Annotated in this window: 101 protein-coding genes and 1 tRNA gene (2 of these 102 running past the window's edge); 45 read left to right on the top strand and 57 right to left on the bottom strand. The window is 60.3% G+C overall.

The features are described 5' to 3' along the window. Together ACZ9IM_RS00715 and ACZ9IM_RS00710 are read left to right on the top strand one after the other, a co-directional pair. Positions 1 to 427, top strand: the 3' portion of a protein-coding gene (locus ACZ9IM_RS00715) for a sigma-54-dependent transcriptional regulator (protein ID WP_427624238.1). It extends 968 nt beyond the left edge of the window; 427 of the gene's 1,395 nt are visible here — the last part of the coding sequence; its start codon lies off the left edge, out of view; it ends in the stop codon at positions 425 to 427. A gap of 40 nt (positions 428 to 467) precedes the next feature. Beyond that, positions 468 to 926 (top strand): YiiD C-terminal domain-containing protein, encoded by a 459-nt coding sequence (locus ACZ9IM_RS00710; protein WP_008068720.1) that lies wholly within the window; start codon positions 468 to 470, stop codon positions 924 to 926. A 104-nt stretch (positions 927 to 1,030) separates the two neighbouring features. On the opposite strand, the gene cysQ is transcribed toward ACZ9IM_RS00710, so the two are convergent. Both cysQ and nudE read right to left on the bottom strand, forming a co-directional pair. Continuing rightward, positions 1,031 to 1,864, bottom strand: a complete 834-nt coding sequence (gene cysQ / locus ACZ9IM_RS00705) for a 3'(2'),5'-bisphosphate nucleotidase CysQ (RefSeq protein ID WP_476223192.1) — start codon at positions 1,862 to 1,864, stop codon at positions 1,031 to 1,033. Further along, on the bottom strand, positions 1,861 to 2,427 hold the full coding sequence (gene nudE / locus ACZ9IM_RS00700) for an ADP compounds hydrolase NudE (RefSeq protein ID WP_123498360.1): 567 nt from the start codon (positions 2,425 to 2,427) through the stop codon (positions 1,861 to 1,863). Before nudE ends, cysQ begins: the two co-directional genes overlap by 4 nt. 231 nt (positions 2,428 to 2,658) lie before the next feature. Between nudE and yrfG the strand changes: the two genes are divergently transcribed. Then, a complete protein-coding gene (gene yrfG, locus ACZ9IM_RS00695) occupies positions 2,659 to 3,321 on the top strand; it encodes a GMP/IMP nucleotidase (RefSeq protein ID WP_476223191.1) in 663 nt (220 codons plus the stop codon). Positions 3,322 to 3,428: 107 nt separating this feature from the next. Here the strand turns inward: yrfG and lysM are convergent, their stop codons facing one another. Next, positions 3,429 to 3,878 carry a peptidoglycan-binding protein LysM gene (gene lysM, locus ACZ9IM_RS00690; RefSeq protein WP_427624234.1) on the bottom strand — a complete coding sequence of 150 codons (450 nt, stop codon included), beginning with the start codon at positions 3,876 to 3,878 and terminating at the stop codon, positions 3,429 to 3,431. Between the two features lie 136 nt (positions 3,879 to 4,014). On the opposite strand from lysM, the gene ACZ9IM_RS00685 reads away from it, so the two are divergent. From ACZ9IM_RS00685 to tauD, 12 genes are all read left to right on the top strand, one after another. Further along, complete coding sequence (locus tag ACZ9IM_RS00685) at positions 4,015 to 4,902, top strand: LysR family transcriptional regulator (protein WP_401171961.1); 888 nt, start codon at positions 4,015 to 4,017, stop codon at positions 4,900 to 4,902. Between the two features lie 94 nt (positions 4,903 to 4,996). Next, on the top strand, positions 4,997 to 5,836 hold the full coding sequence (fdhD, locus tag ACZ9IM_RS00680; protein ID WP_123498352.1) for a formate dehydrogenase accessory sulfurtransferase FdhD: 840 nt from the start codon (positions 4,997 to 4,999) through the stop codon (positions 5,834 to 5,836). Beyond that, complete coding sequence (locus tag ACZ9IM_RS00675) at positions 5,833 to 8,181, top strand: FdhF/YdeP family oxidoreductase (protein ID WP_476223190.1); 2,349 nt, start codon at positions 5,833 to 5,835, stop codon at positions 8,179 to 8,181. The genes fdhD and ACZ9IM_RS00675 overlap by 4 nt, the downstream gene beginning before the upstream one ends. A 123-nt stretch (positions 8,182 to 8,304) precedes the next feature. Continuing rightward, positions 8,305 to 9,225: a LysR family transcriptional regulator gene (locus ACZ9IM_RS00670; RefSeq protein ID WP_476223189.1), complete on the top strand. Its 921-nt coding sequence runs from the start codon at positions 8,305 to 8,307 to the stop codon at positions 9,223 to 9,225. 125 nt (positions 9,226 to 9,350) lie between these two features. Next, positions 9,351 to 10,889, top strand: coding sequence for an MFS transporter (locus ACZ9IM_RS00665; protein WP_476223188.1), 1,539 nt, complete (start codon positions 9,351 to 9,353; stop codon positions 10,887 to 10,889). Between the two features lie 26 nt (positions 10,890 to 10,915). Next, on the top strand, positions 10,916 to 11,980 hold the full coding sequence (locus ACZ9IM_RS00660; RefSeq protein WP_476223187.1) for an HlyD family secretion protein: 1,065 nt from the start codon (positions 10,916 to 10,918) through the stop codon (positions 11,978 to 11,980). After that, complete coding sequence (locus ACZ9IM_RS00655; RefSeq protein ID WP_476223186.1) at positions 11,977 to 13,545, top strand: efflux transporter outer membrane subunit; 1,569 nt, start codon at positions 11,977 to 11,979, stop codon at positions 13,543 to 13,545. Before ACZ9IM_RS00660 ends, ACZ9IM_RS00655 begins: the two co-directional genes overlap by 4 nt. A gap of 281 nt (positions 13,546 to 13,826) precedes the next feature. After that, positions 13,827 to 14,609: an efflux RND transporter periplasmic adaptor subunit gene (locus tag ACZ9IM_RS00650; RefSeq protein WP_427624228.1), complete on the top strand. Its 783-nt coding sequence runs from the start codon at positions 13,827 to 13,829 to the stop codon at positions 14,607 to 14,609. Next, entirely contained in the window at positions 14,606 to 15,925 is a 1,320-nt protein-coding gene (locus tag ACZ9IM_RS00645; RefSeq protein ID WP_007906386.1) for an efflux RND transporter periplasmic adaptor subunit, read from the top strand. The genes ACZ9IM_RS00650 and ACZ9IM_RS00645 overlap by 4 nt, the downstream gene beginning before the upstream one ends. Next, positions 15,926 to 18,022, top strand: coding sequence for a site-2 protease family protein (locus ACZ9IM_RS00640; RefSeq protein WP_476223185.1), 2,097 nt, complete (start codon positions 15,926 to 15,928; stop codon positions 18,020 to 18,022). It begins immediately after the preceding gene. A gap of 12 nt (positions 18,023 to 18,034) precedes the next feature. Beyond that, positions 18,035 to 18,532: a GNAT family N-acetyltransferase gene (locus tag ACZ9IM_RS00635; RefSeq protein ID WP_427624225.1), complete on the top strand. Its 498-nt coding sequence runs from the start codon at positions 18,035 to 18,037 to the stop codon at positions 18,530 to 18,532. Positions 18,533 to 18,604: 72 nt separating this feature from the next. Then, a complete protein-coding gene (tauD, locus tag ACZ9IM_RS00630) occupies positions 18,605 to 19,447 on the top strand; it encodes a taurine dioxygenase (protein WP_476223184.1) in 843 nt (280 codons plus the stop codon). 123 nt (positions 19,448 to 19,570) lie between these two features. On the opposite strand, the gene mgrA is transcribed toward tauD, so the two are convergent. Both mgrA and ACZ9IM_RS00620 read right to left on the bottom strand, forming a co-directional pair. Continuing rightward, on the bottom strand, positions 19,571 to 20,608 hold the full coding sequence (gene mgrA / locus ACZ9IM_RS00625; RefSeq protein WP_427624222.1) for an L-glyceraldehyde 3-phosphate reductase: 1,038 nt from the start codon (positions 20,606 to 20,608) through the stop codon (positions 19,571 to 19,573). Between the two features lie 247 nt (positions 20,609 to 20,855). After that, complete coding sequence (locus tag ACZ9IM_RS00620) at positions 20,856 to 21,746, bottom strand: LysR family transcriptional regulator (RefSeq protein WP_427624220.1); 891 nt, start codon at positions 21,744 to 21,746, stop codon at positions 20,856 to 20,858. 124 nt (positions 21,747 to 21,870) lie between these two features. On the opposite strand from ACZ9IM_RS00620, the gene ACZ9IM_RS00615 reads away from it, so the two are divergent. Further along, positions 21,871 to 22,611, top strand: coding sequence for an SDR family oxidoreductase (locus ACZ9IM_RS00615; protein ID WP_427624219.1), 741 nt, complete (start codon positions 21,871 to 21,873; stop codon positions 22,609 to 22,611). A 174-nt stretch (positions 22,612 to 22,785) separates the two neighbouring features. After that, positions 22,786 to 23,046 carry a hypothetical protein gene (locus tag ACZ9IM_RS00610; RefSeq protein WP_427624218.1) on the top strand — a complete coding sequence of 87 codons (261 nt, stop codon included), beginning with the start codon at positions 22,786 to 22,788 and terminating at the stop codon, positions 23,044 to 23,046. A 26-nt stretch (positions 23,047 to 23,072) separates the two neighbouring features. Here the strand turns inward: ACZ9IM_RS00610 and betT are convergent, their stop codons facing one another. Both betT and epsC read right to left on the bottom strand, forming a co-directional pair. Next, positions 23,073 to 25,028, bottom strand: coding sequence for a choline transporter BetT (gene betT, locus ACZ9IM_RS00605; protein ID WP_427624247.1), 1,956 nt, complete (start codon positions 25,026 to 25,028; stop codon positions 23,073 to 23,075). 399 nt (positions 25,029 to 25,427) lie between these two features. After that, positions 25,428 to 26,354: a serine O-acetyltransferase EpsC gene (epsC, locus tag ACZ9IM_RS00600; protein ID WP_192346547.1), complete on the bottom strand. Its 927-nt coding sequence runs from the start codon at positions 26,352 to 26,354 to the stop codon at positions 25,428 to 25,430. A gap of 190 nt (positions 26,355 to 26,544) precedes the next feature. Between epsC and ACZ9IM_RS00595 the strand changes: the two genes are divergently transcribed. From ACZ9IM_RS00595 to ACZ9IM_RS00535, 13 genes are all read left to right on the top strand, one after another. After that, entirely contained in the window at positions 26,545 to 27,537 is a 993-nt protein-coding gene (locus ACZ9IM_RS00595; protein ID WP_476223183.1) for a D-cysteine desulfhydrase, read from the top strand. A 227-nt stretch (positions 27,538 to 27,764) separates the two neighbouring features. Continuing rightward, positions 27,765 to 28,559 carry a cystine ABC transporter substrate-binding protein gene (tcyJ, locus tag ACZ9IM_RS00590; protein WP_008005157.1) on the top strand — a complete coding sequence of 265 codons (795 nt, stop codon included), beginning with the start codon at positions 27,765 to 27,767 and terminating at the stop codon, positions 28,557 to 28,559. After that, positions 28,559 to 29,224: a cystine ABC transporter permease gene (gene tcyL / locus ACZ9IM_RS00585; RefSeq protein WP_007903115.1), complete on the top strand. Its 666-nt coding sequence runs from the start codon at positions 28,559 to 28,561 to the stop codon at positions 29,222 to 29,224. Before tcyJ ends, tcyL begins: the two co-directional genes overlap by 1 nt. Before the next feature lie 4 nt (positions 29,225 to 29,228). Beyond that, entirely contained in the window at positions 29,229 to 29,978 is a 750-nt protein-coding gene (gene tcyN, locus ACZ9IM_RS00580; RefSeq protein ID WP_476223182.1) for an L-cystine ABC transporter ATP-binding protein TcyN, read from the top strand. Positions 29,979 to 30,482: 504 nt separating this feature from the next. Then, positions 30,483 to 31,247, top strand: a complete 765-nt coding sequence (locus ACZ9IM_RS00575) for a hypothetical protein (protein WP_427624216.1) — start codon at positions 30,483 to 30,485, stop codon at positions 31,245 to 31,247. A gap of 406 nt (positions 31,248 to 31,653) precedes the next feature. Next, on the top strand, positions 31,654 to 32,895 hold the full coding sequence (locus ACZ9IM_RS00570) for an SfnB family sulfur acquisition oxidoreductase (protein WP_476223181.1): 1,242 nt from the start codon (positions 31,654 to 31,656) through the stop codon (positions 32,893 to 32,895). A 23-nt stretch (positions 32,896 to 32,918) separates the two neighbouring features. Continuing rightward, positions 32,919 to 34,112, top strand: coding sequence for an SfnB family sulfur acquisition oxidoreductase (locus ACZ9IM_RS00565; protein WP_476223180.1), 1,194 nt, complete (start codon positions 32,919 to 32,921; stop codon positions 34,110 to 34,112). Continuing rightward, positions 34,112 to 35,470: an LLM class flavin-dependent oxidoreductase gene (locus ACZ9IM_RS00560; protein WP_427624214.1), complete on the top strand. Its 1,359-nt coding sequence runs from the start codon at positions 34,112 to 34,114 to the stop codon at positions 35,468 to 35,470. The genes ACZ9IM_RS00565 and ACZ9IM_RS00560 overlap by 1 nt, the downstream gene beginning before the upstream one ends. Before the next feature lie 146 nt (positions 35,471 to 35,616). After that, the gene (locus ACZ9IM_RS00555) at positions 35,617 to 36,426 is read left to right on the top strand and encodes a MetQ/NlpA family ABC transporter substrate-binding protein (RefSeq protein WP_476223179.1); all 810 of its coding nucleotides are present in this window, start codon (positions 35,617 to 35,619) and stop codon (positions 36,424 to 36,426) included. Positions 36,427 to 36,428: 2 nt separating this feature from the next. After that, on the top strand, positions 36,429 to 37,550 hold the full coding sequence (locus ACZ9IM_RS00550) for a methionine ABC transporter ATP-binding protein (protein WP_476223178.1): 1,122 nt from the start codon (positions 36,429 to 36,431) through the stop codon (positions 37,548 to 37,550). Then, positions 37,540 to 38,184, top strand: coding sequence for a methionine ABC transporter permease (locus ACZ9IM_RS00545; protein ID WP_008005138.1), 645 nt, complete (start codon positions 37,540 to 37,542; stop codon positions 38,182 to 38,184). Before ACZ9IM_RS00550 ends, ACZ9IM_RS00545 begins: the two co-directional genes overlap by 11 nt. A gap of 552 nt (positions 38,185 to 38,736) precedes the next feature. Beyond that, positions 38,737 to 39,093 carry a DUF6124 family protein gene (locus tag ACZ9IM_RS00540; RefSeq protein ID WP_007903130.1) on the top strand — a complete coding sequence of 119 codons (357 nt, stop codon included), beginning with the start codon at positions 38,737 to 38,739 and terminating at the stop codon, positions 39,091 to 39,093. Positions 39,094 to 39,289: 196 nt separating this feature from the next. Beyond that, a complete protein-coding gene (locus ACZ9IM_RS00535) occupies positions 39,290 to 39,919 on the top strand; it encodes a class I SAM-dependent methyltransferase (protein WP_476223177.1) in 630 nt (209 codons plus the stop codon). Between the two features lie 108 nt (positions 39,920 to 40,027). On the opposite strand, the gene ACZ9IM_RS00530 is transcribed toward ACZ9IM_RS00535, so the two are convergent. The 3 genes from ACZ9IM_RS00530 to ACZ9IM_RS00520 are packed head-to-tail and all read right to left on the bottom strand — an operon-like array spanning position 40,028 to position 45,245. Continuing rightward, entirely contained in the window at positions 40,028 to 43,081 is a 3,054-nt protein-coding gene (locus ACZ9IM_RS00530; RefSeq protein ID WP_476223176.1) for an efflux RND transporter permease subunit, read from the bottom strand. Continuing rightward, complete coding sequence (locus ACZ9IM_RS00525) at positions 43,078 to 44,145, bottom strand: efflux RND transporter periplasmic adaptor subunit (RefSeq protein ID WP_427624207.1); 1,068 nt, start codon at positions 44,143 to 44,145, stop codon at positions 43,078 to 43,080. Before ACZ9IM_RS00525 ends, ACZ9IM_RS00530 begins: the two co-directional genes overlap by 4 nt. Then, complete coding sequence (locus ACZ9IM_RS00520) at positions 44,142 to 45,245, bottom strand: efflux RND transporter periplasmic adaptor subunit (RefSeq protein WP_476223175.1); 1,104 nt, start codon at positions 45,243 to 45,245, stop codon at positions 44,142 to 44,144. Before ACZ9IM_RS00520 ends, ACZ9IM_RS00525 begins: the two co-directional genes overlap by 4 nt. 213 nt (positions 45,246 to 45,458) lie before the next feature. Here ACZ9IM_RS00520 and ACZ9IM_RS00515 point away from each other — a divergent pair, with 213 nt between their 5' ends. Further along, positions 45,459 to 46,619, top strand: coding sequence for an AAA family ATPase (locus ACZ9IM_RS00515; protein WP_427624205.1), 1,161 nt, complete (start codon positions 45,459 to 45,461; stop codon positions 46,617 to 46,619). Positions 46,620 to 46,747: 128 nt separating this feature from the next. Here the strand turns inward: ACZ9IM_RS00515 and ACZ9IM_RS00510 are convergent, their stop codons facing one another. The 8 genes from ACZ9IM_RS00510 to ACZ9IM_RS00475 all read right to left on the bottom strand — a co-directional run bounded on the left by ACZ9IM_RS00510 (position 46,748) and on the right by ACZ9IM_RS00475 (position 54,498). Further along, positions 46,748 to 47,638 (bottom strand): transporter substrate-binding domain-containing protein, encoded by an 891-nt coding sequence (locus tag ACZ9IM_RS00510; RefSeq protein ID WP_476223174.1) that lies wholly within the window; start codon positions 47,636 to 47,638, stop codon positions 46,748 to 46,750. Then, complete coding sequence (locus ACZ9IM_RS00505) at positions 47,635 to 48,417, bottom strand: amino acid ABC transporter ATP-binding protein (protein ID WP_427624204.1); 783 nt, start codon at positions 48,415 to 48,417, stop codon at positions 47,635 to 47,637. Before ACZ9IM_RS00505 ends, ACZ9IM_RS00510 begins: the two co-directional genes overlap by 4 nt. Further along, positions 48,414 to 49,073 (bottom strand): amino acid ABC transporter permease, encoded by a 660-nt coding sequence (locus ACZ9IM_RS00500; protein WP_476223173.1) that lies wholly within the window; start codon positions 49,071 to 49,073, stop codon positions 48,414 to 48,416. Before ACZ9IM_RS00500 ends, ACZ9IM_RS00505 begins: the two co-directional genes overlap by 4 nt. Next, entirely contained in the window at positions 49,054 to 49,719 is a 666-nt protein-coding gene (locus ACZ9IM_RS00495) for an amino acid ABC transporter permease (RefSeq protein WP_007941049.1), read from the bottom strand. Before ACZ9IM_RS00495 ends, ACZ9IM_RS00500 begins: the two co-directional genes overlap by 20 nt. Before the next feature lie 558 nt (positions 49,720 to 50,277). After that, on the bottom strand, positions 50,278 to 51,060 hold the full coding sequence (locus ACZ9IM_RS00490; RefSeq protein WP_476223172.1) for a MetQ/NlpA family ABC transporter substrate-binding protein: 783 nt from the start codon (positions 51,058 to 51,060) through the stop codon (positions 50,278 to 50,280). Positions 51,061 to 51,322: 262 nt separating this feature from the next. Further along, positions 51,323 to 52,255: a sigma 54-interacting transcriptional regulator gene (locus tag ACZ9IM_RS00485; RefSeq protein ID WP_476223171.1), complete on the bottom strand. Its 933-nt coding sequence runs from the start codon at positions 52,253 to 52,255 to the stop codon at positions 51,323 to 51,325. 62 nt (positions 52,256 to 52,317) lie between these two features. Beyond that, a complete protein-coding gene (locus ACZ9IM_RS00480) occupies positions 52,318 to 52,899 on the bottom strand; it encodes an alpha/beta hydrolase (RefSeq protein ID WP_008009598.1) in 582 nt (193 codons plus the stop codon). A 525-nt stretch (positions 52,900 to 53,424) separates the two neighbouring features. Beyond that, positions 53,425 to 54,498 (bottom strand): fatty acid desaturase, encoded by a 1,074-nt coding sequence (locus tag ACZ9IM_RS00475; RefSeq protein WP_476223170.1) that lies wholly within the window; start codon positions 54,496 to 54,498, stop codon positions 53,425 to 53,427. A gap of 100 nt (positions 54,499 to 54,598) precedes the next feature. On the opposite strand from ACZ9IM_RS00475, the gene ACZ9IM_RS00470 reads away from it, so the two are divergent. Then, entirely contained in the window at positions 54,599 to 55,603 is a 1,005-nt protein-coding gene (locus tag ACZ9IM_RS00470; RefSeq protein WP_476223169.1) for an AraC family transcriptional regulator, read from the top strand. 101 nt (positions 55,604 to 55,704) lie between these two features. Here the strand turns inward: ACZ9IM_RS00470 and ACZ9IM_RS00465 are convergent, their stop codons facing one another. From ACZ9IM_RS00465 to ACZ9IM_RS00450, 4 genes are all read right to left on the bottom strand, one after another. Further along, positions 55,705 to 56,937 (bottom strand): type II toxin-antitoxin system HipA family toxin, encoded by a 1,233-nt coding sequence (locus tag ACZ9IM_RS00465; RefSeq protein ID WP_476223168.1) that lies wholly within the window; start codon positions 56,935 to 56,937, stop codon positions 55,705 to 55,707. Then, positions 56,930 to 57,178, bottom strand: coding sequence for a helix-turn-helix domain-containing protein (locus tag ACZ9IM_RS00460; protein WP_476223167.1), 249 nt, complete (start codon positions 57,176 to 57,178; stop codon positions 56,930 to 56,932). The genes ACZ9IM_RS00465 and ACZ9IM_RS00460 overlap by 8 nt, the downstream gene beginning before the upstream one ends. A 110-nt stretch (positions 57,179 to 57,288) precedes the next feature. Next, entirely contained in the window at positions 57,289 to 57,654 is a 366-nt protein-coding gene (locus ACZ9IM_RS00455) for a response regulator (protein WP_030131593.1), read from the bottom strand. 111 nt (positions 57,655 to 57,765) lie between these two features. Beyond that, positions 57,766 to 58,452 (bottom strand): Crp/Fnr family transcriptional regulator, encoded by a 687-nt coding sequence (locus tag ACZ9IM_RS00450; RefSeq protein WP_476223166.1) that lies wholly within the window; start codon positions 58,450 to 58,452, stop codon positions 57,766 to 57,768. An 85-nt stretch (positions 58,453 to 58,537) separates the two neighbouring features. Between ACZ9IM_RS00450 and ACZ9IM_RS00445 the strand changes: the two genes are divergently transcribed. Further along, on the top strand, positions 58,538 to 59,056 hold the full coding sequence (locus ACZ9IM_RS00445) for an Mpo1 family 2-hydroxy fatty acid dioxygenase (RefSeq protein ID WP_476223165.1): 519 nt from the start codon (positions 58,538 to 58,540) through the stop codon (positions 59,054 to 59,056). Positions 59,057 to 59,146: 90 nt separating this feature from the next. Here the strand turns inward: ACZ9IM_RS00445 and ACZ9IM_RS00440 are convergent, their stop codons facing one another. The 6 genes from ACZ9IM_RS00440 to ACZ9IM_RS00415 all read right to left on the bottom strand — a co-directional run bounded on the left by ACZ9IM_RS00440 (position 59,147) and on the right by ACZ9IM_RS00415 (position 64,273). Then, on the bottom strand, positions 59,147 to 60,136 hold the full coding sequence (locus tag ACZ9IM_RS00440; protein ID WP_008068645.1) for a sulfate/molybdate ABC transporter ATP-binding protein: 990 nt from the start codon (positions 60,134 to 60,136) through the stop codon (positions 59,147 to 59,149). Between the two features lie 3 nt (positions 60,137 to 60,139). After that, positions 60,140 to 61,009, bottom strand: a complete 870-nt coding sequence (cysW, locus tag ACZ9IM_RS00435; protein WP_476223164.1) for a sulfate ABC transporter permease subunit CysW — start codon at positions 61,007 to 61,009, stop codon at positions 60,140 to 60,142. 13 nt (positions 61,010 to 61,022) lie between these two features. Further along, entirely contained in the window at positions 61,023 to 61,841 is an 819-nt protein-coding gene (gene cysT, locus ACZ9IM_RS00430; RefSeq protein ID WP_008068641.1) for a sulfate ABC transporter permease subunit CysT, read from the bottom strand. A 238-nt stretch (positions 61,842 to 62,079) separates the two neighbouring features. Beyond that, positions 62,080 to 63,093, bottom strand: coding sequence for a sulfate ABC transporter substrate-binding protein (locus ACZ9IM_RS00425; RefSeq protein WP_258618823.1), 1,014 nt, complete (start codon positions 63,091 to 63,093; stop codon positions 62,080 to 62,082). Positions 63,094 to 63,244: 151 nt separating this feature from the next. Beyond that, positions 63,245 to 63,427, bottom strand: coding sequence for a sulfur starvation response protein OscA (gene oscA, locus ACZ9IM_RS00420; protein WP_007899630.1), 183 nt, complete (start codon positions 63,425 to 63,427; stop codon positions 63,245 to 63,247). A 246-nt stretch (positions 63,428 to 63,673) separates the two neighbouring features. Further along, positions 63,674 to 64,273 (bottom strand): EAL domain-containing protein, encoded by a 600-nt coding sequence (locus ACZ9IM_RS00415; RefSeq protein WP_476223163.1) that lies wholly within the window; start codon positions 64,271 to 64,273, stop codon positions 63,674 to 63,676. Positions 64,274 to 64,420: 147 nt separating this feature from the next. Here ACZ9IM_RS00415 and desA point away from each other — a divergent pair, with 147 nt between their 5' ends. Further along, positions 64,421 to 65,605, top strand: a complete 1,185-nt coding sequence (gene desA, locus ACZ9IM_RS00410) for a delta-9 fatty acid desaturase DesA (RefSeq protein ID WP_476223162.1) — start codon at positions 64,421 to 64,423, stop codon at positions 65,603 to 65,605. A 270-nt stretch (positions 65,606 to 65,875) separates the two neighbouring features. Continuing rightward, on the top strand, positions 65,876 to 66,865 hold the full coding sequence (locus ACZ9IM_RS00405; RefSeq protein WP_427624195.1) for a GGDEF domain-containing protein: 990 nt from the start codon (positions 65,876 to 65,878) through the stop codon (positions 66,863 to 66,865). A gap of 184 nt (positions 66,866 to 67,049) precedes the next feature. Here ACZ9IM_RS00405 and ACZ9IM_RS00400 read toward each other — a convergent pair whose 3' ends face one another. From ACZ9IM_RS00400 to gabD, 3 genes are all read right to left on the bottom strand, one after another. Next, positions 67,050 to 68,264 (bottom strand): HDOD domain-containing protein, encoded by a 1,215-nt coding sequence (locus ACZ9IM_RS00400; RefSeq protein ID WP_427624194.1) that lies wholly within the window; start codon positions 68,262 to 68,264, stop codon positions 67,050 to 67,052. 148 nt (positions 68,265 to 68,412) lie between these two features. After that, positions 68,413 to 69,690, bottom strand: coding sequence for a 4-aminobutyrate--2-oxoglutarate transaminase (gene gabT / locus ACZ9IM_RS00395; RefSeq protein ID WP_476223161.1), 1,278 nt, complete (start codon positions 69,688 to 69,690; stop codon positions 68,413 to 68,415). A gap of 189 nt (positions 69,691 to 69,879) precedes the next feature. Further along, positions 69,880 to 71,322, bottom strand: a complete 1,443-nt coding sequence (gene gabD, locus ACZ9IM_RS00390; protein ID WP_476223160.1) for an NADP-dependent succinate-semialdehyde dehydrogenase — start codon at positions 71,320 to 71,322, stop codon at positions 69,880 to 69,882. A gap of 349 nt (positions 71,323 to 71,671) precedes the next feature. Here gabD and ACZ9IM_RS00385 point away from each other — a divergent pair. Next, positions 71,672 to 71,748 (top strand) — tRNA-Arg (locus ACZ9IM_RS00385). 148 nt (positions 71,749 to 71,896) lie between these two features. On the opposite strand, the gene ACZ9IM_RS00380 is transcribed toward ACZ9IM_RS00385, so the two are convergent. The 5 genes from ACZ9IM_RS00380 to ACZ9IM_RS00360 all read right to left on the bottom strand — a co-directional run bounded on the left by ACZ9IM_RS00380 (position 71,897) and on the right by ACZ9IM_RS00360 (position 75,802). Further along, the gene (locus ACZ9IM_RS00380; RefSeq protein WP_427624193.1) at positions 71,897 to 72,163 is read right to left on the bottom strand and encodes a hypothetical protein; all 267 of its coding nucleotides are present in this window, start codon (positions 72,161 to 72,163) and stop codon (positions 71,897 to 71,899) included. Between the two features lie 21 nt (positions 72,164 to 72,184). Continuing rightward, complete coding sequence (locus ACZ9IM_RS00375; RefSeq protein WP_476223159.1) at positions 72,185 to 72,823, bottom strand: hypothetical protein; 639 nt, start codon at positions 72,821 to 72,823, stop codon at positions 72,185 to 72,187. Further along, positions 72,820 to 73,401, bottom strand: a complete 582-nt coding sequence (locus ACZ9IM_RS00370) for an RNA polymerase sigma factor (protein ID WP_427624191.1) — start codon at positions 73,399 to 73,401, stop codon at positions 72,820 to 72,822. Before ACZ9IM_RS00370 ends, ACZ9IM_RS00375 begins: the two co-directional genes overlap by 4 nt. 17 nt (positions 73,402 to 73,418) lie before the next feature. Next, the gene (locus ACZ9IM_RS00365) at positions 73,419 to 75,155 is read right to left on the bottom strand and encodes a vWA domain-containing protein (RefSeq protein WP_427624190.1); all 1,737 of its coding nucleotides are present in this window, start codon (positions 75,153 to 75,155) and stop codon (positions 73,419 to 73,421) included. 86 nt (positions 75,156 to 75,241) lie between these two features. Further along, entirely contained in the window at positions 75,242 to 75,802 is a 561-nt protein-coding gene (locus tag ACZ9IM_RS00360) for a YbhB/YbcL family Raf kinase inhibitor-like protein (protein WP_476223158.1), read from the bottom strand. 138 nt (positions 75,803 to 75,940) lie between these two features. Here ACZ9IM_RS00360 and ACZ9IM_RS00355 point away from each other — a divergent pair, with 138 nt between their 5' ends. Next, the gene (locus tag ACZ9IM_RS00355; protein ID WP_427624188.1) at positions 75,941 to 77,470 is read left to right on the top strand and encodes an FAD-dependent oxidoreductase; all 1,530 of its coding nucleotides are present in this window, start codon (positions 75,941 to 75,943) and stop codon (positions 77,468 to 77,470) included. Positions 77,471 to 77,643: 173 nt separating this feature from the next. On the opposite strand, the gene pgaD is transcribed toward ACZ9IM_RS00355, so the two are convergent. From pgaD to ACZ9IM_RS00325, 6 genes are all read right to left on the bottom strand, one after another. Continuing rightward, positions 77,644 to 78,171, bottom strand: a complete 528-nt coding sequence (gene pgaD, locus ACZ9IM_RS00350) for a poly-beta-1,6-N-acetyl-D-glucosamine biosynthesis protein PgaD (protein WP_427624187.1) — start codon at positions 78,169 to 78,171, stop codon at positions 77,644 to 77,646. Further along, a complete protein-coding gene (gene pgaC / locus ACZ9IM_RS00345) occupies positions 78,168 to 79,523 on the bottom strand; it encodes a poly-beta-1,6-N-acetyl-D-glucosamine synthase (protein ID WP_008068585.1) in 1,356 nt (451 codons plus the stop codon). The genes pgaD and pgaC overlap by 4 nt, the downstream gene beginning before the upstream one ends. A 1-nt stretch (position 79,524) precedes the next feature. Next, the gene (gene pgaB / locus ACZ9IM_RS00340) at positions 79,525 to 81,522 is read right to left on the bottom strand and encodes a poly-beta-1,6-N-acetyl-D-glucosamine N-deacetylase PgaB (RefSeq protein ID WP_476223157.1); all 1,998 of its coding nucleotides are present in this window, start codon (positions 81,520 to 81,522) and stop codon (positions 79,525 to 79,527) included. 12 nt (positions 81,523 to 81,534) lie between these two features. Further along, positions 81,535 to 84,015, bottom strand: coding sequence for a poly-beta-1,6 N-acetyl-D-glucosamine export porin PgaA (pgaA, locus tag ACZ9IM_RS00335; RefSeq protein ID WP_476223156.1), 2,481 nt, complete (start codon positions 84,013 to 84,015; stop codon positions 81,535 to 81,537). A gap of 464 nt (positions 84,016 to 84,479) precedes the next feature. Beyond that, positions 84,480 to 85,991 carry a YdgA family protein gene (locus ACZ9IM_RS00330; protein WP_476223155.1) on the bottom strand — a complete coding sequence of 504 codons (1,512 nt, stop codon included), beginning with the start codon at positions 85,989 to 85,991 and terminating at the stop codon, positions 84,480 to 84,482. A 282-nt stretch (positions 85,992 to 86,273) separates the two neighbouring features. After that, a complete protein-coding gene (locus ACZ9IM_RS00325; RefSeq protein WP_008068581.1) occupies positions 86,274 to 86,909 on the bottom strand; it encodes a hypothetical protein in 636 nt (211 codons plus the stop codon). Between the two features lie 232 nt (positions 86,910 to 87,141). Between ACZ9IM_RS00325 and ACZ9IM_RS00320 the strand changes: the two genes are divergently transcribed. Beyond that, on the top strand, positions 87,142 to 87,420 hold the full coding sequence (locus ACZ9IM_RS00320) for an antitoxin of toxin-antitoxin stability system (protein ID WP_401171826.1): 279 nt from the start codon (positions 87,142 to 87,144) through the stop codon (positions 87,418 to 87,420). Next, positions 87,417 to 87,698 carry a type II toxin-antitoxin system RelE/ParE family toxin gene (locus tag ACZ9IM_RS00315; protein ID WP_008068579.1) on the top strand — a complete coding sequence of 94 codons (282 nt, stop codon included), beginning with the start codon at positions 87,417 to 87,419 and terminating at the stop codon, positions 87,696 to 87,698. Before ACZ9IM_RS00320 ends, ACZ9IM_RS00315 begins: the two co-directional genes overlap by 4 nt. 3 nt (positions 87,699 to 87,701) lie before the next feature. Here the strand turns inward: ACZ9IM_RS00315 and ACZ9IM_RS00310 are convergent, their stop codons facing one another. Together ACZ9IM_RS00310 and ACZ9IM_RS00305 are read right to left on the bottom strand one after the other, a co-directional pair. Beyond that, positions 87,702 to 87,947 carry a DUF2789 domain-containing protein gene (locus ACZ9IM_RS00310; RefSeq protein WP_007899563.1) on the bottom strand — a complete coding sequence of 82 codons (246 nt, stop codon included), beginning with the start codon at positions 87,945 to 87,947 and terminating at the stop codon, positions 87,702 to 87,704. A 135-nt stretch (positions 87,948 to 88,082) separates the two neighbouring features. Then, the gene (locus ACZ9IM_RS00305; RefSeq protein ID WP_007899556.1) at positions 88,083 to 88,550 is read right to left on the bottom strand and encodes an aminoacyl-tRNA deacylase; all 468 of its coding nucleotides are present in this window, start codon (positions 88,548 to 88,550) and stop codon (positions 88,083 to 88,085) included. 210 nt (positions 88,551 to 88,760) lie between these two features. Between ACZ9IM_RS00305 and ACZ9IM_RS00300 the strand changes: the two genes are divergently transcribed. Together ACZ9IM_RS00300 and ACZ9IM_RS00295 are read left to right on the top strand one after the other, a co-directional pair. Then, complete coding sequence (locus ACZ9IM_RS00300) at positions 88,761 to 89,288, top strand: NfeD family protein (RefSeq protein ID WP_218396769.1); 528 nt, start codon at positions 88,761 to 88,763, stop codon at positions 89,286 to 89,288. A gap of 22 nt (positions 89,289 to 89,310) precedes the next feature. After that, positions 89,311 to 90,069, top strand: coding sequence for a slipin family protein (locus ACZ9IM_RS00295; RefSeq protein ID WP_008009522.1), 759 nt, complete (start codon positions 89,311 to 89,313; stop codon positions 90,067 to 90,069). 120 nt (positions 90,070 to 90,189) lie between these two features. On the opposite strand, the gene ACZ9IM_RS00290 is transcribed toward ACZ9IM_RS00295, so the two are convergent. The 7 genes from ACZ9IM_RS00290 to ACZ9IM_RS00260 form a co-directional block, all read right to left on the bottom strand. Then, on the bottom strand, positions 90,190 to 91,134 hold the full coding sequence (locus tag ACZ9IM_RS00290) for a sulfotransferase family protein (RefSeq protein ID WP_476223154.1): 945 nt from the start codon (positions 91,132 to 91,134) through the stop codon (positions 90,190 to 90,192). Further along, positions 91,122 to 91,907 carry an aspartyl/asparaginyl beta-hydroxylase domain-containing protein gene (locus tag ACZ9IM_RS00285; protein WP_427624246.1) on the bottom strand — a complete coding sequence of 262 codons (786 nt, stop codon included), beginning with the start codon at positions 91,905 to 91,907 and terminating at the stop codon, positions 91,122 to 91,124. The genes ACZ9IM_RS00290 and ACZ9IM_RS00285 overlap by 13 nt, the downstream gene beginning before the upstream one ends. Then, on the bottom strand, positions 91,904 to 92,509 hold the full coding sequence (cysC, locus tag ACZ9IM_RS00280; RefSeq protein ID WP_427624179.1) for an adenylyl-sulfate kinase: 606 nt from the start codon (positions 92,507 to 92,509) through the stop codon (positions 91,904 to 91,906). Before cysC ends, ACZ9IM_RS00285 begins: the two co-directional genes overlap by 4 nt. After that, positions 92,493 to 94,007 (bottom strand): TolC family protein, encoded by a 1,515-nt coding sequence (locus ACZ9IM_RS00275; RefSeq protein ID WP_008068569.1) that lies wholly within the window; start codon positions 94,005 to 94,007, stop codon positions 92,493 to 92,495. The genes cysC and ACZ9IM_RS00275 overlap by 17 nt, the downstream gene beginning before the upstream one ends. 40 nt (positions 94,008 to 94,047) lie before the next feature. Beyond that, positions 94,048 to 101,247 carry an Ig-like domain-containing protein gene (locus tag ACZ9IM_RS00270; RefSeq protein WP_476223269.1) on the bottom strand — a complete coding sequence of 2,400 codons (7,200 nt, stop codon included), beginning with the start codon at positions 101,245 to 101,247 and terminating at the stop codon, positions 94,048 to 94,050. A gap of 135 nt (positions 101,248 to 101,382) precedes the next feature. Beyond that, positions 101,383 to 102,219 (bottom strand): sulfotransferase family protein, encoded by an 837-nt coding sequence (locus ACZ9IM_RS00265; protein WP_038978410.1) that lies wholly within the window; start codon positions 102,217 to 102,219, stop codon positions 101,383 to 101,385. Positions 102,220 to 102,378: 159 nt separating this feature from the next. Beyond that, positions 102,379 to 103,950: a glycosyltransferase family 39 protein gene (locus ACZ9IM_RS00260; RefSeq protein WP_008076580.1), complete on the bottom strand. Its 1,572-nt coding sequence runs from the start codon at positions 103,948 to 103,950 to the stop codon at positions 102,379 to 102,381. Between the two features lie 246 nt (positions 103,951 to 104,196). Between ACZ9IM_RS00260 and ACZ9IM_RS00255 the strand changes: the two genes are divergently transcribed. Further along, entirely contained in the window at positions 104,197 to 104,784 is a 588-nt protein-coding gene (locus ACZ9IM_RS00255) for a phage tail protein (RefSeq protein WP_427624176.1), read from the top strand. 55 nt (positions 104,785 to 104,839) lie between these two features. Continuing rightward, complete coding sequence (locus ACZ9IM_RS00250; protein ID WP_008076576.1) at positions 104,840 to 105,151, top strand: DUF6916 family protein; 312 nt, start codon at positions 104,840 to 104,842, stop codon at positions 105,149 to 105,151. 163 nt (positions 105,152 to 105,314) lie between these two features. On the opposite strand, the gene tauC is transcribed toward ACZ9IM_RS00250, so the two are convergent. The 6 genes from tauC to ACZ9IM_RS00220 form a co-directional block, all read right to left on the bottom strand. Beyond that, positions 105,315 to 106,148: a taurine ABC transporter permease TauC gene (gene tauC, locus ACZ9IM_RS00245; RefSeq protein ID WP_427624175.1), complete on the bottom strand. Its 834-nt coding sequence runs from the start codon at positions 106,146 to 106,148 to the stop codon at positions 105,315 to 105,317. Beyond that, positions 106,145 to 106,939 (bottom strand): taurine ABC transporter ATP-binding subunit, encoded by a 795-nt coding sequence (tauB, locus tag ACZ9IM_RS00240; RefSeq protein ID WP_427624174.1) that lies wholly within the window; start codon positions 106,937 to 106,939, stop codon positions 106,145 to 106,147. The genes tauC and tauB overlap by 4 nt, the downstream gene beginning before the upstream one ends. Before the next feature lie 16 nt (positions 106,940 to 106,955). Beyond that, positions 106,956 to 107,933: a taurine ABC transporter substrate-binding protein gene (gene tauA / locus ACZ9IM_RS00235; protein ID WP_476223153.1), complete on the bottom strand. Its 978-nt coding sequence runs from the start codon at positions 107,931 to 107,933 to the stop codon at positions 106,956 to 106,958. A gap of 291 nt (positions 107,934 to 108,224) precedes the next feature. Further along, positions 108,225 to 109,808 (bottom strand): glutamate--cysteine ligase, encoded by a 1,584-nt coding sequence (gshA, locus tag ACZ9IM_RS00230; protein ID WP_427624171.1) that lies wholly within the window; start codon positions 109,806 to 109,808, stop codon positions 108,225 to 108,227. Between the two features lie 339 nt (positions 109,809 to 110,147). Next, positions 110,148 to 110,531 (bottom strand): PaaI family thioesterase, encoded by a 384-nt coding sequence (locus ACZ9IM_RS00225; RefSeq protein WP_218399306.1) that lies wholly within the window; start codon positions 110,529 to 110,531, stop codon positions 110,148 to 110,150. Continuing rightward, a complete protein-coding gene (locus ACZ9IM_RS00220) occupies positions 110,531 to 112,855 on the bottom strand; it encodes a Tex family protein (RefSeq protein WP_476223152.1) in 2,325 nt (774 codons plus the stop codon). The genes ACZ9IM_RS00225 and ACZ9IM_RS00220 overlap by 1 nt, the downstream gene beginning before the upstream one ends. Before the next feature lie 361 nt (positions 112,856 to 113,216). Between ACZ9IM_RS00220 and ompR the strand changes: the two genes are divergently transcribed. Beyond that, entirely contained in the window at positions 113,217 to 113,957 is a 741-nt protein-coding gene (ompR, locus tag ACZ9IM_RS00215; protein ID WP_007903084.1) for an osmolarity response regulator transcription factor OmpR, read from the top strand. Positions 113,958 to 114,071: 114 nt separating this feature from the next. Further along, positions 114,072 to 114,885, top strand: partial view of an ATP-binding protein gene (locus ACZ9IM_RS00210; RefSeq protein WP_063341947.1) — the 5' portion only. It continues 500 nt past the right edge of the window; 814 of the gene's 1,314 nt are visible here — the first part of the coding sequence; its start codon is at positions 114,072 to 114,074; its stop codon lies beyond the right edge, outside the window.

Below are 114,885 nucleotides of genomic sequence, written 5' to 3'. Positions count from 1 at the left end.
CGAAGATGCGCTGATGCTGTTCCAGCATTTCGCCGATGAAGCCAGCGCCCGCCACGGTTTGCCACCCCACGAATTGCAGCCGGGACACCGGGCGCTGCTATTGCGCCACACCTGGCCAGGCAATGTACGTGAACTGCAGAACGCCGCCGAACGCTTTGCCCTGGGTCTGGAACTGGCGCTGGACAACAGTGCGCCGGATGGCGGCGTCGGCAGCACGATTGAAGTGGTCAGCGGCGGCCTGAGCGAGCAAGTGGAGAACTTCGAGAAGAGTTTGATTGCCGCCGAACTGGCGCGCTCGCACAGCTCTGTGCGCAGCCTCGCCGAAGCCCTCGGGATTCCGCGCAAAACCTTGCACGACAAACTGCGCAAGCATGGTCTGAACTTCGCCGATGCCGGCGCCGGCAACCACACTGACGACCTTGATTGAGCTACCGTAAAATCATCCCCTTCAAACAAAAGGCCCATGAATGAACCGCGACAGTCGTCACCTGGAATCGATCCTCCATTCTGACATCCCCCTCACGCGGGACATGGGCCTCAAAGTGCTCGACTGGCACGATCAACAACTGCGCCTGCACCTGCCGCTTGCGGCCAACGTCAATCACAAGAGCACCATGTTCGGTGGCAGTCTGTATTGCGGCGCAGTGCTGGCCGGCTGGGGCTGGCTGCATTTGCGTTTGCGTGAAGAAGGCATCATCGAAGACGGGCACATCGTGATTCAGGAAGGGCAGATCAGCTACCCGCTGCCGGTCACCATGGACGCGACAGCGATTTGCCAGGCACCGAGTGCGGCAGTCTGGAAGAAGTTTCTGGCGATGTATCAGCGGTACGGGCGGGCGCGATTGACGTTGCATTCGCGGATCGTGAATACCGGGAGTGAAGAGGATGCGGTGCGGTTTACCGGGCAGTATGTCCTTCACCGATGACTGATCGTTCCCACGCTCTGCGTGGGAATGCAGCCCGTGACGCTCCGCGTCACTGGACGCGGAGCGTCCCTAGAGGCATTCCCACGCGGAGCATGGGAACGATCTTAGTTGCGAGCCAAAGCCAACAATTTCTCCCGCCAAGCCGCTTTAGCCGGCAGCGCCAGGAAAAACTCATTCAGCAACGACTCCCGCGCCGGATAACAGAACGGCTCACCGCTCAAATCCAGCACCTCACCGCCCGCACCTTCCAGCACACCCTGAGCCGCGGCCGTGTCCCATTGCGAAGTTGGCGCCAACCGCGGATAACAATCCGCCGCCCCTTCCGCCAGCAGGCAAAATTTCAGCGAGCTGCCGATGTTCGCCAGTTGCAACTCACCCAGGCTGTCGCTCAACCCCGCGAGTAACCGTTCCTGCTCCGGGCTCGAATGCCGACGACTGGCGACCACCGTGAAAAGCTCACCCGCAGCCGGAACCTCGCGAACCTGAATCGGCAACGGCTCGGCGCCTTTATCACCACGCCAGGCACCCAACCCTGCACCGCCGACATAAAAGCGCCCGTTGGTCGGCATCGACACCACACCAAACACCACCCGCCCCTGCTCGATCAGCGCAATGTTGACGGTGAACTCTTCGCTGCCGGAAATAAACTCCTTGGTCCCGTCCAACGGATCGACCAGCCACCAGCGCTGCCACCCGGCGCGCACGCTCTGGGGGATATTGGCGTCCTCTTCGGACAGCACCGGAATGCTCGGATCCAGCGCTGTCAGCCCGGCCAGAATCACGTGATGAGCGGCCATGTCGGCGGCGGTGACCGGGGAATCATCGGACTTTGCAGTGACAGCAACGTTGACGCGCCAATACGGCAGGATCGCCTCGCCAGCCTTCAAAGCCAGTTCAACGACTGGCGCCATCAACGGATGGGGAAAATTCAAGCTCACGGTAAAAACACCCCACGTTGAGTCAGTAAGTCACGGGCCAGATACAGCGCCGCCAAGGCACGGCCCTCGGTGAATCGTGGATTCTGCGCCAAAGATGACAATTCACGCAGGTTGATCTTTTCCACCCCCATCGGCTCGGGCTCGTCACCCTCCAGGCGTTCTTCGTACAGCTCAGTGGCCAGCACCACCTGGATCCTCTGGCTCATGTAGCCCGGTGACAATGACAACTCGGTCAAATGCTCAAGCTGTCGCGCACCATACCCGGCCTCTTCCATGAGCTCCCGCTCGGCCGCCGCCAACACGTCTTCGCCCGGCTCGATCAAACCTTTGGGCAGGGACAATTCGTATGCATCGGTGCCGCCGCAGTATTCCTCCACCAACACCGCGTGCTCCGCGTCGAGCATCGCCACAATCATCACTGCGCCATGGCCGGTGCCTTTGCTGACCAGACGCTCGTAAGTACGCTCCACGCCATTGGAAAAGCGCAACTTCAGCTCTTCGACACAGAACAAACGGCTGGTGGCGACAATGTCGCGGGCGAGTACGGTGGGTTTCTGGCGCATAGATGGCTCCTTGGCGTAAGCGGGTTACTATACAGGCTGTTTGAAAGCTGCTGCGCTCGAGATTGCTGCGTCAAAAACAGGCTCGGACGGGTCATTTACAACTCGTAAACTCCCCGTCCTCGCCTGTTTTTTCCTTGCACTCCCTTCGCTCGCGACGCTTTCCACCCAGCCTGTACCCGGCCTATCCTGATTGTTTATCCCGGATATCTTTTTTACCGCTGGAGAAGTTTTATGTCCCTGCTGCCCTGGCGCGACATCGATACCGTTTTGCTGGATATGGACGGCACGCTGCTGGATCTGCACTACGACAACCATTTCTGGATGGAGCACCTGCCCCAGCGTTATGCCGAGCTGCACGGGGTGAGCCGGGCCATGGCGGAGCTGGAATTGCAGCCACTGTTCGAACGCAATGCCGGCCAGTTGCAGTGGTACTGCCTGGATTTCTGGAGCGCCGAGCTGAAGCTGTCGGTGCGCGAACTGAAACTGGAAACCGCGCACTTGATCGCCCTGCGTCCGGATGCGGACACTTTTCTGGCGGCGATCAAACGGTCCGGCAAACGCGTGGTACTGATCACCAACGCCCACCGCGACTCGCTGTCATTGAAGCTGGAGCGAATTGAACTGGCGCCGTATTTCGAGCGCTTGATCAGCTCTCACGATTACGGTTTCCCCAAGGAAAACCCGCAATTCTGGGATGCCTTGCAAGCCGACATCGGCTTCGATCCGGCGCGCAGTCTGTTTATCGACGATACGTTGCCGATTCTGCGCAGTGCGCGCAATTTTGGCGTGGCGCATCTGCTGGCCGTGAGCGAGCCAGACAGCCGAAAAGGGCCGAAGGACACGGCCGAGTTTGCGGCGGTGGGGGATTATCGGGAGTTGATTGCCGGGCTCTAACCTGTGGCGAGGGGGCTTACCCCCGATGGGTCGCGAAGCGGCCCCAAAATCCTTGCGACTGCTTCGCAGCCGAACGGGGGCAAGCCCCCTCGCCACAGATCTGCGGGTTACTCAGGAATCCGCAACGACTGCCCCGGATAGATCTTGTTCGGATCCTTGAGCATTGGCTTGTTGGCTTCGAAGATCTTTTGATACTTGTTGGCATCGCCATATACACGCTTGGAAATGGCGCTGAGAGTGTCGCCTTTCTCGACGGTGACAAATTTTGCCGCCGTTGCCACTGGCCCGGTCACGGTAATCTGATCATCCACCGAGCTGATACCGGCAACATTGCCCAGGACCAAAAGAATTTTTTCTTTTTCTTCCTGGGTGGCGGCTTCGCCGGTGGCGATAACTTTCTCGCCTTCAACCTTCACCTGGATTTTGGACGTATCGATTCCTGACAGCGCGTCTTTCACATGCTTGGTCAAGGCTTCGCTGTTGGCTTCGGCCTTGTCTGGTGTCAATGCATCAAGGATTTTTTCACCGGCATCTTTCAAAAAGCTGAAAAGGCTCATCGTGTTTTCTCCATAGGTTTAGGTTCCAGACGCCAAAGACTAGACCAGCCTTGCAAAGCCCGGTTCCCAGCCGACCAATGACCCAACCCCGCGCAGGCGGTAGAATCGCAAACCTTGCCCGCGCCCTGGAGCGAAGATGGACATCAAGCAGCTCAAATTCCTCATCGCCCTCGACGAAACCCGGCATTTTGGCCAGGCCGCCGCGCGTTGCCACATCACCCAACCGACCCTGTCCATGCGCCTGCGCAGCCTTGAAGAAGAGCTCGAGCTGCCGCTGGTCAACCGCGGCCAGCGCTTCGAAGGTTTCACCGCGCCGGGCGAGCGTGTGCTGGCGTGGGCGCGTACGGTGCTGGCGGCCTACGACGGTTTGCAGGCCGAAGCGGCAGCCTGTCGCGGCAACCTCGTGGGTACGTTGCGTCTGGGCGTGGTGCCGCTGTCGAGTTTCGACCCGGTACCGTTGATGCAGCGCCTGCACGCCGAGCACCCGAACCTGCGCTTCGAACTCTCAGCCCTGAGTTCCGAGCAGATCCTCGAGCAGCTGGCGAACAACCGTCTCGACCTCGGCGTGTCGTACCTGGAGCGTCTGGACGGTGAGCGTTTCGACTCCCTGGCTTTCAGCGAAACCCACATGGGCTTGCTCTACGATCAGCGTTTCTTCAGTTTCGGCGACGCGCCCTTGAGTTGGAAATCGTTGATTGAACTGCCGTTGGGCATGCTCACCAGCGGCATGCATTTTCGCCAGTCCATCGACCATAACTTCCACAGCCGTGGCTTGGCCCCCCAACCGTTGCTGCAAACCGATGCGGTCCACCAATTGTTACAAGCGGTACACGGCGGCCTGTGCTGCGCCGTGATGCCATTGGAAGGTGGTCTGGAAAACCTCACTGATCACTTGCGCCTGCAGCCTATAGAAAGTGCCCAGACTCTCGCCCGGCTGGGGCTGATCATGCGTCGTAGCGCTCCGCGTTCGGCGCTTGCAGAAGCCTGTTTCGCGATCTATCAGCAATCAGTGGCCGGCTCTTGATCGACGTCATCTATCAGGAGATCAGTAATAGCAATTAGACACGACCCGCTGACCCGCCTAGGCTTAAAACTGACCAACCCGTCGGTGATACCTGATGAACGCCAAGCGCCCTGCCCGCGCGGCGCCTGCTGTTGAAACGCCCGCGACCGTCGCAAGTCAGACATACAGTTACTGCAACCTTGAATACACCGAATCGGCCAGCACCGCGCTGGCCGAGGAAGTCGCGTTGGCGATTGCCTATAACGGCATCAGCCAGGCAGTCATGTTGGTCACACCAACGGATCTTGAAGACTTCATCGTCGGCTTCAGCCTCGGCAGCGGCATCATCGAAGACGCCTGCGATATCTACGACTTGCAACTCAGCGGCTCGGGTTCGGCGCAATACGCGCAAGTGACCATCGCCAATCGCGCCTTCTGGAACCTCAAGCAGCAGCGTCGGCAGCTGGCCGGCACCAGTGGTTGCGGGCTCTGTGGCGTGGAAGCGGTTGAGCAAGCGCTGCCCGACCTCAAAGTCTTGCCCGGCGCCCCACTGCCCCCGACCGAATGGCTGGACGGCCTGCGCCAGCGCATCGGCGAATTCCAGCCGCTGGGCCAACATTGCGGCGCGGTACATGCGGCGGTGTTCATGAACGGCAACGGCGAATTGTTGCTGGGCCGTGAAGACATCGGTCGACACAACGCCCTCGACAAGCTGATCGGTGGGTTGATCCGCCAGAAGATCCCGATCACTGGCGGCCTAGCGATTGTCACCAGCCGTTGCAGCCTCGAATTGATCCAGAAAGTTTTACGCGCCGGCATTCAGACCCTGGTCAGTTTATCGTCGCCCACGGGCCTTGCCGTGCAATGGGCCCGTCGACACAACCTCAACCTCATCCACCTGCCGCAGAAAAGTGCGCCGCGGGTCTACAGCCCCGCGACGGAGAATCAAGCGTGAGTCAACATCGTCAAGCCGACCAGAAACCCGTCCCCCGCTACAAGCCCTACAAAGGCCCAGCCGGTGGCTGGGGTGCGCTGATCAGCGTCGCCCAAGCCTGGTTGACCAGCGATAATGCGCTGAAAAACCTGCGCATAATGCTCAAGACCAACCAGAACGGCGGCTTCGACTGCCCCGGTTGCGCGTGGGGCGATTCTCCGGAAAAGGGCATGGTGATGTTCTGCGAGAACGGCGCTAAAGCGGTGAACTGGGAAGCGACCAAACGCCGTGTCGACGCTGCATTCTTTGCCAAACATAGCGTCACCTCGCTGCTGGAACAGAGCGACTACTGGCTTGAATATCAGGGCCGCCTGACCGAGCCGATGAGCTACAACGCCGAAACCGATCGCTACCAACCCATCAGCTGGGATGATGCCTTCACCCTGATCGCCAAACATCTGCGCGGCCTGTCGAGCCCGAATCAGGCCGAGTTCTACACCTCGGGCCGCGCCAGCAACGAAGCGGCGTTCCTCTATCAATTGTTCGTGCGCGCCTATGGCACCAACAATTTCCCCGATTGCTCAAACATGTGTCACGAAGCCAGTGGTGTTGCGTTGGCGCAGAGCGTTGGCGTCGGCAAAGGCACCGTGACCTTCGATGATTTCGAACACGCTGATGCGATTTTCGTCTGGGGCCAGAACCCCGGTACCAACCACCCGCGGATGCTCGAACCCCTGCGCGAAGCGGTGAAACGCGGCGCTCAGGTGGTGTGCATCAACCCGCTGAAAGAACGCGGTCTGGAACGTTTTCAGCATCCACAGCACCCACTGGAAATGCTCACCAACGGCGACAAGCCGACCAACACCGCGTACTTCCGCCCGGCACTGGGCGGCGACATGGCGATCATGCGCGGCATGGCCAAGTTCCTGCTGCAATGGGAGCGCGATGCGCAGAAGGCTGGTGAGCCTGCGGTGTTCGACCACGACTTCCTCAATGAACACAGCATCAACGTTCTGGAATACCTCGGCATCGTCGACGACACCCCGTGGGAGCAGATCGTCGAACAGTCCGGCCTGACCCTGGTGGAAATCGAGCAAGCGGCGCGCATGTACGCCAAGGGCAAGAACGTGATCATGTGCTGGGCGATGGGCATCACCCAGCATCGTCATTCGGTGGCGACCATCCAGGAAATCGCCAACCTGATGCTGTTGCGCGGCAACATCGGCCGGCCGGGTGCCGGCCTGTGCCCGGTGCGCGGCCACAGCAATGTGCAGGGCGACCGGACAATGGGCATCAACGAACGTCCGCCGGTGGCGTTCCTCGACGCTCTGGAGCGGCGCTTCCAGTTCAAGGTTCCCCGTGAAAACGGCCACAACGTGGTCGAGGCAATTCACGCCATGGCTGACGGCCGCTCGAAAGTCTTCATCGGCCTGGGCGGCAATTTCGCCCAAGCCACCCCGGACAGCACGCGTACCTTCCAGGCTCTGGCCAACTGCGACCTGACCGTGCAGATCAGCACCAAGCTCAACCGTAGCCATTTGGCCCACGGTAAAGACGCGCTGATCCTGCCGTGCCTGGGCCGTACCGACATCGATATCCAGGCCGAAGGCGCCCAAGCGGTGACCGTGGAAGACTCGTTCAGCATGGTCCACGCCTCCAACGGTCAGCTGCAGCCACTGTCGAACCAGATGCGCTCGGAGCCTGCAATCATCGCCGGCATCGCCGCCGCAACCCTGGGCAGCAAACCGGTGGACTGGAACTGGCTGGTGGCCGATTACAACCGCATCCGCGACCTGATCGCCGACACCATCCCGGGCTTCCGGGACTTCAACGAGAAAATCCAGAACCCGGGTGGTTTCTACCTGGGTAACAGCGCCAGTGCACGTCGCTGGAATACCCCATCGGGTCGGGCCAACTTCCGTGCGAACAGGCTGCCCAAACATCTAGTGCATGAGCGCACCCGCGCCACCGGCGTGCTGCCGGACCTGATCATGCAGTCGATGCGCTCCCACGATCAGTACAACACCACGATTTATGGTCTTGATGACCGTTATCGCGGGGTGAAAGGTCAGCGCGATGTGCTGTTCGTCAATGAAGCCGACATCATTCGCCTCGGGTTCAAACCCGGGCAGAAGGCTGACATTGTTTCGATTTGGGATGATGGCCGTGAGCGTCGGGTGAAGGGTTTCACGCTGCTGGCGTTCGACATTCCTGCCGGGCAAGCGGCCGCTTACTATCCGGAAGTGAACCCGCTGGTGCCGCTGGAAAGCACTGGAGATGGCAGCCATACGCCGACATCGAAGTTTGTAGCGATTCGCTTAGAAGCGGCGAGTGAGACTGGGTTGATTTTGGCCAAGTCGGCTTAACGCGGCGTCTGAGCTGACGCCATCGCGAGCAGGCTCGCTCCCACAGACCTGCCAAACATTCGTCAGGCAGATGTTTGCTAGCATTGCGTCTGAATCAATCCAGATCAGACACGAGTGCTCAGCATGCAACTCCCGGACATGAACCTGTTGGTCGCCCTCGACGCCTTGCTCGATGAAGGCAGTGTGGTAGGCGCTGCACGGCGGATGAACCTCAGCCCGGCGGCGATGAGCCGGACGCTGACGCGGATTCGCGAGGCCATTGGCGATCCGATTCTGGTGCGCGCCGGTCGAGGCTTGGTGCCGACGCCCAAGGCACTGGAGTTGCGCGAGCAGGTGCGGGACCTGGTGGAGCAGGCCGCTTTGCTGTTCCGCTCCGCCGATGAGGTGGATCTGGGCAGTTTGCGCCGGCGGTTCAGCATTCGCGCCAATGATTTCTTTGTTGGCGTTTACGGCGGCAAGCTATTTGACACGATGGAACGCCAGGCCCCGCATTGCGAATTGCGCTTTGTCCCTGAGGGCGATGGCGACGACGAAGCGTTACGCGAAGGGCGCATCGATTTAAGCGTCAGCAACAATCGTCCGCTGATGCCGGAAGTGAAGGTTCAGAACCTGTTTTCCACGCACTTTGTCGGGCTGGTGCGTGAAGATCACCCGTTGTTCGACGAAGAAATCACCGCCGAACGTTACGCCGGATTTTCCCATATCAGCATGTCCCGTCGCGGGATCGCCCGCGGGCCGATCGATACGGCGCTTAACGCCTTGGGGCTGGAGCGGCGGGTGGCGGTGATTGCACCGAGTTTCCATGCAGCGATGTTCGCCTTGCCGGATTCCGATCTGATTCTGCCGGTGCCCAAGGAGGCGCTGCTGAGCGTGCGACGCCTGGGCTTGAAACTGCGCTCGTTCACCCTGCCGATTCCATTGCCAACCCTCATGCTGACCCAGGCCTGGCATCCGCGTTTCGACAAGGACCCGGCCCACCGCTGGATGCGTGAAACCCTCAAGACCTGTTGCGATGAGACGTGGTTGGCGGCACCACCAACCTAAAGTTGATCCCACAGGGTTTTGTATTGCTGCATGAAACACACTTATAAGCTGCCAATAAGTCAATTTTCGTAACCTTCCACGCTCCCTAGAATGCTTCGGTATCCCCCTTCCGGAGCTTGCAGTACATGACTTCCCTCACGGTCACGGCGCCTCTCGCTGCGGCCAAACCAACGGCCGCCGTCGCGCCACCGGTCTTCGGCCCGCGAATCATCATCGGCCTGGTGGGCGTGTTACTGGCGGTGCTGGTGTCGGGCCTGAACGAGATGGTGACCAAAGTCGCGCTGGCCGATATCCGCGGCGCGTTGGCCATTGGTTACGACGAAGGCACCTGGCTGGTCGCCAGTTACACCGCGACCTCGGTGGCCGCCATGGCGTTTGCCCCTTGGTGTTCGGTAACGTTTTCGTTGCGCCGCTTCACGCTGTACGCGATCAGTGCATTCACTCTGCTGGGTGTGTTGTGCCCGTTCGCTCCGAATTACGAAAGCCTGCTGGTCATGCGCACCTTGCAAGGCCTGGCAGGCGGCGCGTTGCCGCCGATGCTGATGACCGTTGCCCTGCGGTTCCTGCCGGCCAACGTGAAACTCTATGGCCTGGCCGGTTATGCCCTGACGGCAACCTTCGGCCCCGGTCTCGGTACACCGCTGGCCGGGTTGTGGACCGAGTACGTCGGCTGGCAATGGACCTTCTGGCAAATCGTCGTGCCGTGCCTGTTTGCCATGGCGGCGGTGGCCTACGGTTTGCCCCAGGATCCGCTGCGACTGGAACGCTTCAAGTCATTCAACTGGCGTGGCTTGCTGCTGGGGTTCCCGGCGATCTGCATGCTGGTGATCGGCATTCTGCAAGGCAATCGGCTGGACTGGTTCGAGTCGAGCCTGATCTGTGGACTGCTCGGCGGCGGGTTGCTGTTGCTGGTGTTGTTCCTGATCAATGAGTGGTCGCAACCGATTCCGTTCTTCAAGTTGCAGATGTTGGGTATCCACAACCTGTCGTTCGCGCTGTTGACGCTGGCCGGCGTGCTCGTGGTGTTGCTCGCGGTGGTCATCATTCCCTCCAGTTACCTGGCTCAGGTCCAGGGTTATCGGCCGGTGCAGACCGCGCCGATCATGCTCCTGGCGGCGCTGCCTCAGTTGATCGCGCTGCCGTTGGTGGCGGCGCTGTGCAACCTGCGTTGGGTCGATTGCCGCTGGGTGCTGGGGATCGGCCTGAGCATGCTGACGCTGTCTTGCCTCGGTGGTTCGCAGCTGACGTCGGCGTGGATTCGCGACGATTTCTATGTCCTGCAATGGCTACAGATTTTCGGTCAGCCCATGGCCGTGCTGCCGCTGTTGATGCTCTCCACCGGCAGCATCACTCCGATGGAAGGGCCGTACGCCTCGGCCTGGTTCAATACCGTGAAAGGCCTGGCGGCGGTGATTGCCACCGGGGTGATCGAGGCACTGACCACTGCACGGCTGCATTTCCACTCGACCATGCTGGTGGACAACCTCGGTAACTCACCCCTGATCGACAGCGACAACGCAGGCCTGGCTCACCGACTGCATCAACAGGCCTTAGTGCTGACCTCCTCCGATCTTTATCTGAGCATGGCCGGCGTCGCCGTGGCGCTGATCCTGATGATTTTCTGGCTGCCGACGCGGATCTATCCACCGCGCGCGCCGACTTGAATGTTTCACTGAAACAGAAGGTTTTTATGACGACTCAATCAAAGCAAAAAGTCGCTGTCGGCGTTGCCGCAGTAGCGGCGCTCGGGGTGTTGATTTACCTGCTGGCGCCGGGCTTGTTCGGCAAGCGTACACAGCAGAGCACCAACGATGCTTTCGTCTCGGCGGACTTCACCCGGGTGGCGCCGCGCGTGGCGGGGTTCATCAAAGACGTGCTCGTGGAAGACAACCAGCTGGTCAAGGCCGGACAGCTACTGGCGTTGATCGACGACCGCGATCTACGCGCTGCCGCTGAAGCCGCCGACGCTGAAACCCTGGTGGCCAGGGCGCAGTTGCAAAACGCTCGAGCCACCCTGGAGCGCCAGACATCGGTGATCGCTCAAGCCCAGGCTACGGTGGTTTCAGCAAAGGCTGAAATGGCCTTCGCCGAGCATGAACTGAACCGCTACAACCATCTCGCCGGGGTCGGCGCCGGCACGGTGCAAAATGCTCAGCAAGCACGCACACGCATCGATCAGGCCTCCGCCCGTTTGGCCAATGCCACGGCAGTGCTCGCGGCGGAACGCAAGCAGGTGGAGATCCTGACCGCCCAGCGTGATGCGGCCGAAGGCGGGCTGAAAAGAGCGCAAGCGGCGCTGGAAATGGCCAGCTATGAGCTGTCCTATACGCGCATCGTTGCGCCTCAGGACGGCATGGTCGGCGAACGCGCGGTGCGGGTCGGCGCCTATGTCACTCCGGGCAGCAAGATTCTGGCCGTGGTGCCGTTGGAGCGGGCTTATGTGGTCGCCAATTTTCAAGAAACCCAACTGACTGACGTACAGCCGGGGCAGAGCGTGCAAGTGCACGTCGACAGCCTCGGCGGCGAAGCCCTGCGCGGCCGCGTGGAGAGCATCGCACCGGCCACCGGCGTGACCTTTGCCTCGGTCAAACCGGACAACGCCACCGGCAACTTCACCAAGGTTGTGCAACGGATTGCGGTGAAAATCCTCCTCGATCCGGGCCAGCCATTGGCCGAACGGTTGCGGGTGGGGATGTCGGTGGAGGCGAGGATTGATACTGCAAGCGCCAGCGAGCATGAGGTTGCGCAACGATGAACTTTGTTAATCGCACATCCCTGTGGCGAGGGGGCTTGCCCCCGTTGGGCCGCGCAGCGGACCTAAAATTTGCGAGCGCTGCGCACTCGAACGGGGGCAAGCCCCCTCGCCACGGGGTCAGTATTCATTCAGTGGTTTTTGTGTTGAGTCTGTTTTCTTTGAGTGCCTGCACCGTCGGCCCGGACTTCCAAAAGCCTCAGCCGCAACAAGTGGCCGAATGGTCCAAACCAACTAAAGCCGCCGCCAGTCAAATCATTCCCAGCGAAATGGACGAACGCTGGTGGGAAGTATTCCACGACCCGAAACTCTCAGCCCTGACCCAACGCGCCCTGACCGACAACCTCGACCTGAAACTCGCCAGCAGCCGCTTGCAGCAAAGCCGAGCCGCGCGTCAGGTGATCACCGCCGACCGCTATCCCAATACCGCCGCCACCGGCAGCTACGGGCGCAAACGCAACAGCGGTGAAGGCCTGAACGATCCGTCGGGCAACAATGGCGACTCGGCGTTCAACCTGTGGGACGCAGGCTTTTCCGCCTCCTGGGAACTGGATTTCTGGGGCCGTGTGCGCCGCGAAACCGAAGCCGCCGATGCCACTCTGGAAGTGGCGGAAAACGATCGTCGCGGCGTGCTGCTGTCGGTGCTTGCCGAAACCGCCCAGGACTACATTCAACTGCGCGGTGTGCAAAGCACGCGGGCCGTCACCGAGCAGAACCTCGACGTCGCCCGCCATAGTTTGAAACTCTCGCAACTGCGCCTGGCCGACGGTGTTGCCACAGATCTGGACGTCGCCGAAGCCGCTGCGCAAGTCGCGGCCATCGAATCACGTTTGCCGGCGCTGGAGCAGCGTCAGTCGCAACTGATCAACGCCTTGAGCCTGTTGATGGGCGAACCGCCGCAAGCGCTGTCCGCCGAGTTATCCACAGATGCCCCGGTGCCGCAAACCCCGCGTCAGGTCGCCATCGGCTTGCCGTCGCAATTGGCCGAGCGCCGCCCAGACATACGTCAGGCCGAAGCCCGCCTGCATGCCGCGACCGCCAGCATCGGCGTGGCCAAGGGCGACTTTTATCCGCGGATCACCTTGTCGGGCAACATCGGTTCGCAAGCCCTGCAACTAAGCGATTTCGGCTCTTGGGGCTCGCGTTCGTTCGGCATCGGCCCGCAGTTCAGCCTGCCGCTGTTCGACGGCGGTCGCCTGCGCGGGATGTTGCACCTGCGCGAAGCCGAGCAACAGGAAGCGGCGCTGGCCTATCAGCAAACCGTGCTGCGGGCCTGGCATGAAATCGACGATCAACTCACCGCCTACAACGCCAGCCAACTGCGCCGCGACAGCCTCGCCGAAGCCGTGCGCCAGAACCAGATAGCCTTGCGCACCGCGCAACAGCAATACGTCGAAGGAGTAGTGGATTTCGTCAACGTCCTCACCGTGCAAGGCGAATTGCTGGCGACCCAGCAGCAGTGGGTCGAGAGCTCGACCGGGGTGTCGTTGGCGATGGTTGGTTTGTACAAGGCGTTGGGTGGGGGATGGGAGTCGGTGTATCCGTTGACGGAGACGGCGCAGCGCTGATCAGCGCGCAGAAAAACGAAAAAACCGGCCGGAGCCGGTTTCTTCACCCTGACTGCCAGCGAATTTAATCGCTGCGTACAAGGTTTAGTTCGGCGAGATTAAGGTGTCAGGTCTACGTCTGCAATCTGTGGCTGTCCGGCTATGGTGTAGGAACCTTCTGGATGATTTGTAAGGCCATTAATACTGAACAGTGAGCACGCTCTTTCAACCAATGATGCCCATCCGCTTGACGCTCACTCCCGCTGTCTTAGACTCCGCTCATCCGTCAGGGAGTTACGGTTATGCGGCGTTTTCGTGTTTGGGTTGCAGGATTAACCTTTGTAACGTGCGTAGTACAGGCACAAACGCCTGCGCCAGACGATCCGCTGCTGGAAAATAGCGCGGTCGACGGTAATGCATCAGCCAGCAGTGAAGCCCGTGGTGTGCTGCGAGCCCGGGATCAGGCGGTGCTGGCCAGCGAGTTGTCGGGGCGGATTGTCGAGTTGCCGTTCAGTGAGGGCGAGTCGTTCAAAAAGGGCGACACCCTGGCGCGGTTTGACTGTTCGGCTTATCAGGCTCAGCTCAATGCGGCTCAGGCCGCCAGCCGTGGCGCCGGTGAAGAGTTGGCCCACAACAAACAACTGGCGGCGTTGAATTCAGTCGGGCGCTTTGAAGTGGCGCGGGCCGAGGCCAAGGTTAGCGAGATTCAGGCGCAGTCTCAGGTCTATCAGGTTCAGGTCAAACGCTGCAGCGTGGTTGCGCCGTTTGATGGCCAGGTCGTCGAACGTAAGGTCAAGCGCTACGAAAGCGTTGCCGCCGGTACGCCGTTGCTGGACGTGGTCGATAACCGCACCCTGGAAATTCACCTGTTGGTGCCATCGCGCTGGATGGGCAAGCTCAAGCCCGGCCAGACCTTCAGTTTTGTCCCCGATGAAACCGGTCAGCCGCTGGATGCCACGGTCAAACGCCTCGGTGCGCGAATTGATGAAGGCAGCCAGACTTTGCTGCTGGTGGCGACGCTGCCCAACGCCAGTGGTCTGTTGGCCGGCATGAGCGGAACGGCGCATTTCGCGGAGCTCAAATGAACGCCCCGGTGACCGGCGGCGCCGAGCAGGTGTTCGCCAGGTTTCTCGACCTCGAACGCCAGACCCGCGCCGCGCGCACGCCTTCGCAACTGGCTTACAGCCTGGTCAATGACGGTCAGGCGCTGTTCGGTTTCCGCCATGCCGCGCTGTTGATCGCCGGCAAGGTGCAGGCGGTTACCGGTGTCAGTGCCGTGGAACCGAATGCGCCGTTCGTGGCGTTTGTCGAGCAAGCGGTCGCACAGCTGTTCAAGCTTGAGGTGCTGAAACAGGCGCGGGTGATTGCGCCTGATCTCCTTAGCGAATCGATTCTGGCCGACTGGCAAAGTCTGTCAGCCGCTCAGGTGTTTTGGCTGCCGCTGATCGATCATCAGGGCGAGGTGTTCGGCGGTCTGTGGCTGGCGCGGGATGTGCCGTGGAACCCTTCCGAACAAGTACTGCTGTCGCAACTGGGCGACACCTACAGCCATGCCTGGCTCGCGCAGCAACCGCGCAAGCCCTGGCGATTGCGCTGGACGCGCAAGCGTCAGGTGGCGCTGGTTGCCGTGTTGTTGCTCGGGTTGCTGATCCCGGTGCGCCAATCGGTGCTGGCCCCCGCCGAAGTCGTCCCGTTGGGCGGTCGGGTGGTCGCCGCGCCGCTGGACGGGGTGATCGCCGAGTTTCTGGTCAAACCCAATCAGGCGGTGAAAACCGGCGACCTGCTGCTGCGCTTCGAAAGCACCACGCTCAAGGCTCAGGCCGATGTGGCCGAGCGCGCCCTCGGCGTTGCCGAAGCGGAACTCAAGGCCAATTCCCAACGTTCCTTCGCCGATGCCGAATCCAGTTCGAAAATCGATCTGCTGGCGGCGCGAGTGGAGCAGAAGCGCGCCGAACGGGATTACGCCCGGGAGCTGCTCAAACGCAGCGAAGTACGTGCCGAGCGGGACGGCATCGCGGTGTTCGCCGACGCCGAGCGCTGGACCGGCAAACCGGTGCAAACCGGCGAGCGGCTGATGGAAATCGCCGACCCGAACCAGGCCGAATTGCGCATCGAGTTGGCCGTGGGCGATGCGATTGCCCTGGAACCGGGCGCACAAGTCGCGCTGTTTCTCGACAGCGATCCGCTGCAGCGGCACTTGGCCAAACTCGAACGTTCGGCCTACGAGGCGCAGCCCACCGCCGCCGGGCAACTGGCTTATCGACTGGATGCGACGTTCGACGCCGCGCCGCCGCGCATCGGTTTGCGCGGCACTGCGAAAGTCTTCGGCGACCGTGCGCCGCTGGCGTTGTACCTGTTGCGCCGACCGCTGGCCGGGTTGCGTCAGAGCGTGGGCCTGTAGATGAGCCTGCCGAGCCTGCGGGCAGACCTGCAATTGTCGGCGGCGGCCCCGGCCCTCGACGGGTCGCCGCGCTGGACCCTGGCCGACCCGGTGCGCGGGCGCTATTTCAAACTCGGTGCGGCGGCGATGCGCCTGCTGCGCCATTGGTCGTTGGGCGACCCCGAGCAAGTGCTGCGTGCTGCCAATCGCGAACCGGGGCTGCCGCTGGATGGCGCGGCGCTTGAGCAATTGCTGGAGTTTTTGCGCGGCCACGACCTGATCAGCGCTCTCGACCCGTCGCAGCGCGCCAGTTATAGCCTGAAGGCCGCGGCTCAGCGCCAGAGCCTGTGGCAAATCCTGCTGCATCAATACCTGTTTTTCCGGATTCCGCTGTGGCGCCCGGACGCCTTTCTCAATCGAGCCTGGCCGTGGCTGGAGCGTTTCGGCCCGCGTGCATTGCGCTACGGACTGCCCGCGACGCTGGGGCTCGGGGTGTTTCTGGTGTCACGGGACTGGCAGCGGTTTATCGCCACCTTTCCGCACCTGTTCAGCCTCGGCGGTGCCCTGGCGTTCGCTGTAGCGCTGTTTTTCGCCAAGCTGTGCCACGAGTTCGGCCACGCCTTCATGGCCAAGCGCGCCGGTTGTCGGGTGCAGAGCATGGGCGTGGCATTCATGGTGCTGCTACCGATGTTTTACACGGATGTCAGCGACGCCTGGCGGGTCAATGATCGACGTGCGCGGTTGCTGATCGGTGCCGGCGGAGTGCTGGCGGAACTGGTGTTGGCGTGTATCGCGCTGCTCGCCTGGTCACTGTTGCCTGACGGCCCTGGGCGTACCGCGGCGTTCATGCTCGCCAGTGCGACCTGGATCACCACGCTGGTGATCAACCTCAACCCGTTCATGCGTTTCGATGGCTACTTCTTGCTCAGTGATTTCTGGGAAGTGGACAACCTTCAAGGGCGGGCCTTTGCCTTGTGCCGCTGGCGGCTGCGCGAGTTTTTGTTCGGCTACGCAGCCCCGGCACCGGAGCCGTGGTCGCCGAAGATGCAGCGGCGTTTGCTGATCTGGGGGTATGGCGCGTGGCTGTGGCGCGCGGTGCTGTTTTTCGGGATTGCGCTGGCGGTCTATCACCTGTTCTTCAAGGTGTTGGGGATTTTCCTGATGCTGGTGGAACTGGTGTGGTTCATCTTCCTGCCGATCCTGAGCGAATGGCGGCAATGGTGGAGTCGTCGTGAACAGGCGCATGCACCTCGGGTACTGCTCAGCGGTCTGGCGTTGCTTGGGCTGTTGTTGCTGCTGGCGTTGCCTTGGCGTAGCGCGGTGGAGTTGCCGACGATGCTTGAGGCCGGACGCGCCAGCGCCCTGCACGCGCCGGTGGCGGCGCGGGTCAAAACGGTGAATGTGCACGACGGCCAGATCGTCGCTCAAGGTGAGGTGCTGATCGAGCTGGAATCCCCGGATCTGGACTCACGCCAGGCCATCGTCCGTCGCGAAATCCAGATTCAGCAATTACAGATGCGTCGTCAGGCCGGCCGTAGCGAAACCGCCGCCGACGCCGGAATCGTCGAACAGCGCCTGGCCGAAGCCGTGGCCGAATATCGGGGCCTGGCCGCTCAGCGTGAACGTCTGCTGCTGCGCGCGCCCCACGGTGGCAAGGTGCGCGATCTGTTGCCACAGTTAACGGTCGGCCGCTGGCTTTCGACCAAAGATCCTTTGGCCCGGGTGGTCGAGGACGGCGCGCGGTTGCGCGGGTATCTGGCCGAAGCCGAACTCTGGCGTGTTGCCCCGGGAGCCAGTGGGAGGTTCATCGCCGATGACCCGATGCACCCGGCAATCGCCGTGCAATTGAGCGAAATTGACACCAACGGCGTGGCTTATGTCGATCAGGAAGCGCTGACTTCCGATCACCACGGGCCGATCGCCGTACGCCGCGACCAGCATCAGCGCGCCGAGCCGGTGCAGGCGCAGTACGGCGCGCGGTTGAGCATCCTCGAAAATACCCCGACGCCGGTGCAGCCGTTGCGCGGCATTGTGGTATTGCAGGGCAGCGGCGAGTCGTTGCTGGGCGTTGCCTGGCGGCGCTTGGCGGCCCTGGGGGTCAGGGAAAGCGGTTTCTAAGGGAGGACAGCGATGGCGAACAGCAACTCAGTGGCAGCGGACGGCCTGGTGGTCAGGCCTTCGCGACCCAGCGACGGACCGTTTCTGCACAGCCTTTACCAAGCGGCGCGGCCGGATCTGCAATGGATCGACGGTGAGCAGGAGGTGGTTGAGCAGGTGGTTGCCCAGCAATTCAGGGTGCAGGAACAAGGGCTGGGGGAGAACTTCCCCAACGCCATGCATTATGTGATAGAGAAACTCGACACGGCCATCGGTGCGTTGACCACCGACTTTGGCCCCAATGAAATTCGCGTGCTGTACCTGGCGTTTATCCCCCAGGCCCGCGGCAAGGGTTACGGTCGGACAGTGCTGCAAGGCGTGCAGAAAGCCGCGCAGCAAATTCGCTGCCCGGTGGCGACGGTGGTCTGGGCCAATAACCTCCATGCTCGCCAGCATTACCTGGCGCTGGGGTTTCAGGTTGAAGAACGCAACCCGGCGGCGGAGCGGTTGGTGTGGTACCCACAGGGTTGAGCCCGGGGCAAGGCCCCCTCGCCACAGGCTCGCTCCCACAAAAGCTCGATACCGAATTCGAAGAGAACCACCATGAGTAACCTGACAATCGTCCCTCTCAGCTGCGCCCTCGGCGCGCAAATCAGCGGTATCGATATCAGCCAGCCGCTGAACGTTGAGCAACGCGATGCCATCGAGCAGGCGCTGCTCAAGCATCAAGTGCTGTTCTTCCGCGACCAGCCGATCGAGCCGCAGCAGCAAGCGCGATTCGCCGCCTATTTTGGCGACCTGCACATTCATCCGATCTACCCGAACGTGCCGGAGCAGCCGGAAGTGCTGATCCTCGACACCGCCGTCACCGACGTGCGGGACAACGCGATCTGGCACACCGACGTGACCTTCCTGCCGACCCCGGCCATGGGTGCAGTGCTCAGCGCCAAACTGCTGCCCGAATTTGGCGGCGACACGCTGTGGGCCAGTGGTATTGCGGCGTATGAAGCACTGTCCGCACCGATGAAAACCCTGCTAGGAGGGCTGACCGCAACTCACGATTTCACCCGTTCGTTCCCCCTGGAGCGCTATGGCAATACACCGGACGCGTTGGCCCAGTGGGAAGAAGCCCGGCGCAAGAACCCGCCGCTATCGCACCCGGTGATTCGCACGCACCCGGTGAGCGGGCGCCGGTCGCTATTCGTCAATGAAGGGTTCACGTCGAAGATCAATGAGCTGTCGGAAACGGAAAGCGAGGTGATTCTGAAATTCTTGTTCGCCCACACCACACGGCCGGAATTCACCATCCGCTGGCGCTGGCAGAAAGACGACATCGCGTTCTGGGACAATCGTGTGACCCAACATCACGCGGTGGATGATTACCGCCCGGCACGGCGGGTGATGCAGCGGGCGACTGTGTTGGGGGATGTGCCTTTTTTCCGGTGAACCGATCGTTCCCCCGCTCCGCGTGGGAATGCCTCAACGGACGCTCTGCGTTCGGCTTTGGATGGGACGCGGAGCGTCCCGGGCTACATTCCCACGCGGAGCGTGGGAACGATCAGTACGGAGTTATTCAGCCGTCGAAGGCTTCTCCCAAAGATTGACCCCACCCTCTTGGGCAAACCGATCAATCTCCGCCAGTTCTTCCACGCTAAAATTCAGATTCTTCAATGCCCCGACATTCTCGATAATCTGCTCCGGCCGGCTCGCGCCGATCAGCGCCGAGGTCACCCGTGGATCGCGCAGGGTCCAGGCCAGCGCCAACTGCGCCAGGCTCTGACCACGGCGTTTGGCGATTTCATTGAGCGCCCGCACATGGGCGATGTTGGCTTCGGACAGGTGAGCCGCCTGCAGCGAACCACCGCCCGGACGATTGACCCGTGCATCCGCTGGCACGCCATTTAGGTACTTGTCGGTCAACAGCCCCTGAGCCAACGGCGTGAAGGCGATCACGCCAGTGCCGAGTTCATCGGTGGTCTCCAGCAGGTCCTTTTCCACCCAGCGGTTGAGCAGGTTGTAGGCCGGTTGGTGGATCAGCAACGGTACTTTCCACTCCTTCAGCAACCCGGCGATTTCACGGGTTTTCACCCCGGAATAGGACGAGATGCCGATGTACAGCGCCTTGCCCTGCTGCACGGCAGTGGCCAGTGCGCTGGCGGTTTCTTCAAGCGGCGTGTCCGGGTCAAAGCGGTGGGAATAGAAGATGTCTACGTAATCGAGGCCCAGACGTTGCAGACTCTGGTCGAGGCTGGCCAGCACGTATTTACGCGAACCACCGCCCTGACCGTAAGGGCCGGCCCACATATCCCAACCGGCCTTGCTGGAGATGATCAACTCATCGCGGTACTGCTTGAAGTCTTCACGCAGCAAACGACCGAAGTTGATCTCGGCGCTGCCATACGGCGGGCCGTAGTTGTTGGCCAGGTCGAAATGGTTGATGCCCAGATCGAATGCCGTGCGCAGCAACGAACGCTGGGTGTCGATCGGCGTGCTGTCGCCGAAGTTGTGCCACAAGCCCAGGGACAGTGCCGGCAGCACCAGCCCGCTGCGCCCCACGCGGCGGTAAGGGATGGAATCGTAGCGGTTTTCGGCAGCGGTGTAGGTCATCGAATCCTCTCTTGTCTGTCTTGAATGGGGTATCGACTGCTTTGCAAGTTGCCCAGCATACGCTTGGACAAACGCCGATAAACCTCGGACTCGAGAAAATGCTGAAACGTTTCACAGAAGATCGTTCCCACGCTCTGCGTGGGAATGCCTCAACGGACGCTCCGCGTTCGGCTCTGGATGGGACGCGGAGCGTCCCGGGCTGCATTCCCACGCAGAGCGTGGGAACGATCAAGAGCAGCGAGCAAGGTCAAACAGCCCCCTCAAACACCTCCCCCAACCAATCCACAAACACCCGAACCCGTGGCGACATGTGTTTGTTATGGGGATACAAAACGGAAACCGGCATCGGTGGCGGTGGTGTGTCGGTGAGGATTTCCCGCACCAGCCCTTGGGAAATCAGCGTTTCCATTCGGTAGTGCGGGCACTGAATCAACCCCAGGCCTGCAATCGCCGAGGCGGCGTAAATCTCCGCACCGAACACCGACAATGCGCCATCGATGGTCACTTCTTGCAGCTCGCCATCCACCATGAATTCAAACGGAAACAACTTGGCGGTGGTGCGCGAAACGTAGTTCACCGCGCGGTGTTTTTTCAGGTCCTCGAGGTTTTTCGGTTCGCCGTATTTGCGCAGGTAGGCGGGGCTGGCGCAGGTAATCTGCCGCAAGTTGGCGACACGTTTACCGATCAGTGCCGAGTCGCCCAAGGTGCCGGCGCGTAACACGCAATCAACGCCTTCGGCGATCAGGTCGACGAAGCGGTCGGCTTCGCTGATGGACAGTTCGATATCCGGGTAGCGCGCCATGAATTGCGGCAACGCCGGGATCACGAAGTGCTTGGCCAAGGTACCGTGCAGATCCACTCGCAACCGCCCTTTCGGCGCTACGCTGCGAAATGCAAGTTCGGCCTCTTCCAGTTCCGCCAGCAACTGCACGCAACGCAGGTAATACGCCTCGCCATCCAGGGTCGGACGGACCTTGCGAGTGCTGCGCTCCAATAAACGGGTACCGAGCCAGGCTTCGAACTGATTCAGCGTGTGGGTCAGCGTCGCCCGCGGCAGATTCAGGTCATCGGCCGCCAGGGTGAAGCTGCTGCGCTCGTAGATCCGCACGAACACCTTCATCGCTTTGACTTGGTCCACGGGTCACTCCTGGCGCTCGATTGTTGGCGATTATTGAACAGTCAAGGCAACTCTCATGCATTTATCGGCCTGAGTAAACATGTGAGTCTGGCTCCACTTCAAACCACTCCAAGGAATCAACGCCATGACTGCTCAAACTTCGAAAGTTGCCATCGTGACCGGCGCCTCCCGCGGCATCGGCGCTGTGATCGCCAGGCAACTGGCCAGCGAAGGTTTCGCCGTCGCCATCAACTACGCCAGCAGCGCCACTGAAGCCTCAAAACTGGTTGTGGAGTTGCGTCAGGCCGGGCATCAGGCCATAGCGGTCAAGGCTGACGTGGCCAATGCCGATGACGTGCGCCGGTTGTTCGACGAAACCGAAGCGCAACTGGGCAAGGTCGATGCGCTGATCAACAACGCCGGCATCCTCAAAGTGATGCCGCTGGCGCAGCACACCGACGAACTGTTCGACCAGACTTTCAACATCCACGCTCGCGGCACCTTCAACACCTTGCGTGAAGCGGCGACGCGTCTGAACAGCGGTGGCCGGATCATCAACTTCTCCAGCAGCACCGTTGGCCTTAACTTGCCGGGCTACGCGGTGTACATCGCCAGCAAAGCGGCTGTGGAATCCCTGACCCAGGTGTTCGCCAAGGAAATGCGCGGTCGCAACATCACCGTCAACGCGGTGGCGCCTGGCCCGGTGGCGACTGAGCTGTTTTTGCACGGCAAGAGCGAAGAGCAAATCCAGACTTTCGCCAAGATGCCTCCACTGGAGCGTTTGGGTCAGCCGGAGGATATTACTCGCGTTGTGTCGTTTCTGGTGGGGCCGGATTCGGCTTGGGTCAATGGGCAGATTTTGCGGGTGAATGGTGGGTTGGTTTAAGCGCAGCGGTGCCTATGCTCAATAAGTAGCAAGGACACCGAGGTGACCCCATCGCGAGCAGGCTCGCTCCCACAGATGACCGAGCTCTCATCCAGCAACGCGGTTGAATGTGGGAGCGAGCCTGCTCGCGATGGCTGCCTCAAAAGCAATGCATACCTGAAGGGTGGACTCACCATGCACACAGCAATCATCATCTTCTTCGGCCTGGTCCTGCTGGCGCTGATGCTGTTCATCGGCGAGAAAATCGGTTTCCCCCGCCAGACCCTGGCCTACAGCTTTGTCGTGCTGTGGCTGGCGTTGACCTTGATCAACGGCGCGGTCGGCATGGTCAACGCCGGCCAGCCGTTGAGCACGGAACTGGTGGTGGGTAGCGCAGTATTCGGCGTGCCGGTGGCGGCATTGGTGTTGTTCATGACGATGAGCACTGACGCCTGACAAGACGTCAGCGCCACCCTTCTCAATCAACGCACCAGGTGCAGGAACTGCATGTGCCGCTCGTACTGGTCGAGGATGTCGTTGATAACCTGCTCCTTGGTGTAGCCCACCAGATCGTAATCCTGGCTGCCCTCGCGCAAATGCACTTCGGCCCGGTGGTAACGACGGTTGTTGAGTTGCTTGGAACCCATGCCGCCACGGGCGAACGACGGCGTGAAGTACCCGCGCATCTGCACCTGATAGATGAACGGATGCAGTTCGCCGTGACCGATCTCCAGGCTGACGTTGTCATTGGCCGGATCGGGCTGAGTGACCACGTGCAAGCCCTTCTCGACGAACACTGCCGTCACTTCTTCAATCGCCGGACGCACCGTCGTATCGAGGAAGCGATAGACCTCATCGCGCGACGGGAAATGCACCGCCTGACTCAAGCGCTGACGCCAACCACCGCGCCGCGAGCCGGACACCGGCGCAAGGGAATGCAGTTGCGCGATCTGCTTCTGCGATTCCAGATAAAACGCCTTGTGCAGCCCCCACATCATCAGCAGCAAAATCATCGAGAACGGTAACGACGTCAGCACCACTGCTGACTTCAACGCATCGATGCTGCCGGAGAACAACAGCGCGCTGGTCACCAACGCCGTCATCGCGCCCCAGAACACTCGCAGCCATTTCGGCCCGTCTTCATCCGGGTTGCCACCCTTGGCGGACAACGTCGACAACACCACAGTGCCGGAGTCGGCGGAGGTCACGAAGAACACGAAGCTGATGAACACCGTGACCGCAATCACGGTTTTGCTCCACGGGTAGGTTTCCAGCAGCAGGTACAGGGTCATCGACGGGTTGTCGATGGCCGACATGCCGAGCGCACTCATGCCGTGGTTGAGGACCTGGTCGATGGCGCTGTTGCCGAAGATCGACATCCACGCCAGAGTGAAACCAAGCGGAATCAACAGCACGCCGAAGACGAACTCACGGATGGTCCGGCCCCGGGAAATCCGCGCGATGAACAGGCCCACGAACGGCGACCATGCAATCCACCAGGCCCAGTAGAACACCGTCCAGCCGCCCAGCCAGTCGCTCGGTTTATCGTAGGCGTAGAGGTCGAAACTCTTCATTGGCAAGGCGCCGAGGTAATCGCCGATGTTCTGGATCAGTGTGTTGAGCAAGTGCTGGGTGGGGCCAGCGAACAACACGAACAGCAGCAGCGCACAGGCCAGCAGCATGTTGATGTCGGACATCACCCGCACGCCTTTATCGACGCCGGACACCGCGACGATGATCGCCGCGCCCATCATCAGCGTGATCAGGCCGACCTGAATCCACTGGGTGTGGGCGATGCCGAACAGGTAATCGAGGCCCGAGTTGAGGTGCAATACGCCAAAGCCCATATCCGCGCCGAGGCCGAACACCGTGGCAATGATGCCGAAGCCGTCCACCGCGTAGCCGATGGGGCCGTTAATGCGCTTGCCGATCAACGGATACAGCGCCGAACGCAGAGCCAGCGGCAGGTTATGTCGATAGGCGAAATAAGCCAGCGCCATGCCGACGAAGGCGAACACGCCCCAACCGTGCAGGCCCCAGTGCAGAAACAGAATCTGCATCGCCTGACGCGCCGCATCCGCCGTACCAGCCTCACCTTGCGGCGGTTGTGCCAGGTGCGTCAGCGGTTCGGACACGCAAAAGAAAAACAGCGTGATGCTGATCCCGGCGGCAAACAGCATGCCGGCCCAGGACAGGTAGCTGAATTCGGGCTCGTCGTGGTCGGCACCGAGCTTGATCTTGCCGTAGCCAGACAAGGCGGTGACCACCACGAAGACCAGATACAGCGTCATCGCGAGCATGTAGTACCAACCGACCGTATTGGCCGCCCAGTTTTGCGCTTGCAGAAGCCAGGCACCGGCCTGTTCGGGTATCGCCATGACCACAACGGCGAACAACAAAATAAAGGTCGCCGCGAAATAAAACACCGGCGGATTCATGCGGACCTGGCCGCTTGCGGGGGTAGACGATGCACTCATGAAAAGTGCACCTCGAGAGGGCGAAACAGGGCAATCAATAACGGACTCGGCAAAGGCAAGCCTCCTGTTGTGAGCGGGCAGCAAACCGACGGTTTAACTTGAATGAGTGTTCAAGTTAAACATGGATAGGGGGCTAAGGACTAATCGCAGGGCTCGGCGGTCGCTTTCCTACATTAGTTCAGGGAAGGATATGACTTGGGGTTTGGAATGCCTTATCTCGGTTCGGCATGAAATCAATCGCGAGCAGGCTCGCTCCCACAGTGGATCTCCAGTGAACACAAGAACTGTGAACGACACGGAACAGTGTGGGAGCGAGCCTGCTCGCGATGGGGCCAGATCAGTCACCAGATACTCAGGGACCTACTTCTGCGTCCCATCATCATGCTGCAAATTCGCCTGGCTGAGGTTGCACCCCGCCGGCACACTGCGGGTCAGCCAAACATTGCCGCCAATGGTCGAGCCTTTGCCGATGGTGATGCGCCCCAGAATCGTCGCGCCGGCATAGATCACCACATCGTCCTCGACGATCGGATGCCGCGGGTGGCCCTTCTGCAACTGGCCGTCTTCGTCCGCCGGGAAGCGCTTGGCGCCCAGGGTCACCGCTTGATAAATCCGCACGCGCTCGCCAATGATCGCGGTCTCGCCGATCACCACGCCCGTCCCGTGATCGATAAAGAAACTGCGACCGATCTGCGCACCCGGATGGATGTCGATGCCGGTGGCCGAGTGGGCGATTTCCGCGCTGATCCGCGCCAGTAGCGGCAAGCCGGCGCGATACAAATGATGGGCCAGACGATGGTGAATCACCGCCAGAATTCCCGGATAGCAGAGCAACACTTCGTCGACACTGCGAGCCGCCGGGTCGCCGTGATAGGCCGCCAGTACGTCGGTGTCCAGCAGAGTGCGCAGCCCCGGCAAAGCCAGGGCGAAATCCTGAATGATCTGGATGGTTTTGGCCTCGACTTCAGTGTCTGCCTGGGCACTGTGGCGCGCGGCGTAACGCAGTTCGAGCCGCGCCTGAGCCAACAACGCGTTCAATGCCACGTCGAGTGTGTGACCGACGTAGAAGTCTTCACTCTCCTCGCGCAAATCCACCGGGCCCAGACGCATCGGGAACAACGCACCGCACAAGGCTTCGAGAATATCCGCCATGGCCGCTCGGGACGGCAACTCGCGACCGCCCTGCTCGCCGCTGGCACGGCCGTTTTGTGCGCGCCACTGCTCGCGCGCCGTACGCAGTTGGCTGACGATGGTCTGCAATTGCCAATGGCTGGAACGCTCGCTCACGGTAAAAACTCCTCACGGGCGGCCGGACTGTCTGGCCGCGATAACCGCGATTACTTTACGGCAACGGCTTGCAGCCGAATTAAGAACCAATAGTGCTGTGCTCAATACTTTTGGCTATAAGCGATTGGCAGTTGCCCCACTAAATACCCGTGCCTATAGTCCTGACATCTTCCTCCGCCAGTACGGACCCATGATCAAACAACAGCTTGCCCGCTTTAACCGCCTCGACCTGCTCGGTCATCCTACCCCCCTGGAAAAACTCGAACGCCTGTCGACCTGGCTGGGCCGCGATGTGTACGTCAAACGCGATGACCTGACGCCATTGGCACTGGGTGGCAACAAGCTACGCAAACTCGAATACCTGGCTGCCGATGCCCTGGCCCAGGGCGCTGATACATTGATCACTGCAGGCGCGATCCAGTCCAACCACGTGCGCCAGACCGCTGCCATTGCAGCCAAGCTTGGCCTGGGCTGCGTGGCCCTGCTGGAAAATCCGCTGGGCACTGACGACAGCAACTATATCGGCAACGGCAATCGGCTGTTGCTGGACCTGTTCGATGCCAAGGTCGAGCTGGTGGAAAACCTCGACAATGCCGACGAGCAATTGGAAGCGCTGGCCGGGCGTCTGCGCAGTAACGGCAAGAAGCCGTATCTGGTGCCGATTGGTGGCTCGAATGCATTGGGCGCTTTGGGTTATGTCCGTGCCGGCCTGGAGCTGGCCGAACAGATCAAGGACACCGGGCTGCAATTCGCCGCGGTGGTGCTGGCGTCCGGCAGTGCTGGCACCCACAGCGGCCTGGCGCTGGCCTTGAGCGAAGCACTGCCGGATTTGCCAGTGATCGGCGTGACTGTTTCCCGTAGCGATGAAGATCAACGACCGAAAGTCCAAGGCCTCGCCGAGCGCACGGCCGAGTTGCTGGGCGTGGGCCTGCCGGCGAATTTCAAAATCGATTTGTGGGACGAATATTTCGGCCCGCGTTATGGCGAGCCGAATGCCGGGACACTGTCGGCGCTGAAGCTGCTGGCGAGCCAGGAGGGGTTGTTACTGGATCCGGTGTACACAGGCAAGGCCATGGCCGGTTTGCTCGACGGCATTGGGCGCCTGCGCTTCAATGACGGCCCGATCATCTTCCTGCACACCGGTGGGGCGCCGGCACTGTTTGCCTACAAAGACTTTCTGTAAATGATTGTTCCCACGCTCTGCGTGGGAACAATCACTTAGCAAAAAAAAGAATAACAAACTCAATATTTAGTATTTTCCTATCTAAAGACAACATCATATAGTCGCGCCGCAGGCGAATTTGCAGCAAGACGCATAAGCTGCTTTAGGGCAGGATATCGCAGTCGTTCAAATCCCGAATTTGCCAACTTTCCTTAAGCGTCTTCCATAAGAAAACACAGGGGCTTGTCATGAATTTTTCCGCATTACGTCGAAATCTGCTGGTGGGTTCGCTGGGCCTGGCGCTGAGCGCCGGCCTGCTCGGGCAGGCAGTGGCCGGTGAGCAACTGCAAAAAATCAAGGACGCAGGCGTGATCAACGTCGGTCTGGAAGGCACCTATCCACCGTTCAGCTTCGTCGACGAGGCCGGCAAACTGAGCGGCTTCGAAGTCGAGTTCTCCGAAGCCTTGGCCAAAGAGCTGGGCGTGAAGGTCAAACTGCAGCCGACCAAATGGGAAGGCATCCTCGCCGCCCTGGAATCCAAGCGTCTGGACGCGGTGATCAACCAGGTGACCATCACCGAAGAGCGCAAGAAGAAGTACGACTTCTCCACGCCTTACACCGTTTCCGGGATTCAGGCGCTGACCCTGACCAAAAACAAAGACACCATCAAGACCGCCGCCGATCTGGCCGGCAAGAAAGTCGGCGTAGGCCTGGGCACCAACTACGAGCAGTGGGTGAAGGAGAATGTGCCTAAGGCTGACGTCCGCACCTACGAAGATGATCCGAGCAAGTTCCAGGATCTGCGCGTCGGCCGCATCGACGCCATTCTGATCGACCGCCTGGCCGCGCTGGAATATGCCAGGAAGGCCAAGGACACTGCCGCCGCCGGCGAAGCGTTCTCCCGCCAGGAAGCCGGTATTGCCCTGCGCAAAGGCGAACCTGAGCTGCTGGCTGCGGTGAACAAAGCCATCGACAAGCTGCGTGCCGACGGTACGCTGAAAAAGCTGTCGGAAAAATACTTCAGCGCTGACGTCACTCAATAATGGGAGAAGCTTTCCAACTTGCGCTGGACTCCGCGCCCTTTCTGCTCAAGGGCGCGTACTACACGGTCATCCTGAGCCTGGGCGGAATGTTCTTCGGCCTGCTGATGGGCTTCGGCCTGGCGTTGATGCGGCTGTCGCGCTTCAAACTGGTGAGCTGGATCGCCCGCATCTACGTGTCGTTCTTTCGCGGCACACCGTTGCTGGTGCAACTGTTCGTGATCTATTACGGCTTGCCGCAATTGGGTATCGAACTTGATCCGCTGCCGGCTGCCCTGATCGGCTTCTCGCTGAACATGGCCGCCTACGCCTGCGAAATCCTGCGTGCTGCCATCAGCTCCATCGAGCGCGGCCAGTGGGAAGCCGCCGCCAGTATCGGCATGACCCGTGCGCAAACCCTGCGCCGGGCCATCCTGCCGCAAGCGGCGCGCACGGCCTTGCCACCGTTGGGCAACAGCTTTATCTCGCTGGTCAAGGACACGGCGCTGGCAGCCACCATTCAGGTGCCGGAGCTGTTCCGTCAGGCACAGCTGATTACCGCTCGCACCTTCGAAATTTTCACCATGTATCTTGCCGCTGCGCTCATCTACTGGGTTCTGGCCACGGTGCTATCGCACCTGCAGAACCAGTTGGAAGCGCGGGTCAATCGGCACGACCAGGAGTCCTGACCCAATGATTGTCGTGGAAAAACTGACAAAGCAGTTCAAGGGTCAGGTGGTGCTCAACGGCATCGATCTGCAGGTGAAGGAAGGCGAGGTGGTGGCGATCATCGGCCCCAGCGGCTCGGGCAAGACCACCTTCCTGCGTTGCCTGAACTTTCTCGAGGAGCCTAGCAGCGGCCGGATCAAGGTCGGCGACATCGAGATCGATGGCAGCCGTCCCCTGAACCAGCAGCAGAGCCTGGTACGGCGCTTGCGCCAGCACGTGGGCTTTGTGTTCCAGAACTTCAACCTGTTCCCCCATCGCACGGCCCTGGAAAACGTGATCGAAGGCCCGTTGGTGGTGAAAAAGATCCCGCGCACCGAAGCCGTTGCCCTGGGTAAAAAGCTGTTGGCCAAGGTCGGCCTGGCGGGCAAGGAAGACGCTTACCCGCGACGCCTCTCCGGCGGTCAGCAACAGCGTGTGGCGATTGCCCGGGCGTTGGCGATGGAACCGGAAGTGATACTGTTCGATGAACCGACCTCGGCGCTGGACCCGGAACTGGTGGGTGAAGTGCTGGCGACCATCCGCGGCCTGGCCGAGGAGAAACGCACCATGGTGATCGTTACCCACGAAATGGGCTTTGCCCGGGACGTGGCCAACCGTGTGGTGTTTTTCGACAAGGGTGTGATCGTCGAACAAGGCGAAGCCAAGGCACTGTTTGCCAACCCGAAAGAGGAACGGACGAAGCAGTTTCTCAGCAAGTTTCTTAATAACGCTTAGTGCTGCCCCACTCAAAAACTGTCAACTTCCATGGATGGAAGTGACATCAACTCCGCTTTATAAAAGCCAATAGCATCTTTCAACGACTCACACAATTCGCCCCCACCCTAAATAACTTCCCGGCATCCCATGCGGTACATATATATGTCCTGCAACAGATTCATATCGCCTAAAATTTATAAAATACCCTGCTACCCACGCTCAGAGGGTTGCTGCCTCAGAGGCATAAAACCCACCAAATACCACACTTTATTCGACAGAGTGATGCGGTTTATTAACCATACTGCGTAGGAGCTTTCTGAATCGCGCAAGAACTAACCTTTAACCAACCCACGCTATTGACACCTATTCAAACGCACTCTTATCTAGTTCCCAACAGGCAACAGTCAACACACTCATTATTATTTAATCGCGCCAATAGCGAATCGTTTTGTTGCTTGGTAATTCACGCCTTTCGATCTTTCAGAAATGGACTTCGCGGCAAAGCCTCAAGGAGAGAAACCCATGACCAGCACTTCCAACAAACCTGAACTTGCAGCCCCGACCCTGGCGCAAAGCCACAAGGCCGGTATCAACATCACCTCGGCCGCGCACCTTATGATCGACGTGCCACCCTACCCCGGCATGGACGAAGGCGATCTGATCGAGCTGTTTTGGGACAACTGCTACGTGGCCTCCTGTGTCTTGAGTGCCGATCATGGCAGCACAGCCGTGAGTCTGCGGGTGCCGGAAAGCTTCATTGCCAATGGTTCTGCCCGCGTCCATTACAAGGTCATGCAGGTGGGGCAAGGGCCAGCGGTATCACCGGCGGCGCGCGTCCAGATCAAACTCGATTGCCCGGGCGGCCTGCCCTCGCCCCTTTGCGACGAGGAAAACCAGAGCCTGGCGCCGGTGTTTATCCCCGAGACCATTCGCCGTCAGGGGGTCAATCCGAACCAGGTCAAACGCGGTGTCCCGTTGACCATCGAACCGTACCTGAACATGGCCGCCGACGACGAAATCACCTTGCGCTGGGGCGACGTGCGCATGGACCTGCCCAAGCTCAAGGCTTGCGATGTGGGTCAGCCGATTCAGGTGTGGGTGCCCCCAGCGATCATTGTCGAAGCCGGCGAAGACCTTCGATTGGAAGTGACCTACTGCATCCTCGACCGCGTGGGTAACAACTCACGCTGGGCACCGGCACGCACACTGAAGATCGGCTGTGCCAATCCCTACCTGAAAGTGCCGCAGAAAGAAGCGCTCATGGCCGCTGAATCCCGGAAGAAGTGAAGACCCTGTAGCAACACTCCTGTTGTGTCATGAGGTTTTTTTGTGGCGAGGGAGCTTGCTCCCGCTGGGGTGCGAAGCGCCCCTGAAACCGACAAACGCGTTCTTTCAGATTGAACCCCGTTAACGATTTTTGCGACTGCTGCGCAGCCGAGCGGGAGCAAGCTCCCTCGCCACGGGGGCTCCGACCACGTGGGCGAAGTCACCCTTCTATACATATTCCTAAAAGTTAGTTCATTAATTATTTATACACGTTTAGGGTATATGCACCGGACCACCGGACATTCTTGTTTTTCGTTCGCCGCAACCCATGCGGCGCTTTCATGAGATGTGAGGTAGGTATGGTCCGGAACACAATCACCCCAGTGCAAATCGCCAGGGCATTGCGTGCAGCCAAGGAGCGGCACTGATGTCCAGTCTGGCAGACGCAATCGTCCAGAGTGATCTGGACATTGCCCCATTGTTGTTGCCCGCGCAGGTCTTGCGCAACGACGCACAAGCCATCAAGGCGGCCCATGAGCTGGCGCAAGTCGCCCGCCTGCAAGCAGCCAAACGTGACCAGCAACGCAAGTTGCCGTGGTCGGAAATCGAGCAGTTCACCCGCAGCGGTCTGGGCAGTATTTCCATCCCGCGAGAATACGGTGGCCCGCAGGTTTCATTCGTCACCCTGGCCTCGGTGTTCGCGATCATTTCCGCGGCCGATCCGGCGTTGGGGCAAATCCCGCAGAACCAGTTCGGGATTCTCAACCTGATCCTCGGCAGCGCCACCGAATCGCAGAAAAAACAGCTGTTCAAAAGTGTGCTCGAAGGCTGGCGGATCGGTAACGCGGGACCGGAGCGCGGAACCAAAAACACCCTGGAGCTCAAGGCGCGGATCAGCGCCGACGGCGATGGCTTCGTCATCAACGGGCAGAAGTTCTATTCCACCGGCGCGTTGTTCGCCCACTGGGTCGCAGTCAAGGCGCTGAACGACGACGGCAAGCAAGTGCTGGCCTTCGTCCGTCGCGGCACACCAGGGCTGCGCATCGTTGATGACTGGTCGGGGTTCGGCCAGCGCACCACTGCCAGCGGCACCATTTTGCTCAACAACGTACGGGTCGACGCCGAGCTGGTGGTGGATAACTGGAAGATCAACGACAGCCCGAATACTCAAGGCGCCGTGTCGCAGCTGATTCAAGCAGCCATCGACGCCGGCATCGCCCGGGGCGCCATCGATGACGCCATCGAGTTCGTGCAAAAACGCGCACGCCCCTGGATCGACGCCAAGGTCGACCGGGCCAGCGACGACCTCTATGTGATCGCCGACATCGGCAAGCTGAAAATCGAACTGCACGCCGCCGAAGCGTTGTTGCGCAAGGCCGGGCAAGTACTCGATCAGGTCAACGCCGCGCCGCTCACCGCCGAGTCCGCTGCGCGCGCCTCGATTGCCGTGGCGGAAGCCAAAGTGCTGACCACCGAGATCTCGCTGCAGGCCAGCGAAAAGCTCTTCGAACTGGCCGGCAGCCGCGCCACCCTCACCGAATTCAACCTTGACCGCCACTGGCGCAATGCCCGAGTGCACACGCTGCACGACCCGGTGCGCTGGAAGTATCACGCGATTGGCGCTTACCACCTCAATGGAACCTTGCCTGCGCGGCATTCCTGGATCTGACGACCAGACATCTGGAGAAACACATGACTCTTTCTCACCACGTCGCGGTCATCACCAGCGATGAGCAAGCCCTGATTGTCGCCAGTGACCTGGCCGACGATTTCAAACGCGACAGCGCCCTGCGCGACCGCGAGCGTCGTTTGCCATACCCGGAGCTGGAAGTATTTTCCCGTTCGGGTCTTTGGGGCATCAGCGTGCCAAAGGAATATGGCGGCGCCGGGGTTTCCAACGTCACCCTGGCCAAGGTCATCGCGTTGATCGCCCAGGCCGACGGCTCCCTCGGACAAATCCCGCAGAACCATTTCTATGCCCTTGAAGTGCTGCGCGTGAACGGCACCGATGAGCAGAAAAAACGCCTGTACGCAGAAGTGTTGGCCGGCCAGCGCTTCGGCAATGCACTCGCGGAACTGGGCACCAAAACCGCCCATGACCGCGTCACCAGCCTGACTCGCGATGGCAACGGCTACCGCATCAACGGTCGCAAGTTCTACGCCACCGGCGCCATTTACGCCCAGCGCATCCCGACGTCGGTGGTTGACGAAAACGGCGTGCAGCAACTGGCCTTCGTCCCGCGCAACAGCAAAGGGCTGACGGTGATCGACGACTGGAGTGGCTTCGGCCAGCGCACCACCGGCAGCGGCTCAGTGGTGTTCGAGGACGTCTACGTCGCCGCCGAGGATGTGATCCCGTTTCAAAGCGCATTCGAGCGCCCGACCACCGTCGGCCCGTTGGCGCAGATTCTCCATGCCGCCATCGACACTGGCATCGCCCGCGCCGCTTACGAAGATGCACTGCATTTTGTGCGCACCAAGACCCGGCCGTGGATCGACGCCACTCATGAAAAAGCCACCGAAGACCCGCTGACCATCAAGAGCTTCGGCCACTTGAGTATCCGCCTGCACGCCACCGAAGCCCTGCTGGAACGCTCCGGCGAATTCCTCGATCAGGCCCAGGCCGACACCAATGCAGAGACCGTCGCCGCCGCGTCGATTGCCGTTGCCGAAGCCCGGGCCATCAGCACCGAAATCTCCCTCGCCGCCGGCAGCACACTGTTCGAACTGGCCGGCAGCCAGGCGACGCTGGTCGAACAAGGCCTGGATCGCCACTGGCGCAACGCCCGGGTGCATACCCTGCACGACCCGGTGCGCTGGAAATATCACGCCATCGGCAATTACTACCTCAACGATGAAAACCCTCCATTGCGAGGGACTATTTGATGGCTGATGCCAAAAAGAAAATCCTGCTCAACGCCTTCAACATGAACTGCATCGGGCACATCAACCATGGCCTGTGGACGCATCCACGGGACAATTCCACCCAGTACAAAACCATCGAATACTGGACCGAACTGGCTCAGTTGCTGGAACGAGGACTGTTCGACGGTTTGTTCATCGCCGACATCGTCGGCGTGTACGACGTCTATCAAAACTCGGTGGACGTGCCGCTCAAAGAGTCGATCCAGTTGCCGGTCAATGACCCGTTGCTGCTGGTCTCGGCCATGGCTGCGGTCACCAGAAACCTCGGCTTCGGCCTGACCGCCAACCTGACCTACGAACCGCCGTATCTGTTCGCCCGGCGCATGTCGACGCTTGATCATTTGAGCCGTGGGCGGGTCGGCTGGAACATCGTCACCGGCTACCTCGACAGCGCCGCCAAGGCCATGGGCCTGAGCGAACAGGTGGAACACGACCGCCGCTACGACCAGGCCGACGAGTACCTGCAAGTGCTCTACAAACTCTGGGAAGGCAGCTGGGAAAACGGCGCGGTGCTCAACGACCGCGAACAGCGGATCTACGCCCAGCCAGACAAAGTGCACAAGGTCGAGCACAAGGGCGAGTTCTATCAGGTCGAGGGCTATCACCTCTGCGAACCGTCGCCGCAACGCACACCGGTGTTGTTCCAGGCCGGCAGTTCCGATCGCGGTTTGCTGTTCGCCGGTCGGCATGCCGAGTGCGTATTCATCAGCGGTCAGAACAAACCGGCGACCCGGGTTCAGGTGGACAAGGTTCGCGCCAGCGCCGTCGAGGCCGGGCGCAATCCCTGGGACATCAAGGTGTTCATGGGCTTGAACGTGATTGTCGGTGAGACAGAAGAGCTGGCCTGGGCCAAGCATGCCGAGTACCTGAGCTACGCCAGCGCCGAGGCCGGTGTGGCGCACTTTTCGGCGTCCACCGGGATCGATTTTTCCGAGTACGAACTCGACGAACCAATCCAGTACGTGAAGAGCAACGCCATCCAGTCCGCCACCAAGAACCTGCAAAACAACGACTGGACCCGCCGCAAATTGCTGGAACAACACGCCCTCGGTGGCCGCTACATCACCGTGGTCGGCTCGCCGCAGCAGGTGGCGGATGAGCTGGAATCGTGGATCGCCGAAACCGGCCTGGACGGCTTCAACCTGACACGGATCGTCACCCCGGAAAGCTATGTGGACTTCATTGAACTAGTGATTCCGGAGTTGCAGCGCCGAGGGTCGTACAAGACCGCTTACGACAACGGCAGCCTGCGGGAAAAGCTGTTTCATGGCCAAGCGCATTTGCCTGAACAACACACAGGTTCCCATTACCGACACTAACCCCCGACCCTGATCGTTCCCACGCTCTGCGTGGGAATGCAGCCAGTGACGCTCTGCGTCACCGCCGCAGGGACGCGGAGCGTCCCGGGAGGCATTCCCACGCGGAGCGTGGGAACGATCGCCTTAACTTGACTGGAAAACTCATCATGACCAAGAAACTCCTCTCCCACCCAGTCAAAGCACTGGCCCTGGCCCTCGGCCTCTTCAGTTCCGTCACCTTCGCCGCCGACGCACCGCTGAAAGTCGGCACCACCGCCGCCTTCGCCATTCCCCTGGAGGCAGCAGTAGAAGAAGCCAACAAACAAGGCCTGAAAGTCGAACTGGTGGAGTTCAGCGACTGGATCGCCCCCAACGTCAGCCTCGCCTCGGGCGACATCGACGTGAACTATTTCCAGCACATCCCGTTCCTGGAAAACGCCAAGGCCGCCGCCGGTTTTGACCTGGTGCCGTTCGCTCCGGGCATCATCAACAACGTCGGCCTCTATTCGAAGAAATACAAAAGCTTCGACGCGTTGCCCGAAGGCGCCAGCGTGGCCATCGCCAACGACCCGATCAACAGCGGTCGCGGCCTGCAACTGCTGGCCAAGGCCGGGCTGATCACGCTCAAACCGGGTGTCGGCTACAAGGCCACCGAAGAAGACATCATCGCCAACCCGAAGAAAATCAAAATCCTTCAAGTCGAGGCCGTGCAACTGGTGCGCGCCTACGACGACGCCGATCTGGTTCAGGGCTACCCGGCCTACATTCGCCTGTCGAAGACCTTCGATGCCAGTTCCGCCCTGCTGTTCGATGGCCTCGATCACAAGGAATACGTGATCCAGTTCGTGATCCAGCCGAAAAGCAAAACCGATCCGCGGCTGATCAAGTTCGTCGACATCTACCAGCATTCGCCAGCCGTTCGTGCAGCGCTGAATAAAGCCCACGGCAAGCTCTATCAAGCCGGTTGGGAAAGCTGAGCATGACGGCCGCGATCCAACGGCGACTGGACCTTCCAGAGCCACATAACGCCACACAAACCGAACTGCACCCAGAGCTCAATCGCGCCCATGTGCGCTTCATCGGCCTGGGCAAAACCTACAACGGCCAGCAAGGTCCGGTGGCGGCCTTGCACGGCATCGACCTGGCGATCCAGCGCGGCGAAGTGTTCGGCATCATCGGTCGCAGCGGCGCCGGCAAGTCATCGCTGATCCGCACCATCAACCGCCTCGAACAACCGAGCAGCGGGCGGGTGCTGATCGATCAGGTGGACATCGGCGAGTTCGACGAAGACCGCCTGGTGGCGCTGCGGCGGCGGATCGGCATGATCTTCCAGCACTTCAATCTGATGTCGGCCAAGACGGTTTGGCAGAACGTCGAATTGCCGCTGAAAGTCGCCGGCGTGCCCAAGGAGACGCGCGAGCAGAAAGTTCGCGAGCTGCTGGAACTGGTCGGTCTGCAAGGCAAGCACAAATCTTATCCGGCGCAGCTTTCCGGCGGGCAGAAACAGCGTGTCGGCATCGCCCGCGCGCTGGTGCATGATCCGGAGATTCTGCTGTGTGACGAGGCGACGTCGGCGCTGGATCCGGAGACCACGCAATCGATCCTCGGCCTGCTGCGCGAGATCAATCAACGGCTGGGTTTGACCATCGTGCTGATCACCCACGAGATGGCGGTGATCCGCGACATCTGTGATCGGGTCGTGGTGCTGGAACACGGGCGAATCGTCGAGCAAGGGCCGGTCTGGGAAGTCTTTGGCAACCCGCAACATGAGGTCAGCAAGACCTTGCTCGCGCCGCTGCAACACGGCCTGCCGGAAGAACTGCAAAGCCGTTTGCGCTCGCAGCCGCAGTCTTCCGACGCCGCTGTGGTGCTGCGTTTGCAATTCACCGGCAGCACCAGCGACGAGCCAGACCTGGCGGCGCTGTTCAACGCCCTCGGTGGCCGCGTGCGCTTGCTGCAAGGGGGCGTGGAACGGATTCAGGGCCATGCCCTCGGGCAGTTGCTGCTGGCGGTGACCGGCTCGTCCCTGGGCGCCGAGGAATTGCATCAGCGCGCCGGCAACTGGGCGCAACAGGTGGAGGTGCTGGGTTATGTGGTTTGATCGGTTGCTTCAAGGTTTTATCGACACGTTTTTGATGGTGGGTGTGTCGTCGCTGATTGCACTGTTGGCGGGCATTCCGCTGGCGGTGATTCTGGTCACCAGCGCCAAAGGCGGGATCTACGAAGCACCGGCGCTGAACCGCGCACTGGGCGCGTTCGTGAATCTGTTTCGCTCGATTCCGTTTTTGATTTTGATGGTGGCGCTGATTCCGTTTACCCGGTTGATCGTCGGCACCACGTATGGCGTTTGGGCTGCCGTGGTGCCGCTGACCATCGCCGCCACGCCGTTCTTTGCGCGCATTGCCGAGGTCAGTTTGCGCGAGGTCGACCATGGGTTGATCGAAGCGGCGCAAGCGATGGGCTGCCGACGCTGGCATATCGTCTGGCATGTGCTGCTGCCCGAGGCGCTGCCGGGGATTGTCGGGGGTTTCACGATTACGTTGGTGACGATGATCAACTCCTCGGCCATGGCCGGGGCGATTGGGGCCGGTGGGTTGGGGGACATCGCTTATCGGTATGGGTATCAGCGGTTTGATAGCCAGATCATGTTGACGGTGATTGTGTTGCTGGTGGTGTTGGTGGCGGTGATTCAGTTGGGTGGGGATCGGTTGGCGCGTGGACTCAACAAGCGCTAAGCATGTCGCGAACACTCATTGTGGTGAGAGCCCTTTGTGGCGAGGGGGCTTGCCCCCGTTCGGCTGCGCAGCAGTCGTAAACCGGCTGACGCAGCAATCCTGAAGAAACGCGGTGACTGGTTTTAGGGCCGCTTCGCAACCCAACGGGGGCAAGCCCCCTCGCCACAAAAGCTCCATTGCCACAGGTAATCACCGACCTTCGGAGGGAACATTTCGCACAGGAAAATCAGAGTGCCAGCAGGCCCGATCCCTTTCATTTGCAGGACATTTCCTAGATCATTCCGCTCGCTTGCGCCGACAGAATCTGGTGGCTAGTCTCGGTTCGTCACTGCTCATCAGTGATCGGGTTTAGTAGCCCGGATCAATAGGCGCATAGCGTTTCATACTCATGTCCGGCACTTTTTCCGGATGTTGAATATGGTGGCTGTGCGTGGGGCGCCCTCGGGTGCACCGGTTTTCCTATTGACCGGCCTACTAACCTGCGTACAGCCGCCACCCATCGTTTAGTAGGCGAAAAGTGACGGCTCCCATGCAGCAATAGGAGCAACATTCATGGAAAGATCCATTCCAGATCCACCCCCAGACACATCCTCCAACAAAGCCTTCACCGACGACCTGCTCAAGGACCGTTCCGCGCTTTACCGTGCGATCGATTTCCACCTCACCGGCAAGCAGCCGACGGCGCCCGATGAATTACGCTTCTACAACGTCAGCAAAGACGTGAGCTTCGAAGACGCCCAGCTCTATGTGGCGGATCTGTTGCGCTGCGCCTCGGTCACGGCGTATCAGTGCGGCGATCAACTCAAGGGGGCCGATCGGGCGTTGGTGTTCTCCGTTTGGCATTTGCTGGAGATTGCCAAGGCGATGGTTGATCGGTCCATTGAATGTCTGGGGATGAAACAGAGTTGAGTCTGGCTGAAGTCATTGGTTGTCAGTGATACCGCCATCGCGAGCAGGCTCGCTCCCACAGTTGATCTGCTGCGAACACACAACCTGTGTTCGACACGATCCATTGTGGGAGCGAGCCTGCTCGCGATGGGCTGCGCAGCAGCCCCCGGCGTCATGGCGTATATTCGGCTAATCCCAATTACCTGCGCAGCCAACCATGAAACAGACTCCCGACGACCTGGAGCAAATCACCTCCACCACCCTGGGCCATTACAACGCGGTGGCCGAGGACTTCCGTGAGGGCACTCGCGATCACGATGTCAGCCAGAACATCGACGCCCTGTTGCGGCATATTCAGGGTGAGGCGCCATTCAGCATTCTCGATTTTGGCTGTGGCCCTGGCCGTGATCTGAAAACCTTCACCCGCCTGGGCCACAGCGCCATCGGGCTCGACGGTTCTGAAAAGCTTGCACAGATGGCCCGGGAGGACAGTGGTTGCGAGGTCTGGCAGCAGGACTTTCTGAAACTCGATCTGCCGGCCGAACGCTTCGACGGGATTTTTGCCAATGCGGTGCTGTTTCACATTCCGAGTCAGGAGTTGCCTCGGGTGCTGAAGGAACTGCGCGGAGCGTTGAAACCGGGCGGTGTGTTGTTCAGTTCCAATCCTCGTGGCGAGAATCAGGAAGGCTGGAACGGGCCGCGTTATGGGGCTTATTACGATCTTCAGGTGTGGCAGGAAATGCTGACTGAAGCGGGGTTTGTGGAGCTTGAGCATTACTACCGGCCAACGGGGCTGCCGCGGGAGCAGCAGCCTTGGTTGGCGAGTGTCTGGCGTCGAGCCAACTGATCGTTCCCACGCTCTGCGTGGGAACGCCTCTCGGGACGCTCTGCGTCCCTGCGGCTGTGACGCAGAGCGTCACTGGCTGCATTCCCACGCGGAGCGTGGGAACGATCATTAGGCAGACTCATTCTTCGGCTCGCGAACCTTGTACCAGGCCACGTACAGCGCCGGCAAAAACAGCAGCGTCAGCAAAGTCGCGATGATGATCCCGCCAATCATCGCGTAGGCCATCGGCCCCCAGAACACTTCCCGCGCGATCGGGATCATCCCCAGGCTCGCTGCCGCCGCCGTCAACAAAATCGGCCGACGCCGGTGTTCCGTGGCTTGCACCACCGCGTCCCACGGCGTGTAGCCGCTCTTCTCGAAAGAGTCGATCTGGGTCACCAGAATCACCGAGTTGCGGATGATGATGCCGATCAGCGCCAGAATCCCCAGGATGGCCACGAAGCCCATTGGCGTGCCGGTCGGGATCAGCGCCAGTACCACGCCGATCAGGCCCAGCGGCGCGACGCTGGCCACCAGGAACAGCTTCTGCACGCTGTGCAACTGGATCATCAGGAAGGTCGCCATCAAAAACAGCATCAACGGCACCACCTTGGCAATCGGCCCCTGGGCCTTGCCGCTTTCTTCTACCGTGCCGCCAGTGGCGACTTTGTAGCCCACCGGCAAACTGGCGGCGAATTTGTCGATATCCGGTTGCAGTTGTTGCACCAGGTCGGTCGGTTGAATCTCGTCACGCACCGCGGCCTTGATGGTGATAGTGGGTTTGCGATCACGACGCCAGACCAGCGGCTGTTCGAGTTCATAACGCACCGTGGCAAACGCCAGCAGCGGAATCGACGTGCCGCTCGGGGTGACGATCTGCAAGTTCTCCAAGGTTTTCGGACTGCCGCGTTCGGCATCCTCGGCACGGCCCACCACGTTGATCAGGTAGATATCATCATCGACCTGCGTGACCGGCAAGCCGACGACGATGCTGTTCATCAGGTTCGCCACATCCTCCGACGACAGCCCCAGTTGCCGTGCCCGGTCTTGGGCGATGTCGATGCGCAAGACTTTGCCCGGCTCGTTCCAGTCGTAAATGATTTCGCCGATGTGCGAGTTCTTATCCAGCTCGGTCGCCAGGGCAATCGCATGTTTGCGCACCTGATCGATGTCTTTGCCGCTGACCCGGTACTGAATCGGCCGCCCTACCGGCGGGCCCATTTCCAGCGCCTGGACGTAACTGCCGACACCGACGAATTCTTCGCGCAGGCGCTTTTGCAAACGCTCGGTCAGGGCCGTGCGCGATTCCAGGCCTTTGCTGACGATCACCAGTTGCGCGTAGTACGGGTTCTGCAATTGCTGGTCGAGGGGCAGGTAGAAACGGATCGCCCCCTCACCGATGTAAGTGCTCCAGCGCACGATGTCCGGGTCATCCTTGAACGTCGCTTCAAGCTTGTCCACCACCTTGCGGGTTTCGGCGATCGAAGCGTTTTGCGGCAGGTTCAGGTCGACGAGAATTTCCGGGCGGTCGGAGGACGGGAAGAACTGGTTCTGCACGAACTGCATGGAAAACACCGAGAGCACAAACAGCGCCACGGTGATGCCGATGGCCCACCAGCGATTGCGCATGGCCCAGAGCAGGCCGCCATTGAACGCCCGACCGATGCGCCCAGGCTCCGCGTCATGAGGCTTCACCTTGGCGCTCAGAATATGCACACCAAGCACCGGGGCGAACAGCACGGCGACGATCCAGGACACCAGCATCGCCACTGCGATCACAGCAAACAGTGTGAAGGTGTACTCACCGGCCGAGCTTGCGTTCAAGCCGATCGGCACAAAACCGGCGACAGTGACCAAGGTGCCGGTGAGCATCGGGAATGCGGTCGAGGTGTAGGCGAAGGTCGCCGCCTGCTCCTTGGTTTCGCCCATTTCCAGGCGTGTGACCATCATCTCCACGGTGATCATCGCATCGTCCACCAGCAGGCCGAGGGCGATGATCAGCGCACCGAGGGAAATCCGCTGCATGGTGATGCCGCTGTATTCCATGAAGAGGAAGACCATCGCCAGCACCAATGGAATCGAACACGCCACCACTAGCCCGGCGCGCACGCCAAGACTGACGAAGCTGACGATCAGCACGATCACCACGGCTTCGAACAGCGCACTGGTGAAACCGCCGACGGCTTCTTCCACTACGTCGGCCTGGTCGGACACGTTATGCACGCCGACGCCCACCGGCAGGTCCGCCGTCAGTTCATCCATGCGCAGGTGCAACGCCTTGCCGAAGTCCTGAATGTTGCCGCCCTTCTTCATGGCGATCGCCAGGCCAATGGCCGGCTGGCCGTTGAAGCGAAACTCCGGGGTCGACGGATCGACGTAGCCACGGCTGATGTTGGCGATATCGGCCAGTCGATAGAAGCGATCGTTGAGCTTCAGGTTGACATTGGCCAGGTCTTTTTCAGAGGCAAACTGGCCCGAGGTCCGCACCGAAATCCGCTCCGGGCCGGCCTCGATCACCCCGGCCGGGGTCACGGCGTTCTGTGATTGCAGGCTCTGCACCACCTGACGCTGATCGATGCCGAGGGCGGCGAGTTTGCGGGTGGAAAAATTCAGGTACAGCACTTCATCCTGCTCGCCGACCATCTCGACCTTGCCCAACCCCGGGACTTCACGGATTTCGGCACGCACCTGTTCCACGTAATCGCGCAACTGGCGCATCGACAGGCCATCGGCGGTAAAGGCATACACCGAACCGAACACATCGCCGAACTCGTCGTTGAAACCCGGCCCTTGCAGGCCCTTCGGGAAGTCACCGCGAATGTCGTTGATCTTCTTGCGCACCTGGTACCAGATTTGCGGGATGTCCTTGGCACTGGTGGTGTCGAGCAGGTTAACGAACACCGTTGATTCGCCGGGGCGGGTGTAGCTTTTCACGTAGTCGAGCGAGTCGAGTTCTTCGAGTTTTTTCTCGATCCGGTCGGTGACCTGCTTGAGGGTCTGTTCCTGGGTCGCGCCGGGCCAGCGAGTCTGGATCACCATGGTTTTGATGGTGAACGAGGGGTCTTCTTCACGACCGAGGTTCAGGTACGAGAACACGCCCATCAGCAGCGCGACGAACATCAAATACCAGACAAACGACTGATGCTTGAGGGCCCATTCGGATAAGTTGAAACTCCCTTTCATTGCGGGCTGCCCTCGTCGATTTTCACTTTCTGCCCCGGTTTGAGGCTGTTCACACCCGCGCTGACCACCCGCTCGCCGGTTTTCACGCCGTTGGCCAGGACCACCGTGGCATCGGTCCGACTGATCAGGCTGACCTCCCTTGGCGAAACGGTTTGCGTCTGTGGATCAACAACCCAGATCCGCAGTTTTCCATCGACCTCCTGCAGCGCGCTCACCGGCAGTTCGAGGCGCGGCTTGATCGCGGAGCTGAGGGTCACGCTGATCGCCGTGCCAAGTCGAAAACCCGGTGGCGTATCGGCCAGGCTCAGGCGGGCGCGACGGGTGCGGGTCGCGCTTTGCGCCTGGGGTTCGATCTCGCGCACGATGGCAGTGCTGGTGATGCTCGGGTCCAGTTGTGAGGCGACCTGGAACACCACGTCGGCTGGCAACTGATCAACAAGGGTATCGGGCAGGTCGATCACCGCTTCCTTGATGTCCGGCTGCGCCAGGGTCACTACTTGCTGGCCGGCCGTGACCACTTGCCCGGCTTCGGCGTTCCACGCGGTGACGATGGCTTTGTGGTCGGTGCGTAGCTCAACGTAGTTGAGTTGGTCCTTCGCCTGATCGACGGCGGCCCTGGCTTGATCGAGGGACGCCTGGGTGGTTTTCAGGTCGGTCTGGGCGATATCCAGTTGCGCCTGCGCTCCAACCCCGCGATTGAACAGTTCCTGCTGACGCCGGGCGTTGGCCTGAGCGTTGATGAGCTGCGCCTGAACCCGCGCCAGATCACCCTGGGCGGAGCGCAACTGGTTCTGCTGATCGGTGGGGTCGAGGGTCGCGAGCAACGCGCCCTTCTGCACTTCAGCGCCGACATCGACGTTACGGCTGGCGATACGCCCCGGCACCCGGAAACCGACGTTGCTTTCGTAACGGGCCTGAATGCTGCCGGCAAACCGGCCGAGGTCTTCTTGATTGAGCGCCCTCACTTCCACCGACAACACCGGCCGAACCGGTTCTGGCGGCGCTTCCTCCTTGGAACAGGCGACCAGCAACAAACCGGCGGACAACAGCAACAGGCGCTTCATGGCTGGGCTCCTGTCGCTGGGGGCTGGTAGGTGTTTTCGACAATCTCCACGCGCACACCCGGATGCAGTAACTGGCCGCCTGCGGTGACGACTTTTTCGCCCCCGTTAAGGCCGGCGCTGACAATGACTTTGCCGGTCAGGTAACGGCCGACGGTGACGGTGTGCAATTGCGCCTTGCCCTCGGCATCCACCAGCCACACGGCCGGGTCACTGAGGTTTTTGGTCAGGGCCGCCCAAGGCAGCTCCACTGCGGTTTTGCCCACTGGCTTGGCGGTGGCGCTCACCACCGACCCCAGCTGCATGCCCTCGGGGAGGCTGTCGAGGGTGACTTTGACTTGTACTGTGCCGGTCTGCGCCGAGACTGCCGGCGTGACTTCCCGCACGGTGCCCGTGGTCTTGATTTTCGGGTTGTCGAGCAGGCTGACCACAATCGATCTGTCCGCCGGCGGCTCCGTCAGCAGTGATTCGTACACGTTGAACACCGCGTCACGCTCACCGTCCCGGGCCAGGCTGAAAATCGGCACTGTGGCTTGTACCACTTGGCCGACTTCAGCCTGGCGCGCGGTAATCACCCCCGGCGCTTCGGCAATCAACGCGGTGTAGCTCAGTTGATCACGGGCGTTGGCCAATTGCGCTTGAGCGGCGGTCAGCGCGCTCTGACTGCTGCGCAAGGCGGCTTGGGCGGAATCGTATTCGCTCTGGCTGGTGTAGCCCTTGGGCAGGAGTTTTTGTTGGCGAACGAAGGCGGCGGCGGTTTGCTTGACCCGGGCCTGTTCGGCAACGACCTGGGCCTGGGCCGAGTCGACGCTGGTTTGCAGGTCCTTGGGATCGAGCTTGGCCAGCACTTGTTTGGCCGAAACCCGGTCACCGACATCGACCATGCGCTGGATGATCTTGCCGCCCACGCGAAACGACAGTTCGGTTTGTACTCGCGCCTGGACGTCGCCGGTGAGTGTCACCGCGGCGGCGTAATCCGATGGTTTGACCTCTTGCACGAAGACGCGTGGGCGGTCCTTCTCGACGGGCTTTTTATCGCCACAGGCGCTCAGCAGGGCGATGAGGCTCAGGCCAACCATGAATTTCAATCCGGGACCTGCCATGCAAACTCCTTTGCGTTGTACGAACGTGCAAGTGACGATACGACTGTGAGCTTAGAACAGCGTTCCACGTCTGCACGAGCGATCCTTATACTCCACTGATCGTTCCCATGCTCTGCGTGGGAACGCCGCCATGGACGCTCTGCGTCCACTGTGACGCGGAGCGTCACGGGATGCATTCCCACGCGGAGCGTGGGAACGATCAATGAGGAACTCATGCTCAAAACCCTAGCGGTAGCCAATTACCGCTCGATCAATAAATTGGTGATTCCGCTTGGCCGGTTGAACCTGATCACCGGCCCCAACGGCAGCGGCAAATCCAATCTCTACCGCGCCTTGCGCCTGCTGGCGGAAACCGCTCAGGGCGGGGTGGTCAATGCGTTGGCACGCGAGGGTGGGCTGGATTCGACGTTCTGGGCAGGTCCGGAAAACATCACCCGACGCATGCGCAATGGTGAAGTCCCGATCCAGGCGACCGTGCGACACGGCGCCAAACGCCTGCGTCTGGGGTTTGCCGGTGAAGATTTCAGCTACTCGATCGCGCTGGGCCTGCCAGAGCCAAGTCATTCCGAGTTTTCTCTGGACCCGGAAATCAAAAAGGAATGCATCTGGTCCGGGCCGTTCTATCGACCGGCCAGCCTGTTGGTGGATCGCGATGGCCCGCTGATCCGCGCTCGGGTCGGTCGCGGCTGGGAAGTACTGGCGCAGCACACGCCGAACTTCGACAGCCTGTTCGATCAGGTCGGTAGCTTGCGCACCTCGCCGGAAGTCTTGCAGCTGCGTGAGTTCATCCGCCGCTGGCGCTTCTACGACCACTTTCGCAGCGACGCCGACGCGCCAGTGCGCCAACCGCAACTGGGCACCCGCACGCCAGTGTTGCACCACGACGGTCGCGACCTCGCCGCAGCGTTACAGACCATCCGCGAAATCGGCGATCCCGAAGCATTGCAGGCGGCAATCAGCGATGCGTTCCCCGGCGCGACACTGAATATCGCACCGCTGCAGGGTGGGCGGTTTGCGATCGAGTTCTATCAGGAAGGGTTGTTGCGGCCGTTGTCCGCCGCCGAGTTATCGGATGGGACGTTGCGCTATTTGTTGCTGGTTGCGGCGTTGCTGACTCCTCGGCCGCCGACGTTGATGGTGTTGAACGAGCCGGAAACCAGTCTGCATCCAGACCTGCTGCCGGCGTTGGCGCGGTTGATCATTCGAGCGTCCGAACAGTGTCAGGTGTGGGTGGTGTCTCATGCGCGGCGGTTGATCTCGGCGCTGCAGCAAGACCCGGAATGCAATTGCATTGTGCTGGAGAAGGATTTCGGCCAGACCGGGATAGTCGGGCAGCGGATGCTGGATGAGCCGGCGTGGTATTGGCCGGATTGAGACACACTGATCGTTCCCACGCTCTGCGTGGGAATGCAGCCAGTGAGCTCTGCGTCACAGCCGCAGGGACGCCGAGCGTCCCGAGAGGCATTCCCACGCAGAGCGTGGGAACGATCATCTGAAGCAAATCACCCCTGCCACTTCCCACCCTCGACAATCACGCTCTCAGGCTTGGTGTCATCGCTCAATTCTTTACGCACATACTGGTCGTACAGCTTGAGCAGAAACTTTTCCTCGCCCAACTTCGCCAACTCCACATTCACCCAGTCGCGCAGTTCGATATTGCCCTTCTTCACCGCCGGAGCGATCGGTGCTTCGGCACCCAGTTTTTCCTCCAGCACGCGGTAACCCGGGTTCTGCTTGGCCCAGCTGAACAGCACCAGGTTGTCCTGCGCATAAGCGTCGCCGCGACCATTGGCCAGGGCTTGCAAAGACTCGGAGTTTTTCTCGAACTTCAGCAGTTTCCAGTCCGGATGATTCTTGGTCAGCCAGATATCCGCCGTGGTGCCCGTGGTCACGATGGTGGTGCGGGTCGCCAGGTCATCAAGGTTCTTCACCGAACTCGCCTGCGGCACCAGTGCCTGCACCGCAACCTTGAGGTTCGGGTTGGTGAAGTCCACTGCGTCCTTGCGCTCCGGAGTGACGGTCATGTTGGCCAGGATCAGGTCGACCTTGTCGCTTTGCAGGAACGGAATCCGGCTCGCCGGCTCCACCGCAACAAACTCCACTTTGTTCTCATCGCCCAACAGATCCTTGGCGAATTGACGACCAATGTCGGTATCGAACCCCACGTAGCGCCCGGCCTCATCGACAAAACCGAACGGCGGTTTATCAGTGAAGACGCCGACGATCAGCTTGTCCCGGGCTTTGATTTTTTCCAGATAACCAGCCGGTGCGGTGCTGACGCTGGCGGCTTTCGGCTTTGTCGGTTCTTCGGTTTTGTTGCAGCCGGCGAGCAGCGCCAGGCCGAACAGCGGGAGCAGCAGCAGCAGCAGCAGAGAAGACTTGGCAGTTTTCATGACAGTTCCAATTCCTTTGTTTGAGTCGTTTTGGGTAGTGCGGCGACGTAGGAGAACTTCTCCAGGAACTGCTGCGCTCGTGCGGTTTGCGGGTTCGTAAAGAAAATCTCGGGGGGGTGTTGCTCAAGAATGCGCCCGGCATCCATGAACACAATGCGGTCGGCCACCGCGCGGGCGAAGGCCATTTCATGGGTGACGATCAGCAGGGTCATGCCCTCGCGGGCCAGGCCCTGAATCACTTCGAGCACTTCCTTGACCATTTCCGGATCGAGGGCGGCGGTGACTTCGTCGAAGAGCATGACCTTGGGGTTCATGCACAGCGAACGGACGATAGCGATGCGTTGCTGCTGGCCGCCGGAGAGCTGGCGCGGAAAGGCGTCGCGCTTGTCCAATAGACCCACGCGCTCCAGCAAAGCCTCGGCCTGTGCGCGGGCTTCACGGCGTTCGCGTTTCTGCACCTTGAGTGGGCCGAGCAACAGGTTGTCGAGCACACTCATGTGCGGGAACAGGTGGTAGCTCTGGAACACCATGCCGATCTGCTGACGCACTTCGCGCCAGTCGGTGCCCTTGTCCAGCAACTCGCGCCCGGCAAAATTCAAGCTGCCGCTGTGAGCGACTTCCAGGCCGTTGAGGCAGCGCAGCAAGGTGCTTTTGCCACAGCCGCTGGGGCCGAGGATGACGATCACCTCGCCCTGTTTCACCTGCAGGTCGATGCCGTTGAGCACCTGCTGCTCGCCGAAAAACTTGTTGAAACCCTTGAACTCGATCAATGCACTCATGCTTGCGTCCAGCGCCGCTCCAGCACGCGTGAAGCGGCCGACAGCGGGTAGCAGATGAAAAAGAAGAACAGAAATAGCGCGCCGTAGATCAGCACCGATTCGTAGGTACGTTCGATGATCTGCTGACCGACCTTGATCACATCCACCACGCCGATCAGCACCGCCAGGGAACTGGTTTTGATGATGCGCGTGTAGACGTTGATGGTCGGCGGCGTCATGCGTTTCAGCGCTTGAGGTAGCAGCACGTAGCCGTAGAGTTGCGGGCCATCCAGGCCAATCGACAACCCCGCCTCACGCTGGCCGCGCGGCAACGAATGCAACGCGCCGCGCACCACTTCACCGACTTCGCTGGCGCCCCATAGCGACAACACCAGCACCGCGCACCAGAAGCTCGGAATGCTCAGCCCAAAAAAGATCGGCAGGCCGAAGAACAGCAAATACAGCCAGACCAGCACCGGGATTGCCCGGAACAGTTCCAGATAGACCCGCAGAACCGCGTTCAGCCATTTCGAATTCAGCGTGCGCAACACGCCGTAGAGCACGCCGCCGACGGTGCTGATGACGATGCTCAAAAAAGAGATCGACAGGGTTTGCGCAGCGCCTTTGCCCAGTTGCGGCAACGACACCCATAGCAATTCAAGACCCGAACTGGCCATGCTGGAGCCTCCTTTCCAGACGGCTGAGCAGCAACGACAACGGCAAAAACAGCAGCACGCAAATCAGCGTCAGCACGGCGAGCATCTCGTAGGTTTTGTAATAGAGCGCGATGTAGCTTTTAGTGGTGTAGAGAATCTCCGGCACCGCCACCGCCGAGACCACGGTGGTTTCCTTGAGCAGGAAAATGAAGTTGGCGAACAGCGATGGCAGGCTGAGGATGCCGGCTTGCGGCAGGATCACGTAGCGCAGCAATTGCCCGTGGGACAGACCAATGGAGCGGCCGGACTCAAGTTGCGCCTGAGGCACCGCATCCACGCCGGCACGCAGGACTTCGGTGAGGTAGGCGCCGCCAAGGAAAGTCATGGTGATGATCGCCGCCGCGAAGCCCGAGACTTTGATGCCCAGCGCCGGCAAGGCGAAGTAGACGAAGAACAACTGAATCAGCAGTGGCGTGTTGCGCGCCAGTTCCACGTACAGCCCGACCAGGCGTTGCAGGTAGGGTGTGCGAAACACCAGAATCGTCGCGTTGATCAGCGCCACCAGCAACGAAGTGCCGATGGCGATAAAGCCGACCTGCAGCGTCACGCCCACGGCTTTGAGAAACGCCGGCAGGGTGCTGAGGATAAACGCGTAATCGAAAGTCATTGAACATCCTGTACGCCGCTCGGTAAGCGACGATGGCGCAGTCCATGGGCAGTGGATAACCACCCGGCAGGCACCGACTTTAAAGGTATAAAAAGAAGAATTTAAATACCGTTAAAGCATATTGATATCACGCAAAAGACTATCCTGCGGATTTGCCGAGACTGGGGAAGACGACTATTTTTCTTTGTGCTGTAGGAAGGATCTTTTTTTCAAAATACCCCTCCAAGGACGTGCAGCTTTTGGCCAGACTCCCGGCCGAACCATCACAAGGAAGAGAAAAATGGCTGACGTAAACGTGCCGCAGCGGCTGGATCCGCAAGACATCGTGAAATTGCTGGTGGCGTTGCGCAAGGCGCTGAAGGCGCGGGTGGCCTGAAACTTTAAAGCAAAAGATCGCAGCCTCGTTTCACTCGACAGCTCCTACAGGGATATGCATTTCAATGTAGGAGCTGTCGAGTGAAACGAGGCTGCGATCTTTTGATCTTGGCGTAATAAAAAACGCCGACGCTATATCAGCCGTCGGCGTTGAAACCTTGAAGGGGTTGAGACTGCGGTCGATCAGAACGCCGGCAGTACCGCGCCGCTGTACTTCTTGGCGATGAATGCCTTCACTTCCGGGCTGGTCAGGGCCTTGGCCAGTTTCTGGATGGCAACGCTGTCCTTGTTGTCTGGACGCGCCACCAGGAAGTTCACGTAAGGCGAATCGGCACCTTCGATCACCAGCGCATCTTTAGCCGGGTTCAGACCCGCGTCCAGCGCGTAGTTGGTGTTGATCATGTCCAGGTCGACCTGGTCCAGAACACGCGGCAGCATGGCCGATTCCAGCTCCTTGAACTTGAAGTTGTGCGGGTTCTTGGCGATGTCTTTCGGTGTGGCCACAGCGTTTTTCGGGTCTTTCAACTCGATCAGGCCAGCCTTCTGCAGCAGGATCAGGGCACGGCCACTGTTGCTGCCTTCGTTCGGGATGGCGATGGTTGCGCCGTCTTTCAGCTCAGCCAGGCTTTTGACTTTCTTCGAGTAGCCGCCGAAGGGTTCGACATGCACGCCGATCACGGTCACCAGGTTAGTGCCTTTGCCTTCGTTGAAGTTTTTCAGGTACGGCAGGGTCTGGAAGTAGTTGGCGTCCAGACGCTTCTGGTCGACCTGCACGTTCGGCTGAACGTAGTCGGTGAAGACTTTGATTTCCAGGTCCACGCCTTCTTTGGCGAGGGTTGGCTTGATCAATTCAAGAATCTCGGCATGTGGAATCGGCGTCGCCGCAACCACCAGTTTCTCGCCAGCCTGGGTCAGGCCCGCAGTCAGGGCAGCCGCCAATGCGGTAAACAACAGAACCTTTTTCATGCAGTGTCCTTATCGAAATTCGCGGCCATCATCGACGACGGCTAATTAGTACGAGTGCCAGTGATGTGCTATCGCTGGCGTGACGCGGACAATACCGGGATTTTTTATTCCCGAACAATATCTTTTATTCACTTTCATATTCCATTTTATTCATACAACCGCCACGCCCGATGTAGGAGCTGCCGAAGGCTGCGATCGTTTGATTTGGCGATTTCAAAGGCACCGAAAATCAAGATCAAAAGATCGCAGGCTGCGCCAGCTCCTACACAAGCCCGGTGGCTTTGAGCAGTTGTTTCAAGGCATCTTTCTCGGCGGCGGACCCGTTTCCGAGGATTTTTTTGAGTTGCTGCTCGATCTGAAGCAGCGATACCGATGCCTCGGGCAAATTCAAATGCTCCGGCAAAATCTCATCGCCGGTACTCACCAACAACGCAAAGTGGATGACGTTCTCCAGCTCCCGGGTGTTGCCCGGCCAACTGTGCTGCTCCAGCAGATGCTGTGCGGCTTCGCTGATCAATGGCACCGGCAGATCGAGGCGTTGGCTGTAGATGCCTAGGAAGTATTCGGCCAGCGACAAAATATCACCCACCCGTTCGCGCAAGGCCGGCAGTTCGAGTTGGCCTTCACTGAGGTAGTGATAGAGCCGCTCATGGAATTTTCCGGCAGCCACGGCCTGAGCCAGATCGATGCTGGTGGCGGCCACCAGACGTACGTCCACCGGGCTTGGCTGCTGAGCGCCAACGCGAGTGACTTCGTGGTTTTCCAGGGCTGCGAGCAGCTTGATCTGGATTGGCAACGGCAAGTCGCCGATCTCGTCCAGATAGAGCGTGCCGCCATTGGCCGAACCGAACCAGCCAGCGCGACTGCTGGCCGAACCGCTGTAACTGCCGGCGGCATAGCCGAACAGTTCAGCGTCGGCGTAGGTCGGGCTGATCGCCCCGCAATTGACTGATACGAACAATCCACCACGATCACTGGCGCGATGGATGTGCCGCGCCAGCAGTTCTTTACCGCTACCGGTTTCACCACGAATCAATACCGAGATCGAACGTGGCGCCAGTTGTTCCAGCTCCTGGCGCAACTGCCGGGAACGCGGATCGACGAACACCAACGCCTTGGCGCGAATGCTCAGCGGGCTTTTTTCCGCGTCAGGAAAGGTCAGCAGCGGCTGACCGAAGGTTTCATGCAGGCTCATGGCAGACTCCCGCCCCAAAACCGCCGGGAGGCGGGGGCGTTTTTTTTAAAAAAATAAAGGGTTCAAGCGCGACGCAGGGCGTGCTGTTCCATGCGATTTTGCAGACGATAGAGGTACGCAAAACCTTGCTCCCAGCGCTGGTGACCGGACTTCACGTTGATGTGCCCAGCCCCCGATAAAATCCCCGCCTCGGCGCCCCAGTTACGTGCCAGTTCAAGCGCTCGTGGCGCACTCACTGCACTGTCGTTGTCGGAGCTGACGACCTGGCTCGGGAATGGCAGCAAATGAGTCGGGATCGGTGCAAAGTTACGCAAGGCCGGTGCACAGGCCGGACGCTCAACGTCCGCTGGCGCGACCAGCAAAGCACCACGCACCTGGCGCAGAAAATTCAGTGGCGCCGTGGCCGCCCAATGGGCGACGGTGATGCAGCCCAGACTGTGGGCGATCAGAATCACTGGCGTGCTGTCGGCGGCAATCGCCTCGGCCAGTGCCGCGACCCAGTCCTCACGACGAGGCGTCAGCCAGTCGGCCTGCTCCACCCGCGCACTGTTTGGCAGGCTGTTCTGCCAATGGGTTTGCCAATGATCTTCTGGCGATCCTTGCCAGCCCGGCACAATCAGGTAGCGAATTGATTCGTTGCGCATGGGGGAGCTCTCCTGCTGCGTGTCTGTTCGTGACCGAGTATAGGGAGGAGAGTTATATTCGTTAAGGAATAAGAAGCTATTTATTAATACCCATATCGAATATTGATTCGATCACCTGTGGGAGCGAGCCTGTGTGGCGAGGGGGCTTGCCCCCGTTCGACTGCGAAGCAGTCGTAAAACCAGTCACCACTTTCCAAATTCAGAATCGTGGGGACTGATTTAGGGGCGCTTCGCACCCCAACGGGGGCAAGCCCCCTCGCCACATAAGCGCCCACAGGGTTTGGTATTTGTCTGGAATAAAAAAGGGACCGCACCCTGCCAAGGAGACGGTCCCGGAAACTCGAAATCTGTTAGCGCTGATCAACATCGCTGTGACGCGATAATTGGCTGAAACGGTTATCCGATAAAGGAATATTTAATTACTTTAATAGGCCTAAATCGCATATGCGAACCACTGCTTGCGTCACACCGTATCGTCCCTTTGGGTCAAATTGATGACCAGCATTTGAGTTTCCGGTTACATCATCAAACCTGAGCGGCACGCACCTCCTGCGTCTCGGTGGTGTCCTTGCGCACAAACCGGTTCGCCCGCCCGAACGTGCCGAAATCATTGAACCGCACCCCCATCTCGCGCATCACCTTGTGCGCCACCGGGACGGTCATCTGCCGGATGTAAAACGGCTCTTTCACCACAAAATGATGGATCCCGTGGCTGCTGCCGAAGTTGAAGCAGAATGCTTGCAACGGCCACATCCACCAAGGGTTCAACACCTGAGTTTGCTGAATCACATTCCCCGGCTCCACATCACCGTAGTAGTGCATGTTCGAGCTGACAAAATGCAGGCAGAACGTGCGCAACACGTTGGGGCCGATGATCACCACGGCAGCGATGTCGATCACCTGCATCACCGCCAATGCAGTCGCCGACCATTCGATAGGCGCACCCAGCAGATGCGCAATGCCGTTGGCGGCGTGAAAACCGAGAAACACGTACCACGCTCCCCAATGCACCAGCGCCAGCGGTGCGTAAACCTTCAGAAAACGCTTGATGATGCTGAACTTGTGCGCCCGGGTCTTGGCCCGCAGCATGCGGATGAACGCCGACATCACGTTGTCGCCGACCATCAATAGCCGCGCGACTCCCCACGGCTCACCGTTGGTGATCGCCCGCTCTTCCATGTCGGCTTCGGTGCCGGACACCTTGTGATGGTTGAGGTGCAAATGGCGGCGAATCCACGGGTTGATGGTGCTCGGCCGCGCCAGCCATACCAGGCCCATCATCAGGTTGTGCGGCACCCGCTGTTTGCGGAAATACATGCTGTGGATCAGGTCATGCTCCAGCTCGTGGGTCAGCGAGGCGAAAAACGCGTTGAGCAACAGGCATACCCACCAAGCCATGTACCCGGTGATGTACAGCGCTGCAGAACCGATCATCCCGACCAACGCGAAGACCAGAATGCCCGCGCCCAAGGCGTCCTGATGGTTGAGAATCGGGTAGCGCTGGCGCAGTTCGACGCCTTTGGCCAATACCACCTCGCGAATATGCGCTGATCGCTGTGCTGCATTCAGTCGCTGGGGACTTGCAGAAGTACCGTCCATGCTTCCATCCTCTGGTTATTGATGTTCGCATCCTGCCCTGTGATGATTTACAGAGCGGTAGCCGTGAACGCCAACCTGTTGACCGGACGCGCCAATCAACATGACTGAACCGACCTCCCTCGCCAGCTGGACCCGCGCACTGCGCAAGCAGCTCGATGCGCTGGGGCTCGACAGCACCGCCCTGTGCCGACAGGCGGGGCTCGACCCGCAGTTGATGGACGACCCGAACGCCCGTTACCCGTTGTCTGGCACCACACGCCTGTGGCACATCGCGGTGCAGGTCAGCGGTGACCCGGCGATTGGCTTGCGGGTGTCGCGTTTCGTCAGCCCCACCACCTTTCATGCGCTGGGTTATGCGTTGGTGGCCAGTGCCAGCCTGCGGGAAGTCTTCGAGCGCATCGTGCGTTATCACCAAGTGGTCAGCGACGCGCTGGATCTGGAACTGATCCGCGCCGAGGATCGCTACTACTTCCGCCTGAAAATCCCCCAAGGCAACCCCGCGCCAGCCTTCGAGGCCATCGACGCCTTCGCGGCGATTTACGTGCGCACCTGCCGCAATCGCCTGGGCCGTGACTACGCTCCGCTGGCGGTTTACCTGCGCCGCCCGGAACCTGCCGACCCGCATCAATGGCACAAAGTGTTCCGCTCGCCGGTGTATTTCAACGCCGATGAAGACCGACTGGAATTCTCCCTGGTGGATTTCGACAGCCACCTGGACGATGCCAACCCGGAACTGGCCGAACACAACGAAACCGTGCTCAAACGCACCCTGGCACAACTCAAACCCCTGACCTGGGAGCGCAAGGTTCGTGACGCCATTGAAGAGCAATTACCCGAAGGTGAACCGTCGGCCGATTGCATCGCCCAGGCGCTGCACTTGAGTCTACGCAGCCTGCAACGGCACTTGGCGGATGAAGGTTGTCGGTTCGATACGCTGCTCAATGAAAGCCGGGAGAACCTGGCGCTGCTGCATCTGCGCGACCCACTGTGCTCGTTGGGCGAAATCAGTTATCTGCTGGGGTTCGCCGACACCAGCAGCTTCAGCCGCGCGTTTAAACGCTGGACAGGAATGACGCCGGGGCAGTTTCGGGATGGGTTGCAGTGACAGATCCGAGAGGTGTTTTGAGTTTTCCGGCCTCTTCGCGGGCAAGCCTCGCTCCTACGGGATCAGCCCGCGAAGGCATCCGTCGCAACGCCACACATATTTCAACCTTTAACCAAACTGCGCGCTTGGCCTGATTTCCACTGATCCATCATCGCATCGCCAACCTCGGCAAAACTGCTATTGGCCCTGATGTAGTGAGCCATCTCCCCCATTGCCACTTCCATCCCGTGAGCAACCTGTTGCAGCAGCTCATTGCAGCGCCCTTCTGTCAGGTTGCAGGCCGACCGACCAAAACGCATCAGCATTTTGTACTTGGGCCACGCCTTCGATCCGCCTAACAGCAACGCCATGCTGTCGGCCTTGATGTAGACCGAAGTCGTAACAATGTCATAGGCCGGAGCCAAACCGATTTGCGCATCAGCGCCACAATGTTCATACAGCACACCGAAGTTCTTGAGATGAGCATCGCCGTTCTTCAAACCGGACGAAAGAGCAACGATTTTGAAAAAAGACTCAAGCGCCTGGTTGAGTAATGACGGGGAGACAAATTCCTTGATTTGCCTGGCAGCACCTTCGTACGAACCGTCGTATTTGGCCTTCGAAGGCCAGGCATTGAGTACGCAGAGATCCTCAAAACCCAGATAGCCTTTGTCATTCAGATCGAAGCGCTCGACGATCAGAAATTTACCCCGTTCGCTGAGTTCGAACTTCGGCACCTCAAGCCCCGAATGGAGTGCGGCTCGCATGCAGAAGTACTCGTTGGCGGCCAGCTCCGGGTATTCCTCTGCACGGAAGGACTTGACCAGATGCGTTGCCCCTCGATGGGTCAGGCGGTCAATGATTGTCGCACTGTCGCGCACAAGCACCTTTGGCTGAACCCCCGAAACGCCTGAGTACCGACCATAGGTGTGCAGCAGGTCATCGAACAGCCCTTGAGCACCATCATGAACCAGAAGATCCGCAAGGCTGGTTTCGGGGGGCGGCTCGTTAGCACTTAGCGTATTTGCGATTCCCACGCGTCCCAGCTGATGCGGACCAACGATCGCCAGCATTGCGAAGTCGTCGAATCCTCGCACCGCTTTGCTGAAGCGCCGAACCAATTCATCGCGCAGAGGACCTTCTGGCAGATTCATTTCAAAAACCGGCGGTACACCTCGCTCCCAGGTGTAGCTCTCAAGGCGAGCGGGCATGGTCAGCGAGACGGCATTTTCTTCCAGTGCTTCCTGCGCATAGGTAAACACTGAATCGACACCAGACTGTCCGCGCCCCAAGGCCCCTACCATGGTGCCGGAAACACTGACGTGCAGCCTGTCCACAACACGCCCCTCAGCCATGGAAGTTCACCTTTTTCAGGGTATCCAGCGTCGGACGCTTCGACTGTCTGGGTACGGCCGTCAGTTCGTAACCGAAGCCGTTCAAGATCGCTTCAATCTTGCGGATACCGATTTCAGAGACGGTGTTGTTCTCGATACCAGAAATCGTGGCGCGGCTCATTCCATATTGCTTTGCCAGATCTTGTTGAGACATCTTTCGCTCTTTGCGCAGTATTTTGATCAGTTTTCCAAGGCTTTCCATTCGAACCACTCGCATCATATACAGTGCAAAATTGGTAAACAGTGCGTATATGCATCGTATTTAATGCATCGCCAAGCCAAAGTCTAGCTCATTTCCTGGCAATCTCGCCTTCAACGCCCGCGATCCCGCCGCAACAGCTTGCGCACCCGCTTCACCAGTTCACTGACGGCAAACGGCTTGAGCAGGTAATCATCCTCATGCAATTCCAGCCCGCGCAGCCGATCTTCGATGCCATCCTTGGTGGTGAGGAGCAGCACCGGCGTATCGCCGAGCTTGCGGATCTGTTGCAGCAACTGCCAGCCGTTGAGCCCCGGCAGCATCACGTCGAGGATGATCAGTTCGTATTCGCCGGATTCGATAAAGCGCCGGCCGTCCATTCCATTGAGCGCCACATCTACCGCGTAACTCGCTTCGCTCAAGCCTTTGGCCAGGAGGCTGGCGGTCTCGGGTTCGTCTTCCACTAGCAACACACGCATGGCACACCTCGATTGTCGTCGTCACAGGCTAGGCGCGTTCGCGGATAAAGCCCATCAATACCGTGGTGATTTCAAAAGATCGCAGCCTTCGGCAGATCCTACAGGTGCACGTCAAATCACCACCAATGCTCGCAACCGCTCGGCATCCAGAATCTCGATCTCGCCATACTTGAGATTCAGAATCCCTTGCCCCTGCAAATCCTTGAGGAGCTGGTTGGTGGTCTGGCGCGACAGCGACAGCATCGACGCCAGTTGCTCCTGAGGCAGTTGCAGAACACGGCGCGGCGGGTCGATTTCACCGTAACCCTCGGCGATCATCAGCAAGCGATGAGCCAAGCGTGCCGGGGCAGGCATCAGACTCAGCTGTTCGAGGTTGATGAAGGTCAGGCGCAGTTTGTGGCTCATCAGCAACGCCAGTTGCCGCCAGTAAACCGGTTGTTGGTCGAGCAACTTCAGCAGCGTCGCCTGCGGGATGTGCAACAGGATGCACTGGCCGACAGCGTAGGCATCGTGGGTTCGCGGCTGGCCATCGAACAGGCAGATTTCGCCGAACCAGTGCGGCGCTTCCACCAGGCTCAGCAGCGCTTCCTTGCCCTGCTCGCTCACCGCGCCAATGCGCACCGAACCTTCGAGCACTGCATACAGCCCGCACGGCGGATCACCGCGTTTGAATAGCAGTTGCCCCGACGGCAGGCGCCGAACCCGGGCCGCAGTCAGCAGACTATCCTGTAAAGGAACAGGTAAATGACTGAACCACTGCCCCGTATCCAGGCGAGAACGCCAAATCTGCATGTCCATGAAAACTCCTGGAGATTGTCGCCTGGCTGACAGAGCGAGAGATGAAACCCGGGGCATCATCCATCACCCTACAGGAGGAATAACAATGAAAAGCCTCGTTGACCATCTCAGTCAATACGCCGCCTACCACCGTGACCCGCGCAATATTGCCAGCCACTTTATCGGTATCCCGCTGATTGTAGTGGCGGTTGCGGTGTTGCTGTCGCGGCCGCAATGGGACGCAGGCTGGATTTCGCCGGCAGTGCTGGCCGCGATGGCATCGGCGTGGTTTTACCTGCGTCTGGAGGTGCGTCTTGGGGTGTTGATGACCGTGTTGCTCGGTCTGTGCATTTGGGCGGGTCAGGTACTCGCGCAGCAAAGTACGCTGGTCTGGCTGGCCAGCGGCATCGGGATGTTTGTGGTGGGGTGGGCGATTCAGTTTGTCGGGCATTATTACGAGGGACGCAAACCGGCGTTTGTCGATGACGTGACGGGGTTGATTGTCGGGCCGCTGTTCGTGGTGGTTGAGTTGGCGTTTTTGCTGGGGTTGCGGCATGAGCTGAAAGAGCAGATCGAGGCGCGGGTGGGTACTGTGCGTTTGCGTCAGAAAAACGCAGCGACGTAAGACGCCATCGCGAGCAGGCTCGCTCCCACAGGGGATTTGTGAACGACACAAATCACTGTGGGAGCGAGCCTGCTCGCGATGCTTTTGATTTTAGATGTTGGCGACTTTCTGCCAGACCTTCGGTTTGAAGAACAGCGTCTCGCCCTTGGCCAATCCGACCAGGCTGTCGTGGTCTTTCACCACTTCAGCCTCGATCAGCTCGCTCTGGCCTTCGACCTTCAGTGTCACCCGCGTAGTCGCGCCCAGCGGACGAATATCCCGCACTTCGGCCGCATGGTGGTCTTCCAGTTCATGCCGCGACAGCGATACTTCGTGTGGACGGAACAGCACGTGCCGGTCTTCGCCCAAATGCAGACGGTTCGAGTCGCCAAGGAAGTGATAGACGAAATCGCTGGCCGGGTTTTCGTAGACGTCACCCGGTGAGCCGATCTGCTCGATCACGCCCTTGTTCATCACCACGATACGATCGGCGACTTCCATCGCCTCTTCCTGGTCGTGAGTCACGAACACCGAGGTCAGGTTGATGTCTTCGTGCAGCCGTGCAAGCCAGCGACGCAGCTCTTTACGGACCTTGGCATCCAGCGCACCGAAGGGTTCGTCGAGCAGCAAAACTTTCGGCTCCACCGCCAAGGCACGGGCCAATGCGATGCGCTGACGCTGGCCGCCGGAGAGTTGTTCCGGGTAACGATCGGCCAACCAATCCAGTTGCACCATGTTCAGCAGTTCGTGGACTTTCACCGCGATCTGGCTCTCGCTCGGGCGTTGGTTTTTCGGCTTCATGCGCAGGCCGAACGCGACGTTGTCGAACACCGTCATGTGCCGGAACAGAGCGTAGTGCTGGAACACGAAACCGACATTGCGATCACGCACGTCGTGGCCGGAGACGTCTTCGCCATGGAACACGATGTTGCCCTGATCCGGGGTTTCCAGGCCGGCGATGATTCGCAGCAACGTGGTCTTGCCGCAGCCGGACGGCCCCAGCAACGCCACCAGCTCGCCGCTTTGAATGTCCAGGCTGATGTTGTCCAGCGCCTTGAACGCGTGGAAGTTCTTGCTGACGTTACGCACTTCGATCGACATGACTTATTCCTCCGCGGCGCTGGCGCGCAGGCGGTTAATACGGTTTTCGCTCCACTGCTTGAGCAGCAGGATGAAGAGCGCCAGGATCAGCAACAGGCTCGCCACGGCGAACGCGGCCACGTGGTTGTATTCGTTGTAGAGGATCTCGACGTGCAGCGGCAGGGTGTTGGTCACCCCGCGAATGTGCCCGGAAACCACCGACACCGCACCGAACTCACCCATGGCCCTGGCCGTGCACAGCACCACGCCATAGATCAGGCCCCATTTGATATTGGGAACGGTGACGTGCCAGAACATCTGCCAGCCATTGGCGCCGAGCAGGCGCGCGGCCTCTTCCTCCTGCGTGCCTTGTTCCTGCATCAGCGGGATCAGCTCACGGGCGACGAACGGCACGGTGACGAAAATCGTCGCCAACACGATACCCGGCAAGGCGAAGACGATCTGGATGTCATGATCCTGCAACCACGGGCCGAACAGGCCCTGGGCGCCGAACATCAATACATAGACCAGACCGGCAATCACCGGCGACACCGAGAACGGCAAGTCGATCAGCGTCACCAGCATGCTCTTGCCACGGAACGAGTATTTACTCACGCACCACGCTGCGCTGACACCGAACACCAGGTTCAGCGGCACCGAGATCAGCACCGCGATCACGGTGAGTTTCAACGCCGACAAGGCGTCCGGCTCGAAGATCGCATTGAAGAACGCACCCAGGCCCAGCTTCAGGCCTTGGGACACCACGATGAACAACGGCAACAACAAAAACAGCGCGAAGATCAGCCAGCCGAGGCCGATCAAGACTCGCCGCGACGTGGCACTGCCACGGCGGGCGGCGTTCGAGGAGGCTGCTGCAATAGACGATTGGGACATTTTTCGCGCCTCCTTATGGGGTTTCGATGCGCCGCTGCAGTAAGTTGATCAGCAGCAACAGGACAAAGGAAACCACCAGCATCAGTACGCCAATGGAGGTGGCGCCGGTGTAATCGTACTGGTCGAGTTTGACCATGATCAGCAGCGGCAGAATTTCGGTTTTCATTGGCATGTTGCCGGCGATGAAAATCACCGAACCGTACTCGCCGACCCCGCGGGCAAAGGCCAAAGCGAAACCGGTCAGCCAGGCTGGCAGCAGCGCCGGCACCAGAATATGGCGGAAAACCTGTAACGGTTTCGCCCCCAGGCAAGCCGCCGCCTCCTCCACTTCACGCGGGATATCAGCCAGTACAGGCTGTACCGTACGTACTACGAATGGAAGCGTTACAAAAGTCAGCGCCAGGGTGATGCCGAGGGGGGTATACGCGATCTTGAAACCTAGGTCCGCCGCGAACTGACCCACCAGACCGGTGGGGGTGTACAGCGCGGTCAGCGCGATACCGGCCACCGCTGTGGGCAAAGCAAAGGGCAGGTCGATCATCGCGTCGATGACTTTTCGTCCCGGGAAGGTGTAGCGCACCAGCACCCAGGCCAGCAGCGTGCCAATGATGCCGTTGATGATCGCGGCATAGAGCGCGGTGCCGAAGCTCAGCTTCAACGCCGCCAGTACCCGTGGCGCCGAGATGATCGCCCAGAACTGCTCCCAGGTAAGTTGAGCGGCATGCACGAACATCGCCGCCAGTGGAATGAGCACAATCAAGCTGAGGTACACCAAGGTGTAGCCCAGCGTCAGCCCGAAGCCGGGTATGACGGGGGAGATACGACGCGACATAAAAGTCCTTGGTTGAGAACGCGCTCAGCCCCGACGGTGAAATCGGGGCCCGTTAGCCAATGCCAGCCAGTTAAGGATTTGGACACTGCAGCCCTTGTGGGAGCGAGCCTGCTCGCGATAGCGGCGGGTCAGCCAACATTTATGCTGAATGTACCGCCGTCATCGCGAGCAGGCTCGCTCCCACAGGTTCAGCACCTTAACTGCCTGGAATCAGGTCCATTGACTGATCCGTTTCAGGTTACTGCGCCTGATAAATCTGGTCGAACACGCCACCGTCATTGAAGAATTTCGGTTGCGCGGTTTTCCAGCCGCCGAAATCCTTGTCGATGGTCACCAGCTCCAGTGTCGGGAACTGTTTGGCGTACTTGGCGGCCACCTCTTTGTCACGTGGACGATAGAAGTTTTTCGCCGCGATTTCCTGGCCGGCCGGGCTGTACAGGTGCTTGAGGTACGCTTCAGCAATGTCAGTGTTGCCCTTTTTCTCGGCGTTCTTGTCGACCACGGCCACCGGTGGTTCGGCAAGGATCGACAGCGACGGTACAACGATGTCGAACTTGTCGGCACCGCCGTCTTCTTTCAACGCCAGGAAGGCTTCGTTTTCCCAGGCCAGCAACACGTCGCCCTGACCGTTGTTGACGAAGGTGATGGTCGAGCCGCGAGCACCGGTGTCCAGCACAGGCACGTGTTTGAACAGGGTCTGCACGTACTCTTTGGCCTTGGCTTCATTACCGCCGTTGGCTTTCAGGCCATAAGCCCAGGCCGCGAGGAAGTTCCAGCGTGCGCCGCCGGAGGTTTTCGGGTTCGGGGTGATGACTTCCACGCCGTTTTTGGTCAGATCACCCCAGTCCTTGATGCCTTTCGGGTTGCCTTTGCGCACCAGGAACACGATGGTCGAGGTGTAAGGTGTGCTCGCTTCCGGAAGACGCTTCTGCCAGTCGACCGGCAGGCTCTTGCCGAGCTTGGCGACTTCATCGATGTCACCAGCCAGGGCCAGGGTCACCACGTCGGCCCGCAGACCGTCGATCACCGCCCGGCCCTGCTTGCCCGAACCACCATGGGACTGCTGGATTTTCACGTTGTCGCCAGCGTGGTCCTTTTTCCAGAAGTTGATGAACTCGGCGTTGTACTCCTGGTACAGCTCACGGGTCGGGTCATACGACACGTTGAGCAGCTCGTAATCCTTGGCAACCGCGGAACCAGCAAAAAGGGCACTGGCCAGGGCGGCCAAAGCAAAATGACGAATCGACGACATGGTGAAAGCTCCTGGAATACTGGGTGTGTTGGCTTTTCTTATGGATTTCTGGAATCGGGTTGCCTGTTCAAAGATCGCAGCCTTCGGCGGCGCCCACAGGCGCGTAGGAGCTGCCGAAGGCTGCGATCTTTTGATCTTTCAATCTTTCGCTTCAGCTCGGCTTGTTGCCCGGGCTCTGCAAACGGAATTTCTCTTTGCGTTCGATCTGAACCACCTGGGCGTTATGCACGGTGATTTCCACCGCGCCAAAGCGCAGATCGCGCAAAGCGCTTTGGATCTCACGCAAAATGGTGGCTTCGTCCTGCCCGTCAACACTACGTAGGGATGCGCTCATGGTGCTGCTCCTTAATGAGATATGCCTGGCAGTGGCGGGCACTGCTTGCGGCGTAGGGGCAATAGTAGATAGGCGCGGATATTCTTAAAAAGACTATTTAAGAATGTTTATATAACCAGAAGACTGATAGTTCCCATGCTCCGCGTGGGAATGCCGCCCGGGACGCTCTGCGTCCCTGATCGAGAGGTGACGCAGAGCGTCACTGGATGCATTACCACGCAGAGCGTGGGAACGATCATCAAGCGCTCATCCAATCGTTGGCGCCCGGGCCCAATCCAATGATGCCGCCGGCACTGGCCGCCCAAACCAGTACCCCTGCCCCAAATCGCAGTCATGCTCGAACAGGAAACTCGCCTGCTCGACCTGCTCGATCCCCTCGGCATGCACTTGCATCCCCATGCTCTGCGCCAGCGCAATGATTACCCGCGCGATCGCCGCGTCATCCTCATCACCCGGCAAGCCTGCGACAAACCCTTGATCAATCTTGAGCTTTTGCACCGGCAAACGCTTGAGCCGCAGCAACGATGAATAGCTATTAGTGACCAGCACCCCTTCACGGGTGCAATCGAACACCGCGGCCGCCTGACTCAAACGTTCCCGGTCGGCATTGCGCTCGCGCAACTTGGCGCCGACACCCAGACAGCGAAACAATCGCGCCCGCGCAATGAAGATCAGCCCGGCACTGAACGCCACCCAGGCATAACCGTTGATCAGCTGCCAGCGCAGCAGGTCGGGGGAACTATCGAAGAACCTGTTCAGTAAATAACCACTAAACTGGAACCAGGCGACGGAAAGCACCAGGTAGAGCAGCGCTGCACGCAAAGCATCGCGATAGGTGGCTGACATTAGAACGGCCATGTCCCTACAAAAAGGCTGGAATTATAGATTAAAGACACATCCAGCCACTCTTATCTGAAAGGGCGACTGGTTTTATCTGTGGGCTAAGTGATAATGCAACGGCTGTTTTTTTCTTTATCGAGGGTCCTATAGGCTATGTGGTACGAAGGTTTTCTTGGCTTATCGCCCTGGTCACTGGTGGCAGTCACCCTACTGATGACCCACGTGACGATCGTCGGCGTCACGGTTTATCTGCATCGCTATTCAGCCCATCGCTCGCTTGAGCTCAATGCCGGCCTGAAACATTTTTTCCGCTTCTGGCTGTGGTTGACCACGGCGCAGAACACCCGCGAGTGGACAGCTATCCACCGCAAACACCACGCCAAATGCGAAACCGTCGACGACCCGCACAGCCCGGTCATCAAGGGGCTGTCCACCGTTCTGCGCAAAGGCGCCGAGCTGTACCGCGCCGAAGCGGAAAACCCCGAGACCCTGCGCATCTACGGCAAGAACTGCCCCGAAGACTGGATCGAACGCAACCTCTACAGCCGCTTCCCGCTGTTGGGCGTGGCGATCATGGGCGTCATCGACCTGCTGCTGTTCGGCACCATCGGCATCACCATCTGGGCCATCCAGATGATGTGGATCCCGGTGTGGGCCGCAGGCGTGGTCAATGGCCTGGGCCATGCCATCGGCTACCGCAACTTCGAATGCCGCGATGCGGCGACCAATCTGGTGCCTTGGGGCATCCTGATCGGCGGCGAAGAACTGCATAACAACCATCACACCTACCCTAACTCCGCCAAACTGTCGGTGAAGAAATGGGAATTCGACCTCGGCTGGGCCTGGATCCAGGTTTTCAGCTTCCTGCGTCTGGCCAAGGTCCAGCGGGTTGCGCCGATCGCCCACCGCGTTGAAGGCAAAGGCAGCCTGGACATGGACACTGCCATGGCGATCCTCAACAACCGCTTCCAGATCATGGCTCAATACCGCAAGCTGGTGATCGCGCCGCTGGTCAAGCAAGAGCTGGAAAAGGTCGATCACTCGGTCCGTCATCAGTTCCGCCGGGCCAAGCGTTTGCTGTCGCGGGAAACCAGCCTGCTGGACGACAAGCACCATATGCGCATCCAGACCATGCTCGAGCACAGCCAGGCGCTGAAGGTAATTTACGAGAAACGCCTGGCCTTGCAACAGATCTGGGTCAAGACCAGCTCAAATGGTCACGACATGCTGGCTGCCATCAAGGATTGGGTACACGAGGCCGAGGCCAGCGGGATTCAATCCCTGCGTGACTTCGCCGGCCAGTTGAAAACCTACTCCCTGCGCCCTGCCAACGCCTGATCCTCTGATAACGGCTTGCCTCTGCTGAAGAGGCTTGCCTGTGGCGAGGGAGCTTGCTCCCGCTCGGCTGCGCAGCAGACGTAAAACCTGACGACGCGTTTTAGTTGAAAAAAACGCATCGCCAGTACCGCCCAGCGGCCTCCTCCCCCATCACCACAAATACCGGGAACTTCGCTCCAAATCCCCTATCTCAAAGACACTTCGCCATCCAGGCGGGCTCTGTTTTTGGCCGCTGTCGACATAGCGGCATGCCCTTTGAGATTTGTGCCGATGGTCCATAAAAACCTACAAGACACATCCCTTCCACAGTGGCCCGAGGCCGCGCAAACCCTGATGGCGCTGATGCATGCCCAGGGTGAAGTGGCACGCCTGAGCGAACGTGAACAGCTGTTCAGCTCGCTGCTGGTCAGCGTCAACGCCGTGCTTTGGGCATTCAACTGGGAAACCCGTCAGGTGCTTTACGTCAGCCCGGCCTATGAACGGATTTTCGGCCGCCCCGCCGGTCTGTTGCTGTCCGACTACAACCATTGGCGCGACAGCGTCTATCCCGACGATCTGGACTACGCCGAGCGCAGCCTGGCGCAAGTGCTGGTCAAAGGCGCCGTTGAAGACCGCGAGTACCGCATCATCGCTGCCGATGGCCAGGTGCGCTGGCTCAGCGACAAGTGCTTCATCAACCGTCAGGCCGAGCCGGGGCAACCGGTGATCATCGTCGGCATTGCCGAAGACATCACCGAAAAAAAGCAGATGGAAGCCGAGCTGCAACATCTGGCCAGCACCGACGTGTTGACCCAAAGCAGCAATCGCCGACACTTCTTCGAATGCGCCCATCGCGAATTCGAGCAGGCGCGGTTGAACGGTGCGCCGATGGCGTTCCTGCTGCTGGACATCGATGACTTCAAAATGGTCAATGACACCTACGGCCATCAGGAAGGCGACAAGGTGCTGCAACGCATCGCCGAGAGCGGTCGCGCGGCCCTGCGGCGTGGTGATCTGTTCGGACGGATCGGCGGTGAGGAATTCGCGGCGGTGTTTCCCGGCTGTGCACCGGACATGGCCATGCAAGTGGCCGAGCGTCTGCAACGGGAAATTCAGCGGTTAAGCTTCAGCCATGACGACCAGACCTTCGGCATCACCGTCAGCCAGGGCCTGAGCAGCCTTACATACGAGGATGAAAGCATCGACAGGCTGTTCGCCCGCGCCGATGCGGCGATGTACCAGGCCAAGCGCCAGGGCAAGAACCGGATTATTTCTGGCTGAGAACTATCCGCAGCTGATACCTGTGGCGAGGGGGCTTGCCCCCGTTCGGTTGCGCAGCAGCCGTGAAACCAGAGCGCGCGGTATTCCAGGCGGAGCGAGATTGCGAAATTCAGGACTGCTTCGCAGCCCAACGGGGGCAAGCCCCCTCGCCACAAGCTCGCTCCCACAGGGTTTCGTGTCAGATTCACTTCTTGCGCAAACGCATCAATTCCGGCAACCCGATCTTGAGCAACCGCGCTGTGCGGCTCTTGGCCAGCACCTCGATCCCCTCATGCTCGGTCAGGCGCGCCAGTTGCGCGGCCATGTTCATCACCAGCGCTTCGCGGGAGTAAACCCCGCCACCGAACTGGTAAACCGCCGCAATCAGCTCCCGCAGCTCCAAGGGCAGCCGCCAGCGGGTCCGTAGCGCCGAACCATAGGCCGCGCCGAATTCGGCCAATACATCGCCGACTTCTTGCCATTCATCCAGCTCACCGCCGGCCTGCTTCCACTCCTGCAAACAACGCAGCAACGCCAGGTCGCCGAGGCAATGCAGCATGCCTGCGCAATAACAGCGCGCCTGATCCAGATCCAGCAAACGCGCCAGTGTCCGGGCGTATTCGGCGGTGTGCAGCGACAACTCCCAATAACGCTCGGCATAGTCCGCCAGCTGCGGATCACTGAGCCGGGCACTGCGTTTGAGAGCGAGCCCCAGAATCAGGTTCATGCTTTGCCCGGTGCCCAAGCGTTGCAGTGCCTGGGCCAGGGTTTGCACAGCGACGCCATGATGCTGGGCTGCGCTGTTGGCGGCGGCGATCAGGACAGCGGTAATTTGCGGATCAGTGCGGATTTCGTCTTCCAGCCGCGTCAGATCGAGGCCATCGGGATTGAGGCTACGTTTGATAGCCACCTGCACATCGGTCATCAACGGCGCACCCTCCGCCAGTTCGCGACGTCGCTCCAGGTACACCGACAAGGTCATGCCTGGCGCCAATGACGGCGCCTCACAGGACACCTCTTCGCCGGCGTTCAGCAACAAATCCTGCAGGCGCTGGGTCAGGCTTTCGATGTTCAAGGGTTTGGTCAGGTACGCCGTGGGCGCCAGGGGCAAGACTTCGCGCACGCTGGCGCTGTCGTTACGGCTGCTCATCAGAATGAAGGGTAGCGGCGGATTACGCTTACGCTGCCGGACACTGCGCAGAACGTTCAGGCCATCGACGCCAGGCAACTCCCAGTCGACGATTACCAGGTCATAAGGATTTTCCGCCAACAGCTGCAAGGTCTCCTGGCCATCGGCACACAGGTCCAGCCGCGCGTCGCAGCGCACATTCAACAACACCTGCTTGAGCAGATCGCGAGACCAAGGGTCCGCCTCGGCAATCAGCACACGCGGTACAGCAGGTAAAACCACAGCAGTCATCGCACACTCCAACGGCAATGCTTGCACCTTAGTCAATGCTGGCCATTCGATACAGCTCAATTGCCCTGATGTGTTTCAAGCACCATAAAAAAACCCGCCGAAGCGGGTTTTTTGTCGATCAGATCACAAATGAATCAGAGCACTCGGATCACAGCTCAGAGAAGCACTCTTCGATGATCGCCAGACCTTTATCCAGTTGCTCGTCCGGCGAGGTCAGCGGTACCAGTACGCGCAGAACGTTGCCGTAGGTGCCGCACGACAGCAGGATCAGGCCCTTGTCACGCGCCTTGGCCACAACCGATGCCACAGCAGCCGCGTTCGGCTTGTGGCTGTCGCCGTCGACGAACAGCTCGACCGCGATCATCGCGCCCAGGGCACGCACTTCGCCGATGACCGGGTACTTGGCCTGGATAGCTTTGAGGCCAGTCACCAGACGCTCGCCAACCGCTTTGCAGCGATCCAGCAGGTGCTCTTCTTCGAACACTTCCATCACGGCCAGGGCCGCGGCGCAAGCGATCGGGCTACCGGCGTAAGTACCGCCCAGGCCGCCTGGAGCGATAGCGTCCATGTATTCGGCCTTGCCGCACACACCGGCCAGCGGGAAACCGCCAGCGATGGATTTGGCGAAGGTGGTCAGGTCGGCAGCAACGCCCATCTGTTCCATGGCGAAGAAAGTGCCGGTACGGCCAGCACCGGTCTGCACTTCGTCAGCGATCAACAGAATGCCGTGCTGGTCGCACAGGGCGCGCAGACGCTTCATGAACTCTTTAGGCGCAACGTAGAAACCACCTTCGCCCTGAACCGGCTCGATGATGATGGCAGCGATGTCACGCGGCTCGGCGTCGTTCTTGAAGATGCGCTCGATGCTGGCGATCGAATCGTCGATGCTCACACCGTGCAGTTCGTTCGGGTACAGCGCGCGGAAGATGCCGCCTGGCATCAGGCCCATGCCGGCCGAGTAAGGCACGACTTTACCGGTCAGGCCCAGGGTCATCATGGTGCGACCGTGGTAAGCGCCGGTGAACGCGATCACACCGGCACGGCCAGTGGCGGCGCGGGCGATCTTGATGGAGTTTTCCACGGCTTCGGAGCCGGTGGTCACCAACAGGGTTTTCTTGGCGAAATCACCTGGCACCTTGGCGTTGATTTTTTCGCACACTTCCACGTACGGCTCGTAGGCCAGTACCTGGAAGCAGGTGTGGGTCAGCTTGTTCAGCTGTTCGGTAACGGCGGCGATGATTTTCGGGTGCACGTGACCGGTGTTCAGCACGGCGATACCGCCGGCGAAGTCGATGAACTCGCGACCTTCAACGTCGGTCACGGTGGCGTTCTTCGCGGACTCGGCGAAGATCGGGTGAATCTGGCCAACACCGCGCGGTACAGCGGCTTCGCGGCGTTTCATCAGGGATGCGTTAGTCTTGTTCATAGTGTCCTCATTCACCGCTCATCGGGCGGCGTGGTTCAAGGAAAATGCGGCGGGGAGGCAACTACGGCAGCATGCGATGATCGACTGCCACAGCTTTCCCGGCCACAGAGAAAATTCCGTTTGAAGCGTCGCAAAGGGACAGCGCTCTCGTGCCCTTTGCGCTTGAAGCAATGCCTTGCCTTACCGGGCTTAGATGCCCAGGCAGAGGTATTTGATTTCCAGGTAATCTTCGATGCCGTACTTGGAGCCTTCACGGCCCAGGCCCGACGCCTTGATGCCGCCGAACGGCGCGACTTCGTTGGAGATCAACCCGGTGTTGACGCCGACCATGCCGTATTCCAGGGCTTCAGCCACACGGAACACACGGCCCAGGTCGCGAGCATAGAAGTACGAGGCCAGACCGAACTCGGTGTCATTGGACATCGCGATCACGTCAGCTTCGTCTTTGAAGCGGAACAGTGGCGCCAATGGACCGAAGGTTTCTTCCTTGGCCACGGCGGCGTTGTTCGGCACGTTGGTCAGGATGGTCGGCTCGAAGAAGTTGCCTTGTATGCTCTTGCCGCCCGCCAGCACGGTAGCGCCTTTGCCGACGGCGTCAGCAATGTGCTCTTGCACCTTGGCCACGGCTTTTTCGTCGATCAGCGGACCAGTGGTGGTGCCGTCTTCCAGACCGTTGCCGATCTTGAGTTTGGCCACGGCCACTTTCAGTTTTTCGGCGAACGCGTCGTAGACCGAATCCTGAATGTACAAGCGGTTGGCGCAGACGCAGGTCTGGCCGTTGTTGCGGTACTTGGAAATGATCGCGCCTTCGACGGCCTTATCCAGGTCCGCGTCGTCGAACACGATGAACGGCGCGTTGCCGCCCAATTCCAGAGAGACTTTCTTGATGTCTTTGGCGCACTCGGTCATCAACTGACGGCCGATTTCGGTCGAACCGGTGAAGGACAATTTGCGCACGATCGGGTTGCCGGTCAGCTCGCTGCCGATATCGCCGGCGCTGCCGGTCACCACACTGAACACGCCGTTCGGAATACCGGCACGCTGAGCCAGTTCAGCCAGGGCGAACGCCGAGAACGGGGTTTGCGAAGCCGGCTTGAGCACCATGGTGCAACCAGCGGCCAAGGCCGGACCGGCTTTACGGGTGATCATCGCGGCCGGGAAGTTCCACGGAGTAATCGCAGCGGTCACGCCGATCGGCTGCTTGATCACGATCAGGCGCTTGTCTGGCTGGTGGCCCGGAATCACGTCACCGTAGACGCGCTTGGCCTCTTCGGCAAACCACTCGATAAAGGAAGCGGCGTAAACGATCTCGCCCTTGGCTTCAGCCAATGGCTTGCCTTGCTCCAGAGTCATCAGGCGCGCCAGGTCGTCCTGGTTCTCGATGATCAGCTCGAACCAGCGACGCAGCTTGTTCGCGCGCTCCTTGGCGGTCAGTCCACGCCAGGCCGGCAGCGCTTTATCAGCGGCTTCGATCGCACGGCGGGTTTCGGCAGCGCCCATTTTCGGCACAGTGCCCAGAATTTCGCCCGTTGCCGGGTTATTGACCTTGATCGTCTGACCGTTGTCCGCATCGACCCAAGCGCCATCGATAAAGGCTTGCTGGCGGAACAACTGGGTGTCTTTAAGCTGCATGTCGGCTTTCCTTAACAGCACCGCGGCAAACGCGGAGCGAATTATGATTGTAGAAAGGCGCCTTATAGGCTGCCGTCAGGGAAATCATTCACCGGGCTGAAGCACATAAATAGCGCACAAATCGAACTCGTGCGGTTCAGCACCCAGACAAGAGCGTTTGAAATCTCAAACGAATCCTAGGATCAAAGGGGGTAAAGGACAATAGGCTGTTCGAAAAAAAGAACGAAAACGCCGCATTTGCCTATTTTTTCAGATCAGCGTAGCAAACGCAGGTTACGCTTTTGAAAAAGGCAGACGATTCACCAGCATGGACGCCCGCAGTGCATATGAGTATCATGGCGCCCGCATCGCACCAGTAGCTCAGCTGGATAGAGTACTGCCCTCCGAAGGCAGGGGTCGTGGGTTCGAATCCCGCCTGGTGCACCATATGTTGAAACGAGAAAGCCTCAGATCTTAGGGTCTGGGGCTTTTTTGTGGGCTTTCTTCATGCCCCAAGGCGACTTGCTGAAGGGATGCAGTTGTTCGGTTTAACCGAACAACTGCCATTGATCAAAAAACCGCCAAAGCGGTTCTTTCATTCAGTCGTCCAGTCAAACTCGTCGTATTCATCATCCTCTTCGTCCTCAAACACTTCGTCATCAAGAACGTCTTCCTCAAGCGCTTCTTCTGCCTGCTTCGCCAGAAGAAACTCCTTACGACTCTCAGTCACTGCTCGCCGCAGTTCCTCACCCTTCACCGGGCAGTTGAGCATTTGGGCGATGCGGTCGATTTTTTGTGCCACGGCATCCTCCAACGCATCGGCTATAGGCCGATAGTGCGCGCTTTCGGGTGTCGATGCCAAATTTGCCGACCGCTGTTCACCTCATTTCTTCTGCAAATCCTTGAGTCGGGCCGTGAGGTTTTCCTTGGGAAAGCGCTTGTGCAGTGTCGTCAGCAGCGCCTCGGCGGCTTGGGTCTGACCGGCGTCTTGCAGGCGTATCACTTCACGTAATTGATCATCCAATGACTTGGCCGGCGCGGCGGCGCGTTTGCTGAGTTTTGCTTCGTCAGCCATTTCGCTATTGATCGACTCACGCTGCATCGGTGCAGAAAACTCCGCCATTGGCGCAGCCGGTGCGGGCATGGACATTGCTCCGGCCGGCGTAGCCTGGGAGCGAGCAGCGGGTTCATTCGCCTCAGCGGCTTCCTGTTTGGCAACCGGTGCGGACGCTTTTGGCGCTGGCGCGAAGTCATAACTCGGCAGTTGTTCCGGGGTGCGCTGCACCAGTGCAAGCATCAGCGCGACGCCGACGAGGCTGGCGAACGCAACCTGCCAGCGGGGTTGCTGGCAGGCGCGGAGCCAGCGCTGCCACAGGTTCGGCTTCGGCGCGGGAGCTTCGCGATGGGCCGTTGCGAGGATGAAGGCGTCGAGATGCGCCGGTGGTTCGCCGGTTGCGTGGTCGCGAAAATGCTTGAGCACTTCATCGTCGGGCGATGGCGGTGTTTGTCGGGCGTCAGTCATGTCAGTACCTCCTCGGCCAGCAGCCGACGCAGTTTTTGCTGGGCGTAGCGCAAGCGACTTTTAACGGTTTCCAGCGGGGTTTCGGTGAGGGTGGCGATCTGCGGCAGGTCGAGGTCGCCGTGGGCGCGCAGCAGGAACACTTCGCGCTGGTCGGCGGGCAGGGTTTGCAGGGCGGCTTCGAGACGTTGACCGTCGCGGCTCAGGCTTAGCAGTTGTTCGGGGTCGGCCGCGTCATCGATCAGGGCGTGAGCCTGTTCGTCATAGCTGTCGTGCAACGGGTTGTGGATGCCGTGTTTGCGCCAGTAATCGATCAGTCGGTTGCGGGCAATCTGGTAGAGCCAAGTACGAAAGTTCGCCCGGCCTTGTGGCTGACTGGTGCTGCGGATCAGGCTCAGCCAGGTTTCCTGATACACCTCTTCGGCCAGTTCGGGCTTGCCGCTGAGGCCGAGGAGGAATCGATAAAGGCCCTGGCGATGGCGGGCGTACAAAACTTCGAACGCCGGCCCGTCGCCCGAGCGGTAACGCGCCAGCAGCGATTCATCGCTGCCGGCGGCTGAGCTGATTACAGGATCGGACATGTCAGTGCTGGCCTCTTTCACTCTATCCGGTTGTCGTTGGGCTGTTGATTCGAGGCGGTCGGGGTTCGCAGGCTCTGCGCCAATTCCACCAATTGCACGAATTCACCGCGCAGGCCGAATTGATCATCGCCTCGTGCGCCACGGGCCAGGGCTTCGGTGTCCTTCAGGCTGAACTCACCGGTATAACGCCCGTCCTTGAGCTGCTGGGAAAATGCGGCGACGGCAGCGGCGAATCTCAGATCATCACTGGCGGCCGAGAGTTTGCCGGCCTCACCACTCAGGATTGGCCGCTCGATCAAGCGGCTATTCCCACCTTCCGGCAACTGATAACGCACTCGCAGCATCGCCATTTCCCCGTTTTTTGCGGATACATCGGCCCCAGGATTGCCATACCGCAGCGGTTCCAGCCAGCCCTTCTCGCCCTTGGGCACAATTTCATACAACGCCGTCACCGTATGCCCTGCGCCGATTTCTCCAGCATCGATTTTGTCGTTACTGAAATCCTCGCGTTTCAAGGCGCGATTCTCATAACCCAGCAGCCGATATTCACTGACCTGCGCCGGGTTGAACTCCACCTGCAGCTTCACGTTTTTCGCCACCACCGCCAAAGTCGAACCGAGCTGATCCACCAGCACTTTGCGCGCCTCGCGCAGGTTGTCGATGTAGGCGTAGTTACCGTCGCCAGCGTCGGCCAGTTGTTCCATCAGGTGTTCATTGTAGTTATCCACACCAAAACCCAAGGTAGTCAGGGACACGCCGGTCTTGCGTTTATCCACAGCCATTTGCTTGAGGCTGTCGAAGTCGCTGATGCCAACGTTGAAATCACCATCGGTGGCCAGCAGGATGCGGTTGATGCCTTTGGGGATAAACGCCTGTTGCGCCATTTGATAAGCCAGTTCGATACCCGATGCTCCGGCGGTCGAGCCGCCTGCAGTCAATTGATCGATGGCAGTACGAATTTTCGCTTTTTCCCGTCCGGAAGTCGGCTCCAGCACCACGCGAGATTCTCCGGCATACACCACCAGTGAAACCCGGTCCTGCTCGCGCAATTGATCGACCAGCAATTTCAGGGTGCTTTTGACCAGCGGCAAACCTTCGCGACGGTCCATGGAGCCGGACACGTCCACCAGAAACACCAGGTTCGCCGGAGCCAGTTCCGCCACCGCGCGATCGGATGCCTTGATGCCGATGCGCAGCAATCGGGTATGCGGGTTCCACGGCGACGGCGCCAGCTCGGTGGTCACGCCGAACGGCGAGCCATCGGTGGGCAAGGCGTAGTCGTAGGGGAAGTAATTGACCATTTCTTCCAGCCGCACCGCCCCTTCGGGAGGCAAGCGCCCCTGATTGAGCAAGCGCCGGACGTTGGCGTAAGCGCCGGTATCGACATCGGCACTGAAGGTCGAGACCGGTGCTTCGGTCACGCTGTGAATCGGGTTATCGGCCAACGCCTGATATTGCTCCCGCTGCTCATCCCGATAGCCCTGTGGATAAGCCTCACCGGCCGGCATGGGCGCGAACGCGACTAACGGTGCCGGTCGCGCGCTGCGCTTGGCCATCGCGGTATCTACCATGACCGCCTCGCTACGCACTAACGCTTCAGTTTTCAGCGCTTCTTGAATCGGTGGCGCAACCGCTTCCGGGCTGTTCGTCTCAGAGTCTGGCGTGGATGAAGCGCCGCAACCGGCAACGGCCAGCAACAACCCGGCGGCGAAACCCTGGGCGGCCGGGCGGAGGAAATGCAGAGGGAGGGACATGGGGGCTGACCTCAGGAGGAAATTGACTCATTCATCCTCTGAGACGGACAGCCCGGCAGGTTCGGGTTAATCGCCGGAAAAAATCTTCAGCGGTGATAACGCCGCACCACGCTGCTGTTTTTCAGCACATGGCCTTTGATTTGTTCCATCAGTTGCGCGCGGGTCAGGCCGGCAGGCAAGGCGTCTGGCGCCAGGTCCAGGGCGTAAAGCTGAATGATGTAGTGATGGGAGCTGTCGCCAATGGGCGGGCAAGGGCCAATGTAACCGGTGGTGCCTTTGATGTTGGTGCCGCCCACGCCTTCGAGGGCGGATTTGGCACCGACACCGGCCGGGATCTGACGAGTCGCGGCCTTGATCCCGTAATGAATCCAGTGATCGACACCCAGGCCTTTCTGACCGTCCGGGTCGTGCATGACGATGGCGTAGCTGAGGGTGCCCGGGGGGCCGGCGTTCCAGCTCAGGGCCGGGGACTGGTTCTTGCCGCCGCAACCGCTGGCATCGCTGGCCGCCGCCGATGTGAACAGACGATTGTCCGAAACACCGGGAATGCTGAGGGTGAAACGCTCCTGGGCCTGCGCCGGAAACTGCACGCAAAGGGCGACTGCAACGGCCGCCAGCCAAGGGTTCAAAAAGGTTAATCGGGTCATACCGGAGCACCTTGTGCGGGTGAGGCCGTCGTCGGCTGGCAAACTATAGCCGGACCGTTCGTGCGCTGGCAGCAGAATTGGCTGAACCTGGGAATAAGCGCCAAACTCCTAAGTGAAACACTTGCCAGGAGATCGATCATGGCCCTGCATCGCGTCGCCCGTTTCGCCGATGTCCCCCAAGACCGTGGCCTTGAAGTCCGGATCGATAAGACAAAAATCGTCTTGCTGCGGCTCGGCGATCAATTGCGTGCCTATCAGGGCAAATGTCCCCACGCCGGGGCTCCCTTGGCCAAAGGTGCGCTGTGTGAGGGGCGACTGATCTGCCCGTGGCACAAGGCGGCGTACCGGCTCGAAGACGGCGCGTTATGCGAGCCACCGTCCCTGGACAGTCTGCGACGCTACCCGCTTGAAATCCGCGACGATGAGGTCTGGGTCGATGACCAGCCGATGCCCACCGCGAGCACACCGCCGGCTGATGATAAGCGGACCTTTGTCATTATCGGCGCCGGTGCCGCCGGTACGGCTTGTGCCGCAGCGCTACGGGAGAAAGGCTTCGGCGGCCGGGTAATGCTGATCGACCGTGAGCCCGAGGCAGGCTACGACCGTACGGTATTGAGCAAATTCGTGATTGCAGGCGAGATGCCGCCAGATGAAGTCCCGCCTCTGCGCGATGAAAGTTTTTATCGCGAACAACGCATTGAACAGATAAACAGCGATGTGATGGGCCTGGATGCAGCGAACCGGACTCTGCGCCTGGCCGATGGTCAATCGTTGAACTATGACGCCGCCGTGATTGCCACCGGCGGCATCCCCAAAACCCTGTCGCTGCCTGGCGCCGATCTGCCGCAGGTATTCGTGCTGCGCTCGAAGGCGCAGGCGCAGCGGATTCTGACGAGTGCAAAACCCGGTCAACGGGCAGTGATCGTTGGTGACAGTTTCATCGCTCTGGAGTCCGCCTCTTCCCTGCGTCAGTACGGCCTGGATGTCACTGTCCTGGCCCGCCATGCCATCCCGTTTGAGGCGCACTTCGGCGATGCCGTCGGCAAAGCGATTCGTGCCCTGCACGAGGCCAACGGCGTGGTGTTTCATACCGATGGCGAAGCGGCCCGGATCGAAGGCGCAGGCAAAGTCGAAGCAGTGCTGCTGGACAATGGTCAGCGCTTGCCGGCGGATCTGGTGCTGGTCGGCATTGGCGTCACCCCGGCAACGACCCCGTTTGCCGATTTGCCCAAAGAAAAGGATCTGTCGTTGAAGGTCGACGGCGGGATGCGCGTAACCGACGGGCTCTGGGCCGTCGGCGACATCGCGACCTTCCCGCTCAACGGCCAGCCGCAACGGATCGAGCACTGGCGCCTGGCCCAGCAACAGGCGCGGATTGCCGCGGCGAACATGCTCGGCGGCGACGAACGCTACCTCGACGTACCGTATTTCTGGACCTGGCACTTCGGCAAAAACTACGACTACCTCGGTCACGCCCAGGCCTGGGACGAGGTCGAGTTCAAGGGTGATCCTGACCATCCACCGTTTATTGGCCTGTTCGGCAAGAACGGTGTGGTGGCGGCGGCCGTGGCCTGCGATGAAGAGCGGGCGATGGCGATGCTCGCTGAACGGATGAAGCAGCCGTTGTCGGTGGATGAGGCCTGGCGGCTGATTCGGGACATGAGTTGACGGCTGTTTCCCCGCCAATCACGTAAACCTCTGTGGCAAGGCGCAAACCTGTGGCGAGGGGGCTTGCCCCCGTTCGTCTGCGAAGCAGACGCAAAATCTCTAATTTACCAACGATCTTGTGAGTGCTTCGCACTCAAACGGGGGCAAGCCCCCTCGCCACAGGGAATGCGAATCTAGACGTGGCTCATTGGCTCGCGGTTGTCGTCATCTTCGGCTGGCAGGCGGATTACCAGCGGATGCTCCAGCGGGGCTAAAGGCGGCGGTAGGTCAGCCGGGTCGACCGGGAAGAAGTGCGTAACGACATGACTGACATCGCCATCCTGATCGTTATGAATGGTCATCGAACCCGGCGTGCGCAGTTTCGCCAGCCGGTCGCCGCTCAGCTTGAAGCTTTTGCTGAGCCCCTGGTCATCCACCACCGGCGCCGGCAAACGGCGCTGGGCGAAGCTCTTGCTTTTGCGCTGTTGATAACGCGCCCACGTGATCAGGATCATCGCGTTCAACAACGCCACCCACAGGTAAATCTGCAACGTGCCGAGGGCGTCGAAAAACGACGCATCGATGCGCGGGCCGTCATGGGTATCGATCAACGGCCACAACCCCCGCACCAGTAAATACAGCAGACCGACCCAAGCCAGCACGGTTAAGAAGACATCGATCACGACCAGAAAGGGCCGCTGCCGGGTTCTGATGATTTTCATTTGATGACTTCCTCTTCATCGTCATTCAGCGGCTTGATGCCCCGATCCGGACTGACCCAACGCGCGCGCTTCTGATGTTGACCGAACAGCACTTTCGGGAAGCTGACCAGGGTGGTAAGCAGGCTGATGAGCCAGAACACCAGCGGATACCAGACCACCCAGAACATGGTCTTGCCGAGGCCCTTTTCGTAACGGCGATCGATCAGGATGCTGACCGCGAATTGCACCAGGCAGACCACTGCCAATAGCAGCCCGGTAAACGCCGGTGGCATCAGGTGATCAACGGCAATGGCGGGCGGCATCTCGATGAATTTGCCAACGCCCCAGAAAATCACCGACAGCAGAAAGGTGAAGGCCCAGCCGGTGGAGAGGCAGTATTCGAACAGCAGCGGCCAGAGGTAACGATGGCGGTATTGCCAGATGCCACGGATGTTTTTGAACAGCACCTCGGCGCCGCCCTGGGCCCAACGCAGACGCTGTTTCCACAGGCCGCCGAGGGTTTCCGGCATCAGAATCCAGCACAACGCGCGGGGCTCGTAGAAAATGCTCCAGTGATCCAGTTGCAGCTTCCAACTGATGTCGATGTCTTCGGTGATCATGTCCGGGCTCCAGTAGCCGACCCGGTTCAGCGCCGTGCGACGGAAGGCGACGATCACCCCGGAGACGGTAAAGATCCGCCCGAATACCCGTTGGGTGCGCTTGATCAGGCCGATGATCGACGAGAACTCGCCGACCTGTACGCGGCCGATCAAGGTCGAACGGGTGCGGATTCGCGGGTTGCCGGTCACGGCGCCGAGGCGCGCATTGTCGAGCATCGGCGCCACCAGATACGCCGCGGTGTTCGGCGCCAGCAATGCGTCGCCGTCGATGCACACCAGATACTCGCTGCGCGCCGCAATGGCGCCCATGCGCAGGGCCACGGCCTTGCCCTGATTCTCCGCCAGGTGCAGCACCCGCAGACGCGGATCCTGCGCCGCCAGTGCATCGAGCACCGCGGCGGTGTTGTCCTTGGAGCCGTCGTTGATCGCGATCACTTCGATGTTCGGGTAATGCTGGGCCAGCGCCGCATGGATGGTATCGGCCGCGTTGTCGCCTTCGTTGTAGCAAGGGATCAGGATCGAGATCAGCGGTTCGCCGGCCAGCGCTGGCGGCAAAGTGTCGTCCTGCCACGGCCAGTGCCGCTCCCAATGCAGCCAGAAATACAGGCCGCCGGCGATCCACAGTCCCGACATGAACAGTGGATAAAAGAACACGAAGTCCATCAGGAATTGCCCGGTGAGCAGAAAGATCAGCCCGAGGGGAACCCCAAGGACGATCGCCAGAACCAGCAGGGCTAAAAGTCTGTCCAGCATGTTATGGATTCCACTTGTTGGAGAGCGCGGGCCGCACGGTTTTCAGGTCCGGCTGGTTCTCAAGGAAGTTGTCCGGGTAGTAGCCGAAACTGGTGGCGCCCTGACGCTTGAGGCGGCCCATCCACTCAGCCAACTGTTCGCCGTCGATGTCGGCGTCGGTTTTTTTCGTCCAGTCACGGGCCTGCAATTCGAACACCGTGCGCTCGAGTGCGCCGGGGCGCGATTTCACCGTTGCCACCAGCGTTTCGAGCCAAGGGCCGGATTGTTTGCGGCTCTGTTTTTCCATGAGTGGCATGGCCATCGGCGCCGTCCAGTCGTAGGCGCCCAGGAAGTCGTCGAGGTTCTGCGCGAACCAGGCTTCGCTCTCGGGGTTGAGCATTGGCTCGGCGAAAATATTGCGCGCCGTTCTTACTTGCGGGCCGCGAATGGCGCGGACCTTGGCGGTCAGTTCGTGAGTGAAATCGATCAGGTAGCGGCTCTTGAAACGCGTCCAGCGCTGCAAGGTGGCCGGATCGTCACGCAGGGCGGCAATCGAACCCGGCAGACCGTTGGCGGCGTAAACCTTCAGGGCTTCAGGGCCGGCGTCTTCGAAGTCCGACAGCACCGCGTCATCGTGATAGAGGATGCCGTCGACCGAGGTCAGGCGCGCCATGTCTTCGTAGATTTCACCGATGATGCGCCGCACGTTCGGGTCGAATGGCGACAAGCGCTTGTACTGGTCCGGATCGATCGAGGTGATGCCGGTTTTCGGGTCCCAACGAGTGACCCGTGGCAGCTTCGAATCCAGGGCAAAACTCAGCACCGGCATCCAGGCATAGACTTTGACCTGAGCCCGAGTGCGCAACTGCCAGGCCACGCGGTCGAAGATATCGGCGCGCATCGGCAGGTGCCGGTTGGGGAAGTACAGCGAGTGCACCAGGCCATCGCCGGCAGGGTCGGCGAAGGCTTGCAGAAACACCGTGTTGGCGCCCATGTCGGCCATGCGCTGGATCAGTTTGCCGAGGTTGATTTCCTGTTGGGCCGGGTCCGGGTCGTAGACGTTGTCCAGGTCCACATGCACCACGCGCATCGGCGATTCGGTCTGCACCGAAACGATGCTGTTGGCGAAGTGTTCGCCATCCGGGTCCGAGGCCACCAGAAAGCGCGGGCTGCTCATCAGGTTGTCGAGGGCATCGAGGCCATCTTCCAGAGTCAGGGCCATCTGATAACCCTGCTCGTTGACCACTTGCAGCGAAGTGCCGTCCGCCGCGCCATAGGGCCAGACCCAGACACGCGGTTTGTAACCGGTGACCTTGAGAATCTTCTCCGAGATGGCCGCCACATCGGCGCGCATCCGGGCCTGGAATTGCGCTTCGGTTTCATAGCGACCGGTAGCCGCGTCATAGCGCCGGGTCGCGGCCGCCGGTTGCAGGTTGCCTTGCGGGTTGGCCAACACGCCTTTGTGGTTGGCGTCGGTGTGGGCGGCGATTTCCACCAGGCCGGATCGGGAAATTTCGCGGATCTGCTCCCAGGTCAGGAAGTCCGAACGCTTGCGCGGTGTACCGGCGAAATCCACCGGCTGGTTCAGCGGCGTATCGATCCATACCCCGACCGGCGCCAGCAAGGCGGGCCAGTTATAGGCGCGCAGCACCGGCAAAACGCGGGTGTAGAAGCTCGAATAGCCATCGTCGAAACTCAACACGATCGCCCGTGGCGGTAGCTCGGGGCCACCGTTGCGAGCGGCCATGATCTGGTTGATGGTGACCGGCTTGTAGTTGTTCTCCCGCAGCCACGCCAGTTGCTCGAGCAGACGCTCGGTGCGCACGGCCACCACCGCCTGATCGGGGTCACGGTCTTCAACATCGTGGTAAGCGATCCCGAGTACGTGGTTTTTCGGCCACGGCTTTTCATTGGCCGGCATCGGACGTTCGGACGGCGGTGCGAAGGCTGGGGCTTGCTGGGCGCAGGCGCTGATCAACAGCACTCCCAGCAAAAGGATGAAACGCGAAATAAAAGGCATCTTCAAACTCTTCTAGAAGCGGTAAGTGAGGTCGACGAGCAGGCGCAGATCGGTTTCGCGGTCGCCGTCATAAGGCCGGTTGATCACGCTCAGCAGGCCGCCCACCTCGAATACGTCGTTCCAGCTGTAGCGCTGGCCGTAACCCAACAGGCCGACGCCGCCGGTCCCGTGATCGCGCTGGCTATAGGTGCCCGCACCGGCCTGGAACTGCTGGCTCCAGGAGGTTTCGTAGCGGTGGTAGAGCACGTGATTGACGTTCACCGTCGGCAGCACGCTGAAGTCGGATTTGGGGTTGAAATACGGCACGTCGTCGGACTTGGAGTTATGGCTGGTGCCGACCTCCAGGCCGAGGTCGACCTGCAACCCCGGCGCGCGGTAAACACCCTCGCGACCGGTGAGCAAGGCTTCGACACGGTTGTTGCCGTCGCTGAAGTGCGAGGGGCTGAGCGCCAGTCTCCACTCACGGCTCTCATTGGCGCGCCAACGGATGAAACCGCTGCCGCCGTTGGCGGTGATGTCGCTGTTCAAGGCCCGCAACGGCGTTTGCGCCGACAGGTATTCGAGGCTGCCGCCGTACTGCCAGTGATCGTCGATGTCTCGGGCAATCGCCAGGCGCGCGCCCTGTTTGTCACCGAAGCCATAGGAATGGTTGGAGACTTCTGCCTCCAGGGTCATATCGCGAGTCCGGCGTTCTAGCCCGACGCGCTGAAAACGATGGTGGCCGGTGCCTTCCTGGAAGTCGCCGGTGGCGTAACCGGCACCGGCGAACACGCGCCAGTCTTCATCGATGGGGGGGCTGTACAGCGTGGTTTCGATGCCGAAATCGCGACTGCCGTTGACCGCCCCGGCGTCGCCGTTGCCCCCGCCATAACTCTTGCCGCCGTAGGCCTCCACCCGCAGCTCGGCCATGTCATGGACCGCACGCTGGCGCTGCAAACGCTGGACCTGACGGTTGTCCGGAAAACGCGCGACCACATCGTCGGTCAGCGCATCCATCTGCCGCCACTCCTGCAGATCCATGGCGGTGTGACCTTGCGCAACTTCCAGCCCGATGTCCCGCGGCGCCATGCTCTCGGTTTCCTTGAGCTGATTCTCGGCGCGCCGTGGCCAGTCCCGGGCCAGGTACAGATCGGCCTGGGCCAGACGCAGGCCGAGGTTGCCCGGGGCCTGATCCACCAGCGTCTGCAAACGCTGCTCACCCGACGGCAGATCAGCGCCGTAGGTGCCGGCCTGGGCAGCGAGTTGCTGCGCGTCCATCCATTCATCGTTGGGATTGCCCACCGGCAAGCCCTTGAGCTCGATCCGTGGCTTCTGGGTCTTGGCCAAGTCCTCGGCGACCTGACGTGCTTCATCGGCCTTATCGCTTTCGAGCAAGGCGTAATAGAGCGCGGTACTGTCTTCCAGACGGTCGCCGACATCGGCATCCGGCGCCACCAGCACCTGACGATACAAATCGGTGGCGATTTCTGGCTGACGCTGGTCCAGATAAGACGACGCCACCCAACGCAAGGCATAGGTCGGAATCTTCACACCTTCGGCGAGCAATTTCTGGTATTCGGCGATCACATCAGCGGTGCGCGCGCGGGCCTTGAGGGCGCCCATGCGATCGATTCGCCAGCGGATGACGTCATCGTGGGCCTGAAGATCCGGCGTCCAGGTCGTCAGCAACTGGTCGTAATCGGCCAGAGCCCGATCAGCGATCAGATAACGTTCTTTTTCGCTGCGGGTGGCCAGCTCGGCCAGCCGCACGCGTTCTGCGGCCAGATCACCTTCAAGACGTCGCAGCGTGACCGGATCCAGCAGCCCCGGCCGCTGACGCGCCAGGCGCAAGGCCGGTTCTGGCAGGCGGGCGCGTTGCAGGGCAATCACGTATTCCCGAGCGACGTCGGGCTTGCTGCCGGCGCGGATGAAAGCCTGGTCGTATTCAAACAATGCGTCGTAGGTGGCACCGGCGCGAGTCAAGGCGTAGGCCAGGGCCAAGCGGCGGGAAGGGTCATCCGGTTTCGCCGCCACCAGCGCCCTGGCGCGGGCAACCGCCTCGTCAGGCTTACCGGCGTCGGCCTGGGTCATCGCCAACCCCAGCTGCAGGTCGGCATTTTTCGGGTCAAGAGCCAGAGCCTTGTTGTATACCTGGGTCGCCGAGTCCCAGCGCTTGAGGTTGCGATAGGCACGCGCGGTAGCGGTCAGGGCCTGAACCGGCAACGCCCGATTGTGCCCCTGGGTTTCATAGACCCGAACCACTTCAGCGTCCAGGCCTGCCCAGCTGGCGATCTGCAAGTGATCGCTGATCTGGCCGGTGGTGGCCTGGTTGACTGGCACCTGGCGCAATACAGCCAGCGCAGGCGTGTAGTTGCCGGCTCGTGCATCGCGAACCATTTGGTCATAAGGCGTATCGGCGAACGCCAGCACCGGCCACAGCAATTGGCCGCACAGCGCAACGCGAAACAAGGGGCGTAAACCACGATGAATAAAGGGACCTGCAATACACGGCATTCGTCAGCATCCTTACATGGCCAGCCGGGTCGCAATGTCCCTTTGCCCATTCGTAGCGGAAAGCCGGATCGAAAGACCCGGCCAGGCTTTATCGACGCAGTTTTGCATGCAAGCGTAGTCGACTATCCAGAGCACAATAATTATTCAGATTCTTGACGCTCGGGCCTTCTCTGGTACCAGTCAGCCAAGCGCAGCCCCTGTGGGAGCGAGCCTGTGGCGAGGGGGCTTGCCCCCGTTTGAGTGCGTAGCACTCACACGATCTTTGATACATCACAGATTTTGGGGCAGCTTCGCGGCCCACCGGGGGCAAGCCCCCTCGCCACAGGCCCGCTCCCACAGGTTCCGTGCCTTGATTGACTGACATTGGAACCTCCTCCCCCTCTCCCCGTTTCCAAACCCCAGACAGCAAAACGCCCGGCGTCTGCGTAATGCAGAGGCCGGGCGTTGCGGTGAGGCCTGCAGTTTTACTGGATGCTGACGTCGCCCGTGCCGCCGAGTTTGCTCATCACGAAGCCGACAAATTCCTCGAGGGTCATTTTCTGGCCGTTGAAGTCCACCTGATTGTTGGTGTAGTGCAGCTTGGTGACGACGTTGTTACCGTCCAGTTTCGCCAGTTGCGTGCCCACCGCCATGCTGCTGAACATGTCGGCGGTTGCGCTCGCCTGATCGGCAATGAGCTTGGCGTCGGTCTGACCGTCGATTTGCGATTGCACGGTGAGCACGTCAACCAGCATTGGCTTGGACACCAAGAGGTTGAAGTCCAGCAGCGCGATCAATTGCTTGACCAACTGGTCTGGCGGCAGGTCCATGGACTGCGGTTTGGTCAGGTCCAGCACCAGGTTGGCGCGGCTTTCGCCGTTGCTGGTGTTGAACGACAGGTTTTCCAGGGCCACCTGGGGACCTGCGGCCAGCAGTTTCTCCAGGCCGGTCTTGACCTGCGCCTCTTCAGCCGGGGTCAGGTTCAGCTCCGGCGCCGGTTCACCGGCGGCAGCGGCTTCAGCGGCGGCCCTTTCGTAGGGTTGCAGTTTGGTCTGGTAGATCTGCATCAGCGACATCGTTGACGGGATGTCGAGGTTTTTCAGGCTCATGGCCATCTTCGCAGAGCCGATAACCTTGCCGTTCAAGGACACTTCACCGACCTTGTAATCGGCACGCCCCGAAGCGTTGGTACCCGTTTCCTCGGTCTGGTTCTTCATTTCAAAGTTCTTGACGCCGAGTACCGATTGCTTGGCGCCGAAGGTGGTTTTGCTGCTGGTCAGCACAACGGTGTTTTCGCCGGTGTAATAGCCGTACGTGCTTTTGTTCAGGTTACTGGCCACGGTCAAGCCGTTGAGCTCGACCTGCACCGGGGTCTGATCTTCAGCCACGGTGGTCAGCTTCAGGCTGTCCATATAACCGTCTGCCTTGACCTTTTGCGCCTGGGCACTGGCGGCTACATCGAGTTTCATACCGGAAAAGGTCAGATTGGATTTGTCATCCAGTGCTGTTTCCAGCGGCAGAAACTCGAGGGTGCCCTTGGTGGAGTTGTCGTAGCCGATGTTAACCACGCCTTTGACCGGGGATTTGTCCTTGGCGGCAGCGAACCACTTTTCGGTCAGTGGGGTCTTTTCCAGCTCGTAGTGACTGGTCGCCAGGACCGGCAACCACTTCAGCGACACCAGGCGCGAGAACGGCAGCGGACCGTGTTCGATGCGGTCGACGAACAGCAACTCGACCGGTGCTTCACCAAACATCTCGCCTTCGCCCTTGAGGCGGTAGTGCGCGGTGCTGCTGAACACATGGCGATCCAGCGACACCAGTTCCAGCGACGCCGTGCCGTTGGAACCAGCCAGCGCGGCTTGCAGCTCTTTGTTGGCGTCGGTGATCGAGGTATTCAGCACCCCATCGAGTTTGCTGCCGGTGTACCACGCACCGCCAGCGCTGATTGCACCGATGGCCACGACAATTCCTAGAAGCACGCCTGCTGATTTATTCATGAAGTACCCGTTCAATGTCCGTTGTTGAAAATGTGGTCGTCTTCCCTGAACCCATGGCGGGTTGCGGTCACGACTGCGCTGAAAGTGGGATGGAGATTAGCATTTGCTCCGCAAAGCGGCCCAATGATTAAAGGTGAAAGAGTGTCTATGGATCGCGCATGGGGGCGAGAGTTTTGGTGGTCATGAGATCGCCATCGCGGGCAAGCCCGCTCCCACAAGGATTGCGCTGAACCTGTGGGAGCGGGCTTGCCCGCGATGGCGTCAGTCCTGCCAACATCAAACTCAGGAATACTGAACCTCAATCTCATCCAATTGATGATCAAAGCTCTTGAGCCGGGCGGTCCACGTATACACCAGCACTTCAAAATCCCGATTGATCACCGCCCCGCCGGTCACTTCCGCGCGCGGGTCGCAGAAATCCAGCTGATAGCGTTCACGGGCCATGGCGTTGGCGACATCCGATAGCTCTCGCGCATTGTTGAGCCAGTGCCACCCTTCATCGGCCACTTGCTTGTCCAGCGCCAGGCATTGTTTTTTCAAGGTTTCGAGGCTTTTTTCCAGCGGCGTGCCGGTGAGTTCGCCCATGACTTCCTGGAACGTGCGCCCCGGTTGCCAGTAACTGCCCCAGAAATACCGGTCGAACACCGTTTCGACGCGACGCAAAGCCACCTTGGTGTCCCAGATCAGCACCAGGGTCTTGCCTTGTTCAAGTTGTCGCTTCTTGATGCGCTGGTTCTGTAATGAAGCCCAGGCGACCACCACGATAGCCATCACGGCGATCAACGCCGCCGCGCTGTCGAGGAATATCAGCGCCGTGTCGAGCTGGTGGGCCAGCATGACGCCGTAGAAATAGGTGGCCGACAGCAAAACCAATGCCGCAATGGCGCACCAGAAGCCGGGAGCGTAAGGGTTTTTCATTATTAGATCCCCATGATCAACGCAAGCCTTGATCGACGGGTTCGCCACGCGCCCCCATCAAGTCAAAGCATAGCAACGGCCTCAGGGTTTGCCGGGGTGTGACCCTTGCGTTCGTCCGCTTTCCCGGCCGCAATGCAAGGAACGTCCGTCTGTCGTGACGTGTACAAGCTTGAACCAAAGAATGTAGTGAAGATGTATATACTTCGTCAGTACATATTCCGAGGACTTGGACATGTCAAAACAAGCCGTTTTTACGATGAAACTCGAACCCGAATTGCGTGAACAGTTCATGGCCGAAGCAGAAGCTTCTCATCGTCCTGCCTCTCAAATCGTCAGGGAAATGATGCGTCAATTCGTTCAAACCCAACGAGAATCGCGCGAGTACGAAGCGTTCCTGCAACGTAAGGTCGATAAGGCCCGAGTGTCCATGCGCGCTGGGGATGGCCTGACCAATGAAGAAGTTGAAGCAGAATTCACTGCCAGGCGAGTGCGAGCAACCATACAAGAATGAAGATAATCTGGACGCCAACAGCAGCACAGGATCGTGCAGACATTTGGGATTACCTGCATGCCGTCAACCCGCAAGCCGCCATCGACATGGACAACCGCTTCAAGGACGCGATATCCCGCATTGCCCAATACCCAGAAAGCGGCCCTGGCGGAATCATTGCAGGTACCCGCGAGTTAATTCCACATCAGAGCTATCGTGTCGTTTATGAACTGGGGCCAGACGCGATCTGGATACTCGCTCTAGCGCATACGTCCCGACAGTGGCCACCAGAAAGATGATTGTTACACCCCCCGCCCCTTCCTCAACATCACATCCAGCTGATCCACCACCTCCGCCCAATCGGCATCATCCAGAATCTCCTCACGCAGCAGCTCTGCCTGGCTCTCGCTCCAGAAGAACGCGTCGGCCAGGTGCAGTTCGGGTTTGAGCGGTGAATGGGTGGCGATGAATTTATCGATGCTTTCGGCGTCATCCGGCAGGCCGAGTTGTTTGAACAGGGATGGGAGGCTGTGGGTTGGGGATTCCATGTCGGGCTCCTTGGTGATCGCTTATTGGATGGGTGACCGCGGTGCGGCTATTCGCGGGCAAGCCCGTACCCGCAGGGTTTTCGCAAGTCCTGTAGGAGCGAGGCTTGCCCGCGAAGACGTCAGTCGGGGCGACTGTTATGCCGAAAGACTCAACTCGCACACTTCGGCATGCGGCACCATTTTCAAGAATTCCGGCACGCTCATGTGTACCAGGTTGTTGTGGTTGCCGGCTTCCAGGTAAATATCTTTCTGCCGGGTCAGCTGTGGGTCGATGACCATGTCCATCCCGTAGGATTCACCCAGTGCAGGCACGGCGCCGCGTTCGCAATCGTCGAACAGGTGCGGCAGGTTGCTTTCCCGGGTGACTTGCCATTCGCTGCTGCCACGGACTTTGCTCAGGTCCAGGTGACGGCTGGCAGGCAGCACGGCCATCAAGTAATGCCCGTGGCGGTCGTCGAGGATCACCGATTTGGCGACCCGTTCGGCAGGGATACCCGCGAGCCGAGCCGTTTCAAGGCTGCTGGCCGAGTGCGGGTGGGAAACGATGTCATATTCGCAGTGGGCCTTGTCCAGGCTGTTCTGCACGGTTTTTGCCATACGCATGATGCACCTCGGTGTCCGCAGCAACGAATCGCGGACGATGGTTAACTTTTGCCTCCCTTAAAAGTCTAGGCCCGCTGGTGGGATCCGGCGGGAAATCCGCCCGTCGGACGCTGTCGACACTGGTCAAAATTCATACCAATGCAGGGTCAACTAGACTTGTATACAGAGTCATGAACGGCTCGCGGACGGATGACTCTCCCGGAGGGTCAAGTGAACATGCGTTGCTGTGCAATTACGCTGCTGCTGGCCCTGAGCGGACCGGTTTTCGCGGCGGACACTCTCGTGGTGCTGGTTCCCGATCCCCTCGGGCTCTGGTTGATCACCTTCGGCATTGCGTTTCTGATCGCCGAGGCGGCCTTGCCCAATTACGGCGTGGTCGGCCTGGGCGGCCTTGTGATGTTCGTGATTGGGGCAGTGATTCTGACTAACGCCGAAGTCCCTGTTCCGTTGATGATCGGCTTGGGACTGATCAGCGCACTGCTACTGATTTTCCTGGTGATCCGCGCCTTGAAAACCCGACCGCGCCGCAACGTCAGCGGTGACGCCGAAATACTGGGCGCCGTGACGCCGATAACGTCGTTGCAGGCCGGTAACGCTTATATCGGCTGGGTGCACCTGCAAGGCGAGCAATGGCAGGCAATGAGCGAAACACCGCTGCAACCGGGTCAACAGGTCCGGGTAGTGGCACGCAAGGGTCTACTGCTGGAAGTGGTCGCGGCTGACGCGGCGCCCGTATGAACAATGATGGCGGAGAATAGTCATGGGTCTGCAACTGGGTTTTGCCGCGCTGCTGTTACTGCTGATTGCACTGGCGGGGTCGACCTTCCGTATCCTGCGCGAATACGAACGCGGCGTGGTGTTCCAGCTCGGACGCTTCTGGCAGGTCAAGGGCCCTGGCCTGATCCTGCTGATTCCAGTGGTCCAGCAAATGGTTCGCGTCGACCTGCGTACCGTGGTGCTCGACGTACCGCCGCAAGACGTCATCACCCGGGACAACGTCTCGGTCAAGGTCAATGCGGTGCTGTATTTCCGCGTGCTCGATCCGCAAAGGGCGATCATTCAGGTCGAAGACTTTCTCATGGCCACCAGCCAACTGGCCCAGACCACATTGCGGGCGGTGCTCGGTAAACATGAACTCGATGAATTGCTGGCCGAACGGGAACGGCTGAACGTCGACATCCAGCAAGTACTCGATGCGCAGACCGACGCCTGGGGCATCAAGGTGGCCAACGTCGAGATCAAGCACGTGGACCTCAACGAATCGATGATTCGCGCCATCGCCAAGCAGGCCGAGGCCGAGCGGGAACGTCGGGCCAAGGTGATCCACGCCGAAGGCGAGTTGCAAGCCTCGGAAAAACTCATGCAGGCCGCCGAAATGCTCGGACGCCAGCCGGGTGCCATGCAGCTGCGTTACATGCAGACGCTGAGTTCGATTGCCGGGGATAAAAGTTCGACCATCGTCTTTCCGCTGCCGATCGAATTGCTCAAGGGGATGGCGGATTTGTCGTCCAAGCCTTGATGCACCGATGACCTGTGGCGAGGGAGCTTGCTCCCGCTGGGTCGCGTAGCGGCCCTAAAACCTGCGACTGCTTCGCAGCCGAGCGGGAGCAAGCTCCCTCGCCACAAAAAGCCATTCCAATCATATTTTGCGCATTTTTTTCAAAGCCTTATAAGGCTCTAGCGCCCATTGTTGTATGCGTTCGTTAAGAAGCACCGAGGCTTCACGACGCTTGCTATCGCTGTCACCAACAAACACCTGCGACGGCTGCTTGGCATGCTGCCCCACTGCCGCGAACACTTGCTCACGCTGCAATTCATCCAACCCGAAAAACTCAGCCAACCGCCCCGCCATGGCCTGTGGCAGTTCGCTGTAGTTCACCGCCAGGCCGCCAAACGCCCGGCATTGCGCCAACCCCGACGCCAGTAACCGCCCCACCCGCCGGGCGATGTAATCCTCGCGGCTATCGAACGGCAATTCGTCGTCCAGCCCGCTCGTCCCGATCATCCCCGGCACCATGTGCATGCCCGGACGGCGCAGATGCGAGACGGCGATTTCCAGCGGATCGCGGTACACAAACAACCAAGGCGTTTCGGGAAAACACTCGTGCAACACAGGCAATTCAGTGATGTTCCAGGCATCGAGCTTAATGACCAGTCGTTGCTCCGAACCGAGCCGACGTTGCCCGTAAGCAGACAGCACCCCTTTGATGGCAGCACGGCGCTCGACGGCGGGCAAATCACTGCGCAACAACGCATCCAGCGGCGGTGGCTCGCTGACGACAATGTGGCTGTCGAGTTGCGCCAGCATCTGGCTGATCAGGGTCGAGCCACATCGCGAGGCATGAAAGATAAACGCACTCGGGGCCAGCCCAGGGCTGCAAACCTGCCAGTCAGCGAGGGTCGACAATGCAGTTTTCCGGCGAAACGCCTGATTGAACGGCAGTCGCAGCGCGTCTTCCACGGCCTCACGAAAAAACGGCTGATGCAGCGGCGTGTCACCGAACCAGCACCAGTCGACTTGCCATTGCCCGGCCTCTTGCCACACGCGAATCGGCAACCAGCCTTCCAGGTTCAGGCGCTCCATTGTTCATTCCATTGACGGCGACCGTCGCGCATCGCCGCGCGCAGTTCTTCAGCGGTGAACGCAAGTCCACGCTCGGCGGACAGTTCCAGGGTACGGACGATAAAGGCTTCGTTGTCCTGCACCCCCTGCAAGGACTTGCACAGCTGCGGATCGCTGGCCACCAACGCCTGGAACTGCGCTAAAGCGTCATGACCGAATTGCGGCGGTGGCGTGGTTGCCAACCCGTCGATAATCGCCTGCTCCAGCCAGGCACCAGGCCGGCAATCGAGCACCAGATGAACCCGTGCCCGGGTATCGCGATTGTCCACGCGATGAGGCCGCGACAGGTCGAGAAACCAGCATTCGCCAGCGGCCATCGGCATGCGCTGGCGGTCCAGCAGAAAGTCCACTCGGGGTGGACTGAGCAACGGGATATGCAGACGCAAGTCAGCGTCTGGCGCGCCCAGGTCATAGTCGCGATGTTCATGGATGCGCCCGCCCGGGCCGAGCCGCAGCAGCCGCGCGCAGACGATCTGCAGCGGCAGATCCCGCAACCCTTGCTGCCATCGAGCATCTTGCAGCCAAGGCGCACGCAACAGCGTCTCGCCGCGACCGGGCGACAGTTCAGTCAAGGCATCGGCCGCGCAAATCAGTGCCACACCGCTCCAGTCGCCAGCGTAATAATCGCTATTGAAGTGACTGTGCCAGTCGCCCTCGCCAATCACCGTCAATGCCTGCAACAGCAACGGCAAATCCACCGTTACCGGCAAGCGGGAAAAGGCCGGCCGACTCATCGTTTCGGCAGCACCGCGCATTCGCCGAGCCAGGTCAGCAAACGGTCGAGACAGGCCTCCACCGACTGCGCACCTGTGTCGAGCACCAGCGCCGCGCATGGCGGTGGTTCGTAAGGCGCGGAAATACCGGTAAACCCCGCCAACTCACCCCGTCGAGCCCGGGCGTAATGACCTTTGGGGTCACGCTGTTCACACACCGCCAACGAGGCACTGCACCAGACTTCGCGGTAGTCCTCGCCCAACCGTTGGACGAACAATTCACGTAACTCCACCAAGGGCGCGATCATCGCGAGGATGACGATCTGGCCGTTCTCGACCAACAGTGCCGCGAGTTCACTGGCGCGGCGGATGTTTTCCAGGCGATCGCTGTCGGTAAACCCCAAATCGCGATTGAGCCCGACCCGCAGTCCGTCGCCATCGAGCACCACACTCTGCACGCCGTGCTCGAACAACTCGGCGTGCAGTGCCTGGGCCAATGTCGATTTGCCCGCGGCCGGCAAACCGGTCAGCAGAATTGCCGTGCCGCGATGGCCGTTGCGGGTCTCCCTTTGGGCGCGGCTGATGCTCGCCGTCGGCGCCAGCAGATTATTGGACCGGGGCATGGGCCACCGGCACAGAGATATTGCCCGCCGCCCACGCCTCTTCGCGATTGGCCAGGGCCGTGGCGATGGACTGGACTTCGGTCGATTGCACTTCGTCCGGCAGGGGATCGAGACCGGCGCTGGCGAAGATTTGCCCGTAAGCGTTGCGCAGATCGGCGTAAGACAGGTCGCGTCGCAGATCGGCCTGCAAGGTGTTCAGCTCGCCCTGGATCAGGTCCAGTTCGCCCAGCCCGGCCGCCTGATGACGATTGCGCAGTTGGCCGACGATTTGTCCATCGATGTCTGACAGTTGCTGATTGGTCTTGAACTGCCGCATCGCCTCGCGATAGTTGGCGTTGGCCACGTAAAGCTGCGCCAGTATGGCAATCGACATCGCCTGCCTGCGCGCCGCGGCGACTTCTTCACCGGCCTTGGCAACGTCAATCGCGGCGGGCGCGGAAATCACATTGAACAGGTTCCAGGTGACTTTCACCCCGTAATCCGCCCAGCCCTGCTCCACCAAAAACGAGTTGCTGTCGTAATGCCCGCCAGCGGCAAACTCCAGCCCCGGCAGCAGACGCAGCATGGCTTTGCGGGTTTCGGCGGCGCTGATCCGGGTCTGGTAATCCTGCTCGCGCAACTCCGGCCGACTGGTCAGGGCTTCCTGTTCCAGGCTGGCGAGATCGACCTTGAGTTCCGGGATGATGTAATCGTCCTGGGTTGCCAGCGTCAGCTCGGTGCTCAGCGGCAGGTTGATCAGCGTTGCCAGTTCGGTTTTCGCCAACGACAGTGCGCGGCGTTGTTCTTCCAGTTGCCGGGTGGCTTCGATCAGCGAGCGTTGATAGCCCAATGCCTGAATCGGATCGCCGATACGCTGCTCGCTCATGCTCTGGCTATTGGTGCGAGCGGTTTCGACCCGAACCATGAGGCTGTCGATCTGTTTGAGCAAACGTTCGGCGGCCATGGCTCGCCAATAGGCCGAGCGCACGTCCTGCACGATGGTGTTGATAACCTTGCGCCGACGCTCCTGGACGATCAGTCGCTGGTCGCCCTGTTGCTTGGCGCTGATGTAGCTGACACCAAAGTCGAGCACGTTCCAGACCATGGTCAGGTCCGCCACTTCACGGTCGCGGTCCTGGGAGGTCGACGGTTCCAGGGACTGGGCCCCGGTCTCGACGCTCTGGCTGCTGGAGGCGCTGACGTTGTTACGCCCCACGTAACCGGCGTCCAGCGCCATGCGCGGCAACATGTCGAAGCTGGCGAGGTCGAGTTGGCGCTTGGCCAAGGCCTCTTCCATGATCTTGAGCCGGCCTTCGAGGTTGTATTTCACTGCCCGGGCCATGGCCTGGTGCAGGGTCAGCGGGCCGCTGAGAGGCTCCTGCCCCTTGTACATGTTTTGCAGATCGCTTTTGGCGCGCTGTTGGCTGACGCTGCGTTCGATCGGTTCACTGGTGACTGCACACCCGCTGATCGCCAGCGCCAGCAGGCTGGCGCCGAATAACTTCTGACTTCTCTTCATCCTTGGAGCCCCCAGATGCCGCCCTGCTTTAATGGTTTTTTCAGGCCTGCATTTCACTGATGCCGACCTGGTGCAAAGCCGCGGCCAGGCTTTCGATCTGCCGCTGCTCGGTGTCCTTGAGTTGTTGCAATTGCTGACCAAGACTCGGTGCGCCAAACACACCACGCAGTCCTTGGGAAGCATCTCCCATCCTGATTGAGTTATTGCCGAAGGCGTTCAGCGATTCCCCCTCACTGCCCGTGTCCTGATTGAACAGATTTGACAGCGTGCTGCTGCCAAAGACCCCGCCGTCGCCACCGCCAAAACCGAGGAAGCCGTGACCTGAGCCATCGCCACCGTTTTCACTGCTGCTGAATACCTGCGCGATAAAGCTAGGCGTCAGCGCCCCGTGGCTCATGAAAATATCGCCCAAAGGCCGAATGCCGTTGCCGATCACTCGCTGTTCAAACAGCGGGGTAAAGGTCAGCGGCGAGCCGAGATCGCCAGTGGGCGCAGTGAAGATGATCGGTTGTAATGGCACGTTGGGCAGATCGGGCACGGTGACAGGAACCGTGACCCGGAACTCGGGTTCCGGCGGCACCACGACAGGCGGGGACGACGGTGCAACGACCGTATTGATCGCATAGCTGTTCGACAGGCTGACACCGCTGCCCGTGTTGCCTGCTGAATCGCTGACGCCAGCGACGCTCAGGCTGATCGCATTGTTGCCACTGCTGACATTGGCGTTCGGCGTCAGGGTCGCGGTCCAGGTTCTACCACCATCGCTGCTGCTTAAACCGGACAAGCTGCCGTTCGCCACGCTGACGTCGGACAGGTCGAAGCCACTCACTACTTCGTTGAAGGTGAATGTCACCAATGAGGTCTGGCCCACGCCCAGGTTCGGGTTGGCAACCACCACCGTGGCCGTCGGCCGTTCGCCGTCGATGGCGTAGTTGTTGGACACCGCGACGCTGGCGCCGATGTTGCCCGCCAGGTCCGTCACGTTGCTAGTGTCCAGCGCAATGAAATTGCTCGGGTCGGTGATACTCGCGGTGGGTGTGAACGTTCCGGTCCAGGTCTTGCCGCCGTCGCTACTGGCCAGATTGGTCAGCTCGCCGTTGGTGACGCTCAAGTCCGACAAATCGAAGTCGCTGACCGCCTCGCTGAACGTGAAGGTCACCAGCGTCGTCTGGCCAATGCCCAGGTTCGGGTTGGCAACCACGATGGTGACGGTCGGGCGAGTCGCATCGAGTGCGTAGTTGTTGGAAATGGCGATGCTGGCGCCGGCATTACCCGCCGCGTCGAGCACATTGCCGGTGTCGAGCAGGATCAGGTTGGTCGCATCGTTGAGGCTCGCGGTCGGTGTGAGTGTGGCGGTCCAGGTCACACCGCCGTCGCTACTGGCCAGGCTGGACAGCACGCCATTGGCCACGCTGAGGTCCGACAGGTCGAAACCGGACACCGCTTCGCTGAAGGTAATGGTCACCGTGGTGGTTTCACCAATGCCCAGCTTATTGTCCGCCACCACAATGGTCGCATCAGGACGAACGGTATCAATCGCGTAGTTGTTGGAGTCGGTCACGCCGACACCGCTGTTGCCCGACGCGTTGGTCACACCGCTGTTATCCAGGCTGATCAGGTTAGTGGTGTCCGTCACGCTGACCGCAGGGGTGAAGGTTGCGGTCCAGGTCACGCCACCATCGACGGACGAAACGTTGCTGAGGGTGCCGTTGGCTATTGTCAGGTCAGCGTTGTCAAAACCACTGACCGCCGAGCTGAACGTGATGGTGACCAACGAGGTTTCTCCGACCTTCAGCGCATTATCGGCAACCACGATGGTGGCGGTCGGCACTTCGGTTTCCACTACATAATTGGCCGAGTTGGTGGTGCCAGACCCGGCATTGCCGGCCAGGTCCGAGATGCCGCCGTTGCTCAACGTGATGAGGTTGCTGGTATCGGTAATCCCGGCGGTGGGGGTGAAGGTCCCGGTCCAGGTGATGCCGCCGTCGCTGCTGCTCACCGCGCTCAACGTGCCGTTGGCGATACTCAAGTCAGCGTTGTCGAAACCCGTTACCGCCTCGCTGAAGGTGATGGTCACCAGCGCGGTTTCGCCCGGTTTCAGGGTCGTGTCGCTCAGCACGATGGCGGCGGTCGGGCGTAGGCTGTCGATGGCGTAGTTATTCGAATCGGTGGTCCCGGTCCCCGTGTTGCCTGTTCCGTCGATCACTGCGGTGTTGTCCAGGGTAATCAGGTTGGTCGAGTCGGTGATGCTCGCCGTCGGCGTCAGGGTGGCGGTATAGGTGATGTTATCGCTGGTGCTCAGATTGCTCAGGGTACCGTTGCTCACCGTCAGATCGGCCGTGGTAAAACCGGTCACTGCCTCGGAAAACGTGATGGTCACCACCGAGGTTTGCCCCACCGCCAGCGCCGCGTCCGCGACCACGATGGTGGCCGTTGGGCGCACTGTGTCGATGGCGTAGTTGTTGGAATCGGTGGTGCCGCTGCCGGCATTGCCCGAAGCGTTTTGCACACCGCTGTTATCCAGGGTGATGACGTTGCTGGTGTCGGTGATGGCGTTGGTCGGTGTGAAGGTCGCGGTCCAGGTGACGCCGCCGTCGCTGCTGCTCACCGAGCTCAAGGTGCCATTGGCGATGGTCAGGTCAGCGTTGGTGAAACCACTGACCGCTTCACTGAAGGTGATGGTCACCAGCGAGGTTTCACCGATTTTCAGCGCATTGTCGGCAACAACGATAGTGGCAGTCGGCAGCACCGTATCGATGGTGTAGTTGCCGGAGTTGGTGGTGCCGCTGCCCGTGTTGCCGGCCAGATCCGCCACGCCGGTATTGGCGAGGGTAATGACGTTGCTCGGGTCATTCACGCCGACGGTTGGCGTGAAGGTCGCGATCCAGGTGATGCCGCCGTCGCTGCTGCTCACGGCGGTCAAGGTGCCGTTGGCGATGGTCAGGTCGGCGTTGGTGAAACCACTGACCGCTTCACTGAAGGTGATGGTCACCAGCGAGGTTTCGCCCGCTGTCAGTGTTGGATCGGCCAGCACAATCGTCGCGGTCGGGCGCACGGTGTCGATGGCGTAATTGTTGGAGTCGGTGGTGCCGCTGCCGGCGTTGCCCGCCAGATCCGCGATGCCCGTATTGTCCAGGGTGATCAGGTTGGTTGTATCGTTGATGCTCGCGGAAGGTGTGAAGGTCGCGGTCCAGGTGATGCCGCCGTCGCTGCTGCTCACCGCGGTCAGGGTACCGTTGGTAATGGTCAGGTCCGCGTTGGTGAAACCGCTGACCGCTTCGCTGAAAGTGATGGTCACCAGCGACGTTTCGCCGATTCTCAGCGCGGTGTCCGTCACCACGATCGTTGCCGTTGGCCGCACTGTATCGATGGCGTAGTTGTTGGAATCGGTGGTGCCGCTGCCCACGTTACCGGTGCCGGCAGCCTGCACGCCGGTGTTGTCCAATGTGATCAGGTTGGTCGCGTCGGTAATGCTGACGGTCGGGGTGAAGGTCGCCGTCCAGGTGATGCCGCCGTCACTGCTGCTCACCGCGGTCAGGGTGCCGTTGGCGATGGTCAGGTCGGCGTTGGTGAAACCGCTCACCGCCTCGGAGAACGTGATGGTCACCAGTGACGTTTCACCGATTTTCAGGGCGTTGTCGGCGACCACGATGGTCGCGGTCGGCAGCACCGTATCGATGGTGTAGTTGCCAGAGCTGGTGGTGCCGCTGCCGGTGTTGCCAGCGATGTCGGTCACACCGGTATTGTTCAGGGTGATGACGTTGCTCGGGTCACTCACGCCGACGGTTGGCGTGAAGGTCGCGGTCCAGGTAATGCCGCCGTCACTGCTGCTCACCGCGCTCAACGTGCCGTTGGCGATGCTCAGGTCGGCATTGGTGAATCCGCTGACCGCCTCGCTGAAGGTGATGGTCACCAGCGAAGTTTCACCTGCTGTCAGTGTCGTATCGGCCAGCACAATCGTGGCGGTCGGACGCACGGTGTCGATGGCGTAGTTGTTGGAATCAGTGGTGCCACTGCCAGCGTTGCCCGACAGATCCGCGATGCCGGTGTTGTCCAGGGTGATCAGGTTGGTCGTGTCATTGATGCTCGCGGAAGGTGTGAAGGTCGCCGTCCAGGTGATGCCGCCGTCGCTGCTGCTGACCGCGGTCAGGGTGCCGTTGGCGATAGTCAGGTCGGCGTTGGTGAAACCGCTGACCGCTTCACTGAAGGTGATGGTCACCAGCGAGGTTTCGCCGATTCTCAGCGCCGTGTCCGTCACCACAATGGTTGCCGTAGGCCGCACAGTGTCGATGGCGTAGTTGTTGGAATCGGTAGTGCCGCTGCCTGCATTGCCCGCCAGATCAGCCACGCCGGTGTTGTCCAGGGTGATCAGGTTGGTCGTGTCGGTGATGCTGGCGGTCGGGGTAAACGTCGCTGTCCAGGTGATACCGCCATCGCTGCTGCTCACCGCGGTCAAGGTGCCGTTGGCAATGGTCAGGTCGGCGTTGGTGAACCCGCTGACCGCTTCACTGAAGGTGATGGTCACCAGCGAGGTTTCGCCGATTTTCAGCGCATTGTCCGTCACCACAATGGTTGCGGTCGGACGAAGCGTATCGATCGCATAGTTGTTCGAATCGGTAGTGCCGCTGCCGGCGTTGCCCGCCAGATCGCTGACCCCGGTGTTGTTCAGGGTGATCAGGTTGGTCGCGTCGTTAGTGCTCGCGGAAGGTGTGAAGGTCGCGGTCCAGGTGATGCCGCCGTCGCTGCTGCTCACCGCGCTCAAGGTGCCGTTGGCGATGCTCAGGTCGGCGTTGGTGAAACCGCTGACCGCTTCACTGAAGGTGATCGTGACCAGCGAGGTTTCACCAATTTTCAGCGCATTGTCCGTCACCACGACGGTTGCCGTTGGCCGCACGGTATCGATGGCGTAATTGTTCGAATCGGTGGTGCCACTGCCGGCGTTGCCCGCCAGGTCGCTGACCCCGGTGTTGTCCAGGGTGATCAGGTTGGTCGTGTCGGTGATGCTCGCGCTCGGCGTGAAAGTCCCCGTCCAGGTGATGCCGCCATCGCCGCTGCTCACCGAGGTCAAGGTGCCGTTGGCAATCGTCAGGTCGGCATTGGTGAGACCGGTGACCGCTTCGTTGAAAGTGATGGTCACCAGGGAGGTTTCGCCGATTCTCAGCGCCGTGTCGGTAAACACGATGCTGGCGGTCGGGCGTACGGTGTCGACCGTGTAGTTATTGGAGTTGGTGGTGCCGACGCCGGGGGTGCCCAGGCCGTTTATCACACCGGTGTTGTCCAGGATGATGACGTTGGTCGTATCGGAAATACTGGCGGACGGGGTAAAGGTTGCCGTCCAGGTGATGCCGCCATCGCCGCTGCTTACCGCGGTCAAGGTGCCGTTGGCGATGGTCAGATCCGCATTGGTGAGACCGGTTACCGCCTCGGAGAAGGTAATGGTCACCAGGGACGTTTCGCCGATGCTCAGTGTGGTATCAGCGACCACAATGGTCGCGGTCGGCGGTGGCGAATACGCGGTGTTGAGTACACCACCGTCGTTGTAGATGGTCGCGACAGAGGTCGGCGAGGTGCCGGTTGAACCACCGCCCTGCGCGGTACCGCCTGCACCACTGGCCGCGGCATTACCGGCCAGGGCCGCGAAGTTGGCGGCTGTGATCAGTAGCGTGCCTTTGTTCCAGATCGCACCGACGCCACGGCCACCAATGCCGCCATTGCTGGCATTGCTGCCTTGGCCACCACCACCGCCACCGCCGCCACCAGCGCCGATGTTGTTGCTGATGGTCGACGTGCCGACGATGGTGATGGTGCCGCTGCTGGCGTTGTAGATCCCGCCCACCGCGTTGCCGCCGGCGCCACCGACCTTGTCCCATCCGGCCCCGCCGCCACCGCCGCCAATGGAAATCGTGCCATTGGTGGCCGTCGCACCGTTACCGCCGTTGCTGTAATAGGAAACACCTATGCCGCCAGCCCCGCCAGTGGTGGTACCGCCGCGACCACCCATGTGGGTGGCGTCATAACCGCCGCCGTAACCACCAACACCGCCGCCGCCCGCCTGGCCGCCCAATGTGCCGGTGCCCGGCCCTGCCGAACCGCCATGCCCGCCGCCCTGGCCGCCCAAGCCGCCGCCGCCACCACCGCCACCGCCGTAAAAAGCGCCGGTGACACCGCCGCCGCCGCCACCACCGGAAGCGGCGTTGGAGGTCACGGTAACGTTGTTCAGGGTCAGAATCCCTGCGTTGAAAATCCCCCCGGCCATCGCGCCCGTGGCACCGTAGCCACCGTTGCCGCCCGTGCCCGACACCAGGCCACGGGTGATCACCAGGCCATCGAGGGTCACGATACTGCCGGCCGTCACTTCAATCACTCGGGTCCTGTACTGACCGTCGAGAATCACGTCAGCCGCACCGTCGTTATTCAAGTCGCCATCAACGGTGATGTTCTTGTTGATCAACAGTTCGGACGTCAGCTGCACCGTCATGCTGCTGCTGAAGGTGACGATGTCGCCGTTCTGCGCCGAGGCGATGGCCGCGCGCAGCGAACCGACGCCCGTGTTGGCGTTGTTAGTGGCGTTCCAAGTAGCCAGCCCCCACTGATAGTCGGTCATGGCCGTGGTCGAGAGGACATTGGCGCTTTCAATGTTGCCGGTGGCAATTTCCAGATCCCAGTCGCCACCGAGCCCGGTGCGATCGCTGGAGGCAGCCACATCGCGGCCGGTCAATTGAGCCAGCGAGTCGATAAAACTCAAGCCGCGCTCGCCTTCGGCGGTGTAGCAGCCGTAAATCAGGATGTCGCCGCCGACGTTCATGTCCTTGCCGATTTTCGCCAGCACCGCGCTGCGAGCCGCGACGTTGTCGGCAGACAAGTAGCTGTTGCCCAGCCACAAATCGCCCGCGTTGCCGTGGGCGATAATCTGCACCGAGCTGATGCCCTGATGGCCGTCCAGATAATCGGCGATTTGTTGCAGGCCATCTTTGCTGGCATCGAGCTGAACCACCTGGGTACCGGGAGCAATACCCTGAAGCAGACTGCCAGCGTCCTTGACCCGAGAATCGACGAACACCACGCTCTGCCCCGGCACCGCAACGGGTGCTGGCGCCGGTGTGGCATCGGCCTGGCCGTGGGTGTCCTTGCTGGCGACCGGTTGATCGGCGGTCGGCGCTTTGACCGCCTCGGCGGTGGCATGGCTGTCGGCCTGGGCAGTGTCGGCGACCGTGGCGGCCACCGCACCGTCGAACAGCATGCGTGGCTCCAGGGACATGATCATTGGCGAGGCCAGCGCTCGTGCGCCTTCGGTAACCCGCGACTTGCCTTTGCTCCACCACATGCTGCTCACCCGGACTCGAACTTTCTGAGGCATCAATGAAAAACGCCGCGATCAACTGATCGCGGCGTCGGCTTTCATACGAATGACATTGGCGGCGCTGGCTGAGCCATCGAGCCAAAAAGACAACTCGGCGTACTGCTTGAACAGGTCCGGCGGCAGGATCGTTCGCCTGGATTGCAATTGGACCTTGGCCTTCACCTTATGCAACCCCGAGAGGCCGAGGGCCTGGTCGAATTCCGGTGCGTCGTAGGCCAAATGGTCGAAATCATGTTCGAACCAGGGTTCGCCAATGAAATCGTAGACCAGACGCATCACCCGCTCAGGCGCCTGGCTCAGCAGGTCGTAATCGATGATCAGCAACGAATCGGCGTGTTCGCCGTAATAGGCTTCCTTCAGGGCGGCCCAGGAAAACCCCACCAGCCGATTGCGCTGGGCCAAGGTTTCGCAACGGCTATAGACCGTGTTGCGTTCGACCGCATCACCGAACAGCTTGGTGTTTTCGAAGGGGTTGGCGCGGTACAGGCGCTCGATGCTGTCCATGACCCAAGCGACATTGCGCACGCAGGCAATGATTTTGGCTTGAGGGAACAGATCGCTGATCGCCGGCAGGCGCGAACTCCACAGGCGGTTCGTGTCGAACACCACCGGTTTGTCGGCCTTGTCGGCGTAGAAAGAATCGAACAGGCCGCGCAACAGACGGCGACGCAGGTCGGTGTCGATCACCGCACCGAATTCGCTGCCGGCGCTGCACTGTTCCAGAACACCGGAAAAGAGCGCCCCCACGGGGCTGGTCATACCGGCATGAAAACGCGGATTCTGCAAAAGAATGGCAGAAAGCAGGGTCGAGCCTGAACGCGGCAAGCCGGAAATAAAGTGAAAGTGCTGCATCCATTCACCCGTCATAAGTCCTTTCACGTGACGAGCGTAGACCATGAATGGTGTTGCGACTAGTGGTGCTTTGATATCAAATCGGAGCTAAATCGACTGGAAAAAACGATTGATATAACCGGCTGAAAGATGAATCGATTAAGCCTTGAAAACACGGGCTTAGTTCAGCACATACAAGCGTGCCCTGGCGCCTCCCGCCCCGGTTTCACCGATGCGTTGCCAGCCCTCGGGCAAAGGGGCGAACTCGTCCGGTCCATCGACGCTACCGACCAGCCAGACGCGACCATTGCCCTTGGGCAAGCTGCCGAGGCTATCCAGATAGACCTCACCGGTCACCAACGTGCCAAAACCGTAAGCGTTCGGCCGGCTCGACCTGCCATTGGCCAACGGCGGGGTGTACAGCAATGGTTTGGCATCAGTGCGGTTGTAATAGACATAACTCAGGTACCAGAGCATGTCGCTGGTGACGATTCGGTCGCCGGGAGCGAAGTGCTGGTTCACATAGCTGACCATGACGCTGATCTGATCGTCGGTATCCACCGTGGCATTGTTCTTCAGCCCCACCAGCTCGACGCCGACAAACAACATCAGCACGGCCAGCGCCACTACCTTGAAGTCCGCGTACAAACGATCGATGGCCAGCGCCACAAGCATCGGCAAGCCCAGGGCATAAGCGGTCAGGTAACGCTCGATGAACACCGGCGATATGAACGACACCGCAAATACCAACAACAACGGGAGAACGGTGTAGATCAGCGCCAGCGCACTGCCACGGAAAACACTGCGATCGCGCGCCAGCGCCACGCCCGCCAGGGCCAGCAGCGCCAGTGGCAACGCAATAAAAATCAGTGTGGGCAGGTTCTCGCCATCGTCCTGGATCAGGAACGACCAGATCATTGAAGGCAGTGAGCCGAGCGTGACGGGCGCCTCCCACCCCACATCGCCATTGGCTTTGAGCTGATCCATGTGCTGCACCAGATCGAACAGACTGGGCAGCCATGGCAGGTACAACGCCACAATCGCCATATTGGCCAGCCACCAGCCGGAGCGCTGAATGTGCCGCAATCGATACCCTGGCTGCACGCGGATCAGTCCCAGATACAGCCAGTGGCAAAGCACGCACAGCGCCGTGAAGTAATGGGTGTAGAACGCGGCACTCATCAGCAGGGTGTACATCACCAGATAGCGCGTGCGTTGCGGCCGCCTGATCCAATACATCAAGGCGATCGTGGCGCCGATCAGCCACAGGCCCAGCAGCGAATACATCCGCACTTCCTGGCTGTAACGCACCGCCGTGGGCAGCAGCGCCAGCAGGACTCCGCCCAGCAACGCGGCGCGGCGGGTCGCGAGCAGGTCCACCAGCCAGACGCCGAGCCCCACCGTGGCAATCCCCGGCAGCGCACTCAGGCAGCGAATCGAAAAAATGCCGTCGCCGAACAGGCCGATCCAGCCGTGCAGAAGCATGAAATACAGGGGTGGATGCACATCATGAGCCGCATGTTCCCAGATCCCGGCCAGGGAATACTGGCTCAGCAACAAGCTAGACCCTTCGTCGCCCCAGATCGCCGCCGCTGTCAGGTCGTAAAAACGCGCCAGCGCGGCCAATACCAGGATCGACAACAGCCAGTGCTCCCGCGCCCATCGCAGCAAGCGACGGACAGCCGCCCACAACCCCGGCATCGCATGCGGGTCCTGAGTATCGCCCAGCGGTGTTTCTCTGCGCGCCTCCATTACCTCCCCTTGCAACGGCCATGTGAAAACCGAAGCTTCCCCAGCACTGTAGGACAGGCGCGAGCCCGACGTCGATGCTGGCCTTGCGACGGACGACGTCCGGCAATCATTCAGATCAGCGTCTACGCTTTGGCGTGGCGTGACCCAGCCACGGAGATGAAAGGAGTCGGCTGATCAGCGCGAACTGCCCGGTTAACCGGGCCTGCAACGTGACGTATCAGACACTAACCTGAGGGATGAGGAACCATGGAAGTATTCATCGGCACTATTCAGTCTTTCGCCTTTAACTTCGCGCCCAACGGCTGGGCCCTGTGCAACGGCCAGACGCTGAGCATCGCGCAATACAACACGGTTTTCGCACTGCTGGGAACCTACTACGGAGGCAATGGCACCACCAATTTCATGCTGCCCAACCTGCAAGGTCGCATGCCAGTCGCCATGGGCAACGGCTTGGGCCTGACCCCGCGCGTCATCGGCGAAGCCTCCGGGACCGAAAACGTCACCGCGACCATCACTAACCTGCCCAACCACACCCACGCCTTGTCCGGACTCACGGCCACCACCACCCTGCAACTGGCCAGCCCGGCGAGCAACCCGGTCACCAACCCGACCGCAACCAACTCGTTCATTGGTGCCTCGGGCGGCGGTCCCGGTTCGGCGAGTATTTACTCCGATCAGCAAGGTGCTGCGGCCGTACCGCTCAAGGGCGTGGCCACTACGGTAACAGGGGAAATCTCGTCCGCCGGCAACGGCTTGCCCATGGAGGTGATGAACCCGTTCCTGGTGCTCAACTTCAGCATCGCCCTGAACGGTCTTTTCCCTTCGCGCAACTGAGGGTCTGGCCGGGGGATGCCAATCCCCCGGCCACTTTTGCTGATGGAGTGATGCCATGCTGCAACAGGTTCAAAGCCAACACTTTCAGGCACTGCTGGGCAAGACGGGGACGCTGCGGCTGCCCGATGGCAGTGAACTGCCGATCCATATCGACACCCTTGCAGAAACGCCCCGCTCACAGCTGCCAAACAGCGAGCGCATGCCGTTCAGCGTCGAGTTCAATAGCCTGCAACCCACTGACTTTGTCGATGGCTTGTGTGTGATGGAATTGCCGGAACTGGGCCGGGTGAAAGACATTTTCGTGTCGAGGGTCCCCCCGATGGGGCGGGATCCACAGCTGGGCTACTTCTACATCGCGTTCAATTAAAGCGACGCCGATCGCCTTATGTAGGAGCTGCCGCAGGCTGCGATCTTTTGATCTTGCTCTTTCAAGATCAAAAGATCGCAGCCTGCGGCAGCTCCTACGCGGGATTGTGGTCGGCTCCACCCCAGGGCTTGCCCCTCGCCATAGACCCTCCCACATTGAATACTCAGTGAGCCTGGCCATGCCATGGCACGAGTTTGCGTTGCAGGGCACGCAGGCCCATTTCCATGGCGAAAGCGATCAGCGCGATCACCAGAATCCCCAGCACCACCACATCGGTGACCAGGAATTGCGCGGCCGATTGCACCATGAAGCCCAAACCACTGGTGGCGGCGATCAACTCGGCGGCCACCAATGTCGACCAACCCACACCCAGACCAATCCGCACGCCGGTCAAAATGTCCGGCAAGGCACTGGGCAGAATCACATGCCGAATCAACTGCGCCCGAGTCGCACCCAGCGACTGTGCGGCGCGCAATTTCGCCGGGTCGACGGTGCGTACGCCAGTGGCGGTGGCTATCGCGATCGGCGCGAAGATCGCCAGGTAGATCAGCAACACTTTCGACAACTCACCGATACCGCACCAGATCACGATCAGCGGCAGATAAGCCAGCGGCGGAATCGGGCGATAGAACTCGATCAGCGGATCAAGAATGCCGCGAGCGATGCGATTGTGGCCGATGGCGATGCCCACCGGCACGGCGGTCAGCACGGCGAAGCCCAGGCCCAGGCCAATACGGCTGAGGCTTGCGCCCAAATGCTGCCACAAGGTCGAATCCATGTAGCCGGTGGTTACCAGCAGCCAGCCTTTTTGCAGCACGGCGGACGGCGGCGGCAGGAACAGCGGTTCGATCAAACCTGTGGCCGTGACGGCCCACCAAATGGCAACGAGAGCGACCAGCGTTAGTACGCTGATCCAGCGTGTGTTCAAACTGCGACGCAGCGCAATGACCGTCGAGCTCGACTTCACCGTCGCGGCGGGAATTTCATAGGTGCTCATGCGCGCTCCTGTCGCTGGACGGCACTGCGTTGGGAGAACACTTTGGCGAGCACGTGTTCGCGGGTTTCGATAAAGCGCGGGTCGGACTTGATCGAGCGTGCCGACTCACCGGCGGCATAACGCTGACCGAAATCCAGGTTCAGGCGCTCGACGATTTGCCCAGGATCAGGCGCCAGCAGAATCAGATCCGTGGCGAGGAATACCGCTTCTTCAATGTCGTGGGTAATCAGGAACACCGGTTTGGCGGTGCGCTGCCAGACTTGCAGCAACAGCTCCTGCATCTGTTCGCGGGTGAAGGCATCGAGCGCACCGAAGGGCTCATCCATGAGCAAAACCCGAGGGTCTGCGGCGAGGGCGCGAGCGAGGCCGACACGTTGTTTCTGCCCGCCCGAGAGTTGCCAGATTCGGCGGTGTTCGAAACCGCAAAGGTCCACCAGCGCGAGCATTTCCCGGGCGCGAATTTCGCGTTTGTCCCTGGCAACGCCAGCCAGCTCCAGACCGAAACCGACGTTGGCCAGCACGTCCTGCCAAGGCAGCAGGGCGTCGTCCTGGAACACCACGCCACGCTCGGCGCTCGGGCCTTTGACCGGCACACCGTCAAGGGTGATGCGCCCGGAACTGGGTTCGACAAAACCGGCAATCAGGTTCAACAGCGAGGTCTTGCCACTGCCGGACGGGCCGAGGGCAACCAGCAACTGCCGGGGCCCCAGGCTCAGGGAAATATCCGCCAGCACAGGTTCCGCTGCGCCGGGATACTGTGCGCAGATACGCTCCAGCTGTAGCAAAGCCATTGCGGTTAACTCCCGATCAGTTGGTGATGTATTTGGCGCTGACGTACGGCGCGTAGTCCGGCAGCACGGCCTCGACCTTGCCCTGTTCCTTGAGGAACACTGCGGTGTCGGTGATGGCCTTGGTAGTCGGCGCGCCGAGGGTGATCACCTGATCAGCCGCGAGCGGGAACACGTTGCCTTGCAGCAGCAATGGAATGTCGCTGGCCTTGGCACCGGAGAGCTTCACCAGTTTGTCGACATTGCTTTGGTTGGCGAGCCAGGCTTTTGGGTCTTTGCGGTAGTCGGCGTAGGCATCGAGAGTCACTTTGGCGAACGCGGTGACGATTTCCGGGTGCTTCGCGGCGAAATCCTTACGCACGATCCAGGCATCGAAAGTCGGTGCGCCGAACTTGGCCAACTCGCCCGAGGTGATCAGCACTTTGCCGTTCTCCTTGGCCACGCCGAGGGCAGGGTCCCAGACGTAGGTGGCGTCGATATCACCGCGTTTCCACGCAGCAATGATCGCTGGCGGCGCGAGGTTGAGCACGGTGACTTTCGATGGGTCGATGTTCCAGTGTTTCAGCGCGGCCAGCAGGCTGTAGTGGCCGGTGGAAACGAACGGTACGGCGATTTTCTTGCCGATCAGGTCTTGCGGGGTCTTGATCCCGGAACCGTCTCGCGCAACCAGCGCTTCGGCAGCGCCTATCTGAGTGGCAATGAGGAAAGTTTCCACCGGGACTTTGCGGGTGATTGCCGCCGTCAGGGGGCTGGAACCGAGGTAGCCGATTTGCACATCGCCGGAAGCGATGGCGGCAATAATGTCGGCGCCGTTATCGAATTTGCGCCAGTCGATGTCGGCTTTGGCGGCTTTTTCGTAGGTGCCGTCGGCTTGGGCGACTTTGGCCGGGTCAACGGTGGTCTGGTAGGCGACGGTCACATCTGCCGCCTGAGCCAGGAAACTCGCCGAAGCCAGAAACGCGGCGGCCAGAAGGCGAAGAGGAGAAGTCAGTTTCATCGGGAAAGCTCCTTGTCAGGCGACCGAGAGTCGGCGTGAAAAGGAGACTAAATGATATAAGAATCCGAAAATAAATAACTTTTTCGAATTACCTTATGAGCGGAAAATTCTAAGGGAGCATAGTTGTTTATCGATCGTTCCCACGCTCCGCGTGGGAATGCAGCCGGTGACGCTCCGCGTCACCTGGACGCGGAGCGTCCCTTGAGGCATTACCACGCAGAGCGTGGGAACGATCATAAAACCTGTAGGAGCGAGGCTTGCCCGCGAAAAGGTCCGAAGGACCTTCAGAGTTTAGTTGCTGATCGCCAGAATACTCGCCTGATACGACCCGACAAACACATCGAAATCGCCAACTTCGTTCTGTTCCAGCTCCACCTGCTGAGCCAGCGACGAACGTGCCAACTCTTCAAATCTAGTCTGTTCTGCGCTTGAAAGCGGCTCGCTGCGGAAAAACTCTGCGTGCGCCTGGCTCTGACGCAAGGAGAACTGAGCAAAACTTTCCTTGTGCTCGGCCATCGCCGCCAACACCTGAGCCGATGGCGTCAGGGACGAGTCCTTGACCTTGGCCAGCTGTGCGTCCAGTGCCTTGCTGTGAGCATCGCCGCCATGGCTCTGATCCAGTAATGCCGCTAATGGCGCAATCTTTTCCAGCAATTCGCCGGCCCATTCCTTGAGGTCTACCGGGAGCCCGTCGCGTTGCAATTGCAGGCCTGGACGACGACCTTCCTTGACCACGCTGAGGAAGTTCGAGGTCGCGTTGCCGCACGAGGTACTGGTCAGCAGCGGGCTGTCGTTCAGCGCGCAGTACAGCAGGAACGCATCAAGGAACCGCGACTCGGTGAGGTCGATGCCCATCGGCAGGAACGGGTTGATGTCCAGGCAGCGCACTTCGACGTACTGAATGCCACGGGCCACCAGCGCCTGAATCGGCCGTTCGCCGGTGTAGGTCACGCGTTTCGGGCGGATGTTGGAGTAGTACTCGTTTTCGATCTGCAGGATGTTGGTGTTGAGCTGAACCCACTCACCGTCCTGGTGCGTACCGATCTCGACGTACGACGGGTAAGGCGTGGCCACCGCTTTGCGCAGGCTGTCGGTGTAGCTGGTCAGATCGTTGTAGCACGGCGTCAAACCGGCCTGGGCGTTGCTCTGGTAACCCAGATCGCTCATGCGCAGGCTGGTGGCGTACGGCAGGTACAACGTGTCCGGGTCCAGCTGTTCCAACTGATGCGAGCGACCGCGCAGGAAACCGGCGTCCAGGGCAGGCGAGGCACCGAACAGGTACATCAGCAGCCAGCTATAGCGACGGAAGTTGCGGATCAGCGCGATGTAGGCCGACGACTGATAGTCGCGGTCGGTGCCGTCAAAGCCTTCAGCCTCTTTGAGCAGGGGCCAGAGCTTTTCCGGCAGGGAAAAATTGTAGTGGATCCCGGCGATGCACTGCATGGTCTTGCCGTAACGCAGAGCCAGGCCCTTGCGATAGACGTACTTGAGCTGCCCGATGTTGGAAGTGCCGTAATAAGCGATCGGGATGTCTTCCTCGGCCGGCAACGGGCACGGCATCGATGGACTCCACAGGTACTCGTTGCCGAGCTTGCTGTAGGCAAACCGATGGATCTTATCGAGGCTCGCCAGGGTATCCACCGGGTCTGGCAGGGCCGGCGTGATGAATTCCAGCAGCGACTCGGAATAGTCGGTGGTGATTTGTTCGTTGGTCAGCGCGGAACCCAATTCTTCCGGGTGCGGCGTTTGCGCCAGGCGACCTTCGCTGGTTACGCGCAGGCATTCACGTTCGATGCCGTGAAGGCACTGTTCGAGCAGAGAGAGGTTAGCGCGCTCGCCGAGCAGAGCCAGGCGGCGGTTGAGAAGTTCGCTCAAGTTGGATTCCTTCACGCGTCAGTCGCCCCAATATGGGGGTGGGCAAGACGGTCTACAAGGGTGAAGTTAAAACTGGCGTTTTCGCCTGGTTCTTGAGCCGCACAGAACAGATGCCAGCCAATTAAGGATTGATCACCGCAATTCCCTGTGGGAGCGGGCTGTGGCGAGGGGGCTTGCCCCCGTTGGGCTGCGAAGCAGCCCCAAAATCTCTGATGTTCCAGGATCTTGTGAGTGCTACGCACTCAAACGGGGGCAAGCCCCCTCGCCACAGGCGCTCCCACAGAAAACTCCGACGCTGCAGTCACAGCGCCGAAATTAACTCAAATTGATGATTGGGGGCTACAGGACAGCGAACGTGCCTTGTGCTTTTGCGACCAGTTTGTCGCCTTGCATCACGTCGGCTTCGACCACCAGCGTGCGGCGGCCCGGATGGATCACCCGTGCCGTGCACATCACTTCACCGTCGGCGACGGCGCGGATGTAGTTGATCTTGCACTCGATGGTTGCGCTCTGCTGGTCAAAGCCGTGGGTGCTGGAACAGGCCAGCCCCATGGCAATGTCTACCAGACTGAACAAAGCGCCGCCGTGCAGTTTGCCGCCGCGATTGCGCAGTTCTGGCGCAAGCACCAGGGCGACTTGCGCCACCCCGGTTTCCAGACTGTGCAAGCGACACCCCAGCAGCTTGAAAAACGCGCTTTCGGTCAAGCCGGCCGGGATTTCCATCAGCGTTTTTTCAACTGTTTGGCGTTAGCGAACAGCGAGGCCATGGCGTTGTTGGCCGGGGCTGCTGCCGTGGTTTCCTTGCGCGGTGCGGTGTTCTGGGATTGGCGTGGTGCCGACCCCGGACGCGCGCCACGGGCACCGTCGATTTTCTCGCCCGGGGTGTCGCTCATACGCATCGACAGGCCAACGCGTTTGCGCGGGATGTCGACTTCCATGACCTTCACCTTGACCACATCACCGGCCTTCACCGCTTCGCGCGGATCCTTGATGAACTTCTCCGACAGCGCGGAGATATGTACCAAACCGTCCTGATGCACGCCGATGTCGACGAAGGCGCCGAAGTTGGTCACGTTGGTGACCACGCCTTCGAGGATCATCCCCAGTTGCAAGTCCTTGAGGTCTTCGACGCCTTCCTGGAACTCGGCAGTCTTGAACTCGGGACGCGGGTCGCGACCGGGTTTTTCCAGCTCTTGCAGGATGTCGGTGACCGTCGGCAAGCCGAACGTTTCGTCGGTGTACTTCTTCGGATCGAGACGTTTGAGGAAGCTCGCGTCGCCGATCAGCGAGCGAATGTCGCGATCGGTTTCAGCGGCAATGCGCTGCACCAGCGGATAGGCTTCCGGGTGGACCGCGGACGAATCCAGCGGGTTGTCGCCGTTCATTACGCGCAGGAAGCCTGCAGCCTGTTCAAAGGTTTTTTCACCCAGACGCGCGACTTTCTTCAACGCCGCACGGGTTTTGAAGGCGCCGTGCTCGTCGCGGTGGCTGACGATGTTCTGCGCCAGGGTCGCGTTGAGGCCGGAGATGCGCGCCAGCAGCGCCACGGAAGCGGTGTTGACGTCGACGCCCACGGCGTTCACGCAGTCCTCGACCACCGCGTCCAGGCCGCGCGCCAGTTTCAGCTGCGACACGTCGTGCTGGTACTGGCCAACGCCGATGGATTTCGGATCGATCTTCACCAGTTCGGCCAGCGGATCCTGCAGGCGACGGGCAATCGACACCGCGCCACGGATCGACACGTCGAGGTCCGGGAATTCCTTGGAAGCCAGTTCCGACGCCGAGTAAACCGATGCGCCGGCCTCGGAGACCATGACTTTGGTCATCTTCATGGCTGGGTATTTTTTGATCAGCTCAGCGGCGAGCTTGTCGGTTTCACGGCTGGCGGTGCCGTTGCCGATGGCGATCAGGTCCACCGAATGCTTGGCGCACAGGGCGGCGAGCACGGCGAGGGTCTGGTCCCACTTGTTGTGCGGCACGTGCGGGTAAACCGTGGCGTGATCCAGCAGCTTGCCGGTGGCATCGACCACGGCGACCTTGCAGCCGGTGCGCAGGCCCGGGTCGAGGCCCAGGGTGGCGCGCGGGCCGGCCGGGGCCGACAGCAGCAAGTCGTGCAGGTTGTGTGCGAACACATTGATTGCTTCGGTTTCTGCGCCGTCGCGCAACTCACCCAGCAGGTCGGTTTCCAGGTGGGTGTAGAGCTTGACCTTCCAGGTCCAGCGCACCACTTCGCCCAGCCATTTGTCGGCGGCACGGTTCAGGTTCTGGATGCCGAATTGCTGGCCGATCATGCCTTCGCACGGGTGCATGGTGCCCGGCAGTTCATCGCCGACTTTCAGCGCGGAACTGAGAATGCCTTCGTTGCGGCCACGGAAAATCGCCAGCGCGCGGTGCGATGGCATGCTTTTCAGCGGTTCGTCGTGTTCGAAATAGTCGCGGAACTTGGCACCTTCCTCTTCCTTGCCAGCAATCACGCGGGCACTGAGGGTGGCTTCCTGCTTGAGATAGTTGCGCAATTTGTCCAGCAGGCCAGCGTCTTCGGCGAAGCGCTCCATGAGGATGTACTTGGCGCCTTCAAGGGCGGCTTTCACATCGGCCACGCCTTTTTCGGCGTCGATGAAACGCGCGGCTTCGGCTTCAGGGTTCAGGGTCGGGTCGTTGAACAGGCCGTCGGCCAGTTCGCCGAGGCCGGCTTCCAGGGCGATCTGGCCCTTGGTGCGGCGCTTCTGCTTGTACGGCAGGTACAAGTCTTCGAGACGGGTCTTGGTGTCGGCGAGTTTGATGTCGCGTTCGAGTTGCGGGGTCAGTTTGCCCTGCTCTTGAATGCTGGCGAGGATGCTGATCCGCCGTTCGTCGAGTTCTCGCAGGTAGCGCAGACGCTCTTCCAGATGACGCAACTGGATGTCATCGAGGCTGCCGGTCACTTCTTTCCGGTAGCGGGCGATGAAGGGAACGGTAGACCCTTCATCGAGTAGCGCGACGGCCGCTTCGACCTGTTGTGGGCGTACACCGAGTTCCTCGGCGATGCGGCTGTTGATGCTGTCCATAAAACCACCTGACAAATTGTGAAAGCAGGCTCGCAGGCGCAGAGATAAGGGCTCGGCGAGTCTGGTTGAGCGGCCTGGCGTGCGCCGCTACCTGGGTCAACAGGCTTCCCGTTGACCCGTGAAATCGAACAATTACTGCCCGCGCCATGAAAAAAAAAGCGGCTGCTTACAGTAACGATCAGACGTTGCCTGACACAAAAGGCCGCGCATTATAACCAGCGTTCTGTCCATTCGGGGGCATCGCGGGCTGTAGGCACAATGCCCGGTTTTCTGGCGGTGAAGGAAAAATCTGCTAACAATGCACACGGTGCGTATAACGGCAGCTACGCCATAATGCGCGCCGAGATCAAAGGAGCATCCAATGAGCAGCACTGCAAACATTGCTGAAGGCGAAAAAATTCTTATTGTTGACGACGATCCCGGGCTGAGCAGCCTGCTGGAGCGCTTTTTCGTCAGCAAGGGCTACCGTGCCCGCGCCGTCCCGAACACGGAACAAATGGACCGCCTGCTGGCGCGTGAAGTGTTCAACCTGGTCGTCCTCGACCTGATGCTGCCCGGCGAAGACGGCCTGACCGCTTGCCGCCGCCTGCGCACGGCGAACAATCAGATTCCGATCATCATGCTGACCGCCAAGGGCGATGAGCTTAGCCGCATCAAGGGACTGGAACTGGGCGCCGACGATTACCTGGCCAAGCCGTTCAACCCGGACGAGCTGATGGCTCGGGTCAAAGCGGTTCTGCGTCGTCAGGCGGCACCGGTGCCGGGCGCCCCGGGCAGCGAAGACGAAAGCGTGACCTTCGGTGACTACGAATTGTCCCTGGCCACCCGCGAACTCAAGCGCGGCGACGAAGTGCACATGCTCACCACCGGTGAGTTTGCGGTGCTCAAGGCGTTGGTCATGAACGCGCGTCAGCCACTGACCCGCGACAAACTGATGAACCTGGCCCGTGGCCGCGAGTGGGATGCCCTGGAGCGTTCCATCGACGTGCAGATTTCCCGTCTGCGCCGGATGATCGAACCCGATCCGTCCAAACCACGCTACATCCAGACTGTCTGGGGCGTGGGTTACGTGTTCGTTCCGGATGGCGCCGCCACGAAGTGATCGGTGATTTGTAGGAGCGGGTCTTGCGGGCAAGGGGTCAGATGACCTTTCCCGCAGACCCGTGATCCGCAATATGCGAGCATGCTCGCTCCTGCAAGTGTGTAGCGGTTACTCATGAAAACCCCTGTTTGGTTCCCCCAGAGCTTCTTCTCCCGCACCCTGTGGCTGGTGCTGATCGTCGTCCTGTTCTCCAAGGCGCTGACCCTGGTTTATCTGTTGATGAACGAAGATGTGCTGGTGGATCGCCAATACAGCCACGGCGTCGCCCTGACGCTGCGTGCCTATTGGGCCGCCGACGAAGAAAATCGCACCAAGATCGCCGATGCCGCGACCCTGATTCGGGTGGTGGGTGCCGGTGTGCCGGAAGGCGAACAACACTGGCCTTACAGCGAGATCTACCAGCGCCAGATGCAGGATGAACTGGGCGCCGACACCGAAGTGCGATTACGCATGCACTCACCGCCGGCGCTGTGGGTGCGGGCACCCAGCCTGGGCGATGGCTGGCTGAAAGTGCCGTTGTATCCGCACCCATTGCGCGGCCAGAAAATCTGGAATGTGCTCGGCTGGTTCCTCGCCATCGGCCTGCTGTCCACCGCCTCGGCGTGGATTTTCGTCAGCCAGCTCAATCAACCGCTAAAACGCCTGGTCTATGCCGCGAGGCAACTGGGTCAGGGCCGCAGCGTGCGCCTGCCGATCAGCGATACACCGAGCGAAATGACCGAGGTTTATCGCGCCTTCAACCAAATGGCTGAAGACGTCGAACAAGCCGGCCGCGAGCGAGAACTGATGCTGGCCGGGGTCTCCCACGACCTGCGCACGCCCCTGACCCGTTTGCGGCTGTCCCTGGAACTGATGGGTGCCCACAGTGACCTGACAGACGACATGATCCGCGACATCGAAGACATGGACGCGATTCTGGATCAGTTCC

This window comes from Pseudomonas sp. TE12508 (assembly GCF_056279485.1).
Note: the sequence above shows the minus strand (reverse complement) of the source record. Positions and strands in the feature narration are given on the sequence as shown.

Coding starts and splice junctions, on each gene's coding strand:
- yrfG (WP_476223191.1), top strand. CDS start 2,659: ATGTCCCTGCTGCCCTGGCGCGACATCGATACCGTTTTGCTGGATATG.
- ompR (WP_007903084.1), top strand. CDS start 113,217: ATGAGCAGCACTGCAAACATTGCTGAAGGCGAAAAAATTCTTATTGTT.
- cysW (WP_476223164.1), bottom strand. CDS start 61,009: ATGTCCCAATCGTCTATTGCAGCAGCCTCCTCGAACGCCGCCCGCCGT.
- ACZ9IM_RS00360 (WP_476223158.1), bottom strand. CDS start 75,802: ATGACCCGATTAACCTTTTTGAACCCTTGGCTGGCGGCCGTTGCAGTC.
- ACZ9IM_RS00655 (WP_476223186.1), top strand. CDS start 11,977: ATGAACTTTGTTAATCGCACATCCCTGTGGCGAGGGGGCTTGCCCCCG.
- ACZ9IM_RS00545 (WP_008005138.1), top strand. CDS start 37,540: ATGTGGTTTGATCGGTTGCTTCAAGGTTTTATCGACACGTTTTTGATG.
- ACZ9IM_RS00540 (WP_007903130.1), top strand. CDS start 38,737: ATGGAAAGATCCATTCCAGATCCACCCCCAGACACATCCTCCAACAAA.
- ACZ9IM_RS00305 (WP_007899556.1), bottom strand. CDS start 88,550: ATGCGTATGGCAAAAACCGTGCAGAACAGCCTGGACAAGGCCCACTGC.
- ACZ9IM_RS00515 (WP_427624205.1), top strand. CDS start 45,459: ATGCTCAAAACCCTAGCGGTAGCCAATTACCGCTCGATCAATAAATTG.
- oscA (WP_007899630.1), bottom strand. CDS start 63,427: ATGAGCGCATCCCTACGTAGTGTTGACGGGCAGGACGAAGCCACCATT.
- ACZ9IM_RS00555 (WP_476223179.1), top strand. CDS start 35,617: ATGACCAAGAAACTCCTCTCCCACCCAGTCAAAGCACTGGCCCTGGCC.
- ACZ9IM_RS00440 (WP_008068645.1), bottom strand. CDS start 60,136: ATGTCGATCGAAGTGCGTAACGTCAGCAAGAACTTCCACGCGTTCAAG.
- ACZ9IM_RS00255 (WP_427624176.1), top strand. CDS start 104,197: ATGGAAGTATTCATCGGCACTATTCAGTCTTTCGCCTTTAACTTCGCG.
- ACZ9IM_RS00400 (WP_427624194.1), bottom strand. CDS start 68,264: ATGACTGCTGTGGTTTTACCTGCTGTACCGCGTGTGCTGATTGCCGAG.
- cysT (WP_008068641.1), bottom strand. CDS start 61,841: ATGTCGCGTCGTATCTCCCCCGTCATACCCGGCTTCGGGCTGACGCTG.
- ACZ9IM_RS00445 (WP_476223165.1), top strand. CDS start 58,538: ATGAAAAGCCTCGTTGACCATCTCAGTCAATACGCCGCCTACCACCGT.
- lysM (WP_427624234.1), bottom strand. CDS start 3,878: ATGAGCCTTTTCAGCTTTTTGAAAGATGCCGGTGAAAAAATCCTTGAT.
- tauC (WP_427624175.1), bottom strand. CDS start 106,148: ATGAGCACCTATGAAATTCCCGCCGCGACGGTGAAGTCGAGCTCGACG.
- ACZ9IM_RS00505 (WP_427624204.1), bottom strand. CDS start 48,417: ATGAGTGCATTGATCGAGTTCAAGGGTTTCAACAAGTTTTTCGGCGAG.
- ACZ9IM_RS00500 (WP_476223173.1), bottom strand. CDS start 49,073: ATGGCCAGTTCGGGTCTTGAATTGCTATGGGTGTCGTTGCCGCAACTG.
- ACZ9IM_RS00510 (WP_476223174.1), bottom strand. CDS start 47,638: ATGAAAACTGCCAAGTCTTCTCTGCTGCTGCTGCTGCTGCTCCCGCTG.
- ACZ9IM_RS00325 (WP_008068581.1), bottom strand. CDS start 86,909: ATGAAAAACCCTTACGCTCCCGGCTTCTGGTGCGCCATTGCGGCATTG.
- ACZ9IM_RS00450 (WP_476223166.1), bottom strand. CDS start 58,452: ATGGACATGCAGATTTGGCGTTCTCGCCTGGATACGGGGCAGTGGTTC.
- ACZ9IM_RS00220 (WP_476223152.1), bottom strand. CDS start 112,855: ATGGACAGCATCAACAGCCGCATCGCCGAGGAACTCGGTGTACGCCCA.
- ACZ9IM_RS00225 (WP_218399306.1), bottom strand. CDS start 110,531: ATGGAAATCCCGGCCGGCTTGACCGAAAGCGCGTTTTTCAAGCTGCTG.
- tauD (WP_476223184.1), top strand. CDS start 18,605: ATGAGTAACCTGACAATCGTCCCTCTCAGCTGCGCCCTCGGCGCGCAA.
- ACZ9IM_RS00520 (WP_476223175.1), bottom strand. CDS start 45,245: ATGGCAGGTCCCGGATTGAAATTCATGGTTGGCCTGAGCCTCATCGCC.
- tcyJ (WP_008005157.1), top strand. CDS start 27,765: ATGAATTTTTCCGCATTACGTCGAAATCTGCTGGTGGGTTCGCTGGGC.
- ACZ9IM_RS00480 (WP_008009598.1), bottom strand. CDS start 52,899: ATGCGCAACGAATCAATTCGCTACCTGATTGTGCCGGGCTGGCAAGGA.
- ACZ9IM_RS00290 (WP_476223154.1), bottom strand. CDS start 91,134: ATGGAGCGCCTGAACCTGGAAGGCTGGTTGCCGATTCGCGTGTGGCAA.
- ACZ9IM_RS00295 (WP_008009522.1), top strand. CDS start 89,311: ATGGGTCTGCAACTGGGTTTTGCCGCGCTGCTGTTACTGCTGATTGCA.
- ACZ9IM_RS00425 (WP_258618823.1), bottom strand. CDS start 63,093: ATGTCGTCGATTCGTCATTTTGCTTTGGCCGCCCTGGCCAGTGCCCTT.
- ACZ9IM_RS00260 (WP_008076580.1), bottom strand. CDS start 103,950: ATGGAGGCGCGCAGAGAAACACCGCTGGGCGATACTCAGGACCCGCAT.
- pgaA (WP_476223156.1), bottom strand. CDS start 84,015: ATGCCGTGTATTGCAGGTCCCTTTATTCATCGTGGTTTACGCCCCTTG.
- tcyL (WP_007903115.1), top strand. CDS start 28,559: ATGGGAGAAGCTTTCCAACTTGCGCTGGACTCCGCGCCCTTTCTGCTC.
- tauB (WP_427624174.1), bottom strand. CDS start 106,939: ATGGCTTTGCTACAGCTGGAGCGTATCTGCGCACAGTATCCCGGCGCA.
- ACZ9IM_RS00570 (WP_476223181.1), top strand. CDS start 31,654: ATGTCCAGTCTGGCAGACGCAATCGTCCAGAGTGATCTGGACATTGCC.
- ACZ9IM_RS00660 (WP_476223187.1), top strand. CDS start 10,916: ATGACGACTCAATCAAAGCAAAAAGTCGCTGTCGGCGTTGCCGCAGTA.
- ACZ9IM_RS00595 (WP_476223183.1), top strand. CDS start 26,545: ATGATCAAACAACAGCTTGCCCGCTTTAACCGCCTCGACCTGCTCGGT.
- gabT (WP_476223161.1), bottom strand. CDS start 69,690: ATGAACAAGACTAACGCATCCCTGATGAAACGCCGCGAAGCCGCTGTA.
- betT (WP_427624247.1), bottom strand. CDS start 25,028: ATGAATCCGCCGGTGTTTTATTTCGCGGCGACCTTTATTTTGTTGTTC.
- ACZ9IM_RS00635 (WP_427624225.1), top strand. CDS start 18,035: ATGGCGAACAGCAACTCAGTGGCAGCGGACGGCCTGGTGGTCAGGCCT.
- ACZ9IM_RS00610 (WP_427624218.1), top strand. CDS start 22,786: ATGCACACAGCAATCATCATCTTCTTCGGCCTGGTCCTGCTGGCGCTG.
- ACZ9IM_RS00330 (WP_476223155.1), bottom strand. CDS start 85,991: ATGAATAAATCAGCAGGCGTGCTTCTAGGAATTGTCGTGGCCATCGGT.
- tcyN (WP_476223182.1), top strand. CDS start 29,229: ATGATTGTCGTGGAAAAACTGACAAAGCAGTTCAAGGGTCAGGTGGTG.
- ACZ9IM_RS00265 (WP_038978410.1), bottom strand. CDS start 102,219: ATGCAGCACTTTCACTTTATTTCCGGCTTGCCGCGTTCAGGCTCGACC.
- ACZ9IM_RS00250 (WP_008076576.1), top strand. CDS start 104,840: ATGCTGCAACAGGTTCAAAGCCAACACTTTCAGGCACTGCTGGGCAAG.
- cysC (WP_427624179.1), bottom strand. CDS start 92,509: ATGCCCCGGTCCAATAATCTGCTGGCGCCGACGGCGAGCATCAGCCGC.
- ACZ9IM_RS00550 (WP_476223178.1), top strand. CDS start 36,429: ATGACGGCCGCGATCCAACGGCGACTGGACCTTCCAGAGCCACATAAC.
- ACZ9IM_RS00640 (WP_476223185.1), top strand. CDS start 15,926: ATGAGCCTGCCGAGCCTGCGGGCAGACCTGCAATTGTCGGCGGCGGCC.
- ACZ9IM_RS00645 (WP_007906386.1), top strand. CDS start 14,606: ATGAACGCCCCGGTGACCGGCGGCGCCGAGCAGGTGTTCGCCAGGTTT.
- ACZ9IM_RS00475 (WP_476223170.1), bottom strand. CDS start 54,498: ATGGACGGTACTTCTGCAAGTCCCCAGCGACTGAATGCAGCACAGCGA.
- ACZ9IM_RS00525 (WP_427624207.1), bottom strand. CDS start 44,145: ATGAAGCGCCTGTTGCTGTTGTCCGCCGGTTTGTTGCTGGTCGCCTGT.
- ACZ9IM_RS00465 (WP_476223168.1), bottom strand. CDS start 56,937: ATGGCTGAGGGGCGTGTTGTGGACAGGCTGCACGTCAGTGTTTCCGGC.
- ACZ9IM_RS00320 (WP_401171826.1), top strand. CDS start 87,142: ATGTCAAAACAAGCCGTTTTTACGATGAAACTCGAACCCGAATTGCGT.
- ACZ9IM_RS00470 (WP_476223169.1), top strand. CDS start 54,599: ATGACTGAACCGACCTCCCTCGCCAGCTGGACCCGCGCACTGCGCAAG.
- ACZ9IM_RS00405 (WP_427624195.1), top strand. CDS start 65,876: ATGGTCCATAAAAACCTACAAGACACATCCCTTCCACAGTGGCCCGAG.
- desA (WP_476223162.1), top strand. CDS start 64,421: ATGTGGTACGAAGGTTTTCTTGGCTTATCGCCCTGGTCACTGGTGGCA.
- ACZ9IM_RS00455 (WP_030131593.1), bottom strand. CDS start 57,654: ATGCGTGTGTTGCTAGTGGAAGACGAACCCGAGACCGCCAGCCTCCTG.
- ACZ9IM_RS00415 (WP_476223163.1), bottom strand. CDS start 64,273: ATGTCAGCCACCTATCGCGATGCTTTGCGTGCAGCGCTGCTCTACCTG.
- nudE (WP_123498360.1), bottom strand. CDS start 2,427: ATGCGCCAGAAACCCACCGTACTCGCCCGCGACATTGTCGCCACCAGC.
- pgaB (WP_476223157.1), bottom strand. CDS start 81,522: ATGCCTTTTATTTCGCGTTTCATCCTTTTGCTGGGAGTGCTGTTGATC.
- pgaD (WP_427624187.1), bottom strand. CDS start 78,171: ATGAAAATCATCAGAACCCGGCAGCGGCCCTTTCTGGTCGTGATCGAT.
- pgaC (WP_008068585.1), bottom strand. CDS start 79,523: ATGCTGGACAGACTTTTAGCCCTGCTGGTTCTGGCGATCGTCCTTGGG.
- ACZ9IM_RS00375 (WP_476223159.1), bottom strand. CDS start 72,823: ATGACTGACGCCCGACAAACACCGCCATCGCCCGACGATGAAGTGCTC.
- ACZ9IM_RS00310 (WP_007899563.1), bottom strand. CDS start 87,947: ATGGAATCCCCAACCCACAGCCTCCCATCCCTGTTCAAACAACTCGGC.
- ACZ9IM_RS00490 (WP_476223172.1), bottom strand. CDS start 51,060: ATGAAAAAGGTTCTGTTGTTTACCGCATTGGCGGCTGCCCTGACTGCG.
- tauA (WP_476223153.1), bottom strand. CDS start 107,933: ATGAAACTGACTTCTCCTCTTCGCCTTCTGGCCGCCGCGTTTCTGGCT.
- ACZ9IM_RS00665 (WP_476223188.1), top strand. CDS start 9,351: ATGACTTCCCTCACGGTCACGGCGCCTCTCGCTGCGGCCAAACCAACG.
- ACZ9IM_RS00670 (WP_476223189.1), top strand. CDS start 8,305: ATGCAACTCCCGGACATGAACCTGTTGGTCGCCCTCGACGCCTTGCTC.
- ACZ9IM_RS00575 (WP_427624216.1), top strand. CDS start 30,483: ATGACCAGCACTTCCAACAAACCTGAACTTGCAGCCCCGACCCTGGCG.
- ACZ9IM_RS00560 (WP_427624214.1), top strand. CDS start 34,112: ATGGCTGATGCCAAAAAGAAAATCCTGCTCAACGCCTTCAACATGAAC.
- ACZ9IM_RS00535 (WP_476223177.1), top strand. CDS start 39,290: ATGAAACAGACTCCCGACGACCTGGAGCAAATCACCTCCACCACCCTG.
- mgrA (WP_427624222.1), bottom strand. CDS start 20,608: ATGACCTACACCGCTGCCGAAAACCGCTACGATTCCATCCCTTACCGC.
- ACZ9IM_RS00485 (WP_476223171.1), bottom strand. CDS start 52,255: ATGAGCCTGCATGAAACCTTCGGTCAGCCGCTGCTGACCTTTCCTGAC.
- ACZ9IM_RS00650 (WP_427624228.1), top strand. CDS start 13,827: ATGCGGCGTTTTCGTGTTTGGGTTGCAGGATTAACCTTTGTAACGTGC.
- ACZ9IM_RS00460 (WP_476223167.1), bottom strand. CDS start 57,178: ATGGAAAGCCTTGGAAAACTGATCAAAATACTGCGCAAAGAGCGAAAG.
- fdhD (WP_123498352.1), top strand. CDS start 4,997: ATGAACGCCAAGCGCCCTGCCCGCGCGGCGCCTGCTGTTGAAACGCCC.
- ACZ9IM_RS00685 (WP_401171961.1), top strand. CDS start 4,015: ATGGACATCAAGCAGCTCAAATTCCTCATCGCCCTCGACGAAACCCGG.
- ACZ9IM_RS00615 (WP_427624219.1), top strand. CDS start 21,871: ATGACTGCTCAAACTTCGAAAGTTGCCATCGTGACCGGCGCCTCCCGC.
- ACZ9IM_RS00285 (WP_427624246.1), bottom strand. CDS start 91,907: ATGAGTCGGCCGGCCTTTTCCCGCTTGCCGGTAACGGTGGATTTGCCG.
- ACZ9IM_RS00495 (WP_007941049.1), bottom strand. CDS start 49,719: ATGACTTTCGATTACGCGTTTATCCTCAGCACCCTGCCGGCGTTTCTC.
- ACZ9IM_RS00355 (WP_427624188.1), top strand. CDS start 75,941: ATGGCCCTGCATCGCGTCGCCCGTTTCGCCGATGTCCCCCAAGACCGT.
- ACZ9IM_RS00370 (WP_427624191.1), bottom strand. CDS start 73,401: ATGTCCGATCCTGTAATCAGCTCAGCCGCCGGCAGCGATGAATCGCTG.
- gabD (WP_476223160.1), bottom strand. CDS start 71,322: ATGCAGCTTAAAGACACCCAGTTGTTCCGCCAGCAAGCCTTTATCGAT.
- ACZ9IM_RS00270 (WP_476223269.1), bottom strand. CDS start 101,247: ATGCTGTTCGACGGTGCGGTGGCCGCCACGGTCGCCGACACTGCCCAG.
- ACZ9IM_RS00565 (WP_476223180.1), top strand. CDS start 32,919: ATGACTCTTTCTCACCACGTCGCGGTCATCACCAGCGATGAGCAAGCC.
- ACZ9IM_RS00315 (WP_008068579.1), top strand. CDS start 87,417: ATGAAGATAATCTGGACGCCAACAGCAGCACAGGATCGTGCAGACATT.
- ACZ9IM_RS00275 (WP_008068569.1), bottom strand. CDS start 94,007: ATGAAGAGAAGTCAGAAGTTATTCGGCGCCAGCCTGCTGGCGCTGGCG.
- ACZ9IM_RS00365 (WP_427624190.1), bottom strand. CDS start 75,155: ATGTCCCTCCCTCTGCATTTCCTCCGCCCGGCCGCCCAGGGTTTCGCC.
- ACZ9IM_RS00710 (WP_008068720.1), top strand. CDS start 468: ATGAACCGCGACAGTCGTCACCTGGAATCGATCCTCCATTCTGACATC.
- ACZ9IM_RS00530 (WP_476223176.1), bottom strand. CDS start 43,081: ATGAAAGGGAGTTTCAACTTATCCGAATGGGCCCTCAAGCATCAGTCG.